Annotated in this window: 108 protein-coding genes and 1 tRNA gene (1 of these 109 running past the window's edge); 75 read left to right on the forward strand and 34 right to left on the reverse strand. The window is 60.3% G+C overall.

Translation table 11 applies throughout. The annotated features are described in order from the left end of the window. Together QMG46_RS07055 and glpK are read left to right on the forward strand one after the other, a co-directional pair. On the forward strand, nucleotides 1–84 hold the 3' end of the coding sequence (locus QMG46_RS07055; protein ID WP_281852833.1) for an MIP/aquaporin family protein. Its footprint begins 747 nt before the window's first position; the window shows 84 of its 831 coding nt (coding positions 748–831); its start codon lies beyond the left edge, outside the window; the stop codon is at nucleotides 82–84. A gap of 8 nt (nucleotides 85–92) precedes the next feature. Further along, nucleotides 93–1,607: a glycerol kinase GlpK gene (gene glpK, locus QMG46_RS07060; RefSeq protein WP_281851780.1), complete on the forward strand. Its 1,515-nt coding sequence runs from the start codon at nucleotides 93–95 to the stop codon at nucleotides 1,605–1,607. A gap of 223 nt (nucleotides 1,608–1,830) precedes the next feature. On the opposite strand, the gene QMG46_RS07065 is transcribed toward glpK, so the two are convergent. Further along, a complete protein-coding gene (locus QMG46_RS07065) occupies nucleotides 1,831–2,766 on the reverse strand; it encodes a carbohydrate kinase family protein (protein WP_281851781.1) in 936 nt (311 codons plus the stop codon). Nucleotides 2,767–3,040: 274 nt separating this feature from the next. On the opposite strand from QMG46_RS07065, the gene QMG46_RS07070 reads away from it, so the two are divergent. The 13 genes from QMG46_RS07070 to QMG46_RS07130 all read left to right on the forward strand — a co-directional run bounded on the left by QMG46_RS07070 (nucleotide 3,041) and on the right by QMG46_RS07130 (nucleotide 17,554). Beyond that, nucleotides 3,041–4,087 (forward strand): rod shape-determining protein, encoded by a 1,047-nt coding sequence (locus QMG46_RS07070; RefSeq protein WP_281851782.1) that lies wholly within the window; start codon nucleotides 3,041–3,043, stop codon nucleotides 4,085–4,087. Between the two features lie 197 nt (nucleotides 4,088–4,284). Further along, nucleotides 4,285–5,265 (forward strand): rod shape-determining protein MreC, encoded by a 981-nt coding sequence (gene mreC / locus QMG46_RS07075; protein ID WP_281851783.1) that lies wholly within the window; start codon nucleotides 4,285–4,287, stop codon nucleotides 5,263–5,265. Continuing rightward, complete coding sequence (gene mreD / locus QMG46_RS07080) at nucleotides 5,262–5,753, forward strand: rod shape-determining protein MreD (RefSeq protein WP_281851784.1); 492 nt, start codon at nucleotides 5,262–5,264, stop codon at nucleotides 5,751–5,753. Before mreC ends, mreD begins: the two co-directional genes overlap by 4 nt. 6 nt (nucleotides 5,754–5,759) lie before the next feature. Then, nucleotides 5,760–7,748, forward strand: coding sequence for a penicillin-binding protein 2 (gene mrdA / locus QMG46_RS07085; RefSeq protein WP_281851785.1), 1,989 nt, complete (start codon nucleotides 5,760–5,762; stop codon nucleotides 7,746–7,748). Beyond that, complete coding sequence (gene rodA / locus QMG46_RS07090) at nucleotides 7,745–8,860, forward strand: rod shape-determining protein RodA (RefSeq protein ID WP_281851786.1); 1,116 nt, start codon at nucleotides 7,745–7,747, stop codon at nucleotides 8,858–8,860. The genes mrdA and rodA overlap by 4 nt, the downstream gene beginning before the upstream one ends. 73 nt (nucleotides 8,861–8,933) lie before the next feature. Then, a complete protein-coding gene (mltB, locus tag QMG46_RS07095; protein ID WP_281851787.1) occupies nucleotides 8,934–9,935 on the forward strand; it encodes a lytic murein transglycosylase B in 1,002 nt (333 codons plus the stop codon). Further along, on the forward strand, nucleotides 9,935–10,864 hold the full coding sequence (locus QMG46_RS07100) for a septal ring lytic transglycosylase RlpA family protein (RefSeq protein ID WP_281851788.1): 930 nt from the start codon (nucleotides 9,935–9,937) through the stop codon (nucleotides 10,862–10,864). Before mltB ends, QMG46_RS07100 begins: the two co-directional genes overlap by 1 nt. Nucleotides 10,865–11,143: 279 nt before the next feature. After that, a complete protein-coding gene (locus QMG46_RS07105; RefSeq protein ID WP_281851789.1) occupies nucleotides 11,144–12,391 on the forward strand; it encodes a D-alanyl-D-alanine carboxypeptidase family protein in 1,248 nt (415 codons plus the stop codon). A gap of 16 nt (nucleotides 12,392–12,407) precedes the next feature. Next, nucleotides 12,408–12,701: a DUF493 family protein gene (locus tag QMG46_RS07110; RefSeq protein WP_281851790.1), complete on the forward strand. Its 294-nt coding sequence runs from the start codon at nucleotides 12,408–12,410 to the stop codon at nucleotides 12,699–12,701. A gap of 147 nt (nucleotides 12,702–12,848) precedes the next feature. Beyond that, nucleotides 12,849–13,517: a lipoyl(octanoyl) transferase LipB gene (lipB, locus tag QMG46_RS07115; RefSeq protein ID WP_281851791.1), complete on the forward strand. Its 669-nt coding sequence runs from the start codon at nucleotides 12,849–12,851 to the stop codon at nucleotides 13,515–13,517. Nucleotides 13,518–13,527: 10 nt separating this feature from the next. Next, nucleotides 13,528–14,529 (forward strand): lipoyl synthase, encoded by a 1,002-nt coding sequence (gene lipA, locus QMG46_RS07120; protein ID WP_281851792.1) that lies wholly within the window; start codon nucleotides 13,528–13,530, stop codon nucleotides 14,527–14,529. Nucleotides 14,530–14,541: 12 nt separating this feature from the next. Next, nucleotides 14,542–16,812 (forward strand): carboxy terminal-processing peptidase, encoded by a 2,271-nt coding sequence (locus QMG46_RS07125; RefSeq protein ID WP_281851793.1) that lies wholly within the window; start codon nucleotides 14,542–14,544, stop codon nucleotides 16,810–16,812. 130 nt (nucleotides 16,813–16,942) lie between these two features. After that, nucleotides 16,943–17,554 (forward strand): DUF4126 domain-containing protein, encoded by a 612-nt coding sequence (locus QMG46_RS07130; protein WP_281851794.1) that lies wholly within the window; start codon nucleotides 16,943–16,945, stop codon nucleotides 17,552–17,554. 162 nt (nucleotides 17,555–17,716) lie between these two features. On the opposite strand, the gene QMG46_RS07135 is transcribed toward QMG46_RS07130, so the two are convergent. From QMG46_RS07135 to QMG46_RS07155, 5 genes are all read right to left on the reverse strand, one after another. Further along, complete coding sequence (locus QMG46_RS07135; RefSeq protein ID WP_281851795.1) at nucleotides 17,717–19,441, reverse strand: M1 family metallopeptidase; 1,725 nt, start codon at nucleotides 19,439–19,441, stop codon at nucleotides 17,717–17,719. Between the two features lie 221 nt (nucleotides 19,442–19,662). Next, a complete protein-coding gene (locus tag QMG46_RS07140; protein ID WP_281851796.1) occupies nucleotides 19,663–21,042 on the reverse strand; it encodes a leucyl aminopeptidase family protein in 1,380 nt (459 codons plus the stop codon). A gap of 52 nt (nucleotides 21,043–21,094) precedes the next feature. Further along, complete coding sequence (locus QMG46_RS07145) at nucleotides 21,095–21,781, reverse strand: HAD family hydrolase (protein WP_281851797.1); 687 nt, start codon at nucleotides 21,779–21,781, stop codon at nucleotides 21,095–21,097. 12 nt (nucleotides 21,782–21,793) lie between these two features. Next, the gene (locus QMG46_RS07150) at nucleotides 21,794–23,206 is read right to left on the reverse strand and encodes a LysM peptidoglycan-binding domain-containing protein (RefSeq protein WP_281851798.1); all 1,413 of its coding nucleotides are present in this window, start codon (nucleotides 23,204–23,206) and stop codon (nucleotides 21,794–21,796) included. A 451-nt stretch (nucleotides 23,207–23,657) separates the two neighbouring features. After that, entirely contained in the window at nucleotides 23,658–25,028 is a 1,371-nt protein-coding gene (locus QMG46_RS07155; protein WP_281851799.1) for a Do family serine endopeptidase, read from the reverse strand. Nucleotides 25,029–25,373: 345 nt separating this feature from the next. Here QMG46_RS07155 and QMG46_RS07160 point away from each other — a divergent pair, with 345 nt between their 5' ends. From QMG46_RS07160 to QMG46_RS07190, 7 genes are all read left to right on the forward strand, one after another. Continuing rightward, complete coding sequence (locus tag QMG46_RS07160; protein WP_281851800.1) at nucleotides 25,374–27,521, forward strand: adenosylcobalamin-dependent ribonucleoside-diphosphate reductase; 2,148 nt, start codon at nucleotides 25,374–25,376, stop codon at nucleotides 27,519–27,521. A gap of 90 nt (nucleotides 27,522–27,611) precedes the next feature. Next, nucleotides 27,612–28,142 carry a histone gene (locus tag QMG46_RS07165; protein WP_281851801.1) on the forward strand — a complete coding sequence of 177 codons (531 nt, stop codon included), beginning with the start codon at nucleotides 27,612–27,614 and terminating at the stop codon, nucleotides 28,140–28,142. 221 nt (nucleotides 28,143–28,363) lie between these two features. After that, nucleotides 28,364–29,107 carry a TSCPD domain-containing protein gene (locus tag QMG46_RS07170; protein WP_281851802.1) on the forward strand — a complete coding sequence of 248 codons (744 nt, stop codon included), beginning with the start codon at nucleotides 28,364–28,366 and terminating at the stop codon, nucleotides 29,105–29,107. Further along, a tRNA-Ser gene (locus QMG46_RS07175) sits at nucleotides 29,059–29,176 on the forward strand. The genes QMG46_RS07170 and QMG46_RS07175 overlap by 49 nt, the downstream gene beginning before the upstream one ends. Before the next feature lie 315 nt (nucleotides 29,177–29,491). Next, nucleotides 29,492–29,842 (forward strand): hypothetical protein, encoded by a 351-nt coding sequence (locus QMG46_RS07180; protein WP_281851803.1) that lies wholly within the window; start codon nucleotides 29,492–29,494, stop codon nucleotides 29,840–29,842. 18 nt (nucleotides 29,843–29,860) lie between these two features. Further along, nucleotides 29,861–30,334: a hypothetical protein gene (locus QMG46_RS07185; protein ID WP_281851804.1), complete on the forward strand. Its 474-nt coding sequence runs from the start codon at nucleotides 29,861–29,863 to the stop codon at nucleotides 30,332–30,334. 20 nt (nucleotides 30,335–30,354) lie between these two features. After that, a complete protein-coding gene (locus QMG46_RS07190) occupies nucleotides 30,355–30,696 on the forward strand; it encodes a hypothetical protein (RefSeq protein WP_281851805.1) in 342 nt (113 codons plus the stop codon). Nucleotides 30,697–30,744: 48 nt separating this feature from the next. On the opposite strand, the gene QMG46_RS07195 is transcribed toward QMG46_RS07190, so the two are convergent. Both QMG46_RS07195 and QMG46_RS07200 read right to left on the reverse strand, forming a co-directional pair. Next, nucleotides 30,745–31,539 (reverse strand): hypothetical protein, encoded by a 795-nt coding sequence (locus QMG46_RS07195; RefSeq protein ID WP_281851806.1) that lies wholly within the window; start codon nucleotides 31,537–31,539, stop codon nucleotides 30,745–30,747. Between the two features lie 357 nt (nucleotides 31,540–31,896). Continuing rightward, a complete protein-coding gene (locus QMG46_RS07200; protein ID WP_281851807.1) occupies nucleotides 31,897–32,088 on the reverse strand; it encodes a YodC family protein in 192 nt (63 codons plus the stop codon). A 362-nt stretch (nucleotides 32,089–32,450) separates the two neighbouring features. Between QMG46_RS07200 and QMG46_RS07205 the strand changes: the two genes are divergently transcribed. From QMG46_RS07205 to QMG46_RS07235, 7 genes are all read left to right on the forward strand, one after another. Next, the gene (locus QMG46_RS07205; protein ID WP_281851808.1) at nucleotides 32,451–33,383 is read left to right on the forward strand and encodes an RHS repeat-associated core domain-containing protein; all 933 of its coding nucleotides are present in this window, start codon (nucleotides 32,451–32,453) and stop codon (nucleotides 33,381–33,383) included. Nucleotides 33,384–33,553: 170 nt separating this feature from the next. Then, entirely contained in the window at nucleotides 33,554–34,054 is a 501-nt protein-coding gene (locus tag QMG46_RS07210; RefSeq protein WP_281851809.1) for a hypothetical protein, read from the forward strand. A 997-nt stretch (nucleotides 34,055–35,051) separates the two neighbouring features. Further along, nucleotides 35,052–36,236, forward strand: a complete 1,185-nt coding sequence (locus QMG46_RS07215; protein ID WP_281851810.1) for a hypothetical protein — start codon at nucleotides 35,052–35,054, stop codon at nucleotides 36,234–36,236. Beyond that, nucleotides 36,227–37,336, forward strand: coding sequence for a hypothetical protein (locus QMG46_RS07220; RefSeq protein WP_281851811.1), 1,110 nt, complete (start codon nucleotides 36,227–36,229; stop codon nucleotides 37,334–37,336). The genes QMG46_RS07215 and QMG46_RS07220 overlap by 10 nt, the downstream gene beginning before the upstream one ends. Nucleotides 37,337–37,373: 37 nt before the next feature. Beyond that, a complete protein-coding gene (locus QMG46_RS07225; RefSeq protein WP_281851812.1) occupies nucleotides 37,374–38,081 on the forward strand; it encodes a hypothetical protein in 708 nt (235 codons plus the stop codon). A gap of 53 nt (nucleotides 38,082–38,134) precedes the next feature. Further along, nucleotides 38,135–39,775 (forward strand): CsgG/HfaB family protein, encoded by a 1,641-nt coding sequence (locus tag QMG46_RS07230; RefSeq protein WP_281851813.1) that lies wholly within the window; start codon nucleotides 38,135–38,137, stop codon nucleotides 39,773–39,775. Nucleotides 39,776–40,080: 305 nt separating this feature from the next. Continuing rightward, the gene (locus QMG46_RS07235; RefSeq protein WP_281851814.1) at nucleotides 40,081–41,775 is read left to right on the forward strand and encodes a serine hydrolase; all 1,695 of its coding nucleotides are present in this window, start codon (nucleotides 40,081–40,083) and stop codon (nucleotides 41,773–41,775) included. 45 nt (nucleotides 41,776–41,820) lie between these two features. Here QMG46_RS07235 and QMG46_RS07240 read toward each other — a convergent pair whose 3' ends face one another. Continuing rightward, nucleotides 41,821–42,402, reverse strand: a complete 582-nt coding sequence (locus tag QMG46_RS07240; RefSeq protein ID WP_281851815.1) for a hypothetical protein — start codon at nucleotides 42,400–42,402, stop codon at nucleotides 41,821–41,823. Between the two features lie 351 nt (nucleotides 42,403–42,753). Between QMG46_RS07240 and QMG46_RS07245 the strand changes: the two genes are divergently transcribed. From QMG46_RS07245 to QMG46_RS07260, 4 genes are all read left to right on the forward strand, one after another. Continuing rightward, nucleotides 42,754–43,107, forward strand: a complete 354-nt coding sequence (locus QMG46_RS07245) for a YciI family protein (protein ID WP_281851816.1) — start codon at nucleotides 42,754–42,756, stop codon at nucleotides 43,105–43,107. Nucleotides 43,108–43,199: 92 nt separating this feature from the next. Beyond that, on the forward strand, nucleotides 43,200–44,357 hold the full coding sequence (locus QMG46_RS07250; protein ID WP_281851817.1) for an RNA polymerase sigma factor: 1,158 nt from the start codon (nucleotides 43,200–43,202) through the stop codon (nucleotides 44,355–44,357). A gap of 220 nt (nucleotides 44,358–44,577) precedes the next feature. Next, a complete protein-coding gene (locus QMG46_RS07255; protein ID WP_281851818.1) occupies nucleotides 44,578–44,976 on the forward strand; it encodes a hypothetical protein in 399 nt (132 codons plus the stop codon). A 244-nt stretch (nucleotides 44,977–45,220) separates the two neighbouring features. After that, nucleotides 45,221–45,970: a DUF4253 domain-containing protein gene (locus tag QMG46_RS07260; RefSeq protein WP_281851819.1), complete on the forward strand. Its 750-nt coding sequence runs from the start codon at nucleotides 45,221–45,223 to the stop codon at nucleotides 45,968–45,970. A 68-nt stretch (nucleotides 45,971–46,038) separates the two neighbouring features. Here the strand turns inward: QMG46_RS07260 and QMG46_RS07265 are convergent, their stop codons facing one another. Then, a complete protein-coding gene (locus tag QMG46_RS07265) occupies nucleotides 46,039–46,626 on the reverse strand; it encodes a TetR/AcrR family transcriptional regulator (protein WP_281851820.1) in 588 nt (195 codons plus the stop codon). Between the two features lie 110 nt (nucleotides 46,627–46,736). Between QMG46_RS07265 and QMG46_RS07270 the strand changes: the two genes are divergently transcribed. The 5 genes from QMG46_RS07270 to QMG46_RS07290 all read left to right on the forward strand — a co-directional run bounded on the left by QMG46_RS07270 (nucleotide 46,737) and on the right by QMG46_RS07290 (nucleotide 50,732). Next, nucleotides 46,737–47,387, forward strand: a complete 651-nt coding sequence (locus QMG46_RS07270; protein WP_281851821.1) for a glutathione S-transferase family protein — start codon at nucleotides 46,737–46,739, stop codon at nucleotides 47,385–47,387. 60 nt (nucleotides 47,388–47,447) lie between these two features. Further along, nucleotides 47,448–47,807, forward strand: coding sequence for a hypothetical protein (locus QMG46_RS07275; protein ID WP_281851822.1), 360 nt, complete (start codon nucleotides 47,448–47,450; stop codon nucleotides 47,805–47,807). 86 nt (nucleotides 47,808–47,893) lie between these two features. Beyond that, nucleotides 47,894–48,724, forward strand: a complete 831-nt coding sequence (locus QMG46_RS07280) for an endonuclease/exonuclease/phosphatase family protein (protein ID WP_281851823.1) — start codon at nucleotides 47,894–47,896, stop codon at nucleotides 48,722–48,724. 426 nt (nucleotides 48,725–49,150) lie between these two features. Further along, nucleotides 49,151–50,164 carry an RHS repeat-associated core domain-containing protein gene (locus QMG46_RS07285; protein WP_281851824.1) on the forward strand — a complete coding sequence of 338 codons (1,014 nt, stop codon included), beginning with the start codon at nucleotides 49,151–49,153 and terminating at the stop codon, nucleotides 50,162–50,164. A 1-nt stretch (nucleotide 50,165) separates the two neighbouring features. Next, on the forward strand, nucleotides 50,166–50,732 hold the full coding sequence (locus QMG46_RS07290) for a hypothetical protein (protein ID WP_281851825.1): 567 nt from the start codon (nucleotides 50,166–50,168) through the stop codon (nucleotides 50,730–50,732). Between the two features lie 90 nt (nucleotides 50,733–50,822). Here the strand turns inward: QMG46_RS07290 and QMG46_RS07295 are convergent, their stop codons facing one another. Continuing rightward, nucleotides 50,823–51,575: a class I SAM-dependent methyltransferase gene (locus tag QMG46_RS07295; protein WP_281851827.1), complete on the reverse strand. Its 753-nt coding sequence runs from the start codon at nucleotides 51,573–51,575 to the stop codon at nucleotides 50,823–50,825. A gap of 243 nt (nucleotides 51,576–51,818) precedes the next feature. Here QMG46_RS07295 and QMG46_RS07300 point away from each other — a divergent pair, with 243 nt between their 5' ends. After that, complete coding sequence (locus tag QMG46_RS07300; RefSeq protein ID WP_281851828.1) at nucleotides 51,819–52,256, forward strand: hypothetical protein; 438 nt, start codon at nucleotides 51,819–51,821, stop codon at nucleotides 52,254–52,256. Between the two features lie 232 nt (nucleotides 52,257–52,488). Then, on the forward strand, nucleotides 52,489–52,968 hold the full coding sequence (locus tag QMG46_RS07305; RefSeq protein ID WP_281851830.1) for a YkgB family protein: 480 nt from the start codon (nucleotides 52,489–52,491) through the stop codon (nucleotides 52,966–52,968). Between the two features lie 74 nt (nucleotides 52,969–53,042). Here QMG46_RS07305 and QMG46_RS07310 read toward each other — a convergent pair whose 3' ends face one another. Continuing rightward, nucleotides 53,043–53,432: a hypothetical protein gene (locus QMG46_RS07310; RefSeq protein WP_281851831.1), complete on the reverse strand. Its 390-nt coding sequence runs from the start codon at nucleotides 53,430–53,432 to the stop codon at nucleotides 53,043–53,045. Between the two features lie 88 nt (nucleotides 53,433–53,520). Between QMG46_RS07310 and QMG46_RS07315 the strand changes: the two genes are divergently transcribed. From QMG46_RS07315 to QMG46_RS07325, 3 genes are all read left to right on the forward strand, one after another. Then, nucleotides 53,521–54,135: a hypothetical protein gene (locus QMG46_RS07315; RefSeq protein ID WP_281851832.1), complete on the forward strand. Its 615-nt coding sequence runs from the start codon at nucleotides 53,521–53,523 to the stop codon at nucleotides 54,133–54,135. A gap of 480 nt (nucleotides 54,136–54,615) precedes the next feature. After that, on the forward strand, nucleotides 54,616–55,125 hold the full coding sequence (locus tag QMG46_RS07320; RefSeq protein WP_281851833.1) for an H-type lectin domain-containing protein: 510 nt from the start codon (nucleotides 54,616–54,618) through the stop codon (nucleotides 55,123–55,125). Between the two features lie 542 nt (nucleotides 55,126–55,667). Continuing rightward, nucleotides 55,668–56,144: a hypothetical protein gene (locus tag QMG46_RS07325; protein ID WP_281851834.1), complete on the forward strand. Its 477-nt coding sequence runs from the start codon at nucleotides 55,668–55,670 to the stop codon at nucleotides 56,142–56,144. A 53-nt stretch (nucleotides 56,145–56,197) separates the two neighbouring features. Here QMG46_RS07325 and QMG46_RS07330 read toward each other — a convergent pair whose 3' ends face one another. Both QMG46_RS07330 and QMG46_RS07335 read right to left on the reverse strand, forming a co-directional pair. Continuing rightward, on the reverse strand, nucleotides 56,198–57,580 hold the full coding sequence (locus QMG46_RS07330) for a tyrosinase family protein (RefSeq protein ID WP_281851835.1): 1,383 nt from the start codon (nucleotides 57,578–57,580) through the stop codon (nucleotides 56,198–56,200). Nucleotides 57,581–58,029: 449 nt separating this feature from the next. Then, a complete protein-coding gene (locus QMG46_RS07335; protein ID WP_281851836.1) occupies nucleotides 58,030–59,163 on the reverse strand; it encodes an FAD-dependent oxidoreductase in 1,134 nt (377 codons plus the stop codon). A gap of 101 nt (nucleotides 59,164–59,264) precedes the next feature. Between QMG46_RS07335 and QMG46_RS07340 the strand changes: the two genes are divergently transcribed. The 3 genes from QMG46_RS07340 (at nucleotide 59,265) to QMG46_RS07350 (ending at nucleotide 61,925) form a co-directional block, all read left to right on the forward strand. Continuing rightward, the gene (locus tag QMG46_RS07340; RefSeq protein WP_281851837.1) at nucleotides 59,265–59,945 is read left to right on the forward strand and encodes a TetR/AcrR family transcriptional regulator; all 681 of its coding nucleotides are present in this window, start codon (nucleotides 59,265–59,267) and stop codon (nucleotides 59,943–59,945) included. Between the two features lie 373 nt (nucleotides 59,946–60,318). Then, nucleotides 60,319–60,672 (forward strand): hypothetical protein, encoded by a 354-nt coding sequence (locus QMG46_RS07345; RefSeq protein WP_281851838.1) that lies wholly within the window; start codon nucleotides 60,319–60,321, stop codon nucleotides 60,670–60,672. An 83-nt stretch (nucleotides 60,673–60,755) separates the two neighbouring features. Then, a complete protein-coding gene (locus QMG46_RS07350) occupies nucleotides 60,756–61,925 on the forward strand; it encodes a Fic family protein (RefSeq protein ID WP_281851839.1) in 1,170 nt (389 codons plus the stop codon). Nucleotides 61,926–61,969: 44 nt separating this feature from the next. Here QMG46_RS07350 and QMG46_RS07355 read toward each other — a convergent pair whose 3' ends face one another. Together QMG46_RS07355 and QMG46_RS07360 are read right to left on the reverse strand one after the other, a co-directional pair. Then, on the reverse strand, nucleotides 61,970–62,815 hold the full coding sequence (locus QMG46_RS07355) for a class I SAM-dependent methyltransferase (RefSeq protein WP_281851840.1): 846 nt from the start codon (nucleotides 62,813–62,815) through the stop codon (nucleotides 61,970–61,972). Nucleotides 62,816–62,961: 146 nt separating this feature from the next. Beyond that, a complete protein-coding gene (locus tag QMG46_RS07360; protein WP_281852834.1) occupies nucleotides 62,962–63,885 on the reverse strand; it encodes an alpha/beta hydrolase in 924 nt (307 codons plus the stop codon). A 235-nt stretch (nucleotides 63,886–64,120) separates the two neighbouring features. On the opposite strand from QMG46_RS07360, the gene QMG46_RS07365 reads away from it, so the two are divergent. Next, the gene (locus QMG46_RS07365; protein WP_281851841.1) at nucleotides 64,121–64,651 is read left to right on the forward strand and encodes a DUF6630 family protein; all 531 of its coding nucleotides are present in this window, start codon (nucleotides 64,121–64,123) and stop codon (nucleotides 64,649–64,651) included. 21 nt (nucleotides 64,652–64,672) lie between these two features. Here QMG46_RS07365 and QMG46_RS07370 read toward each other — a convergent pair whose 3' ends face one another. Both QMG46_RS07370 and QMG46_RS07375 read right to left on the reverse strand, forming a co-directional pair. Continuing rightward, a complete protein-coding gene (locus QMG46_RS07370; RefSeq protein ID WP_281851842.1) occupies nucleotides 64,673–65,548 on the reverse strand; it encodes a VOC family protein in 876 nt (291 codons plus the stop codon). Between the two features lie 98 nt (nucleotides 65,549–65,646). Then, a complete protein-coding gene (locus tag QMG46_RS07375; RefSeq protein ID WP_281851843.1) occupies nucleotides 65,647–66,342 on the reverse strand; it encodes a DUF4386 domain-containing protein in 696 nt (231 codons plus the stop codon). A gap of 165 nt (nucleotides 66,343–66,507) precedes the next feature. Here QMG46_RS07375 and QMG46_RS07380 point away from each other — a divergent pair, with 165 nt between their 5' ends. The 3 genes from QMG46_RS07380 (at nucleotide 66,508) to QMG46_RS07390 (ending at nucleotide 68,639) form a co-directional block, all read left to right on the forward strand. Next, a complete protein-coding gene (locus QMG46_RS07380; RefSeq protein ID WP_281851844.1) occupies nucleotides 66,508–66,957 on the forward strand; it encodes an SMI1/KNR4 family protein in 450 nt (149 codons plus the stop codon). A 143-nt stretch (nucleotides 66,958–67,100) separates the two neighbouring features. Then, a complete protein-coding gene (locus QMG46_RS07385) occupies nucleotides 67,101–67,298 on the forward strand; it encodes a hypothetical protein (RefSeq protein WP_281851845.1) in 198 nt (65 codons plus the stop codon). A gap of 423 nt (nucleotides 67,299–67,721) precedes the next feature. After that, the gene (locus QMG46_RS07390) at nucleotides 67,722–68,639 is read left to right on the forward strand and encodes a M14 family metallopeptidase (RefSeq protein WP_281851846.1); all 918 of its coding nucleotides are present in this window, start codon (nucleotides 67,722–67,724) and stop codon (nucleotides 68,637–68,639) included. A gap of 252 nt (nucleotides 68,640–68,891) precedes the next feature. On the opposite strand, the gene QMG46_RS07395 is transcribed toward QMG46_RS07390, so the two are convergent. Then, nucleotides 68,892–69,650 (reverse strand): SDR family oxidoreductase, encoded by a 759-nt coding sequence (locus QMG46_RS07395; RefSeq protein WP_281851847.1) that lies wholly within the window; start codon nucleotides 69,648–69,650, stop codon nucleotides 68,892–68,894. A 204-nt stretch (nucleotides 69,651–69,854) separates the two neighbouring features. Between QMG46_RS07395 and QMG46_RS07400 the strand changes: the two genes are divergently transcribed. Continuing rightward, nucleotides 69,855–70,457: a TetR/AcrR family transcriptional regulator gene (locus QMG46_RS07400; protein WP_281851848.1), complete on the forward strand. Its 603-nt coding sequence runs from the start codon at nucleotides 69,855–69,857 to the stop codon at nucleotides 70,455–70,457. Between the two features lies 1 nt (nucleotide 70,458). Here the strand turns inward: QMG46_RS07400 and QMG46_RS07405 are convergent, their stop codons facing one another. Further along, nucleotides 70,459–71,175, reverse strand: a complete 717-nt coding sequence (locus QMG46_RS07405) for a hypothetical protein (RefSeq protein ID WP_281851849.1) — start codon at nucleotides 71,173–71,175, stop codon at nucleotides 70,459–70,461. A gap of 155 nt (nucleotides 71,176–71,330) precedes the next feature. Between QMG46_RS07405 and QMG46_RS07410 the strand changes: the two genes are divergently transcribed. Both QMG46_RS07410 and QMG46_RS07415 read left to right on the forward strand, forming a co-directional pair. After that, nucleotides 71,331–71,831, forward strand: a complete 501-nt coding sequence (locus tag QMG46_RS07410) for a hypothetical protein (RefSeq protein ID WP_281851850.1) — start codon at nucleotides 71,331–71,333, stop codon at nucleotides 71,829–71,831. A gap of 22 nt (nucleotides 71,832–71,853) precedes the next feature. Further along, nucleotides 71,854–72,108, forward strand: a complete 255-nt coding sequence (locus tag QMG46_RS07415; RefSeq protein WP_281851851.1) for a DUF2164 domain-containing protein — start codon at nucleotides 71,854–71,856, stop codon at nucleotides 72,106–72,108. A gap of 2 nt (nucleotides 72,109–72,110) precedes the next feature. On the opposite strand, the gene QMG46_RS07420 is transcribed toward QMG46_RS07415, so the two are convergent. Further along, complete coding sequence (locus tag QMG46_RS07420) at nucleotides 72,111–73,169, reverse strand: SDR family oxidoreductase (protein ID WP_281851852.1); 1,059 nt, start codon at nucleotides 73,167–73,169, stop codon at nucleotides 72,111–72,113. An 84-nt stretch (nucleotides 73,170–73,253) separates the two neighbouring features. On the opposite strand from QMG46_RS07420, the gene QMG46_RS07425 reads away from it, so the two are divergent. Then, nucleotides 73,254–73,634, forward strand: a complete 381-nt coding sequence (locus tag QMG46_RS07425; RefSeq protein WP_281851853.1) for a winged helix-turn-helix transcriptional regulator — start codon at nucleotides 73,254–73,256, stop codon at nucleotides 73,632–73,634. 56 nt (nucleotides 73,635–73,690) lie between these two features. Here QMG46_RS07425 and QMG46_RS07430 read toward each other — a convergent pair whose 3' ends face one another. Beyond that, a complete protein-coding gene (locus QMG46_RS07430) occupies nucleotides 73,691–73,954 on the reverse strand; it encodes a hypothetical protein (protein ID WP_281851854.1) in 264 nt (87 codons plus the stop codon). Nucleotides 73,955–74,160: 206 nt separating this feature from the next. Beyond that, the gene (locus QMG46_RS07435; RefSeq protein ID WP_281851855.1) at nucleotides 74,161–74,673 is read right to left on the reverse strand and encodes a lipocalin-like domain-containing protein; all 513 of its coding nucleotides are present in this window, start codon (nucleotides 74,671–74,673) and stop codon (nucleotides 74,161–74,163) included. 110 nt (nucleotides 74,674–74,783) lie between these two features. Here QMG46_RS07435 and QMG46_RS07440 point away from each other — a divergent pair, with 110 nt between their 5' ends. Beyond that, the gene (locus tag QMG46_RS07440; protein ID WP_281851856.1) at nucleotides 74,784–75,659 is read left to right on the forward strand and encodes a LysR substrate-binding domain-containing protein; all 876 of its coding nucleotides are present in this window, start codon (nucleotides 74,784–74,786) and stop codon (nucleotides 75,657–75,659) included. 184 nt (nucleotides 75,660–75,843) lie between these two features. Here QMG46_RS07440 and QMG46_RS07445 read toward each other — a convergent pair whose 3' ends face one another. From QMG46_RS07445 to QMG46_RS07460, 4 genes are all read right to left on the reverse strand, one after another. Beyond that, entirely contained in the window at nucleotides 75,844–77,031 is a 1,188-nt protein-coding gene (locus tag QMG46_RS07445) for a threonine synthase (protein ID WP_281851857.1), read from the reverse strand. Nucleotides 77,032–77,062: 31 nt separating this feature from the next. Continuing rightward, on the reverse strand, nucleotides 77,063–78,313 hold the full coding sequence (locus tag QMG46_RS07450; RefSeq protein ID WP_281851858.1) for a dicarboxylate/amino acid:cation symporter: 1,251 nt from the start codon (nucleotides 78,311–78,313) through the stop codon (nucleotides 77,063–77,065). Nucleotides 78,314–78,364: 51 nt separating this feature from the next. Continuing rightward, the gene (locus tag QMG46_RS07455) at nucleotides 78,365–79,666 is read right to left on the reverse strand and encodes a thioredoxin family protein (RefSeq protein WP_281851859.1); all 1,302 of its coding nucleotides are present in this window, start codon (nucleotides 79,664–79,666) and stop codon (nucleotides 78,365–78,367) included. A gap of 160 nt (nucleotides 79,667–79,826) precedes the next feature. Next, nucleotides 79,827–81,512 (reverse strand): PQQ-dependent sugar dehydrogenase, encoded by a 1,686-nt coding sequence (locus QMG46_RS07460; RefSeq protein WP_281851860.1) that lies wholly within the window; start codon nucleotides 81,510–81,512, stop codon nucleotides 79,827–79,829. Between the two features lie 118 nt (nucleotides 81,513–81,630). Here QMG46_RS07460 and QMG46_RS07465 point away from each other — a divergent pair, with 118 nt between their 5' ends. Continuing rightward, nucleotides 81,631–82,254 (forward strand): DNA-3-methyladenine glycosylase, encoded by a 624-nt coding sequence (locus tag QMG46_RS07465; protein WP_281851861.1) that lies wholly within the window; start codon nucleotides 81,631–81,633, stop codon nucleotides 82,252–82,254. Nucleotides 82,255–82,354: 100 nt separating this feature from the next. Further along, nucleotides 82,355–82,732: a VOC family protein gene (locus QMG46_RS07470; RefSeq protein ID WP_281851862.1), complete on the forward strand. Its 378-nt coding sequence runs from the start codon at nucleotides 82,355–82,357 to the stop codon at nucleotides 82,730–82,732. 198 nt (nucleotides 82,733–82,930) lie between these two features. Here the strand turns inward: QMG46_RS07470 and QMG46_RS07475 are convergent, their stop codons facing one another. Continuing rightward, the gene (locus tag QMG46_RS07475; protein WP_281851863.1) at nucleotides 82,931–83,614 is read right to left on the reverse strand and encodes a Rossmann-fold NAD(P)-binding domain-containing protein; all 684 of its coding nucleotides are present in this window, start codon (nucleotides 83,612–83,614) and stop codon (nucleotides 82,931–82,933) included. Between QMG46_RS07475 and QMG46_RS07480 the strand changes: the two genes are divergently transcribed. Then, entirely contained in the window at nucleotides 83,613–84,218 is a 606-nt protein-coding gene (locus QMG46_RS07480) for a hypothetical protein (RefSeq protein ID WP_281851864.1), read from the forward strand. The two genes, QMG46_RS07475 and QMG46_RS07480, sit on opposite strands and share 2 nt — an antisense overlap. Before the next feature lie 108 nt (nucleotides 84,219–84,326). Then, entirely contained in the window at nucleotides 84,327–84,701 is a 375-nt protein-coding gene (locus QMG46_RS07485; protein ID WP_281851865.1) for a YciI family protein, read from the forward strand. Between the two features lie 21 nt (nucleotides 84,702–84,722). On the opposite strand, the gene QMG46_RS07490 is transcribed toward QMG46_RS07485, so the two are convergent. Beyond that, nucleotides 84,723–85,514, reverse strand: coding sequence for an META and DUF4377 domain-containing protein (locus QMG46_RS07490; protein ID WP_281851866.1), 792 nt, complete (start codon nucleotides 85,512–85,514; stop codon nucleotides 84,723–84,725). Nucleotides 85,515–85,629: 115 nt separating this feature from the next. Beyond that, nucleotides 85,630–87,750: an ATP-binding protein gene (locus QMG46_RS07495; protein ID WP_281851867.1), complete on the reverse strand. Its 2,121-nt coding sequence runs from the start codon at nucleotides 87,748–87,750 to the stop codon at nucleotides 85,630–85,632. A gap of 536 nt (nucleotides 87,751–88,286) precedes the next feature. On the opposite strand from QMG46_RS07495, the gene QMG46_RS07500 reads away from it, so the two are divergent. The 4 genes from QMG46_RS07500 to QMG46_RS07515 all read left to right on the forward strand — a co-directional run bounded on the left by QMG46_RS07500 (nucleotide 88,287) and on the right by QMG46_RS07515 (nucleotide 92,274). After that, nucleotides 88,287–88,964 (forward strand): response regulator, encoded by a 678-nt coding sequence (locus tag QMG46_RS07500; protein ID WP_281851868.1) that lies wholly within the window; start codon nucleotides 88,287–88,289, stop codon nucleotides 88,962–88,964. Then, nucleotides 88,961–90,355, forward strand: coding sequence for a transporter substrate-binding domain-containing protein (locus QMG46_RS07505; protein ID WP_281851869.1), 1,395 nt, complete (start codon nucleotides 88,961–88,963; stop codon nucleotides 90,353–90,355). The genes QMG46_RS07500 and QMG46_RS07505 overlap by 4 nt, the downstream gene beginning before the upstream one ends. After that, nucleotides 90,352–91,365, forward strand: coding sequence for a response regulator (locus QMG46_RS07510; RefSeq protein ID WP_281851870.1), 1,014 nt, complete (start codon nucleotides 90,352–90,354; stop codon nucleotides 91,363–91,365). The genes QMG46_RS07505 and QMG46_RS07510 overlap by 4 nt, the downstream gene beginning before the upstream one ends. A gap of 135 nt (nucleotides 91,366–91,500) precedes the next feature. Next, nucleotides 91,501–92,274, forward strand: a complete 774-nt coding sequence (locus QMG46_RS07515) for a response regulator transcription factor (protein WP_281851871.1) — start codon at nucleotides 91,501–91,503, stop codon at nucleotides 92,272–92,274. A 9-nt stretch (nucleotides 92,275–92,283) separates the two neighbouring features. Here QMG46_RS07515 and QMG46_RS07520 read toward each other — a convergent pair whose 3' ends face one another. Further along, the gene (locus tag QMG46_RS07520; RefSeq protein WP_281851872.1) at nucleotides 92,284–93,630 is read right to left on the reverse strand and encodes a sensor histidine kinase; all 1,347 of its coding nucleotides are present in this window, start codon (nucleotides 93,628–93,630) and stop codon (nucleotides 92,284–92,286) included. A gap of 311 nt (nucleotides 93,631–93,941) precedes the next feature. Between QMG46_RS07520 and QMG46_RS07525 the strand changes: the two genes are divergently transcribed. From QMG46_RS07525 to QMG46_RS07535, 3 genes are all read left to right on the forward strand, one after another. Beyond that, nucleotides 93,942–98,951 carry an ESPR-type extended signal peptide-containing protein gene (locus QMG46_RS07525; protein ID WP_281851873.1) on the forward strand — a complete coding sequence of 1,670 codons (5,010 nt, stop codon included), beginning with the start codon at nucleotides 93,942–93,944 and terminating at the stop codon, nucleotides 98,949–98,951. 152 nt (nucleotides 98,952–99,103) lie between these two features. Then, nucleotides 99,104–101,038, forward strand: a complete 1,935-nt coding sequence (locus QMG46_RS07530; RefSeq protein ID WP_281851875.1) for a S8 family peptidase — start codon at nucleotides 99,104–99,106, stop codon at nucleotides 101,036–101,038. A 500-nt stretch (nucleotides 101,039–101,538) separates the two neighbouring features. After that, nucleotides 101,539–101,817, forward strand: a complete 279-nt coding sequence (locus tag QMG46_RS07535) for a hypothetical protein (protein WP_281851876.1) — start codon at nucleotides 101,539–101,541, stop codon at nucleotides 101,815–101,817. Nucleotides 101,818–102,152: 335 nt separating this feature from the next. On the opposite strand, the gene QMG46_RS07540 is transcribed toward QMG46_RS07535, so the two are convergent. Continuing rightward, nucleotides 102,153–102,290, reverse strand: coding sequence for a hypothetical protein (locus QMG46_RS07540; RefSeq protein ID WP_281851878.1), 138 nt, complete (start codon nucleotides 102,288–102,290; stop codon nucleotides 102,153–102,155). A gap of 15 nt (nucleotides 102,291–102,305) precedes the next feature. Next, nucleotides 102,306–102,428 (reverse strand): hypothetical protein, encoded by a 123-nt coding sequence (locus tag QMG46_RS07545; protein WP_281851879.1) that lies wholly within the window; start codon nucleotides 102,426–102,428, stop codon nucleotides 102,306–102,308. A 181-nt stretch (nucleotides 102,429–102,609) separates the two neighbouring features. On the opposite strand from QMG46_RS07545, the gene pdsR reads away from it, so the two are divergent. From pdsR to QMG46_RS07570, 5 genes are all read left to right on the forward strand, one after another. Next, entirely contained in the window at nucleotides 102,610–103,299 is a 690-nt protein-coding gene (gene pdsR, locus QMG46_RS07550; protein ID WP_281851880.1) for a proteobacterial dedicated sortase system response regulator, read from the forward strand. Beyond that, nucleotides 103,296–103,904: a hypothetical protein gene (locus QMG46_RS07555; RefSeq protein WP_281851881.1), complete on the forward strand. Its 609-nt coding sequence runs from the start codon at nucleotides 103,296–103,298 to the stop codon at nucleotides 103,902–103,904. Before pdsR ends, QMG46_RS07555 begins: the two co-directional genes overlap by 4 nt. 19 nt (nucleotides 103,905–103,923) lie before the next feature. Continuing rightward, nucleotides 103,924–105,942, forward strand: a complete 2,019-nt coding sequence (locus QMG46_RS07560; RefSeq protein WP_281851882.1) for an ATP-binding protein — start codon at nucleotides 103,924–103,926, stop codon at nucleotides 105,940–105,942. 205 nt (nucleotides 105,943–106,147) lie between these two features. Next, nucleotides 106,148–107,623: an anthranilate synthase component I gene (gene trpE / locus QMG46_RS07565; RefSeq protein ID WP_281851883.1), complete on the forward strand. Its 1,476-nt coding sequence runs from the start codon at nucleotides 106,148–106,150 to the stop codon at nucleotides 107,621–107,623. 31 nt (nucleotides 107,624–107,654) lie between these two features. After that, entirely contained in the window at nucleotides 107,655–108,326 is a 672-nt protein-coding gene (locus QMG46_RS07570; protein ID WP_281851884.1) for a hypothetical protein, read from the forward strand. A gap of 193 nt (nucleotides 108,327–108,519) precedes the next feature. On the opposite strand, the gene QMG46_RS07575 is transcribed toward QMG46_RS07570, so the two are convergent. After that, entirely contained in the window at nucleotides 108,520–109,527 is a 1,008-nt protein-coding gene (locus QMG46_RS07575; RefSeq protein WP_281851885.1) for an alpha/beta fold hydrolase, read from the reverse strand. Nucleotides 109,528–109,701: 174 nt separating this feature from the next. On the opposite strand from QMG46_RS07575, the gene QMG46_RS07580 reads away from it, so the two are divergent. Genes QMG46_RS07580 through QMG46_RS07595 form a run of 4 tightly spaced genes read left to right on the forward strand, consistent with a single transcriptional unit; the run spans nucleotide 109,702 to nucleotide 114,111 of the window. Continuing rightward, a complete protein-coding gene (locus tag QMG46_RS07580) occupies nucleotides 109,702–110,853 on the forward strand; it encodes a DUF819 family protein (protein ID WP_281851886.1) in 1,152 nt (383 codons plus the stop codon). Then, nucleotides 110,850–112,256, forward strand: a complete 1,407-nt coding sequence (locus QMG46_RS07585) for a C40 family peptidase (protein ID WP_281851887.1) — start codon at nucleotides 110,850–110,852, stop codon at nucleotides 112,254–112,256. The genes QMG46_RS07580 and QMG46_RS07585 overlap by 4 nt, the downstream gene beginning before the upstream one ends. Continuing rightward, nucleotides 112,253–113,344 carry a dipeptide epimerase gene (locus QMG46_RS07590; RefSeq protein WP_281851888.1) on the forward strand — a complete coding sequence of 364 codons (1,092 nt, stop codon included), beginning with the start codon at nucleotides 112,253–112,255 and terminating at the stop codon, nucleotides 113,342–113,344. The genes QMG46_RS07585 and QMG46_RS07590 overlap by 4 nt, the downstream gene beginning before the upstream one ends. Continuing rightward, nucleotides 113,341–114,111: a L,D-transpeptidase family protein gene (locus QMG46_RS07595; protein WP_281851890.1), complete on the forward strand. Its 771-nt coding sequence runs from the start codon at nucleotides 113,341–113,343 to the stop codon at nucleotides 114,109–114,111. Before QMG46_RS07590 ends, QMG46_RS07595 begins: the two co-directional genes overlap by 4 nt. Nucleotides 114,112–114,122 lie beyond the last annotated feature (11 nt).

Here is a 114,122-nt window from a genome sequence, read left to right on the forward strand (position 1 = left end):
TATCTCGTGCATCCGTTCCTGCCGGCACGTCAGCGCGCGCTCGAACAACAGCGCCAGTCGGCTTCCGTCAATTCGGCTCAGTGAGGCGAGACATGAACAAGCGATACATACTGGCGATCGACCAGGGCACCACCAGCTCGCGCACTATCCTGTTCGACCACGACGGCAATATCGTCGGCACCGCACAGCGCGAATTCCCGCAGATCTTTCCGCAGCCGGGCTGGGTCGAACACAACCCGCGCGAGATCATGACCAGCGTGCTGGTCACGATGACCGAGGTGATCAATCAGACCGGCGTCGATCCGGCCAGCATCAACGGTATCGGCATCACCAATCAGCGCGAAACCGCCGTAGTCTGGGACAAGGCCACCGGCCAGCCGATCTACAACGCCATCGTGTGGCAATCGCGCCAGACCGCGGAAATCTGCGAGCAGATCAAGGCAGATGGTCATGATGGGTTATTCCGCGAAAAGACCGGGCTACTGGTCGACGCTTATTTTTCCGGCACCAAGGTGAAGTGGATACTCGACAAGGTCGAGGGTGCACGCGAGCGTGCGAAGAAAGGCGAGTTGCTGTTCGGCACGATCGACACCTGGCTGATCTGGAATCTCACCGGTGGCAAGGTACACGTCACCGACTACACCAACGCCTCGCGCACCCTGATGTACGACATCTACAAGCGCGACTGGGACGACGAGCTGCTCAAGATCCTCGACGTGCCGCGTGCGATGTTGCCCGAGGTGAAGTCGTCGAGCGAGGTTTACGGCAACGTCCAGGCCAAGCATTTCTTCGGCCATGAAGTGCCTATCGCGGGCATCGCCGGCGATCAGCAGGCGGCGCTGTTCGGGCAGGCGTGTTTCGAGCCGGGCATGGCCAAGAACACCTATGGCACCGGTTGCTTCATGCTCATGAATACGGGCGACAAGGCGGTTCGTTCCAAGAACGGTTTGCTCACGACGATTGCCTGGGGCGTCGATGGCAAGGTCGAGTATGCATTGGAGGGCAGCATCTTCGTCGCCGGCTCGGTGATCCAGTGGTTGCGCGATGGTTTGCGCATGTTGGGCAAGGCGAGCGATTCGCAGGACTACGCCGAACGGGCGCGCGACAACGACGGCGTTTATTTTGTGCCGGCATTTGTTGGCCTGGGTGCGCCGTATTGGCGTAGCGATGTGCGCGGCGCGGTGTTCGGTTTGTCGCGTGGCACGACCAAGGAGCAGTTCATCCGCGCCGCGTTGGAGTCGATGGCGTATCAGACACGCGATGTGCTCGAAGCGATGCAGAGCGACTCGGGCATCCAGCTGAAGGAGTTGCGCGCGGACGGCGGCGCGATCGCCAACGATTTCATGGCGCAGTTCCAGGCGGATATTCTCGATGTAACGCTCTTGCGTCCGAAGGTGCAGGAAACGACGGCGCAGGGCGCTGCGTATCTTGCCGGGCTTGCCGTGGGCTTCTGGGAGAGTCGAGACGATATTTCCAGGCGCTGGGCAGTGGATCGTCAGTTCAAGCCGTCGATGCAGAAGGATCGGCGTGAAGAGCTGTATGCGGGGTGGAAGCAGGCAGTGCAGGCGACGATGGGGTTCAAGCCGGCTAAGGATAAGAGCGATTGAAGAACCTCCTCATACTCGTCATCTCGGCGCAGGCCGGGACCCAGTGGCTTCGGTTTTAGGTTTTCGCGATAGAGCAGAATTTATCGTCTCTCGCGATAACCGATCGCAAAGCCACTGGGTCCCGGCCTGCGCCGGGATGACGATATATGGGGAGTTCTCGCAAGGTTGGAAAAGAAAAGGCCTCCGGAGATCGGAGGCCTCATCAAATCAAGAAAACAAAACTTTAGATCGCGTAACCAAACTGATCCGCAAATTCCTTGGCAAACTCAGCATAAGTAAATCGCTGATTCTGCGTCCCCGGATGCTCCACCTTCAGCGCACCCATCAACGAAGCCATACGGCCCACCGTCGGCCAATCCTTGCCCTTCATGATGCCGAAGATCAGCCCGGCGCGATAAGCATCGCCGCAGCCAGTCGGATCAACCACTTGACGCTCGCGCGCCGGCGGAATTTCATGCGTCGTGCCATCGGCAAGATGAATCAACGACCCACGCGGCCCCTGCGTCACGATGTACGCATCGACGCGCTGCGCAATCTCCGCCGCAGTCCAACCGGTACGTGACTGCAACAGCTGCGACTCGTAATCGTTGACGATCACGTAGGTCGCCTTCTCGATCATCGAACGGAACTCGTCGCCGTTGAACAACGGCATCGCTTGGCCCGGATCGAAAATGAAAGGCACCTTGCGCGACGCGAATTCGTCGACGTGCTGCAGCATCGCTTCACGGCTGTCCGGCGCAACGATCGCGAAGGTCACTTCAGGAATATCGCGCACATGGTTTTCGTGCGCGCTCGACATCGCACCCGGATGGAATGCGGTGATCTGGTTGTTATCCAGGTCGGTCGTGATGAAGCACTGCGGTGTGAACTGCTCGTCGTACACGCGCACGTAGTCCATGCGGATGCCGAACTCCTCCATGTGCTGACGATACGGCGCGAAGTCCTGCCCGACAGCAGCCACCGGCAACGGATCGGCGCCAAGCAGCTTCAGGTTGTACGCGATGTTGCCGGCGCAACCGCCGAACTCGCGACGCATGCGCGGCACCAGGAACGACACATTCAGGATATGCACCTGATCGGGCAGGATGTGATTCTTGAACTGGTCCTGGAACACCATGATGGTGTCATAGGCCAGCGATCCGCAGATAACGGCAGACATGGTGCGTGAAAGCCCCCGAGCTGGTGAAAAGTGAGATGAAAGCGGCCGCGTCGCATCCCGTTACCCCGGGTTCGGCCAAACCCGGGGATAGTACCTTTATCCGTTCGCCAGGGCGAATATCTGTCTTTTTTCTGACCTCGCTCCGAAGGCAGAAAACGCACTTATCACCGCGATCTACAAGGGTTTCTTAACGAGATACTCCTTGCGTGGAGGGGGCGGCGACACTAAACTGGCTCGCTTACTTTTTAGCCAGACCAGGGTGTACGGCGGCCACATGTTCAAGAAGTTTCGCGGGATCTTTTCTAACGATATCTCCATCGACTTGGGCACGGCCAACACGCTCATTTATGTGCGTGGTCAGGGCATTGTGCTGAACGAGCCTTCGGTGGTGGCCATTCGTCAGGACCGTGGTCCGGGCGGTCCGCGCGCTGTCGCAGCCGTCGGTAGCGATGCGAAGAAGATGCTGGGCCGAACCCCGGGCAATATCGCCACCGTCCGCCCGATGAAGGACGGCGTGATCGCCAACTTCTCGATGACCGAGGCGATGCTGCAGCATTTCATCAAGCAGGTGCACCGTTCGCGTCTGCTGCGCCCGAGCCCCCGCGTGCTGGTCTGCGTGCCCTGCGGCTCGACCCAGGTGGAGCGCCGCGCGATCAAGGAATCGGCCGAAGGCGCCGGTGCCCGCGACGTGTTCCTGATCGAGGAACCGATGGCCGCGGCGATCGGCGCCGGTATTCCGGTGCATGAGGCGCGCGGTTCGATGGTGCTCGATATCGGTGGCGGTACCTCCGAGGTGGCAGTCATCTCCTTGAACGGCATCGTTTATTCCCAGTCCGTCCGCGTCGGTGGCGACCGCTTCGACGAAGCGATCATCAACTACGTGCGCCGCAATCACGGCACCCTGATCGGCGAGTCCACCGCCGAGCGGATCAAGATGGAAATCGGCTGCGCGTTCCCGCAGACCGACGTGCGTGAGATCGAAATCTCCGGCCGTAACCTGGCCGAGGGCGTGCCGCGCATGTTCACCATCAACTCCAACGAGGTGCTCGAAGCCCTGCACGAGCCGCTGTCGGGCATCGTGGCGGCGGTGAAGTCGGCACTGGAACAGACCCCGCCGGAACTGTGCTCCGACGTGGCCGAGCGCGGCATCGTGCTTACCGGCGGCGGCGCGCTGCTGCGTGACCTGGATCGCCTGATCTCCGAAGAGACCGGCCTGCACGTGCAGGTGGCCGACGAGCCGCTGACCTGCGTGGCACGTGGCGGCGGCAAGGCGCTGGAGCTGATCGACCAGCACGGTAGCGATTTCTTCGCGCCGGAATAAGCAGCAGGCCCCTCCCTCGAGGGGGTCGTCAACGCCCTCTGCCGGTCAGGTAAGAGGGCCGGGTAAGGAGCGGTACGCTTGATCTTGTCGATCGAAAACTCTTCTTTCGGCGCATCGCGGTCGCTCCGCATCCTTACCGTTCGTGTTTTCCGCCGGATACCGGTGTTCGTCCCACGCAGTACGGGTAGTCCGGTTTCATGGCGCTGACGCGCGAAGACAATTCTCCGCTGTTTGCCGGCACCGTCGCCGGCACGCTGCGTTTGATCTTTTATCTCGCGCTGGCCATGGTGCTGATGGTGCTCGACCATCGCAACGGCTGGATCTGGCGCATCCGTTACTCCATGTCGGTGGTGGTAGAGCCGGTCTATCGGCTTGCCGGCTTGCCGGCCGCGGGCATGCGCACGCTGACCGTGGCCTTTGCCGACCGCAAGCTGTTGACCGAGCAGAACCAGCGTCTGCGCGAAGACCTGTTGCTGGCCAATGCCAAATTGAACCGCATGGCCGCGGTGGCCGAGCAGAACCAGCGTCTCAAGGGTCTGCTCGACACCCAGCACAGCCTTGAGCTCAACGTGCAGCTCGCTCGCGTGATCGGCATGGACCTGGGCACCAACCAGCAGCGACTGGTGGTGAACCTGGGTGCGCGCGACGACATCAAGCAGGGCCAGGTGGTGATCGACGCGCATGGCGTGATCGGCCAGATCGTCGAAGTGCTGCCGACCACCTCGATCGTGATGCTGGTGACCGACCCCAATCACGCCACGCCGGTGATGGTGGAGCGCACCGGCCTGCGCACCGTGGCCTATGGCGTGCGCGAGGGCGACCAGCTCAGCCTGCCCAACGTGCCGATGGCCGCCGATATCCGTGCTGGCGACAAGCTGTTGAGTTCGGGCCTGGGCGGTCGCTTTCCGCCCGGGTTTCCAGTCGGTGAGGTGTTGAGTGTGGGCCAGTCGCAATCGGGCATGTTTCTCGAAGCGCGTGCACGGCCCACCGCCGATATCGACCGCAGCGACGACGTGCTGATCCTGCACGATCAGGCCGAGCCGGTCGGTCCGCCTTCGCCTGCCGCGCCAGTCGGCCCACCAGCCAGCCTGGCGCCGCCGCCGGGCGAAATCGCCGCGCCTGCCAGCGCGCGTACGGCGGCAACGCCAGCTTCGACCACTTCGGCAGTGCAGCCATGAACAAGCAGCGTCTGAGTGCATTGTGGGTCGCCGGTACGTTGGCGTTTGCGTTGCTGTCGATGCTGGTGCCGCTGCCGGGCGTGCTGCAGCCGTTCAAGCCGTACTGGCCCGCGCTGGTGTTGATCTACTGGGCGCTCGAATCCAATGACCGCGTCAGCCTGGGGCTGGCCTTCGTAGTGGGTCTGGCTGCCGATCTGCTCGACGGTCTGCTGTTGGGCGAGCAGGCGCTGCGCCTGTGTGCGATCGTCTTTATCGTGCTGCGCTTCCGCTCGCGCCTGCGCTTCTTCCCGATGTGGCAGCAGACGCTGGCGGTGTTGGCGCTGTTGGTGAACGACCGCATCCTGTTGTTGATCGTGCGCGTGTTTGCCGGCGACGCGTTGCCGCCGCCGAGCTGGTGGATCTCGCCCTTCGTCGGTGCGGCCCTGTGGCCCTTTGTGTTCCTGTTGCTCGATGACCTGCGGATGCGCCTGCGCATCCAGCAGCAATAGGCGCGCATGGCACGGCGTTCGCTCAAGGACACCCGCGGCGAAAGCGCGCTGTTCCGGCGCCGCGCGCTGGCGGGTTTTCTGCTGATCCTGGTCGGCCTGGGCGCGCTGATCGGCCGCTATGTCTATTTGCAGGTCTACCACCACGACGAGTTCGCCTCCCGCTCGGAAAGCAACCGCATCAAGCCGCGTGCGATTCCGCCGGCGCGCGGGCTGATCTACGACCGCAATGGCGTGCTGCTGGCCGACAACGTGCCCGCGTTCCGCCTCGAAGTGATCCCCGAGCAGATCGACGATATGCCGACCCTGCTGGCCGAGCTGGGCAACGTGATTCCGCTCAGTGCCGACGACCTGGACAACTTCAAGAAGCAGCTCAAGCAGAACCGTCGCTTCGACAGTGTGCCGTTGAAGCTGCGCCTGACCGAAGACGAGATCGACCGCTTCGCGGTGAATCGCTGGCGCTTTCCCGGTGTGGATGTCGTGCCCTATCTGACGCGGCGCTATCCGCTGGGGCCGCTGTTTGCCCATGTGGTGGGCTACGTCAGCCGCATCGATGCGGACGATCTCAACCGGCTCGACCCGGAGCGCTACAAGGGCACCAGCCACGTGGGCCGCACCGGGCTGGAGCGTTCGTACGAAGACATGCTGCACGGCACGCCGGGCTACGAGCTAGTCGAGGTGAATGCCGATGGGCGCGTGCAGCAGGTGTTGAAAACCTATCCGCCGATACCGGGCAAGAATCTCTATCTCAGCATCGATGCGCGGGTGCAGAAGGCGACGACCGATGCTTTCGAAGGTCGCCCGGGCGGCGCGGTGGCGATCGATCCGCGCAATGGCCAGGTGCTCTCCATGGTCAGCGTGCCGAGCTACGACCCCAACCTGTTCGTCAACGGCATCAGCCGCGTCGACTACAGCTCGTTGACCAATGCGCCGGACAAGCCGTTGCTCAATCGCGCGCTGGTCAGCGCGTATCCGCCGGGTTCGACGGTCAAGCCGTTCCTCGCGCTGGGCGGTCTCGAATACGGTATCCGCCGGCCGGAAGACACCGTGCTGTCGACCGGTCAGTTCTGCATTCCGGGGCAATCGCGCTGTTACCGCGACGACACGCCCGGTGGCGACGGCACGGTCAACATGGTGCGGGCGATCCAGAAATCGACCAACACGTACTTCTACAAGCTTGCGCTCGACCTCGGCATCGATCGCCTGAGCAGCTGGATGGGCAGCCTGGGCTTCGGTGATCGGACGGGTATCGACCTGGTGGGCGAAGGTCGCGGCATCCTGCCATCGCGCGAGTGGAAGGCATCACGCAGCAAGGCAGGCTGGTTTCCGGGCGAAACCATCATTGCCGGCATCGGGCAGGGTTACTGGAACGTCACCGCGTTGCAGCTGGCGCACGCCACCGCAACGTTCGCCGGACACGGCACGCCGTATGCACCGCGACTGGTCATGTCGACCCAGGATGCCGGTGTGAACGCGCAGCCGCAGCCGTTGGCCAACCCGCCGAGTGGCCCGTCGGTGATCAAGAATCCCGCGCACTGGAATACGGTCAACCAGGGCATGGAAGCGGTGATCACGGGTGGTACCGGTAAGATCGTCTTTACCGGGTTCCCTTATCTGGTGGCCGGCAAGAGCGGCACGGCCGAACGTTTCTCGCGCAAGACCGACGCCTATGACACCAACAAGAATTCGGCGTATCTGGCCAAGCGCCACCGCGCCTGGTTTATCGCCTACATGCCTGCCGATGCACCCAAGATCGCCATGGCGGCGATGGTCGAAGCGGGCGCCTGGGGCGCATCGGATGCCGGTCCCATCGTGCGCAAGACGCTCACGGCGTGGATCGAGACGCAGGGCGGGGCAGTGCCGCCGATGACGCCCGAAACGGCGCCGCAGGTACCTGTCGACAACGATCAACCGGAAGATGCTCCGGTGGCGACACCGGCGGATATGCCGGCTGCACCCAGTAGCACGACTGACGACAACGACGGAGACGCACAATGATCGAAGCGGCTCTGATGCGTTTGCGCTATTTCCTCAAGCGCATCATGACGCGCCCGCGCATCGACCTGCCGCTTGCCGGTGGTCTGCTGCTGCTCGCCTGCGCCGGCCTGGTCACGCTCTACAGCGCGGGCGGCAACAACATGGCGCTAGTGGTCGGGCAGGCCGGCCGCTTCGTCATGGGCGCGGTGCTGATGGTGGTGATTTCGCGCATCCCACCATCCGTGCTGCGTGGCTGGACACCGTGGCTGTATGCCGGCAGTACTGCGCTGCTGCTGGTGGTGGCTGCGCTGGGTGAAGGGCGCGGAGCGTATCGCTGGCTGGATCTTGGCGTGATGCGCTTTCAGCCATCGGAACTGCTCAAGCTCACCATGCCAATGATGGTCGCCTGGTATCTGCATCCACGTCAGCTGCCGCCGAGCTGGAAAGACATCATCGTCGTTGGCATCTTGATCGCCATGCCGGCCGGACTTATTGCCGAGCAGCCGGATCTGGGCACGGCCTTGCTGGTCGCTGGCGCAGGCGCGTTTGCGTTGTTCCTGTCGGGAATGGCCTGGTGGAAGATCGGCAGCCTGCTGGCGGCCGTGGGCGGCATGATCCCGGTGGCCTGGCACTTCCTGCACGAATACCAGCGCAACCGCGTGCGCACCTTGCTCGATCCCGAATCCGATCCGCTCGGCAACGGCTGGCACATCATCCAGTCGCAGATCGCTGTCGGCTCCGGCGGCGTCTTCGGCAAGGGCTGGCAGCACAGTACGCAGTCGCGCCTGGACTTCCTGCCCGAGCACACCACCGACTTCATCTTCGCGGTGTTTTCCGAAGAGTTCGGCCTGGTCGGCGTGATCGCCATCGTGACGCTCTACGCCTTCATCATCGGCCGCTGCCTGTGGATCGCGATGGAAGCGCGCGAAACCTATTCGCGCCTGCTCGCCGGCGCGATCGGCATGAGCTTTTTCGTCTACGTCTTCGTCAATGGCGGCATGGTCGCGGGCATGTTGCCGGTGGTCGGCGTGCCGATGCCATTAGTCAGTTATGGCGGCACATCGGCGGTGTCGTTGTTGACTGGGTTCGGCGTGCTGATGTCGATCCATGCGAACCGAAAGATGCACGTGTGACGCCGCGAGGCCGGCGGCTTTACCGCTCACCTCATGCTAGGCTCCGAGAAAGCCGTACCAAACGAAGTAGCCCATGACAATGACGTCTGTCCCACATCGTGTTTTCCGTCTGGCAGCATTGGCTGCGTTTTTCGTCAGCAGCGTCGTCGCCGCTGAAACGCACCCCGGCCAGGACAAGCTGGTCAAAGAGATAGCGTTGGAGACGGGCAAGGACCCGAAGGCGCTGAACGCATTGCTCGATGGCGCCAAGAAACAGCAGAGCATTCTCGATGCGATCAGCCGCCCGGCCGAAGCCAAGCCGTGGAAGGACTACCGTCCGATCTTCGTCACCGACAAGCGCATCAGCGACGGCATCGCGTTCTACCGCGAGCACCGCGAGCTGATCGAAGGCATCGCGCACAAGTACCATGTCGCACCGGAATACATCGTCGCCATCGTCGGTGTGGAAACCTCCTACGGGCGTATTACGGGCAAGTACAAGGTGCTCGATGCGCTGGTCACGCTGGGGCTGTATTACCCGCCGCGCCAGGCGTTTTTCCGCGATCAGCTCAAGGTGCTGCTGACCTTGCCCGAGAATCATCTCGCCGGCCCGGTCGATACGCTGGTGGGCTCGTATGCCGGTGCGCAGGGCTGGGGACAGTTCATGCCCTCGAGCATCCGCGATTTCGGCGTGGACGAAGACAACGACGGGCATATCGATCTGCATAATTCGCTGCCCGATATCCTGGCCAGTGTCGCTAATTATTTTGCCAAGCACGGCTGGGTCGAAGGTGGCCCGGTCGCCGAGCAGGCACAGCCCGATGCGCACGCCAAGCCGATCACCGTGAAGGATTCCACGCCGCAGTGGCCGCTGGAGCAGTTGGAGGCATGGGGCTACGCGCCGCTCAAGCAGCTCAACCCCGGCCAGATGACCAGTCTGCAGTCGCTCGATGGCGCCAATGGCAAGGAATACTGGTTCACCTTCCAGAATTTCTACGTGATCACACGCTACAACCGCAGTCCGCTCTATGCCTTGTCGGTGCATCAGCTGGCACAGGCCATCGCCGACGGGGTGCATGGGGGAGAAGCTCATTGATGAAGCTGCTGCGCGGACTGGCAGTTCTGGTGGTGCTCGTATTGTTGGTCGGTTGCGGCGGCGGCAAGACCCGCCCAGGCAAAGCGTCTTCGTCGTCGACGACACGCAGCAGTTCAAGTGGGGGCAGCAGTGGCAGCAGCAGTGGCGGCTTCCGTGACGACATCAGCAAGTCGCAAAGCAGCCGCTATCGCGACAGCGACGATAGCGTGCCCTCTGGTCCGCCGCCGGACCTGAGCAAGCTGGTTGAGCCGACGCCGAAAAACGAGCCGCGCTCGCTGTACGGCAACAAGTCGCCGTATTCGGTACTGGGGCGCACCTACAGCGTGCTGCCGAGTGCCAGCGGCTACGTCGAGCGTGGCATCGCATCGTTCTACGGCAACAAGTTCCACGGCTTCAAGACCTCCAATCTGGAGGACTACGACATGTACAAGTTCAGCGCGGCGCACAAGACTCTCCCGATCCCGAGCTATGCGCGCGTGACCAACCTGGAAAACGGCAAGAGCGTGGTGGTGCGCATCAACGATCGCGGTCCGTTCCACGAAAACCGCATCATCGACCTGTCCTATGCGGCGGCGGTAAAGATCGGCGTGTGGCCCAAGGGCACCGGTCTGGTCGAAGTTCGCGCGTTGGTCCCCGGCGAGCCCGACCTGCCGCCACCCCCGCCGGCGCCTTCGGTCGTCGCCGGCACACCCAAACCCGGCATTTTTCTGCAGGTGGGCGCGTTCTCCGACAATGCCAACGCCGAACGTGTCGCGCAGCAGTTGCGCGCGGCCAATCTGGCCCCGGTCCAGGTGATCGACGCCCAGATCGGCGGTCGCGCGGTGCGCCGCGTGCGGCTGGGGCCGATCAGCGACGTGGACTCAGCTGACCAGATCACTACTCAGATTGAAACCATGGGTCTGCCCAGGCCGCAGGTCGCGGTAGACTGATGCAATTGCCGCCTCATAGGGCGGCGGAGTGACGATGGTGCGGTTGCTGGAGCGAAAACCTCTGACAACCGCCTCTACCTCGTCATCCCGGCGCAGGCCGGGATCCAGTGGCTTCGGTTCGTGGTTTTCGCGGTAGAGCAAATCCTTGATGACTCTCGCGACAACCAGCTGCAAAGTCACTGGATCCCGGCCTGCGCCGGGATGACGAGGGTTGTGAGATTTTTCAAAAGTCGCTCCCCCGATATCGCTTCACCTTTTTCAGGATTTCAAGAGATCACGATGAGCCTTCTGCGCCGTACCCTTTCCTCGCTTGCCGTCGCCGCCCTGGTTGTCGGCTCCGCCTTCGCCCAGCAGACGCCGACCCCGACTCCGCAGGTTCCGCACCCCACGCCGGTGCCGCGTCCGGTGGTGCCCGATGCGCCGGTGCCGCCGCCGCCGGATGTGGAAGGCAAGAGCTGGGTGCTGATGGATTACGCCACCGGCCAGGTGCTCGCCTCCAAGGACCCTGACGTACGCGTCGAGCCTGCTTCGATTACCAAGGTCATGACCGATTACGTCGTGTCGGCCGAGGTCGCCAACGGCAAGGTTCACATGGAAGACAAGGTCACCATCAGCGAAAACGCCTGGCGTGGCGGTGGTGCGGGGACCGACGGCTCGACCAGCTTCATGCAGCTCAACAGCCAGGTCACGCTCAAAGACCTGCTCTACGGCATGATCATCCAGTCCGGTAACGACGCCGCCATCGCGCTGGCCGAGCATACGGCCGGCTCCGAGGGCAACTTCGCCAACCTGATGAATGCCTATGCCAAGCAGCTGGGCATGGTCAATTCGAACTTCCAGAATGCGTCGGGCTACCCGATCTCCAACCACTACACCACCGCGCGCGACATCGCGATCCTTTCGCGCGCGCTGATCCACGACTTCCCCGAGGACTACGCCATCTCGGCGATCAAGGACTTCGAGTGGAACGGCATCAAGCAGCACAACCGCAACCTGCTGCTGTGGCGCGACCCGAGCGTGGACGGCATCAAGACAGGCCATACCGCCGCTGCCGGCTTCTGCCTGGCCGCCTCGGCCAAGCAGGGCGACGCACGCATGATCGCCATCGTGATGGGCGCCAGCAGCGAAAAGGCGCGCGCCGATGCCGCCATGGCGCTGCTCAGCTACGGCTTCCGTTTCTACGAAACCCACAAGCTGTACGACAGCAACAAACCGCTGGCGACGCCGAAGCTCTGGAAGGGCACGGAAAACCAGCTACCGATCGGCGTGACCGATAACGTGCTGGTCACCGTCAAGCGCGGCGATTACGACAAGCTCAAGGCCGAGATGGACATCCCGGCCACGCTGATCGCGCCCTTCACCAAGGGCCAGCAGATCGGCACCCTGCGCGTCACGCTCGACGGCCAGCCGGTGCAGAACGTGCCGCTGGTCGCGCTGAACGACGCGCCGCAAGGCGGTTTCTTCGCGCGCCTGTGGGACAGCATCATGCTGTGGTTCCATAGCGACAAGAAACCCGAAACAAAGTAAAGCGGAGGGCGGCACCATGCGCGATATCAGCATCGACGACCTGAAGGCCGAAGGCGGCAAGGGCTTCGAATTTCCCGGCGAACACGACATCACCGCCATCGGCAACGCCAGCGCGGAGCTGACGGTGAAGGTGCCGGAAATCCTGCTCCGGGTCGGCGTGCGCGTCGACCACGAAACCGTGCGCTACCGCGCCACCGACAAGGGCAACTACGCCTCGGTCACCGTCAGTGCCTTTTACGAGACGCGCGAACAGTACGACGAGGCGCGCAAGGCGCTGCATGACGATCCGGATATTCGGACGACGCTCTAAAGCAGTTGAGAGTGGAGAGGAGTGAGGAGAGAGAGTGGGCTTGGCGCCTTTACTCGCCTCTCACTTCTCTTCACTGCGCCCTTCGCTGCCCTTGCAACCCCCTGGCTCCGTCCTCAAATCAAGCCAATCCCCGGTTCAGGCCACCCCATGTCCTTGCCCCTAAAAATTCGCCGCCTCGGCCGCCAGCCTTACGAGGCGACCTGGAACGCGATGAAAGCGTTTACGGACCAGCGCGATAGCGACACGATCGACGAACTTTGGCTGCTCGAGCACGATCCGGTGTTCACCCTGGGCCAGGCCGGCAAGATGGAGCACGTGCTGATGCCGGGGGATATCCCGGTGGTCCCGGTGGATCGGGGCGGGCAGGTGACGTATCACGGGCCGGGCCAGATCGTGGGGTATCCGCTGATCGACCTGCGCCGGGCCGGCGTGGGCGTGCGTGAGATGGTCTGCAAGATCGAGCAGGCCCTGATCGACACCATGGAGCACTGGAACATCGTCGCCGAGCGCGTCGAAGGCGCTCCGGGCGTCTATGTCGGCGGGGCCAAGGTCGGCGCGCTGGGCCTGCGCGTGCGGCGCGGCTGCAGCTTCCACGGGCTGGCCTTCAACGTCAACATGGACCTGGAACCGTTTCACCGCATCAATCCTTGTGGCTACAAGGGTTTGGCGGTCACTCAGGTGCTAGACTTGGGCGGTCCGTCGCAGCTGGCGGATGTCGAAGACGTGCTGATCGGCGAGTTCTGCCGGCAGTTCGGTTTCGATGCCGAGCCGGCCGCCCCCGTTCTCCCCGAACTCCCCGCTCGCGTAGCGGTCTGAGCCTGTCTACATGAGCGAAATGACCCCTTCCAAGGCTATCCCGATCAGCGTCGTCTCCGGTACACCGGTCGACAAGCAATTGGGCAACGACAAGATCGCGCTCAATCGCGCCGGTTTTGATACCGCCGTGCCCGTGCTGCGTAAACCGAGCTGGATCCGCGTGCGCCTGCCGCAAGGCAATGCCGTGCAGCAGCTCAAAGCCCGTCTGCGTGAAAACTCGCTGGTGACGGTGTGCGAAGAAGCCTCCTGCCCGAACATCCACGAATGTTTCAGCAAGGGCACCGCCACCTTCATGATTCTCGGCGAAGTCTGCACGCGCCGCTGCTCGTTCTGCGACGTGGCACACGGCCGTCCGGCCGCGCCCGATCCGCTGGAGCCGGCACGCTTGGCCGAGACCATCCGCGACATGCGCCTGCGCTACGTGGTGATCACCTCGGTCGATCGCGACGACCTGCGTGACGGCGGTGCCGAGCATTTCGCCGCGTGCATCCGCGCCACGCGCCATGCCGCGCCGAACATCAAGATCGAGATCCTCACGCCCGATTTCCGCGGCAAGGGTCGCATGGAGCGTGCGCTGGAAGTCCTCAAGGACTATCCGCCGGACGTGTTCAACCACAACCTGGAAACCGTGCCGCATCTGTATCGCGAAGTGCGCCCGGGTGCCGATTACCAGTGGTCGCTGGATCTGCTCAAGCGCTTCAAGGCGCAGCATCCGGACGTCCCGACCAAGTCCGGCATCATGCTGGGTCTGGGCGAAACGATGGAGCAGGTGCTCGAGACCATGCATGATTTACGCGCGCATGACGTCGACATGATCACCATTGGCCAATACCTGCAGCCGACGCCGCATCATCACCCGGTGGTGCGTTATTGGACGCCGGAAGAGTTCGAAGCGCTGCGTGAAGCGGGCGAAGCGATGGGCTTTGGCCACGTCGCTTCCGGTCCGCTGGTACGTTCGTCCTATCACGCCGACCTGCAGGCCCATGCAGCCGGTGTCACCGAGCACGCCTAAATAAGAGGCCTCATGAAATTTCGCCGCACTTCGCTTGCTCTCCTGCTCGCCCTCACCCTGACGGGCGGCCTCGGTCTCCACGCGCAATCGGCCGCTGATCTCAGCGATAGCGCCCAGCCGCGTAAAGCCTCGTCGTTGCCGCTGAAGCCCACGTTGACCGAAGCGCAGGCCGCGCAGCTGTCGGCACGCTTCCTGACGCGCTTCCATTACGACGCCCAGCCGCTCGACGACGCGATGTCGGCCAAGATCTACAAGGCCTACTTCGACGGTCTCGACGGCGAGAAGGTGTTCTTCACCCAGGAAGACATGGCGAAGTTCGCACCGCTGAAGACGCAGTTCGACGACGCGATCTGGAACAAGGATCTGTCCGGTCCTTTCTCGGTGTTCAATCTCTATGTGCAGCGCGCGGTCGATCGCATGACCTACGCGCGCGGCCTGCTCAAGCAGGGCTTCGACCTGACCAAGGACGAGAGCTACGCCTATGACCGCAAGAAGGCCGATTGGCCCAAGGACAAGGCCGAGCTCGACGACCTGTGGCGCAAGCGTACCAAGAACGACTGGCTGCGCCTGAAGCTTGCCGGCAAGAGCGACGACGATATCCGCAAGACGCTGGACAAGCGCTACGCCGGCTACATCGACCGTGTGCGCCAGCTTGACGGCGAAGACGCGTTCCAGACCTTCATGAACGCCTACGCCGAATCCACCGACCCGCACACCGATTACCTCGGCCCGCGCGCGGCGGAAAACTTCGACATCGCCATGAAGCTCTCGCTCGAAGGCATCGGTGCGGTGCTGCAGACGCGCGACGAATACACTGCGATTCGCGAGATCGTGCCGGCCGGCCCTGCGGCCAAGTCCGGCAAGGTGCACGTGGGCGACCGCATCGTCGCGATCGGCCAGGGCACCGAAGGTCCGATGACCGACGTGATCGGCTGGCGCGTCGACGACGTGGTCAAGCAGATTCGCGGCAAGAAAGACACCACGGTGCGCCTGGAAATCCTGCCTGCCGATGCGGGTGTGGACGGCAAGCACGAGATGATCAGCCTGGTGCGCCAGAAGGTCAGCATCGAGGAACAGGCCGCCAAGAGCCGCGTCATCGACATCAAGGACGGCGACGTCTCGCGCAAGATCGGCGTGATCGAGCTGCCGACCTTCTATTCCGACTTCGGTGCGCGCCGCGAAGGCGACAAGAACTTCAAGAGCGCCACCCGCGACGTCGCCAAGCTGCTTGGCGAGCTCAAGGCGCAGGGTGTCGAAGGCGTGGTAATGGACCTGCGCAACAACGGCGGTGGTTCGCTGATCGAAGCGAACGAGCTGACTGGCCTGTTTATCGACAAGGGTCCGGTGGTGCAGGTGCGCGATGCGCGCGGCCAGATCGACGTGCAGGGCGATGACACGCCCGGCATGTCCTGGAGCGGCCCGCTGGCGGTGCTGACCAACCGCGGTTCGGCATCGGCGTCGGAGATTTTCGCGGCGGCGATCCAGGATTGGGGCCGTGGCCTGATCATCGGCGAACCGACCTTCGGCAAGGGCACGGTGCAGAACCTGGTCGATCTCGACCGCTTCGCCACCAGCCCGAGCGAGAAGCCGCAGTTCGGCGAACTGAAGATGACCATCGCCGAGTTCTTCCGCATCAATGGCGGCTCGACCCAGTTGAAGGGCGTGACGCCGGACATCCTGTTCCCGAAGAACGGCGACGAGAAGGACTTCGGCGAATCGACCTACGACAACGCGCTGCAGTGGACGCAGATCGCGCCGGCCGACTACAAGCCGGTGGCCGACCTCAAGGCGTACCTGACCCAGCTCCAGGCCAAGCATGACGCACGCGCGCTCAAGTCGCCGGGTTGGAAGCTGATGCTCGACGAGCTGGCGCAGTACAAGGCCATGCGCGACAAGACCACCATCTCGCTCAATCTTGCCCAGCGCGAAGCCGAGCGTAAGCAGCTCGACGCCATGCAGGCCGACTTCCGCGCCCGTCACAAGGCGATCGACGGCGGCACCGGTGTTCCCGGTGACGATGCCCAGGATGCGCTGGACGACGGTCTGAACCCGAACGAGCGCAGCCTGAAGTCCGAGCTGCAGGCCGAGAAGGATGCCAAGAAGGCGAAGGATCCGCAGTTGCAGGAAACCGCGCACATCCTGTTCGACGCGGTGGGCATGATCAAGGCCGATCCGAAGATCGCCGCGGCTGTACTGCCTTATGGCGGCAAGGACCACGACTGGGAGACGACCGCTGCCGTGAATACGGAAAAGCCGGCCGCCAGCCCCGCTGCTGCGCACTGAGTACCGTTTCAGATGCATAAAAAAGGCAGCGCTTCGGCGCTGCTTTTTTTTGCTCGTAGGGTGGGCCACTTGACGCCACCGCGTCGCTGCGCAAGCGTAGGCCCCATGCGTCGGCTCGGGAGCCCAAGCCATGGATACCTTGCAGAGCTTGGCGTTGGCAGGTGGCCTGTCCCTGGGGAGCGGGATACGCCTTTATGCCACCGTGTTTATCGCCGGCCTGCTTGGCCGGCTGGGCTGGGTGCCGCTGCCGGAAGGCCTGCAGGTACTGACCAGCTACTGGGTGCTGGGGATTTCCGGCGTGTTGATGCTCGGCGAATTTCTCGCCGACAAGATCCCCGCGTTCGACAGCGTCTGGGATGCCGTGAACACCTTTATCCGCATCCCGGCCGGCACCTTGCTGGCCTGGGGCGTGTTCAAGAATGCACCGGGTGGCGAACAGGTCGCGGCGGCCTTGATCGGTGGCGCCATCGTATCGGGCACGCACCTGGCGAAGGCTGGCGGGCGCGCCTTGATCAATACCTCGCCCGAGCCGGTGAGCAACTGGACGGCGAGCTTCGGCGAAGACATCTCGCTGATCGGCGTGCTGTATCTGATGTGGGCACACCCGGCGGCGATGCTGGTGGTGCTGGCGCTGTTTCTGCTTCTGTTGGTTTGGCTGTTGCCGAAGATCGTGCGTGGCTTGCGCGCGCTGTGGCGTCTGCTGAGTGGTGCGCGCAAGGCGGTTTCAGCAAACCTTGAATAACCTCAGTTTTCCTATCGTCATCCCGGCGCAGGCCGGGACCCAGTGGCTTCGGTTGTCGGTTTTCGGGAGCATATCCAGGCGATGTCGCGACAATTCAGCGATAACGCCACTGGGTTCCGGCCTGCGCCGGAATGACGAGTAGGGCGTTGTTCGATATTTCCCTTACTTCTTCTTCTGACTCTGCTGCCACTGCTGATACTCAGCCACATGCGGCAACTCACGCAGCAACTTCGAACGCGGATCGACAATCACCAACGTTCCGGCCGGCACCTGCGCCGATGCGTTCCCATCGCTCATCGGGAAGGTCTGCACCTTGTCGCCGATCTGCACCTCCACCGGCATCGGGAACGGCTTGTTGTCCGTCAGCTGCCAGTGCAGCTTCAAGGTATCGCCATCGCGCTGCACGTCGAGGTTCGGCAGCTTGGCCTGATACAGGTAGGCATCGAAGAACCACGACATATCGCGACCGGTTACCTGGTTGACGATCTTGATGTAGTCGCCGGTGCTGGCGTAGTGCGGTGCGAAATTGCCGGGCTTCGGATCCGGGCGGCCATACACCAGCCGGCGGATACTTTCGAAGAATGCCTGGTCGCCGATCAGTCCACGCAACGTGTGCAGCATCAGCGAGCCTTTGTAATAGATGTCGTTCGCCGGCCCCTTGTCGGCGTCGTACACCTCATGCTCGAACTGGCTACGGCCGGCAACAACCGGGAACGCGTTTTTCAACTTGACGCGCTCGTCCTGAAGCATCGCGAAATACGGCATGTCGCCATAGAGGTATTGGCCGTACAGCGGCTGCATGTACGTGCCGAAGCCTTCGTGCAGCCACATATCGTCCCAGTCGGCATTGGTGACCTGGTTGCCGAACCACTCATGCGAAAACTCATGCTGCAACAGCCAGTCGAAACCGTACGGCCCCTTGGCGTAGCCGTTGCCGTACGCGTTGATGGTCTGGTGCTCCATGCCTAGATGCGGCGTTTCCACCACGCCCATCTTTTCGTCACCGAACGGGTAGGGTCCGATTTCCTGCTCGAAGAAATCGAGCATGCGTGGGAATTCGGCGAACAGCTGTTTGGCCTTGTCCTCGTTGCCGTGCAGATACCAGAACTGCATCGGAATCGTGTTGCCGTAGTGGCTCTTGTAGTCACCCTTCAGCAGCTCGAACGGCCCGACATTGATCGAGATGGCATAGGTGGTCGGATGCTTGGCGCGCCAGTGATACGTGCGCTTGTTGCCTTCGTCCTTCACCTCGATCAGCTTGCCGTTACCCGGAGCTACCAGTGGCTTGGGCACGGTGACATAGAGATCGACCAGATCGGGTTTGCCTTGCGGATGGTCGATGCACGGCCAGAACAGATCGCAACCTTCGCCCTCCACCGCACTGGCTACCCACGGCTGACCATCGGGCGTGTGACTCCAGACGAAGCCGCCGTCCCAGGGGGCACGCTTGGCAACGTGCGGCTTGCCGCCGTAGCGCACATCCACTGTCACCTTGTGGCCCTGTGCCAGGGGCTTGGGTAGATGGATGCTCAGGCGGCCATCGGGATTGCTCCAGGCCGTGGCGTCGAGCTTTTTGCCGTCGAGCGTGATCGCGCTGATCGGCAGGTTGTGATCGAGGTCGAGCAGCAAGGTGTCGGTGCTGCTCTTTGCCGTGAAGGTCAGGCGCGCATCGGCGTCGATGGTTTGTTGCGCCGGATCGACGCCGATATGCAGCTCGGCATGATCGAAGTTCACCCGCTGCTGTTCGGCCGGCATGACGCCGCCGGAGCGGATGGTCTGCTCGCTCAACGGCGGCTGATCGACCGTCGGTGTGTCGGCGGCATAGGCGCTGCCGGCGCACAGGATGGCGAGAGCGAGTAGGGACAGCGTCGGGCGCGTGTTCGTCATGGGGGCCACCGTGGTTAAAGACACAGGATGGCAGTGTGAGGGCGGCGGAGGTATCGCCGAAAGTCATGGTTGTGGGGTAAGAGCCCCCCTCACCCCAGCCCTCTCCCCCGGCGAAGCCAGGGGAGAGGGGGCACACTGAGGCAAGCTTTCAACGTTGCGCGCTTTTGCTCCCTCTCCCCTGGCTCTGCCGGGGGAGAGGGTTGGGGTGAGGGGGAAGCTCTTTAGCTCTTGAACCGCGCCTGCAAATACCCAAACAAAGCCCGCAACCCCATCGCCTCACCCCCACGCGGACGCCCCGGCCGATCGGCATCGTTCCACGCGTAAGTATCCAGATGCACCCAGGGCAAACCCTCCGGCACAAACCGCTCCAGATAAAGCGCCGCCGTAATCGCCCCCGCATGACGCGAAGCACCGGCATTGGCAAAGTCGGCGATATACGAATCGAGCATCTTCCGATACGGCCGCCACAACGGCAGACGCCACAGCGGATCGTCCACCGCGCGCCCAGCGGCAAGCACGTCATCGGCCAGCGCATCGCCATTGGCAAACAGCGCCGGCAGGTCGGGACCCAGCGCCACGCGCGCCGCACCGGTCAGGGTCGCAAAGTCGACGATCAGCTCCGGCTTCTGCTCGACACCGTAGGCAATCGCATCGCACAGCACCAGTCGCCCTTCGGCATCGGTGTTGTCGATCTCGACCGTCAGGCCCGCACGCGTGGTGATCACTTCACCCGGACGCATCGCATTACCGGCCACGGCGTTCTCTACCGCTGGCACCAGCAAGATCAGCTGCACTGGCAACTTGGCCTGCATGATCAAGCCGGCCAGCGCGATCGCGTGCGCCGCGCCGCCCATGTCCTTCTTCATCCAGCGCATGCCGTCAGAAGGCTTCAGGTCGAGGCCGCCGGTATCGAAGCACACGCCCTTGCCGACCACGACGAGCTTGGGATGCGATGCCTTGCCCCAGGTCAGTTCGATCAGGCGTGGTGCGCGATGGCTGGCGCGGCCGACGGCGTGGATGGTGGGAAAGTTCGCCTTGAGCAGTTCGTCGCCGACCCACTCGCGCACCTTGCCCTTGTACGTCTTGCCCAACTGCTTGATTGCATCGGCCAGCTGCTTCGGGCCCATGTCTTCGGTCGGTGTGTTGACCAGGTCGCGCACCTGCGCGGTGGCCACGATCAGCGGCGCCAGCGCGCGCAGATCATCGCCCGGAATCGCCAACTGTGCCGGGCCGCGCTTGGCCTTGCGATAGCGCGTGAACTCGTACGCACCGAACGCCCAGCCCAGTGCGGCCTGCCGGCGATCGGCGAGCACGCCTTCGTCGGCCAGGTGATAGACCGCTTCGGGCAATTGCTTGGGCAGTGCGGCCAGCGCACCGAGCGCATCGTTCGCATCCACACCGACCAGCACGCGCACCAGCTTGCCGTTGGCATCGCTGAGCAGGCCGACGCTACCCGGCTTGGCTTCGAACGCGTTGTCGGCCAGCCAGCGGCGTTGTGCGGCGGTCAGGCGGCGGCGTGCGGTGTTGTAGTGCGCGGCATCGGTGGTTTCGATGGCGACGCTGTGGCGGTCGCCGGACTTGGCTTCGATAAGTGCGGACATGGTCTTCCTAAAACGCTTGAGTTTTCAGGTGTGCATGATGCGCGCTCGGACGCTACGCATCCAGCCATTGGGCAAGCGCCGCGAGGTCAGGCAGGTCGAGATCGGGCTTGGTGCCGAGCAAACCAGGCCATGGATGCTGGCGGCGATTGATCCAGGCCGTACGCAGGCCGGCATCGCGTGCGCCGACGACATCCAGCTCCGGATCGTCGCCGACATGCAGGATGTTTTCCGGCGCCACGCCGAGCAGATCGGCGGCGGCATGAAAAATGCGCTTGTCCGGCTTGGGTATGCCGGTATCGCGTGCGCAGATATGGAACGCGAAATGCGCGCGGATGCCGACCAGCTCCAGATCGGCATTGCCGTTGGTCAGGCTGGCGACCGGATAGTGTTTGGCGATGCGTTCCAGCGCGGGCAGGGCATCCGGATAAAGCTCGACGCGGTTGCGCGCGGAGAAGTAGACATCCCACAAGGCCTGTAGCGGCGCATCGTCGATACCGCAGGCCGCAAAGGCGCGCTGCATGGTGATATGACGCTGTGTGGTGAAGTCGTGGGCCAGGTCGGTGCGCTCGGCGGCGACCTCGGCACGCAGCGCGCGCATGGCCGGGATGGGCCATGCGCGGGCAACGTCAGGATGGTGTTGACGCAGATACGCGTCGAGATCGCGGTCGGCCTGTTCCAGTGCCGGCATCACTGGCCACAGGGTGTCGTCCAGGTCGACCGTCAGTGCGAGAATTTTCACCAGTCGTCGCGCTTAGCGCGCGCCGACCTTCAACACCTGGCCTTGGCGCACGGTGTTGTCCTTCAGGCCGTTCCAGGCGCGCAGCTGGTCAACGTCGACCGAGTGCTTCTTGGCGATCGAGTACAGCGTTTCGCCGGCATTGACCTTGTAGGTCTTGGCGACAACGACCGGCTTGGCGGCCTTCGCAGGCTTGGCTTCGGCGACCTTGTGCGTGTCGGCCTTGGCAGCTTTCGCCGGCGCGACCTTTTCCATCGCTACCTTGGCCGGCTTGCCGCGCGTGAAGTACACCTCGCTGGTGACCTTGGCGAAGTCCGCGCCGCGCGCAGCCTTGTCGCTGACGGTGATCGCATCGCCATGGATGCCCTTCAGGCTCGGCGGTGCGGTAGAGACGGAGGTGCCGGTGACGGCAGCGAACTCGCTCTTGGGTGCTTCGGTCTTCGTCTTCGCTTGTGCGATTGCAGCGGCCGGCGCGGCCGCCTTGGCCGAGGCAACGGCCGTGCCCGAGGTGACCAGCGGCTGTTCGCTGCCGGCGCTGGCGCGTGCGCCGACTTCGGCAAGAATCTTGGCGCGGCGCGAGCTGTCCATCGAGGCCAGTGCGGCGCCATCGTTATACGGCACCAAGCCATGCGCACGCAGCAGCGCGCTGCCCTTGTCGCTCTGCACGAAGTCGAGGAACTCCTTGACGTCGGCGGCCTTCGGGTTGGTGTTGTTGGTGACCAGGTAGAGCGGCGTAAACAGCGGATAGCTGCCGCTGGAGATCGTCGACTGGTTCGGGGCGATGCCGCCGATGCTCAGCACCTTGATCTTCGGGTTGCCGCGCACGTTCGCCAGCGTGGTGGCGCCGAACGATTTCGGATCGAGCGTGACGCCCTCTTCGAGCTTGGCCGTATTCACATACAGACGCGGCGCGGCCACCGGCTGATTGCCGCGGCCGAACATCAGGCGACGCAGGCTGTATTCCACGCCGTCGCCGGGGCTGGCCACCGCATAGGCATTGATCGGCTCGTCGCGACCACCGAGGTCTTTCCAGTTGGTGATCTTGCCGTAGTACACGTCATGCAGCTGCTGCAGCGTGATCGAGCTGACCGGATTGGACGGCGAGGTGATGATCACCAGCGCATCCCAGGCCACCGGCGTAAAGGCGAGCTCGGATTCGGAGCCACCCGCGCTGCCACGTGCGGCACCGGCCAGATCGGCCGTGCCCTTGGCGACGGCGTCCAGGCCCGAGGCGGTGTTGAACGGCTGCAATTCGATCTTGCCCTTGCCGCTCTTTTCCCAGGCCTTGGCGACATCGGTCACCACGCCTCGTGCAGTGGTGATATCGCCGCGCCACACCAGGGTGGGGCCTGCGGCGGCGAACGCCACGGTGGCGACGCTGGTGCCGATCAAGGCAAGAGAGAGCAAACGGGCAAGACGAAATGACATGTGCTGCGTAACCCCAGGGTTATGAGTGTGGTCGCCGCGTTGCCTTCCAGGGCTGCAGGCTGGTGAAGAATCGCGGTATTTCAGCCGGCTGTGGGGAAAACATCAAGCGGAAGTTGTGCTTACGTTTAGTTTGGTGAAGCCCCTGGCAGTTCCGCGAGAACCCGGCTCACCTTGTAGGAGCGACTTCAGGGTGCCTCGAATAACCTCAGTTTTCATTACCGTCATCCCGGCGCAGGCCGGGACCCAGTGACTTTGTGATCGGTTGTCGCGAGAGCGCGCAAAAGTCAGCTCTATCGCGAAAACTGAAAACCGATGCCACTGGGTTACTCGCTTCGCTCGCCCCTTCGGGGCCGCCCTCTGGGCGTTCTACGCGCAAGCGCTTGTCCGGCCTGCGCCGGGATGACGACTAGAAAGGTCTCCCCCTGAAGCCGTTCCTATAAGCAAACCCCACTCAAAGCACCTGCACGTACCGCGTCCCCTCATCCCCCGACACCACCAGCAACAACTGCCGCGGATTCACCCCGGCGAGCCGCTGCATCGTGTTCAGACTGGTCACGCGGAGATTGCCGATACCCAGCAAAATGTCCCCCTGCTTCAGTCCGCTCTGCTCGGCGCGACTGCCCTTGGCGACGCTCGCGATCTGCACACCGGCCACGCCCTGGCTACGCAGGTTCTGCGGCAGCTCGCTGAAGGTGACGCCCACCAGTCGTGCATCGAGCTTGCCGCCGTCGAGCGTGGCGAGTTTCTCGGGTGTCAGTTTCAGAGTGATGTCGCGCGGCGTGCCGCCGCGCGTGACGGTGAGCTTGACCGAGCTGCCGACCGGTAGCAGACCCTCGGAGTTGCGCAGGTCCTGCGGATTGCGCAGCGGTTTGCCGTCCACCGCAGTGATCACATCACCGGTCTGCACATCGGCCTGGTCGGCGACCGAGCCGTTGCTCACCCGCGTCACCACCACGCCCTCGCTGCTCTTCAGCCCCAGTACCTGCGCGATGCGTGGGGTGATCTCCTGCGTGTCGATGCCCAGCGTGCCGCGGCTGACCTTGCCGTGCGCGATCAGCTGCTGCATCACCTCGCTGCTCAGATTGGTGGGGATGGCAAAGCCGATGCCGACATTGCCGCCCGAGGGCGAGAAGATCATCGTGTTGATGCCGACCAGCTCGCCGCGCAGGTTCACCAGCGCGCCGCCGGAGTTGCCCGGGTTGATCGAGGCATCGGTCTGGATAAAGTTCTGATAGCCCGAATTGCCGAGCCCCGAGCGACGCAGCGCCGAGACGATGCCCGAGGTCGCCGTCTGCCCCAGCCCGAACGGGTCGCCCACCGCAACCACGAAATCGCCCACGCGCAGTTGATCGGAGTTGGCCAGCGGCAGCGCCTTCAGATCCGTGCCCTGAATCTGCACCACCGCCACATCGGTTTCCGGGTCGGTGCCGATCAGCTTGCCTTTGAAGTTGCGCCCGTCCTGCAGGGTGACCGAGATATCGTCCGCGCCGCCGACCACATGGTTATTGGTCAGCACATAGCCCTTGGCCGCATCGACGATGACGCCCGAACCCAGGCTCTGCTCCACGCGTTCGCGCGCGCCGCCGTTGAGGCCGAACATCTGACGAAACACCGGGTCGTCGAAGAACGGATCGCGCACCTTTACGCGGGTCTTGGTCGAGATGTTTACCACCGCCGGCGTAACTTTCTCCAGCATGGGCGCCAGTGACGGTAAAGGTTGCCCGTCAACACTCGGTGGCAGTGCAGCACGGCCGATCAGCGGCAGCACCGATGCCAGCACGGCACTAAATATGACAGCGAGGCGGCGATGACGCGGATACATCGAAGACTCCTTAAAAACATGGGTGGCGAAGCATAAGTGCAGGTTCGACTTTGCCTGTCGCGTTCGGTTCCCGCACCTGGCGATAACGTGACGGTGTTCAAAACACTTTACTTCGCATCGGACCAGGGGTAACTTGCACTTCCGTCCGCAAGCACAACATATTGTGTGTTGATGTCAGTTCACTACCCAGTGCTGGTGTCGACCAACAAACCCCTCAGGGGAGGGGTTTTCGTACGGAAGGGAAGACAGGCGGGTAATCGCTGCCGGGCCGGGAGGCCACCGGCGATGCCTCAGCTGATGTGAAGAAACCAACGGTACGGGTCATACCGGGAGGTCAGGAAGCCGATGAGCACCGTGCGTGCACCAGCCATGGTTCGTGATGCCGCAGCGATTCCGCTGCAGCCCGCGTCGCAGGACATCTGGGATAAAAAATACCGCCTGAAAGCGAAGTCGGGCGCACCGGTCGACGGCAGCGTCGACGAAACCTATCAGCGCGTGGCGCGCGCGCTTTCCGATGTGGAAGCGACGCCGGAGCTGCGCGAACACTGGAACGAGCGTTTTCTGTGGGCACTGCGCCGCGGGGCGATCCCGGCTGGCCGCATCACCTCCAACGCCGGCGCGCTCGCGCACAAGCCCGCGACCTCGACCATCAATTGCACGGTGTCCGGCACCATCCGCGATTCGATGGACGACATCCTCGAGAAGGTCCACGAAGCCGGCCTGACACTCAAGGCGGGTTGCGGCATCGGTTACGAGTTCTCCACGCTGCGTCCGCGCGGCGCGTACGTGTCGGGTGCGGGCGCCTATACCAGCGGCCCGCTGTCCTTCATGGATATCTACGACAAGATGTGTTTCACCGTCTCCTCCGCCGGCGGTCGCCGCGGTGCGCAGATGGGCACCTTCGACGTCAGCCATCCGGACGTGAAGGAATTCATCCGCTCCAAGCGCGAAGACGGTCGCCTGCGCCAGTTCAACCTGTCGCTGCTGGTCACCGACGGCTTCATGCAGGCGGTGGAGCACGACCAGGACTGGCCGCTGGTCTTCCCAGTGCACGTCAAGGAGAAGGACGAAGTCGTTCTCGACGACGCCAGCCAGGTGGTATGGCGCGAATGGCCCACCCACGAAAACTACGTGGAGCGCGAAGACGGCCTGGTCGCCTGCAAGATCTACGGCCACATCCGCGCGCGGCACCTGTGGGACATGATCATGGTGTCCACCTATGACTATGCCGAGCCGGGTTTCATCCTGATCGACAAGGTCAACGAGATGAACAACAACTGGTGGTGCGAGCACATCCGCGCCACCAACCCCTGCGGTGAGCAACCGCTGCCGCCGTACGGCTCGTGCCTGCTCGGCTCGATCAACCTCACCACCTTCGTGCGCGACCCGTTCGGCCCGAAGGCGCGCTTCGACTGGGACGAGTACCGCGACGTGGTCCGCGTCTTCACCCGCATGCTCGACAACGTGGTGGAGATCAACGGCCTGCCGCTGGAGCAGCAGCGCAACGAGATCCTCTCCAAGCGCCGTCACGGCATGGGGTTCCTGGGTCTGGGTTCGACCCTGACCATGCTCAAGATGCGCTACGGCGCCGCCGACGCTGTCGCCTTCACCGAAGAGGTGTCGCGCGAGATGGCCGTGGCCGGTTGGGAAGTGGCGCTGGAGCTGGCCAAGGAAAAAGGCCCGGCACCGATCCTGCTGCGCGAGTTCACCGTCACCGGCGACATGCTGCGCAAGCGTCCGGAGATGGTCACCGACGGCTACAAGGTCGGCGACACCATCACCGGCCGCGTACTGCACGCCAAGTACAGCCGCTACATGCAGCGCGTGGCCTCGGTCGCCCCGAACCTGGTCAAGGAGCTCGCCGAAACCGGCGCACGCTTCACCCACCACAGCTCGATCGCGCCCACCGGCACCATTTCGTTGTCGCTGGCCAACAACGCCAGTAACGGCATCGAGCCCAGTTTTGCCCATCACTACTCGCGCAACGTGATCCGTGAGGGCCGCAAGACCAAGGAAAAAGTCGAGGTCTACAGCTACGAGCTGCTCGCCTACCGCGCATTGATCAATGCCGACGCGATGCCGTTCACCGACGATGCCCAGGCCAAGCTGCCAGAGTACTTCGTTGCCGCTGACGATATCTCGCCGAAGGAGCATGTCGACATCCAGGCCGCCGCGCAGTTGTGGGTCGATTCGTCGATCTCCAAGACCGCGAACGTGCCGACCGACTACCCCTACGAAGACTTCAAGGACATCTACTTCTACGCCTATAAGCAGGGTCTCAAGGGCTGCACGACCTTCCGTTTCAACCCCGCTGCGTTCCAGGGCGTGTTGGTGAAAGAGTCAGATCTTGAGAGCACCCTCTACCGCTTCGAATTGGAGGACGGTAGTGTTGTGGAACTGAAAGGCAACGAAGAGGTGGAGTACGACGGCGAAATGCACACCGCCGCCAATCTGTTCGATGCCTTGAAGGAAGGCTATTACGGCAAATTCTGATAGCGGGGAGCATGACCGCTATCATTACCGCGTAACGGCTTTGCGTAGAGTTACGGTTTAGCACTAAAAAAACCCGTCGGAGGGGAACACATGTCAATTGATCTGGATTTCGAAATGAACGATACAACGGCAACAACGGAAGCACCGGCAGTCGATTCGACCCCGGCGCCGAAGAAGGCCCGCGCCAAGCGTAAACCGGCTGCCAAGAAGGCAGCACCGGCCAAGAAGGCGGCTAAGAAAGCCACCAAGAAGGCCGGCGCCAAGAAGGCAACCAAGAAGGTCGCGAAGAAGGCGACCAAGAAGGTAGCCAAGAAAGCCACCAAGAAAGTCGCAGCCAAGAAAGCGGTGAAGAAGGCAGTCAAGAAGGCTGCCAAGAAAGCCGTGAAGAAGGTGCGGGCAGCCAAGAAGGCAGTCAAGAAGACTGCTCGCAAGGTTGCCAAGAAGGGCACGGCCCGCAAGGCCGCAAAGAAGGTCAGCAGCAAAAAGACGGCCCGTAAAGCCGCCCCGAAGAAAGCGGCAAAGTCCGCTAGCAAGAAAACCGCCCGCAAAGCGGTAAAGAGGTCCACTGCCAGCAAGAAGACGGCGCGTAAGGCCACCAAAAAGGCCGCCCGTCGCAAGTAAGCCGTAACCAGTCGGGTCCGGCCTGGTGCCGGACCCGATTGTCTTCGACGACAGGGTGACGAAGACCTCCCCTATCCGTCATCCCCGCGAAGGCGGGGACCCAGTGAAATACGTAGTGCGAAGCACGCCTCTTAAAAAAGGCGCAGCAGCGCCACCCGCACCACCCAAAAGAACACCAAAGCCTCGCGGCACCGCCAAGCACTCAAAAAGAAGACACCACCATGGCGATCAAGATCGAAAAGAAGATCAAGGGCTACAACGTCGTAAAGCCCGAAGACAAAGCCGCGCAAGCCACCACCCCCGCCCAGCCCAAGAAAGACGAGGCACCCAAGGCGGAAGTGATCCAGATGCACGAGAGCGTAGAGCGCCCCGAGACGCTCATCGGCTCCACCTACAAGATCAAGTCGCCGCTGTTCGAGCACGCGTTGTACGTCACCGTCAACGACATCGTCCTCAACGCCGGCACCTCGCACGAACAACGCCGTCCCTTCGAGATTTTCATCAACTCGAAGAACATGGACCACTTCCAGTGGATCGTGGCGCTAACCCGCATCATCTCCGCCGTCTTCCGCAAGGGCGGCGACATCACCTTCCTGGCTGAGGAGATGAAAGCGGTGTTTGACCCGCGCGGCGGCTACTTCAAGGCCGGCGGAGTCTACATGCCCAGCATCGTGGCCGAGATCGGCGCGGTGATCGAGCAGCATATGAAGATGATCGGCCTGATCCACGACCCAGAGATGGATGAATCGACCCGGCGACTGATTGCCGAGAAGCGGGCGGCCTATGAGGCTGCCGCCAACCCCACGCCCAAGCAGGGCAGTGCCGAGGCCGCCAAGCCGGCCGCCGAGTCATCCACGGGCTTTCCGCCTGGGGCGACTATGTGCGTTAAGTGCAATACGCAGGCGCTGGTGCTGATGGATGGGTGTCAGACTTGTTTGAATTGTGGGTATTCGAAGTGTGGGTGATATGCATCTGACTCGAAATCAGGTGTACGTGTAAGCGTACCGTGGGTTCGAATCCCATCCTCTCCGCCAGAAAATTAAATAAGCTCCTGAATTAAGGGGCTTTTTTATTGCCTGTTGGTTGGCTTCCCTACTTTAGTCCCTACGGCGCGATCCGATTGCGCGCGGACGGCTACGGACAAGGATGGTAGCGATATACGCAACGATTTCGCTGTGAGCGGACTACGGGTCAGTGGGTAGGTACTGGTCGCAGCGCGCGACACGCTCCTGCACATGCCTGCATGGTCGTAGACGTATGCGTCCTAATGGACGCCGGGGCAGCGCTGGAGTCCACTTCTCGATAGCGAGATACTGGGCCGTCTCCCGAAGACAGGGACAGGGGCCAATATGAAAGTTCTCTTGAGCATCGCGCTCGCGTGCGCGCTCGCCGGGTGCAGCACGTACCAAGCGCACAGCAATCTAGCGACACCCTACGCGCCAACCGATCCGAGTCGGGTGCAAATCCTCTACTCGCCGCCGCAGCGCGCGTACACCTCCATCGGCATCGTCTCCGCCAACCACTACAAGCCCGGCTGGACTGATCCAAGCGTCAGCGACGCAATCCCCCAGCTACAAGCTGCCGGTGCGCAGATTGGTGCGGATGCGGTGATCGTGCGCGCTGATCGCAGCAACAATGACCGGCATGTCGTCGTTGAAGGCGAGGCGATCAAGTTCGCCAGCGACTCGAATCAGCGCTAGCCAAAGGAGCGAGCCTCTGTGGAACTCCTATTCCATGTCCTGACAACGATTCTCATTGCTGTCGTTAGCGCGACCTTCAGTGCGTGGATCACTGTTCGTCTATCACGGGAAAAATTTCGCTCGGAGCACTGGTGGGAAAAGAAGTTTGAGGCCTACGAGCGTGTGATTGACGCATTCCATTCGTCCAAGAAGTTCTACTCAGAGCACTTGAGAGCAAGCTATCTTGATTTTGACTTGGATGACGGGCGAGTCGAGGAGCTAAAGAATCAATCACTGAAAGCGCGTGACGAGATACTTAGGACATCGGACATTGGTGGGTTCATTCTATCTGCCTCTGCGCTCAGCATCCTCGCAAAATATGAGGCCGAGTCAGAGAACATGCCACGCCAAGACTCTTGGCAAGAGCACCTAGATCTCTCTTGGTCCATTGCTAATCGGTACATGAAAGAATTCATTGCCGAGGCACATTCGGACCTTAAGAAAAACAAGTAAATGACCACAAGGAGATAGTAATGAGTACTGTGCCGCTTTTTTCAGCCGAAATTGAACTCAAAGAAGATGGGGTAATCGGAAAAAGTATCGAGTGCTCTGAAAAGCACGCGCCGTTTATCATTGCTCAGCTCAGTGCCGCGGGCTTTCAGTGTTGTGCGCCGAAAGTTGTAATACCCGGCACGCAAAGAATAAGCAACTGGGTGCAGGTTCTCGTGTCTCATCACGATTTCGATGAAATGCATTCAGCAATTGCAAATGGCCTCAGTAATTCCAACATCGCAACTCTTGAAGAGGATTACTCAGGCAACGGCGAGCGGCTCGTTCGAATCAATCTGTCCAATATCAGCGTTTTCAACAAATAACCTTGCTTACAACGGCGGCGTAATTCGACAGCGCCGCTTTTTTTCTGCCTAGAAAAGTCCATGAATCTTCGCGATCCAGCCGGCCACTGTGATAATTAATCCAATCAAGGATATTGCCCAGTGCTGCTTAATGTAGGTGACTACAGATTCAAAACTGAGGCCATATATGTCCTTCCACTTGGCATCAGTCTTCAAACTTCCGTCAGAGATGCGCTCAAAAATATTGGCCATGATGTCCGCCTTTCTGAGCGTTGACTGATGCAGCTTAACGAACTCCTTGTTTTCGAACGCTTCCGCTTCATCCTTGCCGGCAAGGAAGTCACGCGCAGTCATCCTGTTTATCTTTATCAGATTTTCTAGCCTGGGATGACTTGCATAGCGAACACCGAATACATCAATAAGCGCCCGCGCAAGATCGAATTTCCTTTCTTCGGGAAGCTCGATTGGCCTCCCATGAAGTACCTTATACCGGTGTTCGATTGCAGGAAAGCCGTAATTTATGTCGCGCATGTTCCAGTGGATCCATGTGCAATGCTTGGTCTTATCAAGGTACGTATAAAATTCATCGAGCATCTCTTTTTCAAGAGCATCATAATTTGCCTCAATATTCGCAAAGTCGACGCCCTTTTGCTCGGCAACCTTATGAATGGAAAAAGACTCAGTTTGTCCTGACGACAAATTCCGGACTGCAATAGAGGTTACGCGAGGCGTCCGACCATCCTGCTTGTCGTAAAAGGACTCACAGGAATAGTGAATTACAACGCACGTCTCGCCCTTTTGATCTAATTCCGCCAGCCTTTTAAGGGCGGCATTTCTTTTTTTAATTCTCCTCAGCGGAGTCATCCCCATCCCCTTGCAACCCGTCGAACATCGGGAAGCGACAGCGATTACACGAAGTAATCGCTTTGCTCCTACTTGGAGCAGGTTAAGGGTTTGGAGCGAACGTTGCCACTACGCAATAGCAGCCGACCTCCGCAATTTCACCTACTTCCACCGCGTAACCGCCTCAATGCGCAGCGGATACCGAACTGGCTCCGGAACCCGCTGGAGCAGATCTGGGACACCCACCAATTAGTCCTCCACGGGCAGGCCGGTGCGCCGGTGACTGATATGACCGAGCTAAGGCGGAGCTAAGGGGACGGGGTGGACCACTTTTGAGTCCGCTCCCCTCGCCCCCTTTTGCGTCTGAGGCGACTGCCGCTAGAAGCCCAATGCACCTGCGCCAGGATCGTATTTATCCAAAGTGCTTGCAACAAAGGACCTCTCTTGATGGTTTTCCTTATTATCAAACCATTCGCAAAAGACCCTACCACCTTCCTGCAATTCAGACACAGTCATTGCCGGGCCGCCGCTTTTAAGCTGCACTGTGTCACCAATCTTGAACTCACTCATACCCTGCTCCTTGTTCGCCGACAATCGGTTTGACAACTATAAGCTAAGCGATACGATTTCCTGCCAACATTTGGAGCTAAGGCGTGTTAAGGGGGGCGGGTTAAGGAGTTAAGGGGACGGGATAGTTAAGCGACTCGGGCGCTCTCGAAGCGCTCACTCGCTTCGGCGGTGCGGGTCGGGGGAATTGGACTCCAAATCGTCGGGCTACTCAAAACTGGGAGGACGCCGCACCTGCCCAATAGCATAGGGACAATCTGAGTGTGATGCTGGCCCGCAGAAGCTTGACGCCTCCCCTCATTATTGTTCTCATCGCGATGACATGCCCGCTATCTCAGAGCAAGTAACGGACGGGGGAACAATGGATGGTTATTAGTCGAGCAGTCGTTGTCGCCGGTTGCATGCTAGCGCTTTGGGTTAGTGGGTTCGCTCATGCCCAGCAAAACGGCACCGTCACCTACGTCTATACCGATCCCCAAGGAACTTCCTTGGCGGAAGCAGATGCCCAAGGCAATATCACCGCTACGTTCGACTATGCACCCTATGGAACGATCGCGTTAGGTGCGCCACCCAATGGGCCTGGATACACGGGGCATGTGGATGACCCTGAGACCAATCTCATCTACATGCAGCACAGATACTACGACGCTGCGATAGGGCGCTTCGTAAGCGTGGACCCCGTTTCGCCGAAAGCGGCGAATGTCTTTGCCTTCAATCGGTATGACTATGCCAATGACAATCCTGCTCGATATATCGATCCTGACGGCCGTACCTGTACGGAAACTAATAAGACGTACACCTGTCAGATCGACAAAGTAGTCACGCAGGTGAATGGAAAGACCGTAACCAGGAATGCAACCGCAGAAGACCATAAAACGTATGCGGGATTAGAAAAGGCTCTGACAACCGCGGTCAATGCGGTAGCCAGTTCCGGAAAGACCGCGGATATCTCATTTAAGAGCGGCGGCAAGACCTACTCATTTTCTATTGCGGGGACTTCGGTTGCCCAAAATTTAGGGGGGCGCATAGTAAGCGTCGATCCCTCTGAATCTGGAGCTATGTATACAGAGGGCAATAAGACTCATGTTGAACAGGCTGGCTTACAGCCGGGTCGCACGATCTTTGGAGATGCGGAGAGGACGCAAGAGGTTGAATTGTTACATGAGGGAATCCATCGAAGTCCCGAAGAAAGGAAAGCTCTTGGATGGCGCGGGCTTTCGCAGATGGACAAAGATCAAGACTCTCATCAGGCCCCTTATAACGCTGCGGCAAATTCCTTTTTGGAACCTAACCAATGAATGCCGTGACGATAACCCTGGCTGTGCCAGTAATTCTCTGAATTAAATATTTGGTAGCGGTAGACATCAGATGAACATTGGAGATCTGACGCATATTTGGGTCGTTGTCCATCCGAAACAGGCCCTGTCGATCAGCGGGAGCCTGTTCGCCTGGCGGAAGGAAGGCAGACATGGCGTCGCTGTCTGAAATGGTTCATTTAGGTGCCCGGCTCGAAGACAGGAGACAACCAATGCGCTCAATACTTTCCAACATGCTGCTTGCTCTGGCCCTGGCTGGCTGGGTGCAGTCCGCCGCTTGTAGCGAGTCGTACTGCGCAACGGGTCAGGTAAGCCCAATCAAGTTGCGGGTGACGATTCAGCCTGGGAGACGTGAGGACTTCATCAAGTTCTTGCAATCTGACAAGGATCCTATTGCCCTCGGTGCTAGCTACGTTGGTAGGGCAGAGACGTCAGATTCTCTGAGCATAGACTTTTTGGAAGTATTTGATGCGAAAAGGGCATCAAAAATCTCTATTCAAGCAGACAATAAAAAGCCATCGGCTGTATTTGATTTTTCGTTCTGGAGCTGCAATACGACTCGTAGCCTGGAGCCGTACCGGGATGCCGTTCGCAACAGGGTTACTCAGTTTGGTGTGGGTGCGGTATCCGTAGTAGATGTACCTTCAAAGTGAGCCTGCGAAGGGGCTCTTATTTTTACTGCGAAGAAGGCCGAGGAGTGCTCACGAAAAGTGAACTGGGATACCCACTAATGGATCCTCGAACAAAGGGCAGGTTCCTTTTTAGTCAGGACTAGATGTTCCGGTCGAGGTTAAGGACGGGGTCGAATCTTGCCAGATTCGAGAAAAGTCTACCCAAAGGAAATCTCGGTGCGAAGGTCGATGCTTTGGGTGATGGTGTGGTCTTTTCGGCTACTTTTCCCCGGCAGGTGCCAGGATCATCGGTATCCTTGCCGCCATCGCATCGTGCGTGCAAATGCTCAGCAGTGGCTTGAAGCAGCCGGGCGTGTCGCCGTTTGAGGGGCAACAACTCATCGGGTGTTTTTAACCACATGCGGCAGTGGCAGTAAATGCAGCGGCCTTGCTGATTGTGGAATGCGTTATCGCGCAGCGAACGTAGCTTTGCCATGAAGTTGCCCAGTAGTTAGTCATAGGTTCCCGCGCTCCTTACGAGGAGCAAGTCGGGTACCTGACGCCTACAGGCTGACAGGCAAAACAGTGAAGGAGTAAATACCCACCACTACCGGGAAATGCAGTATCCGGATGCGGTATTTATAACGGACAAGCTTGTCTTTGACAAATGTGCTCATAGGGGAGTGTATACACGGTTTATTGAGGCTCACTCCCTTTGATAGTCCCCTTTTTGACGCGGACATTTTGTAGAACCCTCGTCCTGCATCGGCCTCCCCGCCTATTGCATTACCTGACTAGACATACGATATTTCACATATCCAGACAGGGGGCTGCCATGGATACCGGCGTGCAACGGCTTTCGTTGCGGCAAAGGAGTGCCTTTGCACTTCTTGCAATGAAGCATCTACACACCTGGTCAAACTACCTATTTTGAGCTGTGGCTTTGCGTGTCGTTACACGTGAAGTGATTTTCTACGTCGAACGAAATGAGGCTCCGAGCTCTTTGGGAGCCATGGACGAGTTCAGGGAGTGTGGAAACATGATGCAGTTTTTACGGCGTCGACATGCAGCCGCCGTCTTGGGAATGTTTGCGGCCTTTATTTGCCTTTCGCCGGCGCGAGCCGCTGCTCCCGACGTCGTCTACTTCGCGGGTATTGCGTTTACTGGCGACGCAGCCGCATCGGAAAAGGCCTTTCCGCATCTGTCGCGCGTGCTGGACACTAATGGTAGTTCGCAGGTCAATGCGAGCATCCGCGATCAACTGAAAACCCATCCGGCGGCATTTTCTGTCAGTTTTGATCAGCTTGGTTCGATCAAGGACGCCAGCCATTCCGTTGCGCTTGCCTTGGCGGTGGATCGCGAGACTACGTCCGTGGAACACATTGGCGACACTTACAAGGTGCGCCTTGAGATTGCCGCGCAGCTGCTCTTCTTCGATTTCAAGGAAAAGCAGGTCCTTGGTGGCTTTCCCCTGATCCTGGACTATGTGGATGTGCGCGGCGCGCCGCCGTCGGAAGACGATGTTCTCGCCGGCTTTCGCGGTATGGCGCTCGGCACCTCCGCACATGCGCTGCCGACTGAATTCGTAGCTATGCTGGCCAAGGCATCGGTGCCATCGGCGGCAACGCGCCATCTGCGTGTGGCATCGGTCACTCTGGCCGACAAGACGCGCCAGTATCTATCCACCACGGCACCCACCATTGATGCCGATGTGTTGCGTACTCAGATTGCTCAAGAGTTCGGTAAGTACCTGGCCGCCAATCAGAAGCTGGCCATCCTTCCCTACAGTTCGAACAAGGCCATCGGCGGCAGCATGGCGGCGCGTTTCGTCGAGGGCGAGGCGTACCAGCTGAAGATTCCCGAAGCCGACTACGAGATCTCACTCGATGTTGCCGGCTTCAAGAAGGTCGACCAAGGTCACAACAACGTCAACTCGATCTTTATCTACGGATCGTTCGTTGACGCGACTATCCGGGAGCCGCTTTCCAACCACGTCTACTTTCAACAGCGTATTCGCCAGGGCGCCACCAAGGAGGTTCCGGTAACTCAGACCTCCGTGGATGACTGGGCCGCCTCATACGAATCGCTGCTCTTGCTATTCAACAACTTCACACAGGCCGCCACCAATCCGGCGAGTCCCTGGGTGAAGTCCGCCTTGCCGGACTCGCCGGATGCCAAGGCGCAACTTTCCTCCCTTGCCGAGCTGATCAAATCATGTCGCTGAGCATTCGTGCACTCATTCTTTCTTCTGCATTGGCGCTATCGGCCATGGCGCCCGCCTACGCGCAGTCCGTGGCCGAGAAGGGCACGGCGTCAGTGACTTATACCGGGCGCCTCTCCCCAGAGGAGCGTCAGGGCGCCATTCGCAAAGCCAAAGTTAACGCCATCGAGCGTTACATCGCCGATACCAACGCTGCACGTTCGAGAGTGTTCGATCAGCAGCGTGATCGCATCGAGGCGCGCATCGACGACTATGTCCTCGGATCGACGATTATTTCCGACGAGGAAGATAAATCGACCAAGACATACAACGTTGTTGTGCGTGCCGATATCAACGGAACGCGGCTGATGAACGATCTGGGCAATGGCTCGGCTTCGGCGGCGGCCGTTAATTCGGCGGCGCATCAGACACTGACATTTCTGTTTCTATCACGTAGTCAGGCCAGCGTGCAGTCGTTCGACGCCAAGGTCTACAAGCGCGAAGATATCGATGCGTCCGCCTCGCGCAAGACGAAAGAGGGCGAGACGGTCCGTGCGCATAGCGTGGAGACTTCAGACAATATCGATGAGCATGCCAGCGTGGCCACCACCGCCGGCGGCAGCACTACGCGCAAAGCCGACAAGATCGACTGGTCGGTGGCTCAGTCCAGCGAGATCAATACCGCGATGACAGGTATTTTTGCCGATGCCGGCTATGACGTGGTCGAAGCCGACCAGGTCGAAGGCGCAAGCAACGGCCTGCTGAACATCGAGAAGATTCGTGGCGCCTATAGCCACGGCGACGACCTGCCATCGCAGATGACGCGCGATGCGACACAGGGCGTGCAGCAGGCGGGTATCGGCCTGCTGGCGCTGGGGACCCTGGACGTTGGCATGCAGGATGTCGATCCCGTCAGCGGCAATACCCGGGTCACCGTGACCGTGACGGGCAAGGTCTACAACGTGTCCGGTCGTTTTGCGCGGACGCTTACTTCCGTAGGTCCGGTGCAGTTTGCCGGCCTGGGTTCGGATGCCTCCGTGGCCCGGACAAACGCACTAAAGCTGGCGTCGCAGAAGGCCGCGCAGCAGATGGTCGATGAGCTCAATAACAAGGGCATCCATTAAAGCTTCGCGTTCTAATTCAACTTAAGGGGAAAACATCATGAATTTGTCCAAGCGCACTACGATGGCCGCAGCCGTGGCTTTGATCTTTGCCGCTTCCGCAGCGCAGGCATTGCCTATCAAGTTGCCCGCTGCCCTTGGTGGCAAGAGCAGCTCCCAGACTTCGGCTGCTACCAATGATCAAGCTGGCGATCCGGCCACCGCGCAGGATTCCCTTGTGCGAACCTTTGTGGCGTCGCAGCTCGAAGTGCTCGCTGCGCAGTCGGAGCTTGCCAAGGCCTACGATCTGAACGATCAGGCCGCGATTCTCGATTCGGAGCAGAAAGCACTCAGTGGTGGCGGCACGCTCGACGCTGCCGCGCTGCAGACCAGCATGGATCGCTCGCAGGCAGCCAGCGAGGCTATTTCGGCCAAGCAGGCAGCTTCCACTCAGCTGACTGCCGAAGGCAAGCAGCATTACACCGCCAGCCTGCCGCATTTCGCCAAGGGCGTGGTCGGCACGCGCGAGCTCGTCGTACAGGCTACGCATTTCACTAGCGCCATGAAGGGCTCGATGACCGGCGGCGGCCTGGCGGGCCTTGCAGGCGGTGCAGGCAAGCTCAAGGCAGGCGTGGTGGTGGCCAAGGGGACGCCGGCTTACTCCAAGAGCGTGTTCGATGTGTTCCGCAAGACCATGTCCATTGGTCAGAGCAATGGCGTCAAGGCACCGGCCGATGCCACCTCCGCTCTCGGCAGCATGGCGCCGTGATGCGTCGGGCAAGCTATTTGACGCCGATGCGTTATCGCGTCGGCGGGCTCGTCATGGCTGCGGCCATGGCGAGCGCTTGCCACCATGATGAAGCGGCAACTAACGCTTCGTCGTCCCCTACGCCTGCCGTGACAACCGCGGCAGCTGCGACGGTACCGGCCACGCAGGCACCAGCCCCAATACGTACCAATCCCGACTTTGGCGGTGTGACCAGTGAGACGGTCGAAGCCACAGGTGTCGCGCCTACGCTGGAAGGGGCGATAGACAATGCGATCCTCCAGGCCGTGGAGCAGGTCAATGGCAAGACGGTGGCCGCTGGCAGTTTGAACCTTGGCGTGGACGGCAGCCTGGCGGCTGGCGGCCAGTCGGTGGATTTCTCAAGTGCCCAATATGCGCAGTGGCTGGCCAGCAGGACATCGGGCGCGGTGACGCATTTCCGGATCATCTCGCAGCAACAGAAGAACTTGCCGCTGAGCACGGACGAGCAACATCTGGCAGCCAGTCAGGGCGAGAGCTGGAACAAGGGCAAGTTCGATGGCTCGGCCAGCGAACAGTCGGAGGCACATGCCCTGGCCAGTGATGGCAGCCGCGAAGCCAAGGCTGATGCCAGCCAGCAGGCAAGCGTGAGCGCATCTGGCGAGTACGATCAGCACCAAGGTGCAAGCAATGTTGATTACACCCAGAAACATACCCAGTTCGCCAACCAGTGGGAGGTGAAGATCGCGGTATCTGTAGCCAAATACCGTGAAGCACCAGGTGCCAAGCTGACCCGTGTGGTTATCGCCATGCCACGCGTCAAGCAACAGAGCTACAGAGTTGGCGACAGCAGTATCGGCTCGCAGGAGGTCGCTTCGCAAATTCGCTCGGCGCTCGGTGACGCCATGGTGCAGACGCATCGATTCACGGTCCTAGATCGCGATGCAACCGAAGAAATGGGGCAAGAGATAGAACTCATTCAATCGGGTAACGCCAAGCGCGAGGACACTGCGCGCCTGGGCCAGCAACTGGCAGCCGACCTGATTGTTATCCCCACGATCGATCGCTTCGAGTATCTGCGCCACGAGCGTGCACTTCGCCTTAGCGACCGAGCTCTGGTTTCCTATTCCGGTGGTGGCACACTGTCGTTCCGGGTCGTCAACGCGGTAACTGGACAAATTGTCTTGTCGCGTAGCTTTGATTACTCCCTGCCCGATACGGCGCCAACGACACTTGGTGCTGGGGCAGATGGTCCGCGTCTCGCTGGAGAAATGATGCAGGCACTCGATGGAGCGATCATCGGGTCGATTATGCGAAGCACGTTTCCATTGTCAGTGCTCCAACGCAACGGTCACAACGTCGTGATCAACCAAGGCGGCGATTTGGTGAAAGAGGGGACTGTCTACCAAGCGGTGACCATGGGCAAGGAGGTGATCGACCCGCAATCGGGTCAGTCACTCGGGCCCACGGAAACGCCTTGCTGTACGGTAGCGATAGACCGAGTGACGCCAAACCTCTCCTATGGTCACATTGTGGAAAGCGACGTGGACACGAGTGGGTCATTTACACCGGGAAGCATCGAGTTACGGGACTTTGCCAAACCAGACATGACGAGATCACCTGATGGTGCGGTGGTTGTGCGTGGTGCGAAGAAAAGGGTAGCCGAGGCAAAGGCTAGCGCCGCTGCCGATGCCGGCGGAGCGGACAAGAACTGGTAGGTTCATAGGCGCCAGTTGTTCAACTGGCGCCTATCGGGAGTCCCCAAAACAAAGGGTGATCCAGAGGCATAATGTGCACTGCGGTCGAAGTGTATGAGCAGTTTGTTTTGTGTCTGACCCTTTGACTGTGCATTCTCATAGGCAATGACATCGGACCCGCAACCATTCTCCCGACCGCCTCAGCTAGCAGCATCGCCATCGCACCGCAATGGGCAAGAGCACACTGGTAACGGTAAGGCTCCGACGGGCAATTTGGACGCATAGGCCGCAGTCCCGATATGCACCCACAAAGGAGCAGGCGTCCCATGAAGCTACCTCAACTTGCGCTACTTTCAGCGCTGCTGTTGGCAGCCAGTTCGCAGGGGCATGCAGCGGCCTCGGCCGCAAGCAAGCAACAACAGGTCGACGCCCTGTTCGCAAAGTGGGACAACCCCGACACGCCGGGTGCGGCAGTGGAGGTGGTCAAGGACGGTAAGGTTGTCTACCGGCATGCCTTTGGCATGGCCGACATTGAACAAGGTCGCGCGATCACGCCGTCGACGATTTTCCATGTCGCATCGGTATCGAAACAGTTCACCGCGCTTTCCGTGCTGCTGCTCGCGCAGGACGGCAAGCTGTCACTGGACGATGACGTGCGTCGCTACCTACCTGAGCTGCCCGACTTCGGCCAGGTCATCCGGATTCGTCATCTGCTCAATCACACCAGCGGACTGCGCGACCAGTTGAATTTGTTATCGATGGCCGGGTGGCGCATGGACGACGTGATCACCGGCGATGACGCGATGCGCTTTGTTCGTCGCCAGCACGCCCTGAATTTCGCGCCTGGTAGCGAATTTGAGTACTGCAATACCGGCTACACGCTGCTCGGCATGATTGTCGAGCGGGTATCGGGAAAATCGCTGGCGGCGTTTTCGAAGGAACGCATTTTCGACCCGCTGGGTATGAAGCACACTTTCTTCCATGAGCAATACAGCACGTTGGTCCCAGGCCGCGCGCAGTCCTATCAGCCCTCGCCAGGCACCGGCTACGAAGGCATCGCCCTGTCATTTTCCGTGGTGGGTCCCACCAACCTGTTTACGACGGCGGATGACCTCGTTCTGTGGCAGAGGAATTTTGATGATGCTCGCGTCGGCGGCAAGCCGTTGCTGGCTCAGATGCAGACGCCGGCCAAGCTCAATGACGGCACGGCCACTGACTATGGCGACGGCGTTTTTGCCGGGAGCTATCGCGGGCTCAGGACCATCGGCCACGACGGCGCGGATGCGGGTTTCAGAAGCAACCTGCTGCGTTTTCCCGATCAGCACCTGTCGGTGGTCATCGTCGCCAACGGCGCGGACCTTCATGTAACCCAGCTAGGCGAACGCATCGCCGACATTTACCTCGATGGCAAGCTCGACGCGCAACCGACGCCCATTCCCGACTACAGCAGCCGCACCGAAGTACCGATCGACCCGGCACGGCTGGATGCCCTGGTAGGCACCTATGCATTGGAGAACGGCTCGGCCATCACGTTCGCCAAGGAACACGGCCGCCTGGTGGGCTGGACCGCAGGCGATGACACGATGCCGTTCTACGCTGCGGGCGAGCGCGAGTTCTTTGCCAAACTGGTCAACGCCCAATTCACCTTCGACCCGCCCGGCGCGGACGGCGTGATCCAAGGCGGTACTTGGCGCCGCAATGCGCGTGTAAAGCATGCCAAGCGCATCGCGCCCATGAAACTGCCTGATCCAAAGGCGCTGGAAGGCGAGTACTACAGCGACGAGCTGCACGTGCTCTACACCGTCACCGAGAATGACGGCAACGTCGTGCTCAGCTATTCACGCGGCGACATTGTGCTTGCCCCATTCGACAAGGACAGCTTTGTTGGTCCCTGGCCGTTCGGTCTCGTCCATTTTCAGTGCGCACCGGCGAGCGGCTGCGCCGGGTTCACCGCGACCGAGGATCGTGCGCGCGACGTGCAGTTCAATAAGGTAACCATCGTCGACGCAGGCAAGCGATAACGCGATATCCGCCTCGGGTTAGAGGCGTATCCTCCGTGCGCCGCCCTATTGGCTGACGATGCTTACGTGTACTGATTCACCGCCCCTTAAACGCCGTCGCAAATAGTCCGTCCCCGACTTTTGTTCAGCAATGTTTTGAATGGTGGTGCTAGAAACGCTCAATTTTACCGAGTCGATCGATTTCCAATCCCACATGATCGAGACGAAGAACGAGTGGTCTGGATCCTTCACGCTGAATATCTGCGGGTCCGCATCAGATACCCGCACATGGAGATCAAAACCATTTCTCAGGCGCGGCTGCTCTCGTAGAAGGTCTGCGAGTTCCGCTATGTCTAGCGGGTTATCATCTACCGAAGCGTCTTCTTCGGGGTAGATTTCTTTGATGGTCTTCCCGGCATGCGAGCTTGTGGGAATGTCCTGGAATTGAATCTCTACTTCGTCCAATTCCGATAGCTCGTGATCATTCACCCAGATTAAGTGCTTAGTTTCTTCGGGGTCGCCGTAATAGCCACCAGTCACATCAAGGACGGCGATCTCCGGTGAAAGCACGTCACCATGAATGCGTACCGACAGAATGTTGAAGTTCTCAGAAGACAAGGCGGCGACGACTTCGTTATTGACGCGCACGACTAAGCCTGGGTGAAGTCTCATTTGGCCCTACTATTCCGTTAGGAGCTTGAACGACGCTAGCTTGCGACTAAGACGGCGTCCGCCTTGGTTGAAAGCGGGCCTTTCCAGAATCATAGCGCCAAGCGCCCTGTAGCACTCATGGTCCGCCCCAGCGGGGTACCAAGCGCTTACCGGAATCAATGTTCGACCCAGCCGGGCTCCGCACTGACCCTATCGAAGAGAGGACCTAGCAGTGAGGCTAGTGTTAGCACCTCGGTCTCCGGGTTTAAGATGAATTGTCCAAGCCGAGCCCCTTCGCACGTCATAGAGGTGGCGGCGCATGGTGCCCGCCTCCAACGGAGAATCCCAATGCAGTATCTATTGATGCTTTACGCGGACGAGAGTGGCTGGGGCAAGATGTCGAGGGCCGAGCAGGAGCAGGGCGTTGCCGCCTATGGCGCTTATACGCAGGCGCTGAAGGCGGCGGGCGTGTGGGTGGGCTCCAACCGGTTGAAGGACACCGATACGGCTACCACGGTGCGCCTGGTCAATGGCAAATCGCAGGTGCTCGACGGCCCCTACGTGGACAGCAAGGAGCAACTGGGCGGCTACTACCTTATCGAAGCGCCGACCCTGGATGAGGCCCTGGCCTGGGCCGCACGTTGCCCCGGCGCAGGCCACGGCACGATCGAGGTGCGCCCGGTCTGGGGCATGGAGGGGTGAATAGCGGGGCACACGCGCGCGACGTAGCCGATGCCGTCGCGCGTCGTAGCTACGGCAAGCTCGTCGCCTTCCTGGCCGCCGACACGCGTGATGTGGCGGCGGCTGAGGATGCGTTGTCTGAAGCCTTCGCCATTGCCCTGGCGGATTGGCCAGTCAACGGATGCCCGGCCAATCCGGAAGCATGGCTGATGACCGTTGCACGGCGAAAGGGCATAGACGGAATGCGGCGTCGCCACACGGGTGACGCTGCAACCGCGCAACTGCTCATGGCTGCGGAGGATCAATCGTCAGCATCTGCGGACGCCGGCACCGACGTAGAGATTCCCGACAAACGACTGGCCTTGTTGTTCGCCTGCGCACATCCGGCCATCGATTCCGATATCCGTGCGCCCTTGATGTTGCAGGCGGTGTTGGGGCTGGATGGAAAGACGATTGCTTCGGCGTTTCTCACCTCGCCGGATGCGATGAGCAAGCGACTGGTTCGTGCGAAACAAAAAATTCGTGCAGCGGGCATCCCGTTTGCCATTCCAGCGCGCGATGAATTGGCGGGGCGGCTGGATGGTGTGCTGGATGCTATCTATGCTGCCTTTGCAGAAGGATGGAGCGATCCCGGCGGCACCGACGTGGCGCGGCGCGATCTCACCTCTGAAGCGCTGTTTCTTGCCCGATTGGTCGTTGCGATGCTGCCGCAGGAGCCAGAAGCGCTGGGTATGTTGGCGTTGATGCTGCATGCGGACGCACGACGTAGTGCCCGGCGGAATGCAGATGGCAGCTACGTGCCTCTGGCCGATCAGGATGTCTCGCTGTGGAATGCGGCCATGATCGACGAAGCTGAAGCATTGCTTCGACACGCAAGCTCCCTCGGTCGCATAGGCCGCTACCAGCTCGAAGCTGCGCTGCAGTCGGCACATGTCGAGCGCCGCCGTACCGGCCGCATCGACTGGACGGCGGAGGTGGAACTCTACGATGCATTGCTCGCGCTTTCCGGCTCGCCGGTCGTGGCGCTCAATCGCGCGCTGGCCATTGCGGAATGGAAGGGGCCTGTTGCAGCTTTGAAGATTGTGGATGCGCTTGCCGTCGATGGACGGCTTGCCCAGTATCAGCCTTATTGGGCCGCTCGGGCCGCATTGCTAGCCAGAACCTGTGCTTACAGCGAAGCCCATGACGCTTACGGCATTGCGATTGGCCTTGAGCGTGACCCCGAAGTTCGCCGCTTTTTGCAGGGGCAGCAGGCCAATTTGCCTCACTGAGCGCCGTATGTGTCTCGCAGGATGACATGCCGCCAGATGAGAGGACGTGCATGATCGCGATGCACTACATCGATGTGCATTGCGGTCCTAATCCGTGAGACGGTCGTCTGTGAGACTGTGCCAGTCATAAGGGAGCCCAACTTTTGATCGCCTCACGCCGTAAGCGACGCCGGTAGGGGCGGCTGTTCCTGTCGCATCAAAAATCATGGAGAGAAGTGCAATGGGAAAGATACATTTCTTTAAATCTTTGGTTGTCTCATTCGCCTTTGGTTGCGCGGTGCTGATGAGTGCGGGAGTGTCGGCGGCAAATGTTGTGACCGCCACCCAGACTATGGCTATTCCCTATGGAGCGTCGGTCTCCGGTGGTACACCGCCAACAACGGTTACGGTGACCTGTCCGCCTGGCTACGTTGTCGTAGGTGGTGGACTTACGGGAGACTTCGGCTCGCAATACATGCCGGTCGTTTCGGTGAACAATGCGCTTGGTTTTATCGCCAACCCGTACTTCACGATCATTAGCAGCGCGCCTACGGCCAACGGAAACGGCTGGATGGTTACTGGCTTGGCTCCCTATTATGCGAATGGACAAGTCACGGTCTATGCTCGCTGCATTATGTAATCCACCAGGTCTGTTGCCTGCTTGGCTTCCGGAGTGGATGGCGAAGCTGAGCGCGTGATTGCAAGAAAGCAAGGGCGGCTGAGTGGCCCTTGCTTTTTTGCAAGTGCATTCAGGGGCATCCAAGAAATGGCCTCTACACTAACTTTCCGCGCGTTACGTGACATGGCTTCGCGCGTCCAACGCCAAGTTGCCATTGCCTTGGCCGATAGTGCAAATTGTGCGCAAAGAAACAGGGGGATGGGATATGCGTGACTGGCTAAAGTTTTTCGGCTTCAGAAAGCCGAGCCTGTCTGTGAGTGCGGCATCGCCAAACGGTGCCTCCGACATGGAGGGCGCTTCGTTCGACGTTCGCATCGTCAGCGGTGCCAAGGCATGGACCACGCTGCAGGAGTTGCGTAAACAGCCGGGCGTGGTGCCAGTAGTCTTTGGTGACCGTAATGACTATGACAACATTACAACTGTGATGGGCATGGGGAATGCATCGTTCGACGACTACGTGCGCTCTGGTGCAGCGTTAGATATAGATCAGTGGGTAGCGAGCCGGGTCGAAGAAGAGCCGGAATACTACAGCACGGATGGTCCCGAATTAGCGGCGGGAAATGCTCAGCAGCCAGGATTATTGACTGTCGTTTACGATGTTCTGTCGGGTCAGCCAAAGGCCGAAGTCTTTATCGGTCTGGTGCCTGTACAGGAGCCCTGGCAGGTTCCTGCTTACCCGAAGATCGGTGGCTGGAATGAGTGCCCGGGAGCTGAGGTACATGTCGCATTTTTCAAGCGCTGGTACGAGCAGTTCGGAGCCGTGGTGACCAGCATTTCCTCCGATGTCATCGAATTCACTGTAGAGCGCCCTCCGCAAACGATGGAGGAAGCCCGCCGGCTCGCGCACGAGCAGTTCATTTACTGCGCCGACATCGTCCATCAAGGCGTACAGACTGAAGGCAACTTGGCACAGGCGTTGTTAGGTAGCGGGAACTGGTTTTTCTGGTGGGATTAATAGGCGAGGGCATCCGGAAGCCGTAAGGGTCAGATATCTGGTGGCCGGGGCGCTTTTTGTACGTGGCATCAATCCGCGTCCAGCAACGTGAGCGCCTGATGTCTGGCCGAAGCCCGCAACGACTTCCGCAGCCCCGCATCATTCGTTGTCCGCGCCAAAACCATCCCGCCCACGCACAACGCCACCATCGTCTCCGCTCGCCGCTCCGCATCACTAATGCCTTCAAGCGCCGCCCGATAGATATAGCTCATGCCACGAATCAGATCGGTATAGGCCTGTTGCGGTTCCAATCCCGCGCGAGCGACATCGGAAGGTAAGGCGTACAGCGGGCAGTGCATGTCGATGTTTTCCAGCACTTCGTCACTCAGGTAGAGCTCGATCAGCATCCTGGCCAGTTTTTGCGGATCATCTAGGTCTTGCGCAGCATCGGCGGTTTGCACGGCGAAGGGATTGCAGGTGACGAAGCTGGCGACAGCGGATGCGTAAAGGTCGTCCTTGCTGCGGAAATGGTGATAGAAGGCGCCACGGGTCAGGCTGGCGGAGGCCATGATCTGGTCGATGGTGACCTGTTCGAAGCCATGGCGGTTGAACAGACGACGGGCGGACTCGACGATGCGGGCGCGTGTCTGGACGGCATGTTCGGGGCTATAGGGCATGGTGGGGTACCTCCTGGCGCCTATATAGCAAGCTTGCAGAATATGTTCTTTAACATATTTTGCCGCTGCGTAAGCTCGGCCACCGGTAACAGACGACCGGAGGCAACAGCATGAAGATCTACTGGTTCAAAGCGCAGGCGCCACGCCGCGTGCTGGCCTTGGCCAAGCACCTTGGCGTCAATGCTGAATTTATCGAGCTGGACCTGATGGCAGGAGCTCTAAAGGCGCCGTCCTATCTGGCATTCAATCCCAACGGCAAGGCGCCCACCCTGGTGGACGGTGATTTTGTGCTGTGGGAATCGTCAGCAATCATGACCTATCTGTGCATAAAGACCGGTTCGGACATGTGGCCGGCCAATCGACCCGACGAGCAGGTACAGATAATTCGCTGGCTGTCATGGAACGACTGCCACTGGTCGCGTGCCGTTGGCACGTTCTACTTCGAGAACCTGGTCAAGGTAGTGTTCCATATCGGCGAGCCCGACCCTGCGGAACTGGAAGCGATCGTCCCCGAGTTTCATCATCTCGCGACGATTCTAGACAAGCGCCTGGAGGGGCGCGACTTTGTCGCTTGCGGCCGGCTCACCATCGCGGACTTTCAGCTGGCATCGATGGCCTGCGATTGGCGCGAGGCGAAGATGCCGATGAGCAAATATACAAATATTGTGCGCTGGCTCGATGGCCTGATGACTATGCCGGGTTGGGCTAATCCATGGCCCGCCACGGAGACGCAGCCTAGACCCGCCATGGCGCATGCTTGAAGAGCAAAGCCGAGCCTGATCGTGGCATCAGGTTCGGCACCACCATGGGGAGAGTGGATCGTGAAGAATTACCTCGTTGTCTACATAGGCTCGGAAGCGTCATTCAAGGCATCCGGTTGGAGCGACTTGAGCGAAGCTGAGCGGCAAGAGCGGGAAAGGCAGGGCATGGCAGCCTGGGAGGCCTGGACGCAGGCCCATAAGGCTGCGATCGTCGATATGGGCGCGCCGCTGAGCCGAACCGTGCGCGTGTCCCCGCGAGGCACGGAAAACATCAAGAATGCCTTGGCGGCCTATACCGTGGTACGCGCCGAATCCTATGAGGCAGCGGCAAAGATGTTCGAGGGACATCCGCACTTCACGATCTTTCCCGGGGAGTCCGTGGAGATCATGGAGTGCTTGCCGGTGCCAGTAAAGGCGTGACGATTCGCGGGTAATGAGGGCTCGGACGGTACCGTTTTTCTTTAGTGCCGCTATAGTCGGCAAGTCATTCAGAAGAAGCCGAACCTATGCCTCGTCTCTCTCGAATTGCCCTCGCTATCGTTATGGCCGTTATCGCGCTGCCCACGCTCGCGGCGGAACTCAAGGTGATGACGTTCAACGTTCGAACGTCGGCCGCCCAGGATGGGCCCAACGCGTGGGAAAAACGGCGCGATCTGTTTGCTGACACCATTCGGCAGCTGCATCCCGATGTGGTCGGCACGCAGGAATTGAACAAGCGGCAGGGCGACGACACGGTGGAGCGTCTCCCCGAATACACGTGGTTTGGCCGCGATCGCTTCGGTGGACATGCCGACGAACACATGGGCATCTTCTATCGCAAGGACCAGCTGAAAGTTATCGAGTCCGGCGATTTCTGGCTGTCCGATACGCCAAACAAGGTAGCCAGCATCACCTGGGGCAATATCTTTCCGCGCATGGTCAACTGGGCGCTGTTCGAGCGCCTGTCGGACCACAAGCGCTTCTACCTGCTGGATACGCATTTCCCGTATCGCGACCAGGACGAGGACGCCCGCTCGCGCGGTGCAAAGGAAATTGCCGCATGGATTGCCAAGCTACCGGCGGGTACGCCGGTGATCATTACCGGCGACTTCAATACGGGCCCGGAGAGCCAGGCGCATAGCACGCTCACGGCGAGCCTGAAGGATGCGTGGGACAGCGCGCCGAAGCGCGATGGCCCCGCCAAGACATTTCACGATTTCACCGGTACGCCGACTGAGCGCATCGATTGGATTCTCTATCGTGGTGTACAGCCCATTGATATCCGTACTGTGACGACCTCGAAGGATGGGCGATACCCATCGGATCACTTTCCGGTATTCGCTGATTTGGTGCTTTGAGGCCAATTGTTGGACGTAAGCCCGACACCGGTTTGGTTCCTGAGCCTATCCGTGCTGACCGATGTGGGCGCGCTATGCATCCTTGGTGCCGCATTGCTGAGAAATGGCGCGCCTGAATGTCGCGACATCTAGGTTCTTCACCTGATAACAGCTCCGCTTAGACGTTTGAGAAAATCCTCGCGCTCCTGCATGGCTGCGGCCTCAGTTCCAGGGTGTTTCCTTTGCGTAGATGTTCAACCTGGCGATCATTGGCTGCTTGGGAAAGCGGTGTGATTCACTTAGTTTCCATTGTGCGGATCCAGAGGAATCTCAGCTAACTTCTTGGGTTCCGTCGCACGTTAAAATAATGCAGGTAAGGAGCGTCAGCTAGATTGACCGGATGCAGAAAAGAGGCGCATTATCGGTGTCCTTGCGTAGGGGGGGCTTATGAAGAAGTGCGTAATATATCTATTATCCTTTTTGTTTGTCTTGCAGTGTCATATTTGCCATGCCCAGCAAGCAGTCGTCACCTACGTATATTCGGATTCCCAGAATACCCCCCTCGCTGAAGCGGATGCTAACGGGAACATCGTCACCACATATGACTATTTGCCTTATGGGGTATCCGCACCAAACATGGGTGAGGCTCCAAACGGTCCAGGTTATACCGGGCATGTGAATGATCCGGATAGCGGTCTAGCTTATATGCAAGCTAGATATTATGATCCTGCAAGTGGTCGCTTCTTTTCCGTTGATCCGGCCGGGGTGGAGTCGGGGAACAGCACTACTTTTAATAGATATAGTTACGCAAATAATAACCCTATTGTTTATACGGATCCGGATGGTCGCCAGAGCACTATGGATGCTGGTGTGTGGGCGACCGAGGCTGTTATGGCTCAGCAGAGTCCTCAGCAAGTTCAGCGGCTCAATGAACAGAATGTCGGGCAGCTGAAAATTGTCGCTGCCTCGTTGGCGACAATGGCGGCTTCGCCTGCTGCTGGCTTTGTAGCTCGGACAGCTGCGGCTGTAGTCACGGACTCGCTAGCTGCGGGGAGCGTTACGACGGGTCTAATGGCGAATGGCTCATCGGTGGTGGCGAGTGGCGCTATCGTGGCTGAGGCGGTTGCGGCTGTTAACGGAATGCCAGGACCAAGCGAGCCCGCTTTTACTGGAATTTCGCTTGAAGCGAAAGCAACTACATTCAGTGCCAACCAAATCAAGGCAGATATGACATCAGGGCAGGCTATCGAAAATTTGGCTGCAAATGGATATGCCAAGGCGGTATCCCAGAGCGGCACCGTTACTGTCATGAGCAAAGGAGAAAGTGTTTATACATTCTATCCAGGATCTACCGGAGGCGGGGTGGCGGGCGCGCCGACTGGCATTCCTTCAGCATCGCTTACCGTTGGTGGCGCGAAAAAGCCCATTACCAAGATACGGTTCAACGAGGAGGGGAAGTAGCATGCAAGACGAAAACGTCAATCATGCGTCCTCACTGCTGAGTAGCATGCTGCTAACTGATAGGCGTCTTCCTGATTACTTGTTCAAGAAAAAATTTGATCAGTATCTTTTTTTTGATGTGGACATAACTTCTGTAGATGAATTGATTAAAGCTATAAAGGACGTTGTAATTAACCGAATTACATCTATGCCTGATATGGCTGTTTTTTCCTTCACGGAAAAGGCGTTCGTCACTTGGATGGGGAGGGATGAAGACTGGGTATTAAAAATAAATGAAGTTTATAAATTATTGCGTGATAAAAAGGATTACAATGGGCTCGTGCTGGCTGATGCTTCGATGAAATGCATTGTTCATCAACCTGATCCAGTAAGCATGGGTGTCTTTGCTTTTTCTCGAGAAAATGGAAGGGATGAAAGCTGGAGAAATATATCGGATAACGTGAATGGCTGCTTTTTCGACCTGACGGATGTAAGAGGCTGGTTGGCTGGTGGCTCTGAACGTGACTCATCCTTGATCGAAAGCATGGGGCGTGAGTATCTTGAAGCCTTGATCGAGAACTACGATTGATTGGCTTGTCGCGATAAGAGGTGGCAAGAGGGCATGATTTTTAAATGGGACGATCGCTCAATTAACTACCTCCGCCCATATCATTGGAGCCTACGAGTGTTGCCCAATGTAGAGCACACTCTGCTCCGTAATGCCGCATTGCCGAAAAATCTCGCGCCCGAATGTCGCGACATTGAGGCTCTTCACCTGGAAACCGCCCGCGCGTAGCCGCTTGAGAAAATCTTCGCGCTCGTACATTCGAATGTGATCGTCCTGACCAAAGCGCCGCCAGCGCTCATTGACGTCCGTCACGCTCGGGTCTTCATCGGTTTGCTGCAGGCCGAGCAAGATAGGCACCATCAAAATGGCGACCCCGTTGGGCGCCAGAATACGATTTAGCTCGCGGATGGCCTTGGCATCGTCAGGCACATGCTCCAGGACGTGAGAGCACACGATGAGATCGAAGCTGCCATCGGCATAGCAATCCATCTGGGTGATGTCGACCTTGTCGTCCGCCAGCGGCGACATCAAGTCGGCGGAGCGGTATTGCACGCCGGGCAAGCTCTTCAGGAATTGAGAGAGCCTGGGTGCTGGCGCGATATCCAGCACACGCAGCGCCTGCCCGGAGCGTTGCTGCACATAGGCCTTCAGAAACAGGGCATACAGGCGATCCCGATCGGATGCCTGGCAGACGGGGCACGAATACTGCCCGACGTTGAGCGTCTCGAACTGATCCAGCGAGTAGGACACGTTCAGTCGGTGGAACGTGTCGAAGTAACTGTTCGGAAGTGGGAGGAAATTGGGAAAGCTATGCGTACAAATGGGGCAGGACTTCATACATGGACCTTTGATTGCGCCTTCCATCACTGAATCGACCGGCAATCGGAAAACTTGATCTGATGGGCGCGGAGCGCGGCGCGTATAGGCCGGAGATCAGGGTGATTAGACCTGACCCATTCGAGCCACTTGCCACGTAGATCGCGTATCTGGTTGCCTGCCAATAGCGGATCCTCTCGTCCACCATCTACGATAAGAATGAGGGAGTGGCTTACTGACGCTGCCCGGACAGTTCTGATCGAAATTACACGAAGCCAAGGATTCTGGAAAATGGGCGACGTCTGGATGCTGCTGCTTCTCGGTCTGCTTGCCTTGATCAGTCCGATCATCGCTATCAAGCGGCCATCGCCGAGAGCGAAAGCTCAGCTGGACAAGTCTTTCAAGACACAAGCCATCGATGTCGATGGCACGCGCTATACCGCATCGGACTTTGAGGTTCTCTATCGAAAGGAAGCCTACTTTCGTAGCCAAGGTTATGGCCCGAAGTCCTATCAGTTGGATGCGGAGTGGATTCTTCGAGCTCCTAACGGTGGCTATGTGTTCGGTATTGCGCAAAGTGATCCTGAAGAAAGCGAGTTTGGCATTCGCTGGACCTGGCGGCGGCTAACTGAAGAGCGTGCGCGGCATGCGCTGCTTCACGATGCCAAGGCCTACCGATCGGCATTCGGCGAGTCGCCCTCGGACAAGGAGCGCGGTGGTGCTCCTTAGTCCTAAGGGAGGTCATGCAGGACCTATTCGACTGACGGTTCGAAAGACTGATGAGAAGACGTCGGCGCCGAGGTGCCTGGGGCGGGATCGCGTGGCAGCAGTCAGCGATAAGCGTTAGAGCGCGTCGCCTATAGATGGGTCAATTAAGCATATTTGTGCTATTTTTTAGCATTAATGATATCAATGCGCGTCCGTAAAGTAGCTCCATCGTCAACCAACGAAGGAGTTACCAATGAACTCACTTATCAACGCTCTATCGAAATCCGCCCTGTTACGTAAGGATTTTGACTATCACCTGGTACGCGCATCCATGGTGATCATGTTCTTTTTCTTCGGCTACCAGAAATGGTTCGAGTACGAGGCGCAGACGCTGATTCCCTTCATCAGCAACGGACCGCTTATTTCGTGGATGTACCCGGTCTTCGGCGTGCGTGGCGCGAGCTGGTTCCTCGGCGTTTCCGAATGGACGTTCGGGTCGCTGATCTTGCTTGGCTATTGGAGCAAGCGGCTAGGCATCCTCGGTGCAGCCGGTTCAGTGGTCACGTTCGTCATGACGGTCACCATCATCCCCTTCATGCCCAACGGCTGGGCCGAGTCCGCCGGTGGCTTTCCGGCCATGGTCGGCAACGTTCCCTTCCTCATGAAGGACATCGTATTGCTTGCGGCATCGGTCTACCTGCTGAAGCAGGACGTTGCCAGAGCGGCTCAGTAATGGATTCCGAAACAGAGCGCGCTGCAGGCGCACTCTGTTCGCCCGGTCAGTGACAAATCAATGCGATTTGGGTTTTATCTTGCCTGCGCTTGTCCCAGGCAAGTGGGCGATTTACTGGGATAGTTTCGTACACACCATTGCTGCCACAAGGCTGTGTTTGATTGGCGATCCGCCAGACTGGCGCCGTTGTAGACAACAACGAAGTTCTGTCCTGTGAGCTGGTTGAGAATGGCGGCCAAAGCGTCGTGGACTACAGATGGTGAGTAGTGACGGATGCCTTCGAACGCACCGTCGGCATTGTTGTTCAGCTCGATCTCCGATTTAGGAAGCTGGCGCATGTCACTCAAATGGCCGACGAGATAAGGCACGGCGTCAGTGCCTAATGCTTCAAGCTCCGCGAAAGCCTTGGCCTCCGTCCCTGATTGGGTTGCTTGACCCAATAGAGTGTCGACTTTGCTGGCCAAGGGATCGGTATTGTGTGTGGGAGCAATACAGCCACCCAAGGTGGCCATCCATAACGACAGGCAAACAAGTCGGCAACGAAATGGTGGCATGTCTACGGCCTCGGATCCCCTGGAGATTCCACCAGGGTGGATGCTCGATTCCGCAGATGCAAGCCACCAGAATGGCCTGGGCAGGGAAGAAGTTACGTTTATCCTCAAGGTACTTTACGAGCGCTGCTGCCAAAGCATACTGTGGGCTCATATGAAGACGTCAGCGATGGATAGCGCCGCCAAATGGCTTCAATGGTCAGCCCCCGACGCAGCTTATCTATCGGGGAAAAGTGTCTTTGAATTTCTTCAGCCATTGCTGACGATCGCTGCTCCCGAATTTGTGATAGTGGATATCCCGGCCGGTGCGGTATTTGGCTTGAGGGCAGTCGATAGACTGGGGCTGGTTACGAACGATTTCATGTCAAAAGTCTCCGATGCCGATCAATATGACTGGGCATTCTTTTATTTTTTCAAGGAGAGACTTGAAGAAGATTGCCAGGATGAGTCGGACCGTTGCCTGATAGGCAAGTCGGATTTCACGGTAAGGCTTGCCGACTCAAGTTACTTTTATGTCTACAGTGCAAATAAGGCGTTGAACGAGCATCTGTCTTTCAGCTTGGTCTATGGAGAGAAAAAAATAGTCAGATTAAGTGACCTGGATATAATGTACTGAGTGAAAAGCTCAGGCGCGCCGCCTGAATCGATGCAATCGATGAGGTGGATATCTGCTCAAAGAAGATCGTCGCTGATGGCGACGCTGCGGCCACTGAGGCTGCGGAACGTGGGCCGGAATGGGTGGCGCCACCCGGTCTCTCATTATTTGGTTCTTAATAACTTCTTATCGCCGTGTATTTATTTATAAAAGCCTTAATTGGAATCATTCAGTTTGTGGATACTGCATCACGGATTTAATATGTTTCAGTGGCGTATGAACAATTATAGGAATTGGACTCTGTTATTTTTGGCGGTGGGGATGCCAAATCCAAGGACTCGTTCCTGAAAAAGGCGGGGTCTTTTTGTGACCTAGAGCTTTTCATGAAGACCCGGTTTTATTTCAACGGCGCCATTCTCGATGGCGAGCCATTGCCTTGCTGCCTCCCCGGTCGCCAGTGTCCTGCTGGCCTTTCTCGGTTACTTTTCATGGAGTCAGCATATGAAACATCTATGCGTGCAATTCATGTTAGCCGCAAGCTTGTTCGTCGGTGCTCTGATGCCTCATGCCGTTCATGCACAAACGAGCGAGGGGCCATCCAGTACGCCGGTCTACGCCTGCGTTGATAATGTGGCAGGCATTCAATCGGTAAGGTGGGTGACTTCGTTGCCCTGTATTCCTCCATTGTTAGGGACTACGAAGGTCGGGCAGCCCAGCCAGACCGTGTTCACTGCTTTATACAACGAAGAAGGGTCGCTGGTTGGCAACTCGTCTTTAAGCGGCGATGCAATCATCGATCCGGTGGATGATGTCTACACCATTACATTCAGCTCGGCTTTCGCATCAACGCCGGTTTGCGTGGCTGCTGTGGTCGGCGCAAGTTCCACAGACTTTCAAATTGAAGTGTCCAACATCTCGACCACAGGCGTTACGGTAGCCACACAATCGACGGCGCCTCCCTTCGGTGCGGCTCCCGCCCCCTTTGTGCTTAGTTGCACGCTTCCTCGTTGATCGTTGGAAGCGCATATGAATCAAGCGTAGGCGGGCTCGCGGCGGAGATGGCCGCGAGCCTGTAGAGCTTTAAGGCAAGATGCACTATCTGCGAGGCGATAAACTTGGTTCGGTAGCGTGGTCGATCCCGACTTCGTTCCGATCGGCACCCAGCGTCCCATCGAAATATTGTCTGTCTATGTGCAGACCCGGTGACCCGGGCGCAAGACAGGCTGGGTGGCTGGTCAACTACAACGACAGCGGCAGGCAGCAATAATCGTTCAATGGAAGATACCGGCAGCGACAACTTCGTAAGAATGGTTGCCTACATATACGTAGATCCTCAGGGGGTAGTTCCGGCGGAAGCTCATGAGCAAGGAGCGATGGTAGCGATCCATGACCACACCCCATATAGGAAGATAGCTACCGGAATCTCGCCCAACGGAACTGGGAATTCCAGCAGCCAGTTGACCCCGAGACCAAGCGCAATTTGGAAAACATTCCAAAGATTGAACAGAGGCAGGCCCCGCACATTCCCCTGGATTCAGAGCCTGAGAAATGACATGAAACTGAATGAAAGCCACGCCTCATCGTTAGCAGGCGATTTAACGAGAGGCGCGATCCTGGATGAAATTCGTATCTTGAGCCTGCAAGTCACATTGCGGTTTTTGATGCAGAAAGACGAGTCGCTTTCGTATATTGATGTTGTGTTCGCGTGCGGTGCTCATATCAACAAGAAGGTCAATGGCGCCGTTTATGCGGATTTTCTTGATGAGCGCTCGGCTTTTCTGTCCGATGTCTACAGATGCATGGGTTCCGAAGTGACTGATGTGACCATGACCGACAGCGGCGTACTCGCCATCGATCTCGGTTCTTGGGGTGTCATATCGATTGAGCCTGCTCTGGATGAAGAGCGTGCGGATGGCTGGTCATGGCGTTTCCAGTTCGATAAAAATTTCGATATAGCTACTCTCTCGTGTGTACAAGAGGGTGGCCGTTTTATGTATTTCGCAGATAAGCACGCCTTGGGTCAGGCCTGACATTGCAGGCCTGACCTATGGAATCATTTCGCAGTTCCTCGACGTTCGTCGCTCTATTGCGCCGGCGCGTCACCCGCCTCCACGCGGAACGCCTTGATATTGATCACCGCGCCCTTGACCGGCGTGTCGCCATCTACACGGATGAAGGATACGGTGAGCTTGTCGAGCTTGTCCGGTCCGATTTCTTGCAGGGCTTCAGTGGCCGGAAATGACAGCTGCACGCTGCCGCCGTCGTGCTCGGCATGATGCTGCATGCCAGAGATTTCGAACGGGCCTAGGGTGCCGAGCAGGTAGTCGCTGTCCTCGTGTTTGCTGTTGGCGCGCTCAGGCAGATCGATGTAGACCTTGTAGTAATAGCCGCCGCTCTGACCAAGTTCGGTGAGCGATACGCCGTCAAGCACTACGCGTATGCTGGTCGTAGCGCTGAGGTCTGCGGTCTGGGGAGCTGCCTTTAGCAGATTGCGCAGTCGCGGTTGCTGCTGGACGGATACCGGTACCTCTACGCTGACTGATTTCTGGTCCAGCGAAAGCTGCTCGCCACCGCCCAGAGTCTGTGTGCTGAGCAGCTGGGGCGACAGCGCCTTGAGCTTGATCAGCGGCGGTCGGTTCGGTGCTCTCACCGGTGGGATTCTGTTGGGCATGTTCTCGTTCTCGTACGTGTAGCCGAGGCCAACGGTCGAGATGGTCACCTTGCGCGGCAAGCTTACGCCCGGCGCGTAGTTGAAGATATCCGACCAGTACGACGAGGAAGGCGGCGGCATGGTGCGGCCGTTACCGGCCTTGACCCAGGCGGCCCACAGGCGGTCGATATTGGCATGATGTACCCAGAAGATCGGATCCTGGGGCGACTGAAGATTCGCCATCACGCCGCCGATGATATTGTGCACGGCGTTATGCGGGCGGCTCTCCACCGAAGGCTCGAATGCATTCGGTGCGCCCTGCGGAAAATTGATGATCTGATTGGCGAACGGGTCGAGGCTGAGCGACGCGTGCACATTGGTGTTGCGCCGATTGGCGATATAAAGCGGCGATGTGGGATCGAGGAACTCCACCGGCATATTGGGATTGGTGTAGTAGTCCCAGTACGGTACGACCAGCGCGTTGTTGCGCGAGATCTCGCGCAGCTTCTGCTCGAACAGATGCAGATAGCCGCGATGCCAGGCCAGGAAGTAGGCGATGCCATGCGGACAGAAGTTCTGATGCACGTTGGCCCAGTAAAACCAGCTATTGGGATCGCTGGTATTGGTGTTCGCGCGCATCTTGCGAATGGTCTCGACATACACCGAATAAAGCGGCCCGCGACGAAATACTTCCCAGCTCGGACGTGTCACTGTTGCCGCGGCGGATAGCGGTTCGTCGGCAAAGCCGATACGAGGTAGAAGCGGGACAAGTGCAACGGCCAGCGATGATTTCAGAAAACGCCTTCTGGAATTCATGGAGACTCCCCTTATGAATCAAACAGGAGCGGTCACGCATACTGGCGGGGCCGCCGGTCGTGTTTCGGTAGCCGCCGCGATAACGGACATTCTCGGCGGGCATGCTTATCCCGTGCTTCTCCTGGCCGGCATAGCCGACCGACGCATGTCCCCTCGGCATGCGGTGAGCAACACGACTGCTTACCCGGCGTTGAAATTAATAAAGGTCGAGAGATCTGATAAGAGCCAGACTACGAACCAAGTGCGCCTTTATGAGATGCATCGCCACAAAGCTCGGCGTGCATTTTATTTCCCCTAACTGAAACCATTATGCAGGCGATTATCATCGGAAGGCAAATGGCTCATTGCCGCCCGGAAATCGGCTTTGTTTAGTAAGCAACGGTTTTCGCTATTCATTGAATCAATTAGGGATCATGCTTTTCTTCGGCATGGCTCCGCTGGCTTATCAACTATTCAATGGATGGGTTCGGAGCGAACATATCGACCAGGCTCTGGGGCGCGCCGGGACCGAGGCATATATTGAGGATCTTTTCCGACTCCGCAGCTTCAAAGGCGCTGCGAGGAAAGAGGTCCTTCTCATACGCTATCAGCGCGGCTTCAATGTCACCGGGGTTGGCTGCGATGGCCCTTCCGAGTTCGGCACCATCGAACATGGCGAGATTCGCCCCTTCGCCGGACGGCGCCATCAGGTGTGCCGCATCACCGAGCAGTGTTACCCCGGGGACGCGGTTCCACCGGTGCTCGACCGGGAGCGCATGAATCGGTCGAGGCACGGGATCGGTCTCGCCATCGGTGATGAGTGCGGTCAGTGCCGGCGCCCAGTCGTCGAACTCTTTGGCGACGCAGGCGCGGGCAGTCACTGGATCAGAGAAATCGATGCTGTCGATCCAGTCCTTGGGTTTGTTCAACTCGACATAGGTGTGCAACACGCCGTTGGGTTCGCGGTGCGCTGCGATCCCTTTTCCCGGTGCCAGTGCAAACAACGAGCCGCCGGCGACCGCTTCGGCGCTTGCCTTGTGGCGGGTGTCGCTATCAAACAGGCAGGTTTCGATGAATGTGATGCCGACATATACAGGCTTCGCCTCGGAAAGGAGTGGCCTGACTTTCGACCACGCGCCATCGGCACCCACGAGAAGGCTGGCCGTCACGGTTGAGCCATCGGTAAAGGTCACCGCGTGCCGGCCATCGCCAAGCGGAGACACGGCGGTGACTTTATGTCCCCAACGAACGGTGTCGGCAGGAAGCGATTCGAGCAGGATTCGGCGGAGCTCTCCGCGGGGTACTTCAGGTCGACCGCCTGTACCGTCATCGGGATCTTCAAACAGGACATGGCCATCCTTGTCGAGCACCCGTGTTGCCTGGCCACCGGGGTAGATGATTTCAAGGAATTGATCGAACAGCCCTGTCGCCTTGAGCGCTAGCTGCCCGTTGTTTTCATGGATATCGAGCATGCCGCCCTGCGCTCGCGCATTGGCCGAGGCGTCCGCTTCGTAGACCGTGGCTGCGATGCCGTGAACGTGGAGGACGCGTGCAAGCGTCAGGCCGCCGAGTCCGGCGCCAATGATTGCGATGGGGGTATTCATGGTGATTGTCTTCGGGTTGGGGCTGCTGCAGGGAATCAGGCGGGCTATGGAATGTCGTTCCATTATATTGGAACGATGTTCCATTTATGTCAAGATAGGCCATGGCCAAAAAAGCACGCAGCAGCAAACGTCGTGAAGAATCGCTCTCGCGGGAGCGCATCATCGAAGCGTCGATCGAGATTCTGGACAGCAGCGGAGAGGGCGGTTTGACGTTCCGCGCTCTGTCCGAGCGGCTTGCCACCGGTCCGGGTGCGATTTATTGGCATATCGCCAACAAGGGCGATCTACTGACTGCCGCGAGCGCTCACGTCGTCGCCAGCACGATGGAAGCGTGTGTGACCGGGGCGACGCCTGAGGCCACCATTCGTGCCCTTGCCCTGGGCATGTTCGATGCCATCGACGCGCATCCGTGGGTGGGCTCGGCGCTCACCGCCGCCCCAGGCCAGTTGCCCACCGTGCGCATTCTCGAGCGCATCGGGCAACAGGTTCAGGCGCTTGGCGTGCCGGAACAGGCGCAGTGGGCAACGGTATCTGCGTTGCTGAGCTACATCCTTGGCGTCGGCGGGCAGAACGCGGCCAATGCGCAGTTCGCTCAGACGCACGGCCTCGATCGATCCCGCTTTCTGGATGAGGTGGCAACTGCCTGGTCGCAACTCGATCCGCAGGAATACCCGTTCGCACGCAGCGTCGCCGGGCAGTTGGGCGGCCATGACGATCGCATGGATTTCCTGGCCGGGGTCGATCTCATCCTTAAAGGTATTGGCGCATCGCGGCGCCGTTGACGTCCTTGCTTGGTTAGCTAGAAGGCCATTCCAACGCGCGTGACCGTTTATAGTCTTGGCAACGAGCGACACCCAGGATGTGGGCCAAATGGGTATGACACAGAGATTCGTCGATACCGGTAAGTATCTCAGCGCCTTTGCGGACGAAGTTCTTGTTCGTTGCATTCAATGCGAGGCGGCGGGAACAGTTACCGCTCAATGGGGCCCCCGTGGATGGAGTGCCCTATTTCGATGCGCAAGCTGTTCGCTTGAACTAAAGCCTGGTGAATGGGTTGGTCCCGTCGAGCTGGAGGGGCGGCAGCCGTGTGGTTACTGCGGGTACAAATGGCTTGCCTTATCTGTCGAACTTCCCGAACCGCCAAAGAACTCCCCGGTGACGCTTCAGAAGCAGTGTCCGGAATGCGGCCACGAAACCGCGATCACCGTTTCCGTCGCCATCGCCCGTCCCAGCGCCCCATGCATCGACCCGCATTTCGGCCTGCCATTGCGCCTGAGCAAAGAAACGCGGTTCGGCACGGTATGGGCGTACAACCAAAGGCACGTCGAGGAACTCTTGGGCTACGTATCGGCAAAGCTCAGGGTCAGGCAGAACGCCAGCAATGGAGCCATGTTTTCGCGCCTTCCTAAGTGGATGAAAAGTGCCAGGCACCGTGATGAGGTTGCCAGGGCCTTATCCAAACTCGGCGCCGAGGCATGCGCGCCTGGCGTCAGCTCCGGCATGCCTTAATAAGAACCTCCTTATTAAGGGTTAGCATGCTAACCTTTAATAAGGATGGTCGTTATTAAGGCTTTGAGCCTTGGGAGAGACCCGTGCGCAAGGCGGATGTGAGTCAAGATCGGCAGCGTTACCTGGTCAAGTGCGGTAAGCCGTACGACCACTGCTATGCCTTGATTCCGCCGGCGACGCCCCGGGTGTTGCCGCAAAGCGCCGCCATGCATACGCAGTTGCAGAAAGCGCACGAGGCGCTTGGCAATCTGCGGTCGCGGGCCGCCATTCTTCCCAATGCCGATCTGATTACCCGTACATTGGCGCGGCGTGAGGCAGTCCAGAGTTCTCAGATCGAGGGGACCAAGACCAATCTGCCCGAGCTTCTGGAGTACGAGGCCACCTTGGGACAAGACGGCGCGCCACCCGATGTCACGGAGGTGGAGCGTTATGTCCATGCCTTGGCCATGGGTCAAAAGGTTTTGGATGGAGAGCAAGGGCGCCGTGCTATCAATATCGACCTGATCAAGGGTATGCATCGCGCGCTATTGGAAAAGGCGCCTGCACGCTTGAGGCCTGGCGACTACCGCGATTCGCAGGTCTGGATTGGTGGTGGCCGCATTGAAGACGCCACGTTCGTTCCACCCCCGCCCGAGGCCATCCCGGGATGCATGGAAGAGCTCGAAACCTCCATGCTCCAGTACGAGCCTCGAGAGGATGAATTCGGGACCATGTCGATCGTGGCGCAATTGGCGGTAGCGCACGCACAGTTCGAAACGATCCATCCGTTCTTTGATGGCAATGGTCGAATCGGCCGCTTGATCATGCCTTTGATGCTGGCGGCGGAGGGATACCCGCCACTGTACCTTTCCGGCTACCTGCTCCGGTATCGCCGTGCCTACTACGATGTATTGGCAAACGTGCAACTGCAGGGTCGCTGGGATGCATGGGTAACATTTCTTTGTGAGGCGGTTGTCCGCTCCGTCGAGACATCTATGGGGATAGCCAAAGACCTCAACGGCATCCACGATGAGTGGGTCAAGGCGCTGTCCGACGTAAAAGCGAATTCGGCAGTGCATCAGTTTCCTCGCCTGCTACTGGGTCGCCCAGTCATCTCGGTGACTCACGCAGCGGAGGTGTTGGGTATCTCCTTCGTCACTGCAAATAATGCTGTGAAGATCATGGTCGAGCGAGGCATCTTGTCTGAGCCGAAGGCCAGGCGAAATCGTGTTTTCCACGCGACGCGAATTCTGGAGCGCCTTGAGCGAGAATGACGTTAATCCAGCAAAAAAAAGTGATTCAGGACGAGTTGGATGGATCAGCTCTCCCCGACCACCAAAGTGAAACTCTGCAAGAAATGAAAATCCGTACGACGCAGCGCAAAGTCCGGATGATGTGGGTCGCATAAGCGCATCAATTCCTCGTAATCGCCGCCAGACAGATAGGGCTGTAACCGGGAGCCCCAGGTGTCGCGAAAAATCGCCTCCACGAGATAGTTCTCGTCTTCGGGGCGCACGGGTGCCAGTCGTTCGATCATGAAGGTGCGCGCACGCACATCTCTTAGCCCAGCTTTGCGTAGCAGGCCGACAATAGCGCGTACGGCGGTCAGATCGCGTTCGTCGAGTTGGTACCGGTCGCGGTAGTACTGGCGCACCGCTTCATTGACCAGACGCTCCAGTCTGGAATCCCACGCAAAGTACATGTCCGGCAATAGCGAGCTTTGGCCGAGTGCGATACGGCCACCCGGGCGAAGCAGGGCGGTCAGGGCATGGATGCCGGCCAACGGCGAGCGGAGATGGTTGATGACGTTGACCGACCAGATCAGATCGAAGCTTGCAGGGGCCAGGGGTGCATCCATGAGGTTTGCCTGGAGCACCAGGGCGCTATCTACCGGCGCAACAGCGCGGGCCGCTTTGACATGCTGTACGGCCAGATCGATGCCGACAACTGTGCCTTCGGGAGCTACCTCCGCGGCCAACCACCCCAGCGCCTCACCTGTGCCGCAGCCAGCGTCCAGAACGCGCATTCCCGGCTTCAGCGCAAGGCTTGCGATCGCCTCGCGAAGTTCCGGCGCGGCGAAGGCGTTGAAGCGACGGAGTTTCCCGGAGTAGTCGCGCGCGGCGGTGTCGCCAAGTAATCCGGAAGCGGTAGTCGAGCTATTCATGGGTCAGGCGACTGGACAGGAGTGCCGGCGAGATTAGCGCTTACGGCAGCGGAATGATTGGATCGGCGATAGGAAAGGCAGCGCCCGTTACAAAAAAAACGGCCGCTCAATAGCGGCCGCTCGTAGGAAACGCAAAGGCCAAGCGCTCAATCCTTGACGATACCGATCGTCCGCAGCCATGCATCGACCAGCGTAGGCCAGTGGGTAATCGGAAGCTCCGTCGGCCGCAACCCGAATGCATGCCCGCCGCGCGCGTACAGATGCATCTCCGTGGGCACATCGGCTTTCTTGAGCGCGGCAAAGTAAGCCAGCGATTGGTTGACGCCATCCACGTAGTCGTCTTCAGCCTGCAACAGGAACGTGGGCGGGGTTTCACGGGAGACCGTGATATTCGGATTGAACTTCCCCTCGTCAGTTACCAGATGCCCGGGATAAATGGCGACGGCAAAGTCCGGGCGGCTACTTTCCTTGTCGACCGCATCTATCGGTGCATAGGTGTGGCGTTTGAAGTTGGTACTTGTTTCTGCCACCAGATACCCGCCCGCCGAGAACCCGAGCACGCCGATCTTGTGTGGATCGATATGCCACTCCGCGGCGCGCGAACGGACCAGTCGCAATGCCCTCTGGGCGTCCTGCAGTGAGGGCATGGACAGGCCGAAATTGTGCGGGCGGCAATCGCATTTCCATTCATACGGTGTGCTTGGAACGCGATATTTCAGCAGCACGCATGTGATGCCTCTGGGTGCAAGCCAGTCGCAGACCTCCGTGCCCTCAAGATCCATGGCCAACCCCGCAAATCCACCGCCCGGGAACACGACGACCGCAGCGCCTGTATTCGTCCCGGTGGGGGCGTAGACCGTCATCGTGGGCTGGGACACGTTGGTGACTCCCGAGATCGTCTTGCCACCGATGAGTTTGTCGCCGGTATCGGTGTGCTCCGGGCCCGGCATGGGCTTGGGATCGGGTGGCACGCCGGGCCATAGCGGTATTTGCGTATGCCCTGGAGCGGGTTGCCAAACCGTTGTTTGCGCATATGCGCTCCCGCAGAGGGTCAGCAGGCACAGGGCTATGGTCCAAAGCTTCATGGCGCTTCTCCGTTCTGGCGCTCGGCCAAGATGGCATGATCAAGGAGGGAAGTCAGGTAGAACCCCTTTTCCATCCTGCAGGCCATCTCGGGCGACTGGCGGCCACTGCCATGGATTTTTTCGGGCAAACACCCAGGCGCCGGGACAAACGAAGCACACGCCTGTTTTCGAGCGTACTTCCGAATGAGATGATGCCGCCCTGACATTGGGTGGCGCAGCCATGAATAGCTCCGACGACGACTTCGATACCGACCATCCCTTCGACGAAGATGATACGTCGCTGGATGCCCAGGTCTGGCAGCTCCTGCTGTTGATCAACCCGGGCGACGACGACGCGGCGCTGCAGCAGTTCGCGGCCTACCGCGATGCGGTGGGCGATACGCATGAGGATGAGATCGACGTGGCGCAGGTCGTGGGGCAGGTGGCCGACTGGCGTGCGACCTTTCATGTGGATGCCGAAGACACGCATGCGCTGGTGCAGGCGATCGATGAACTGGGCGCGCGCTGGAATCTGGCGATCGACTGGAACGGCGATCCGGACGACGACGATTTCCATGCCCATGTCGATGCGGAGGAACTGCTCGCCGTCGCCTATGACAATCTTGCTCCACATGGCTACACCTTGTGGCTGCGAGATACCGATGATGAAAGCTTCGCCGGCTGGATGACGCTCAGTCGCGATGTCGAGCCGATGCGCGAGCTGGCCCGGGAGCTTGGTGTCCATCTACGCCTGGGTAGCGAGGCGGGTTGAATTAAACGAGCGACGGATCGCCTAGGGCTTCGTCTCCCGAAACTCAATCCACATGCCGCGTGCAAGCGTTGGCGGAACGAACAGACTCTTCCCGTCACTGGAAGTTATCTCAGGCGGGATGCCGAGACCGGCTGCGCGAAGCGAGCGCCTCACCTTGCCCAGATCGGATGTTTGGACCGTAACGCCAACGATGCGATGGCCGGGCACTACCTGATAGCTCATTGGTAGCAGACGTATCTCGCCTTGTTTGAAGCGCATGGTTTCAACGGACGTCTTCTTCGGCATGCGGGTCACGCTAGTTGCCGATGTCGCGCCGAGGCCACGAAAAAGACTGCGCTCCGCCACGAAATCCTTACCAACCATCCAGACAGCGAGCAGCCGTGTCGCGCCGTTGGGATGCTGAAAGTACCGGGGGAGATCGGTGGGCGAGTGGTTCAAGCCAGCAAAGAAGATATCTGGATGAGGCCCGTTCTCGGCTAGGGAGATCAACCCATCCTCCCGCGTGTATTGCAGTTGTGCTTTATCCAGCCATGCGGCAACGCGCTGAAGATCCGGAGCATAGAGCGCGAGGAAGGCAGGCCCGTCTCCTCGCGCCAGAAACGTGACATAGGAGGCAGTGATCGAGTCGACCGTGCGGGATGCGCTGATCAATTCGATTTCCGTTCCGTCCGGAAATTTCACGTGGTTGTTTTGAATGCCATCGTCGTGCAGGTGCCCGGGTTTGAGGACAAAGCCCAGACGGGCAAAGTCGGCCGAGGCCTCGCTCAGGTTCTTGACGGCAACCGGCACATGACTCAGGCCAGCGGCGGGCGGCGTTTCATTCGGCTCGGCACCTGTGTTCTGCGTACCGAATAGATAGCTCACAGCGAAGACAGAGCAAAGCAGAAGTCTGCGCATGAATGTTCCCCGAGAACCTGTCGATATGCCGATAGTGCTTTTGATGGATGGCTAAACGCGGGCGTGGATCTGTCAGTTTTGTGCTTGATCCCCGGTATTCAGAGCTTTGCCCCGGCGCGGCGGCGCGCACCAAACAAAAGGAGCCAGAAGCAGGTGCCGATCTCGCCTACAGCAGCGGGCATTCGTATGTAGTGTGCAATGGCGGTACTCGAATACTGAGCAAACAGGATGCTGCCAAACACCTCTACGACATAGCTGAAGCAGCCGAGCATCAGGAAGATTCCGAGGATTCTGGGTAGCAACCCGGACTTGAAGACCAGGTAGCCAAAAGGCAATAGCCATAGTCCCCAGAACAACTCCGTGATCCGTAGCTGGTTGTCATAGGCGTCGAAGGATTGCTTGACCAGCAACTCCAGCTGTCCCGGCGCAAAAGGCTGTTTGCGGACATCGCTTAACAGGTCCAACACGTCCAGCTGATGGCCCAGGCCAGCCAGCGCGATTGGGACACTGACAGCGACAAAGGCCGTCATGAGAACCGCAATCGGCTTGCTGACGGATTGCAAAAGGTAGAAGAGAGCCAGAGGCAGGAGCAGAAACGCCACCTGTTCGACCAGGGCGCTGGCAATACCCGCTCGAAACAGGAGCTCGGACGCAGCAATGCGATTGATTGTTGCGTGCATATCATCGGAGACGAGGATATGCGAGGGGACGTAGACCAGCCTGAATACCCCTGCGATGACGACGATGAGATACAAGAGGCCCGCCAATCGAGCGAGCTTGCTTTCGTGGCTCATCTGTTTTCCCCTTTTTTAGCTCACATCTGAATCTACCTGGAAACCATGCTTCACAATGGACATTATCCAGGCCGCTGGGCTTTAGCGTGTGCCATAAGACATCGGCCGGTATGATCCAGGGCGGCAAGGGGGAGCAATTTGTTGAGGGAATAAGGGGTTCGATAGATGGCCGAGTTAGTCGATCAGGAACAACCCATAGTCGATGCGGAATTTCGCCAGTTCGAGACGCTCTTTTGCCGCTCGCTGCCGGACTCATTCCGATTGCATTATTTGCGCGACAACGGCGGCTCCCCTTTGGAGGACGATGTCGAGGCGGGGCGTTGGGGACTGCCCGTTCATGGCTTCAACCCGATCAAGTACGGGACGCTGACCATCGAAACACTAGTCGAAGACTATGGCGATATCACGCCGAGCGATCACGATGTCGGCACGTGGGCCAGGTCGACGTTTGTTCCCTTCGCCTATGACGCCGGTGGCCACGCCATCTTTATGTCGTTGCGCGATTCGGACTATGGCTACATTTATCTTTATGATCCGGACAATGGTGCCATCTTTCTGATCGAGCGGTCCTTTGAGATGTTTCGAGCGCAGCTCTATGAGGCTACGACGGAGTAGATCCAAGCAGTAGGTGTTGCTCTTCGGTGGAGGAATCTGGCTGCTTTGTACGCGCCTCTAGTGTTTCCTTGCCGCATGGACAGTGATCGGCATGAAAGAAGAAGCGCCAAGGATATACGTCACCCATTCGAGCGGGGGTGCCTATGCCGCTCAGTGAACGCCTGCTCAATTGCCCGATGTACACAGATGATGATCATGAAGTTTTCTGCGCCAGTGATTGGTTGAAGATGCTCGATTTATCAATGGATGACATATTCTGTTTGGTGCTCCAGGCCATGAAAAGAGAGTTGGGTAGTGATGCCTTCGAAATCCCCTCGCTGAATGAAGGTTCGAGCCAGTGAATGTTTCAGCTGAGCCGCAACGAAGCACGCGTGGTTGGAGAACAGTGGGATGCATGATCGTCGGCTTGTTTGCTTCAGTGTTCCTGACCGTACTCGCCATGCTGCCCGGCTTACCTTTCTCGGATGCAGCTAGAACCATAGCTCCCGTATTCACAACGGCGCTGGCTACCTTTGGGGTTGTTCTGGTTACTATTCGCGACGCTGGCGGTTGGAAACGGGTCGGTAAACTTCGAGTAGCACTCGTTGGATTGCTTAGTGCGTTGATTATCGGAGTTGGATCCCATCTGTCTGCGCTACTAGGCGTCGTCCTTTTCTACTACCTGCCATAACTGTTGCGCAGGGGTGCATGCCCCCACAGATGGGGCTGGTCACCGGTGCTAAAGTTCACCACCTAACTTTAAGCACTGCGGAGCGGATCAAAGCATGAACACTCAAGCCACTTATCCGATTGGCAACCCCGGTACGCGATGGGGGCCAGCCGAGGTGTCCGAATGGTTGTCACGGCAAAAACGCCAGCGGAGCTACGAGGCGGACGTCTTGAGCAAGATTGAGGCACTGCGATCGCGCTTTGACGTTGTGCAGTACGGCAGCCTGAATTACCACCCCGACAGTTATCCGCTGATGGCGATCAAGAGCCGCCAATGGAACGACGAGTTACCCATCGTGCTGGTAACGGGTGGCGTGCACGGTTACGAAACCAGCGGCGTGCACGGGGCCTTGCAGTTTGTCGATCAACACGCCGCGGCTTATGAAGGGCGGGTCAATCTGATCGTTGCGCCTTGCGTCAGCCCGTGGGCTTACGAACGGATTCATCGCTGGAACGCACAGGCGCTGGATCCGAACCGCTCGTTCCGCGATAGCAGTCCTGCGCAGGAATCGGCAGCGCTGATGGGGTTGGTCGCACCTTTCCGTGATCGTGTGCTGGTGCATATCGATTTACACGAAACCACCGACACCGACGAATCCGAGTTTCGTCCGGCCTTGGCCGCGCGCGATGGATTGAGCTACGAGCCGGGCGAGATCCCTGATGGGTTCTACCTGGTGGGCGATACCGAGAACCCGCAACCGGCATTCCAGAGCGCCGTGATCGAGGCGGTGGCCAAGGTCACCCATATTGCTCCGGCTGATGCCAAGGGCGAAATCATTGGTTCGCCGGTCGTGGGGCCAGGCATCATCAACTACGCGCTAAGAAAGCTCGGCCTTTGTGCCGGTATGACCCATGCTCGCTACACCACTACTACCGAGGTTTATCCCGATAGCCCGCGTGCTACGCCGGAGCAATGCAATGCGGCGCAGGTGGCGGCGGTTTGTGCGGCTATCGATTTTGCTTTGGGTGCGTGAGGGGCAACGTTTGTACATGAATCTTGAGGCGCTTTGATCGAGCGATATCGGAATTTCTCGAAAAGCTAACCTACTCGTCATCCCGGCGCAGGCCGGGATCCAGCGACTTTGCAATCGGTTGTCGCGAAAGCCATCGAGCGTTTGCTCTAGTGCGAAAACCGGAAACCGAAGCCACTGGATCCCGGCCTGCGCCGGGATGACGATGGGTGTGAGGATTTCTAGCTGACGTGATCGTTGCCGCCAACTGTCAGCTTAGCCACCACCAAACAACGCAAGCGCCTGCTCGTTGAAGCCATTGACGAAGTCATGCTCGCCCGGCCCCACGTTGGCACGGAACGGCTTGGCCGCTTCAACCACATTCTCGTCCGCGTCCGTGCCAAGAATTGCCATCGTTTCGGCGATGAACTCATCCAACGGCATGGCCAGTTCGGCTTCCTCGCTGTTCATGAGTTCGGTGCGTACCCAAGGTGGCGCGATCTCGATGACGCGAACACCGGTATGGCGGAGCATGAAGCGTTGCGACAGGGCGTAGGAGTGAAGTGCTGCCTTGGTCGATGAATAAACGCCGGTAACGGCCAGCGGCACAAACGCAACTACCGAACTCGTGTACGCCACAATCCCGTTGTGCTTGGTCTTCAGGTGTTCGATCAACGCCGATGTCATGCGGATCGGCCCGAGCAGGTTTGTGCTGATGGTCGAGGTCAGCAGTGCCTCGTCGATCTTTCCGGCGACGGTGTCGGGCTCCATGATGCCGGCGTTGTTGATGAGGACGTTAAGTTCGGGGTGATCGGCAATCAACGTCGCCGCTGCGCGCTCGATGCTAGCCGGGTCGGTGATGTCGAGCTCGATCGCTTCCATGCCTGGGTTGGCTGCGATCGCTTCATCGAGACGGTGACGCCGCCGGCCAGCGATGATGACCTTGTTGCCGAGCCTATGCAGCGCTTCGGCGAGTGCGCGGCCGATACCGGAGCCGCCGCCGGTAATAAAGACAGTGTTGCCAGTGAGCTTCATGGGAGTTCTCTTTGGGATTGGTTCGGGCTTCCCGCTTTCAGTGCGGATGACACGATGTGTCCGGCCGCAATAGGCGCTAGGAAATCACAATGGTGATCACAATTGAGTTTTGGCAGTGTGATATCGTCCATGCCGCAAGTCAATGGTGATTACCATTGTGAGTTGAAGTAAAAAGCGAACAGGGCGTTGCTCAGGAGTCGGAATATGGGCGTTTCAAAGCAGCAAGCTATTGAAAATAAACAAGCTATCGTCGCTGCTGCGGCAAAGCTATTCCGCGATCGGGGGGTGGCCGCTGTGGGGCTGGCCGAACTGACCAAGGCTGCGGGTTTCACTCAGGGGGGCTTCTACAACCACTTCAAATCGAAAGATGCCCTGGTCGCCACCGTCATGGGCGACGCTATGGATGGCGCTGCAGCCCAATTCGTCGCCAGCGTCGAAGCAGCCCATGCGGAGGCGGCCGATCCGCTTCGGCGGCGAATCGAGTGGTATCTCTCTTCCGAGCACCGCGCTGATATCGAGGAAGGCTGCCCGATCAGCGGGTTTGCCGGTGATATCCGGCGATTAAGCACCCAGGCGCAGCAATCTTATGCGCAAGGTCTGGCGCGAAATTTCGAACAGCTGGCGAGCGTGATCGACGGCGAAAATTCACATGAAAAGCGAAAAGCCGCTATCGCGCTTTTCAGTCAGATGGTGGGGGCGCTGCTGCTTTCGCGCGCCGTCGTCGAGGCAGATCCCGCTCTCGCTGATGAAATACTGGAGGATGGACGGCAGGCAGTTGGCGCCGGTTTTGTATCCTCGGTCGCATAAATCACGACGACATCTGTTGTGCCTGGATTCGCTGCGCCATCTTTCTGGTGTCGATGGTCGACGGCTTGTTGGCAAAGCCCTTCACGGTGATTGATTCGACGGTAGGTGCGACCTCGACTGGCTCATCGAAATAAAGCCATACCTGCTCGAGTCCTTCGTCTTTCGTGTATATCTCCACGCCCGGGTACAGTCTGATCGTGCCGGACTGTTTGAAACCCATGTCGGCCAGGTCGGTCTCGGCTTTCTTTAAGGTGAGTGGACCGACATAGCTTCGTGTAGCGACTTTGAAGATGGAGCGCGCTATCTGTCTATTGGAGTTCAAGTACTGATAGGTTTCCCAATTGAGGTGTCGGCCATCGTCATGCTCGATCTCCAGTCTGACCGACAACCCATCCTTTGCGCCTTCGTAGGCATAAAGATCGGTCTTGCCCAAGGTGGTTTTGTCCGCGAATGTAAATGCCAGCGACCGTTCAAGGACGCTGCTTTCGAGGTAACCGGAGTTTGATGCAAGGCAAGGTTTGAGTGCCTCCCACACCTGCGAAAGACCGGTTCCCGCGTTCTCGCAAACGTCGCCTCGACAGGTCGGATTTTCGGGGCTGCCTGATTCATCCATGCAGGCCCGTCGGACCCATGGATTGGCTGTAGAAGCAGCGCACCAAAAAAGCAGCATGCAGATGCCAGCGGCTCGAGCGGTCAAAACCATCGATCGTTTCGTCATGAGTCTGCTTCCATGGGGGCGGCTTGCCATTTCATATGTTGACCGAAATATTGCCATGAGTCGGCGGTACTTGGCCCGCCATCCGGGCAGTTGACTACCGCGCTGGAGCTGCGCACCATGCGTCGTCGGACAGTGACGTCCACAAGGGGAAACATATGCGGATATATATACTCGGCGCCGTACTGATCGTGCTGGCGGGGTGGAGCTATATGCATGCGCGGCAATTGAGCGACAGCGCCATTGCCGACTTCTACGTTATGGACAGCAAGACGACCGCCGAACTCGACGTGAAGGCATCATGCGCGCTCGTAGCCGATGACTTTCATGGAACCTCTGTCTCGCAAGTGCGCGGCGAGTCGGTACGCCAGGAGCTGGACAAGGCCAAGTATTGCGATGACATGCAAAGGTCCATCGCGCGGCTGCGCGAGGCGGCCGAAGCTGCGCATGTGCCGTTGAATGTGAGCTACAACAACCAGCAAAACAACGTGGCGTTTGCCCCGGATCATCGCAGCGCAACGGTCGATGTGACCTACCAGTTCGATATCGGTCGCCTGCATATCAGCGGCAAGCGCACGGATCAGCTGGTCAAGCGCGATGGCAAGGTGCTGCTGGTGCAACAGGACGACCACAGTGAAGTGTCTTTGGTGATGCGCTGATCCCGCGACCCGGTTGAGATCGATGGAAAGCATTCAATTCAGCAGCGAAGAAAAGGCCCTGATTGTCAGGAAAATTCAGCTGTATTTCTCTGAAGAACTTCAGCAGAAAATCGGCGGCTTCGATGCGGAGTTTCTGCTGGATTTCTTCGGCAAGGAGATCGGCGTCTATTTCTACAATCGCGGCCTTTACGACGCACAAGCGGCGCTGGCCGCGAAGCTGGATGACATCCACGATGCCATCCATCAGTTGGAAAAGCCGACGGACTTCAGCAGATAGCGTCAGGGAATCAAACGTTCCTGACGCAGCCGATCGAACACATCGAAGAACGCCTGGTCGCTGGGCTGGTAATCGAGAAAGCCCAGGCGTCGGCTCTTGGACATATCGGTCACCACTTCGATCGGGCGGCCCAGGTCGGCATCGGTATGCCAGGGCGAAACGAGACGATGGATATCCGGTTCGGCGAGCTGCTTTTGACCGGCCATATCGCGCCAGATCGTTGCATCGTTTGCCATCTGCTGTTCCAGCGGACGAACGACACCATCGAATGGCGCCGGTTCGATATCGAACCATTCGGCGATGCGGCTCCACATCCAACTCCAGCGGAAGACATCGCCATTGACGATATTGAATGCTTCGTTAGCCGCGGCCGGCGTCGTGGAGGCCCATAGCAGGTGCCGGGCAAGCAGGCGTGCGTCGGTCATATCGGTGAGACTGTTCCATTGCACGGCCGAACCGGGGAATTGAAACGGGCGCCCGGTAGCTCGGCAGATGGATGCATAAACCGCCAGTGTCGTCGCCATGTTCATGGCATTGCCGACGGCGACGCCGGTGATGGTGTGCGGCCGGTGTACGCTCCAGTGATAACCATCGCGTGCCGCAGCCGCAAATACCTCGTCTTCCTGGGCGTAATAGAAATTGTCGATATTCAGTCGACCTTGTTCTTCGCGAAACGGCGTTTGCGGCAACGTGCCTTTGCCGTAGGCTTCGAACGGTCCCAGATAGTGTTTAAGCCCCGTGACCAGCGCGACATGTTTGACGCTGCCGGCGTCGCCAACGGCATCCAGGACATGACGCACCATCGCTGCGTTGACCCGGATGTTTTCTGCTTCCGATGCCTGACGCGACCATGTCGTGATGTAGACATGCGACGGCGCGACGCCCGCTAGCGCGCGCCGGGTCGAATTGTCGTCGAGCAGATCGGCCGATATCGGTGTAACACCGGCGCGCGCCGTGGGACGGCGCGCGAGGCCAGCAACCTGCCAGCCCTTGTCGACCAGCAGTTGCGCCATGGCGCTGCCGACGATGCCGGTCGATCCAACAATCAGTGCCTTGTTCATGGATGTCTCTGGAAAAAGCCAATGGGCAGCACCATAGATGCAGTTCATGGCCAATCCAAGTCGGCACAAAATGGTAACCACCCTATGAAGCCCGGTACGCCGGACGACCAGTGGCGCGAGGATTGCGCGCCGCGGCGCGTCCTGGAAATCTTCGCCACCAAGTGGACCAGCATGATCCTGCACGCGCTGTATGCGCAGCACGCAGGAAGTGCCAGGACAGGTGTGCTCCATCGGAGCTTGCCGGGTATATCCCAGAAAATGCTGACGCAGACGCTACGAGAGCTTGAGGAAAGTGGCCTGGTGAGCCGGCATGTGCACGACACGGTCCCGCCGGGTGTCGATTACACGCTTACCGAACTGGGTCAGCTGATGATTCAGCCGATCGAATGGCTTTACGACTGGGCGCGAGCGAATGAGTCGGCTCTGGACGCCTTGAAGCCAAGGAGCACGTCGCGGCGACGCTGATCGTGCGACAGGAAGGCGATCGTTCGCCTTCCCGCCTCAGGGGAATAACGCCCGCCTTACTCGGCGTCTTCTTCCTCTTCGTCTTCGTCGAAGGTTTCCAGCTCTTCTACGCGCACGAAGTTCTCCGCTTCGTCGGCAAAGTCGATCAGCTTGCCGTCCGCGCACATGGGACGAACATCACGGCGCTTGACGCCGTCCTCGATCGATTCGACGAGCGCAAAGCAGACGATCGGCTCGGCACTTTCCTCGCCGTCCATTTCATAGACGGCAACCCAGCCGTCGGCGGGCATGATCTGGATGATGGTTTCTTGGTCGGACATGGCTTTTCCCGGTTGGACTAAACGGTCTAGCTTGACCGGGGCCTTGGACGACTGCAAGCGCGATTCACATCAACTGAATCCATTCAGCGCTGTTGAGTCAGGACTTCTCGCGCTCCGAAATAAATCCAGCTGCCTGCTACGAACGTCCTTCGTCGCTGACCTCGACGACTTCGCTATTGTCGAGATAGGACTTGATGGTGGCTTCATCAGTCGATGCGCTTCCAGACCGATATCGGTATGTCGCCGTTCGGTCGCGGTGTCACGCGGTAACTCAGGACATTGTCCTTGAATTCGTAGTGCCGGCTCTGCTGTTGGCCTTCCCAATTGGGGAATGACGCGCCCTGGATGTGAAAGACCAGCGTGCCGCTGGTCGAGTCCACGCTGATTGTGCCGAAGTGCGTGCTCGAACCCATGACGACGGCCTTGTATTCGCCATCGGTTCCTTTCGCTTTGTCACCCTCGGCGAACTGCGGGCGCTCGGCTTTGAAGATCTGCAAGGAATAGCGGCCCTTGCTGTCGATCAGCAGCAAGCCGCTTGGCTTGGCACCGAAGTCGCGTGCGACGGAGCCGTCCGGGTGCTGCACGTCGGCGGCAACCAGGGTCCAGGTTCCGGCCAGTGACAGCGGGGGTGCTGCCTGATCGGCAAGCGCCGATGACGTCCACAGTGAGCAGGCCGATACCAGCAGGGCGAGGACGTTACGTGCCGTGCGAGCTTTCATGGCGTGTTTTCCTTTGATGAGTGGGCCGGTCAGGGATTTCGATGGTAGGCTCTGCCTATAGATAAGAAAATCCGATAATTTAAAACTAATCGATTAGAAAATCTAAAGCGATGAGCCTGCCCAATCTCGATATGGATGCCCTGCGGACCCTGGTCGCGATCCTGCAACTGGGCAGCCTGCATCGCGCCGCGGAGCGTGTGGGTCGTTCGCAGTCCGCGGTGAGCCAGCAGATGAGGAAGCTGGAAAACCAGTTGGGTGAGCCGTTGTTTCGCAAGCGTGGGCGGCATGTGGTGCTCACGGAAACCGGTGAGCTGGTGCATTCCTATGCACGCCGCATGCTCGATCTCAATGATGAAGCGGTCCGCGCCGTTCGAGGCGCGTCGGTGGAAGGCGTGGTGCGTTTCGGCCTGCCTGGCGATTTCGCCGAGAGTTGGTTGCCGGCGACGCTGGGGCAGTTCAAGAAGGCGCATCCTGCCGTTCGGGTGGATGTCTCGGTGGAGCGCAATGGCCTGCTGCTCGAGCGTCTGGACAAGGGCGAGCTCGACCTTGTCTTGGTCATGGGTTATGCGAGCCGATCCGATGCCGAACCTATGGCGACCTTGCCGATGGCATGGATCGGGCCCGTCGAATCGGAGCTGGTCTTGCGGCCGAATGTTCCCATCGATCTGGCGCTGTACGAATCGCCGTGTTTCTTTCGTCGTGCGGGCACGGAGGCGCTGGACAAGGCGTCCATTTCCTGGCGACTGGCGTACACCACGTCGAGTCTGCAGAGCCTTTGGGCAGGCGTGGCGGCGGGTCTCGGGATTACCTTGCGGACGACGGCCGGCTTACCGCCGTCACTGATGCGCCTGGATGAAAAGCATGGCTTGCCGCCATTGCCCAGTGTCGAGCTTTGTCTGCATACGGGGCAGGGTGAAATGACGCCGGCGCTTGCGCAACTCAAGCGGATGGTGATCGATCATGCGAGCGAGCATTTGGGCGTGTAGAAAAAAGTCATCCTGAGTTTTCTAAAACTCCTTTCCTAATCTGTCATCCCGGCGCAGGCCGGGACCCAGTGACGTTGTGATCGGTTGTCGCGAGGGCCTGCAAAAGTGGGCTCTATCGCGAAAACTGAAAACCAATGTCACTGGGTCCCGGCCTGCGCCGGGATGACGGGTAGGAAGGTTTTTCCTAGACTCGAAGCCCCAACGCCGCCGCCGTCACATCCACATATTTCAACCCGGCGCCCGTATTGAACAGCACCACCCGATCCGACGCCTTGAGCACGCCGGTATTCAACAACTGTGTATACGCGGCGGTGGCCGCGGCCCCTTCGGGCGATAGAAAGATCCCTTCATGGGCGGCCCAGTCGCGCAAGGACGCAAAGATGTCCTCGTCCGACACCGCAACGGCCATACCGCCGGATGCCTTGAGGATGTCCAGGATGATGTAGTCGCCATACGCCTTGGGCACGCGCAGGCCGGACGCGGCGGTCTCGGGGTTTTGCCACATCTGGCTGGCAGCGGCGCCCTGGTCGAATGCCTGCACCACCGGTGCGCATCCACTGGACTGAATAGCGAACATGCGCGGTCGCTTGCCCGGTTTGACCCAACCCAGTTGCTCCAGTTCGTCGAACGCCTTCCACATGCCGATAAGACCCACGCCGCCACCGGTGGGATAGAACACGGCATCGGGGTACTCCCAACCCAACTGCTCGACCAGTTCGTAACCCATGGTCTTCTTGCCTTCCACGCGGAAGGGTTCTTTCAAGGTGGAAATATCGAACCAGCCTTCGCTTTGTTTGCGTTCGCCTACGATGCGCGCGCAATCGGAGATGACTCCATCGACCAGGGTGACGTGCGCACCATAGGCCGTGGCTTCGACGTAGTTCGCAAGCGGCACGTCCTGCGGCATGAAAATGTGCGCTTCGATATCCGCGGCGGCCGCGTAAGCGGCGAGTGCACCCGCAGCGTTGCCTGCGGATGGCACGGCCAGTTTGCGCAGCCCATAGTGACGCGCCATGGTCACCGCCAGGGAAAGACCACGTGCCTTGAACGAACCGGTGGGGTTGGCGCCTTCTTCCTTGAGCCACAGCCCGGTATGGCGCTTGCTGCGCAACATCGGTGTCCAGCCTTCGCCCAGGCTGATCGGTGCCGCGTCGGGTAGCACAGCGCGATAGCGCCACATGCCGCTCCATGGCGTGCCGGCCTGTTCGCCGACGACATCCTGGGGCGAGCTGCCGTGCAAATGCGATAGGTCGTAGCGCACGTACAGCGCACCAGCAGGTGCGTCGGGACACTGTGTGCACAGCGTTTGCGGCGTATCGGCCGAAAGCCGTGCATGACAACGGGAGCATTCGAGATAGGCGATGGCAGGCATGGGAACTCGTCAGTGCGAAGGTGTGGGGACATCAGGACGCGATATCGATATCGGGTAAGGCTTGAATCTGCTTTTCCCAGCGCGCGACCACGGCGGCGGTCACCGCGTTGCCAAGGATGTTGGTCGCCGAGCGTCCCATATCGAGCACATGATCGACCGCCAACACCAGCGCCACGCCGCTATCCGGAAGTTTGAAGTAGTGCAGGGTGATGGCGATCACCGCGATGGCGGCACGTGGCACGCCCGCGACGCCTTTGGTGGTCACGATAAGCAGGCCAAACAAGGTGAGCTGTTGCCCCAACGACAAGTCGATACCGTACGCCTGCGCGATAAACAGGATCGCGAAGCTGCAATACATCATCGCCCCGTCCAGGTTGAACGAGTAGCCCAGCGGCAACACGAAACTGGCGATACGCTGAGGGATGCCGAAAGCGACCAGCTTTTCCAGCAAACGTGGATAAGCCGCTTCCGACGACGAGGTTGCGAACGCAAGCAGTACAGGTTGGCGAACGCTGCCAAGCAAGCGCAGGCTGCGCGGCCCGACGATCAAAACCAGGGCGGCGATCAATAGCGCCCACAGTATGGCCAGCGACACATAAAACCCGCCGACAAAGCGTGCATACGTTCCTACCATGCCAATGCCATGAACGCAGACGGCGGCTGCCAGTGCGGCGAAGATGGCGAGGGGTGCGGCTTTCATCACGTAGTCGGTAACCTTGAACATGATGGCGGCCAGTTGTTCGACAGCCTCCACGAACGGCAGCACCTTGTCTTTGAGTGCGGCGGCAGCACTGCCGACAAAGATCGAGAACACCACGATCTGCAGAATCTCGTTGCCGGCCATCGCCTCGACAATGGAGCGCGGGATCAGATGTGTCATGAAATCCGCAAACGTAAAGCCGGCCTGGTCAGCCAGCGAGCCTGGCGATGCAAGAGGCAGATGCAGCGACGCGCCCGGCTGCAGCCAGTGGCCCATCAATAGCCCGATGGTCAGCGACAGGCAGGACGCACCGAGAAACCACGCGAGCGCCTTGATGCCGATGCGGCCGATCTCGCCGACGCCGCCCATGCGTGCAATGGCCGGTACCAGCGATGCGAACACCAGTGGCGCGATGATCATCTTGATCAGGCGCAGGAACGCATCGGTAACGATGGAAAGGTCGGCGGCGACGTCGATATTCTGTTGCGGCGTCAGCGCGTGGTTGCACAGCCAGCCCAGCGCAATGCCAAGCACCGTGGCTGCGATAAGCAGGGCTGTGAACCAACGCTGTTTGGCCGGCATCGGCTATATGTACCAGTTCGATCGCTCGGCCGCGTGAAGCGCCCCCGCACTTCAGGACTTCAGTTCGGCCTTGAGTTCGGCGACCTGCTCGGGGAACCAGGGACCGTTTTCCTTCAGCACCGCCGTGACCAATTGTTCCGCGTCGTTCTGGCGGTGCAGGGTCTTCAGCGCTTGCACCTGGTAGCCGGTAACCGTGAGGCGGTTTACGCCATAGGCCTTGTCCGCCGCCTGGGCCAGCCAGGGCAGGGCGGCTTCGGGCCGGTTCGATTCCAGCAGGCTGCGGCCATAGCGGTAGGCGTAGACATAGTCGTCGGGGTAGGCGGCGATCAGCTTGCGCTGATAGGCATCCAGTTCGTCGGAGCGCTTGGCGCGAAGCAGGTAGACGCGCAGGTTGTCGGCGAGATTGCGATCGCTGGTGAGATTGTCGCCCAAGGCATGGCGGGTCGTGTCGATGGCGCGATCGAGCAGGGCGTTCTCGGCGTTGGCATCACCGGTGGCGGCATCCAGATCGGCGCTGGCGATCACGGCGCTGCGCTGGTCGGCGCAGTTGGGGGTTGCCGTAAAGATCTGCGTATCGAGATAAGCATCCGTGGCTTTGCGCTGTGTGGCGAGCACGCTACGGCGCTGCGCGTCGGGCAGTTTTTCGCTTGCGTGTAGCAGATCGAGCAACACGTAAGGGCGGCTGCAACCCGGGTCACCGGCCAGTACCTTCTGCGCACTGGCCAGGATCGCGGCGTTGTCTTTCCCGGCCTTGGCCTGAGCGAGGTGCAGCTGCTCCAGCGACGTAACGGCACGAGCGTTCCCGCTGGCGGCCGTGCGCACATTCGCTGGCAGCTGGGCATACCAGGTAAGCCCGGTGGCGCTGTCGTTGCGCGCCTTAAACACGTCGAGCGCCGCAATGAGAGCGTCGGTCGAGCCGTGTGCGGCCTTGTCCTTGAGCGGCTCCAAGGCATCGCTGCCGGACAGGATGGCGTTGACCCGGGGATAGAACTTCTGCCGCGGTTGCTCGGCCAGGATGCGGCCCTGCTCGTTGCCGTGCTCGTCCAGCACGACATAGCTCGGCAGCGCGGTGATCTTGAGCTTGTCCATCCATTGGCGGCCATCGGGCGAATCGGCATCGGCCTCGATCACGATGGCCTTGCGCTCCACTGCCTGCCAGTCGGACCCGTTCAGGACGTGGCTGGCCATGTAGTAGCAGGAGTAGCACCACACCGCATGGAAATCGACCAGCACCGGGCGATGCTGTTGCGCGGCCTGTTTCAGTGCATCGGCGATGGTGGCCGGTGCGGCGGTATCGGCGGCGTAGGCCGGAGTCAGCAAGAGGAACAGGGCGCTGGCGAGAAGCTTCTTCATGGAGGATCCGGGGGCAATCTGTCGACGTGGCCTGGCGATCGTGACGTCGTCGTCGATCGCCCGGCGGTATCGAATAAACCTAGCACGCAGGTTTAGCCGTCCAGATGTCCATCGCCATGACATATCGCCATGTCGATACAACCAATGGTTCTGAGGGCTCCTACTCTTTCACGTGGCTCACGCGCCAGATCACGTTGCCGCCGTCGTCGCTGACCAGCAGCGCACCATCCGTCGCCACCGTGACACCGACGGGCCGGCCCCATGCCTGGCCGTTGGGCAGTACGAAACCGGTAAGGAAGTCCTGATATTCGCCGCTGGCGCGCGTGCCGCCATGGCGTGGCACACGGATCACTTCGTAACCCACGCGGGCCGAACGGTTCCATGAACCGTGTTCGGCCGCAAAGATGTCGCCGCGATATTCGGCAGGAAATTGCGAGCCGTCGTAGAACGTCAGTTCGAGGGATGCGTTATGCGGATTGAGCAATACGTCGGGGATGATGGCCTTGCTGCCCAGTTCGGGATGCTTGCCGGCATGCCGTGGATCCTGATGTGCGCCCATGTACCACCACGGCCAGCCGTAGAAGCCGCCTTCCTGGACATGCGTGATGTAATCGGGAACCAGATTGTCGCCCAGGCCATCGCGCTCGTTGGTCGAGCACCATAGCTCGCCGTTCTTCGGATCGACGGCAAGCCCTACCGCGTTGCGAATGCCCGAAGCGAAAACGTGCATGTCCGATCCGTCGGGTTTGAAGACCAGGATATCGGCGCGATTTTTCTCGCCCGGCGTGGTGTCCGGGTCGTCGACATTCGACGCCGAGCCGACCGAGACGTACATGCGGCTACCGTCCGGCGAGAAACGCACATCGCGGGTGGAGTGGCCGCGGTCGCTATGCGGCAGGTCGGCAATATGCTCGGGTTTGCCGCGTGCCTGCAGATCGCCATTGCGGTAAGGGATGCGGATCACTTCGTCGGTGTCGCCAATGTAGATCCATTGCGGATTCGGGCCGGTGGGATAGAACGCAATGCCGAACGGCGCGTTCAGTCCCTTCACGAAAACCTGGGTTTCCTTGGGATGCCCATCCGGAGTTGTGCCGCGAAAGACGGACAACTGACCGGCATGCGTTTCGGCAACGAAGACGTCGCCATTGGGCGCGGTGCGCAGCAGGCGCGGGTTATGCAAGCCAGTGACGAACAGTTCGACCTTGAAGCCTGCCGGTGCCTTGGGCCATGCATCGGCAGGGCGCGCGACGACTTGCGGTGCATTGCCGGCCGATGGCGTAGCGAACGGGGTCGGCAGATCGGCGACGGTAATCTTGCGCGTGGTGCCGGGGGATTCGTAGCGAAAATCGGTGAACGGTGCCTTGGGTGCGGGCCAGTTTCCGGCCACCATCGCATCGCTGGCGGCAGCCTTGGTCGATGCTTGCGCGGTTCCTGTATCGAGCGACTGCAGGTAGCTCACCAATTGCCAGCGCTGCGCTTCGGGCAAGCCGCCCCAGGCGGGCATGCCGTTGTTCACGCTGCCATGGGTGATGAACCAGAACAGCGCTCCTGCACTGGCTCGTTTCACGCTTGCAGTGGCCAGCGCCGGTACGTTGCCATTGCCTTGCGCCGCTGCGCCATGGCAGCTGGCGCAATCGGTCGCATAGAGCGTTTTGCCTGTCGCGATGGCCTCCGATTGCCCGGCATAGGGGTTTTTGGCAGCGGCTGCCGCAGGCGGAGCGTTTTGGAAGGTTGCTGCGCTCTCCTGCGCCAGTGTGCAGGCTGGAACCATCGAGCCAATGGCGAGCGCGGCAGCCAACGTCAGGTGCGAAGACCATGACCGGATCGGGTACAACGTCGCTTTCATGGCAGTCGGTTCCATGGGGAGGTCGTAACAGGCGAAAGTAGCCCGTGACAGGGCGGGGTTCAAATGAATATTTTGATACGATCGGGCGTCAACGGCTGCAGTGAGATAGCTGTTCAAGATGAAGAACCGTGCGCTGTCGCCCTTCGGTACCGTATTGCCGCGGTCTTTTTTCTCGGCGGATGCGTCCATCGTTGCGCCGCTGCTGCTCAACAAGATCGTCGCAACAGCCGATGGTCGGGCCGGACGGATCGTCGAGGTCGAAGCCTATGAAGGCGCGCGTGACGAGGCGGCGCATACGTTTCGCGGCAAGACAGCACGCAATGCGGTGATGTTCGGCGAGCCCGGCCATCTGTACGTCTACTTTTCCTACGGCGTGCATTGGTGCGGCAACGTCGTTTGTGCGCCCGAAGGAGTGGGGTCGGCAGTACTGCTGCGTGCGCTGGAACCTATCGCCGGACTGGAAGCCATGCGCACGGCACGCGGTTCGCGGATTGTCGATCGTGATCTGTGTCGCGGTCCGGGGCGCCTGGCGCAGGCGCTGGGTATGACCGGCGTCGACACGGGCATGGACGTTGTCGCAGCGAATTCGCGAATACAGTTTCTCGACGACGGTACGCCACCGCCCAAGGCATTGCGCGGGTTGCCGCGCGTCGGCATCAGTCGCTCCGTGGCTTTGCCCTGGCGCTGGATCGTGCCGGACAACCGGTTTGTGTCTCGTGGCCCCGTGAAGTCGGCGGAATAACTCGTCTGACGTAGCGGCGTACTCATTCCTTCACATTCGCACAGCCTGCCATGCGCTACACGACGTTCCTGATCGTTGAGCGCTTTAACGGAGGTGCGACATGTTGGGCGACAGAAATGCCTATGCCATCGTGGCCGTGCGAGACATCGAGCGGGCGCGGAGTTTCTATGCGGACGTGCTTGGACTCGAGCTTTTGAAAAGCTCCGAGGCGGTACTCAATTTCAAGACCGGCGACACCCGATTGACCGTCTACCGTTCGCAGGAAGCCGGCAGCAATCGTGCCAACGCGGTGGTGTGGGGATGCGGTGAGGATATCGAGCGTATCGTGGCCGATCTCGAGGCCAAGGGCGTGGTGTTCGAGCATTATCCGGGCATTGGCGACTCCCGGATGCAGGGCAATATCCATGTCGCTGGCGATGCAAGATTGGTCTGGTTCAAGGACCCGGATGGGAACATTCTGCATTTGAATAATTTCTAGCAGGCTCGCTTCGCGTCGCTTCTTGCGCCCCCTCACCCCAACCCTCTCCCCCGGCAGAGCCAGGGGAGAGGGGGCGCACTGAGGCGAGCTTGAATCTTGCGCGCTTTTAGCTCCCTCTCCCCTGGCTCTCCCGGGGGAGAGGGTTGGGGTGAGGGGGCGGGTGCTCGCGGAAACGACAAGAAGCGCGTCACTCGACACTCACTTCCCGTTACCTGCTCCCGACTCCGCCAACAAGTAGATATCGTTCGCTTCCAATACCGCTTGCGGCGCACCACCTCGCGCCGCGGCAAGCATCGCCCGCCCGACCCGCTCGGTCGTGAGCATGCGCGGAGCAATCGCGCGCATCAGTGGAAAGAACGGGCGCATGACGGTATAGAACGCCTGATACATGCCAGTCTTCGAACGCGCGCCATGCATCGGCTGGATGATCCCCGGACGGAACAGATAAACCGCTTTGAAGGGCAGGCGTTGCAGTGCATTCTCGGTTCGCCCTTTCACCCGCGCCCACATGCTGCGGCCTCGTTCGGTGCTGTCTGTGCCGGCGCCTGAGACATAGATAAAGGTCATGCCGGGATTGCGCGCGGCCAGGGTCTGGGCCGCGGCTAGAGTCAGGTCGTAGGTGAGGTGGGTATACGCCATCTCGTCCAGGCCCGCGGCCGAAACGCCCAGACAGAAAAAGCAGGCGTCGTAACCGGTGAGATGGGCCTGGATATCACGGTAATCGAACAGGTCGGGAAGAACGATGTTGCGCAGTTTGCGATGGCTGGTATCCAGCGGCGTGCGCCCAATGGTGAGGATTTCGTCTACGTCGGAGGCCTGTAGACATTCGCGCAATACGCCCTGGCCGACCATACCGGTGGCGCCGAACAAGATGACTTTCATGGCAAGAGTAACCGGGAGCGGGCGGATGACAGGGGGCGACGAACCCCTCTCGCGATCGGTTCGCGATAACGAAGATAACGGCCATCCCTTGGCTCTTCAGGTGGACATGGATGCCGCCGGCTTACCGGACGGCATCCATGCACCTTGCTCCATCGTCTCGCTGTGCGCTCAGGATCAGCGCCGACGAGCTGTCTTGCGGGTTGCCTTTTTCACGGCGCGCTTGGCGGTCCGCTTTTTGGCAGTGGTCTTCTTGGCAGTGGACCGTTTGGTTGCTTTCTTTGTCGCTTTCTTGGTGGCCCGTTTCGTGGCCTTTTTGGCAGCTTTTTTAGCCGCCGGACGCTTTGCTGCGGTCTTGCGCGTCGCTTTACGTGCAGTCTTTCTTACGGTTTTTTTAGCCGCTTTACGTGCAGTTTTACGCACGGTTTTCTTTGCGGCTGCCTTTCTCACGGTTTTCCTGACTGCCTTCTTCGCGGCTTTTTTTGCCGTGGATTTACGCGTCGCCTTTTTGGCGGCTCTCTTTGCAGTAGCTTTCTTTGCCGTGGCCATGGTTAACCCCATGTCGATGAGCCTTCGCTGCACCGCGCAGCGGTTGGCGTCCGGATAATGCCATTCGTTTACTTGACAAGCTAGTGTTAGCGTTTACAAGTTAACCTCCATTAATCGATCCAACATCGCCGACGGCGACGCCAAAGCGATTATCAGAGGGTGCGAAATGAAGTTTCTGATGATGATTTACAGCGACGACAATCTGCTCGATGCCCTGCCCGAGGGGGAGTTCGACAGCATGATGCGCGGTTGCCTGCAGCATGCCGACGAGCTGCGTGCGGACGGTTATCTGCTCGATTCGCAGCAGTTGGAAGCACCGGTGCAGTCCAAATCCCTGCGCATCCGTGGCGACAAGGTCGCCGTGCTGGATGGTCCGTTTGCCGAGACCAAGGAATACCTGGCCGGGTTCAATCTGATCGAGGCGGGCAGTCTCGATGAGGCTGTGAAGATCGCGTCGGAGTTTCCCTGGATACGTACCGGCTGCATCGAGATCCGGCCGGTGCGCGACATGGGCAAGGTTCGGGATCGTGTCGGCGCCTGAGGCGCCGACGGTCGATGCCGCTCAGTGGCCGGTCTTTGCTCCGACCGCCTCTGATTCGACCACCATATCGAGTACATAGGCCGTCGATGGCGCATCGGCCGGCACATCGTGCAGCGGGTAGCGCTTGACCCGCAGCACGTTGCGAATGCCGGCTTCGTGCGTGTAGCCCTCGATGTTCTGATACAGCGGCTGCCATGCGCCGGGTTGGCCATCGGACACGCCGTTAGCGTTGTAGTGCCGCTCGCGAACCTGCAAGCACTGCATGTTCGGGATTAATGGGTGAGAGCAGGGCCGGGTGTCTGCCGCGACCTCCAGAAACACCGTCTCGCCTTCGCTGCCGTAGCGTGTCTGCGCCGTGGGTTGACCCTGAAAAACCAGGGTATCGCCCAATGCGGTGACCAATTGAAGGCGGGGCGAGGCGTCCGCGTCGGCGATCGAAAAGCGCAGCGGATCGTGCAGGCGGGCGCCGATGGCGGCGTCCTGCGCGGCAAGCCTGGAATCCGGGCAGGCCATCATGGTCTGCATCAACGGACCGACCGATAGTCGATCTTCTTTGATGCTGTACGAACCGCCGAGGCGGTTGCAGCCGTTCGCTACGCTGAGGCGGCCGGCGGAAAAGTCGAGTTGCAGCGGTGCATCGGCGCGCGCGAACAAGCTGTCGATGTGCGTACCGCTTTTATCCTGAGCCTGTTGCAGGGCCCAATGATAACGAGGCAGTTGCGAGCCATCCGGTGTCATGGCGCCACGGTCATGCGCCGGTGTTGCCGCGCAGGCGGCCAAGGCCAGTGGCAGGAAAAGGAGTGGGTATTTCACGGCGGGCTCCGATGGAAGGACGCAAATCGATGCACGTGAAGCCCTTGCGATCCTTCGTTGACAGGGCACGCCGAGCGTAATCACCGTGTCTGCCATCGTCAACGGTCAAAGGCGGCTACACGATACCTTCACGCTCGCCGGCCGATGGCGGGTCGAACCCACACCACAACGCAATCTCGGCTTTCAGTACGGCCAACTGCAAGGGTTTGGTCAGCACGCCATCCATGCCGCATTCGATACAGGCCATCTTGTGCACCGCATTGCTGCTGGCGGACATGGCGACAATCGGTGTATGGCGGTGCAGCTTGGCTTCGCGTGCGCGAACCTGCCGCGTGACTTCATAGCCTTCCATGTCCGGGAGACCGCAATCGAGCATGACCAGGTCGAACGAGTGCTGCTGGAGCATCTCCAGTGCGGCACGGCCGGTTTCGGCGGTGAAGACACGGCATTGCAAGCTGCGCAGTTGTTGCTCGATCACAAACCGATTGGCGGGATGATCCTCCACCAGAAGAATCGACGGGCGGTTCGCTCTTTCGATCGGCTGCACCGTCAGTTTGGCCTGGGGATACGCGGGTGCCGCCTCGGCATGCATCTCGTCGGCGTCGGCAATGACGACCGGGATCGTGAAGCTCACGGTCGTGCCTTCGCCCAGCTCGCTCTTGATCGCTATGGTGCCGCCCATCAGTTCGATCAGTTGGTGACAGATATTGAGGCCGAGGCCGGTGCCGCCGTAGCGACGCTGAATCGAGCTATCAGCCTGTACATAGGCCTGGAAGAGTTGATTGCGACGGCTGGCAGCAATACCGATGCCCGTGTCCTTGACGGACACCGTCAATTGGGCCGGTAGCTCCGTACCTTCACTCGGTTGCAGCCGCATCTGCAGTGTGACGCTGCCTTGAGTAGTGAACTTGATCGCATTGGAGAGCAGGTTGATCAGTACCTGTTGCAGGCGCGTCGGGTCGGTCACGACCGTATGGCCGGCCTGCAGGTTCATGTCGACATGTACGGGAACCCCTTTCTCGTTGGCCTTGTGCAGCACCACATTGACGACGTCATCGGCGATCTTCTTCAGGTTGACCGGTAGCCGCTCCAGCTTCAGGCCGTTGACTTCGAGTTTCGAGATATCCAGCACATTGTCGATCAGGCGCAACAGCGCATCGGCCGAGGTCGTGGCGGCGTCGACGATTTTCGACTGCTGGGCATCCAGGCGGGTAGAGCGCAGCAGTTCCACGGCCGACAGCAGGGCGCTCGTGGGCAGGCGGATCTCGTGGCTCATCGTGGCAAGGAACATGGCTTTCTCGCGCTCGCTGCGTATCGCGCGGCGGTGGTCGCGCCGGGCAAAGATATACAGCACGACAAGGAGGGCGAGCGCAGCGCTGATGCCGATAAAGGCGGTCGAGTGGAAACGCAGCAGTACCGTCCACGAGGGGGCGCCGTAGTCGGAGTCGATCATCCAGCGCTCCATCATGTCGTCGGTCTGTTTGGCGGTCAGTGTCGCCAATGACTTGTCGATAATGGAGCGCAGCTCGGGCTCGTCGTCGCGCACCCGCATGCGTACGTTGAGCAGCGCATCGTTGACAGTCCCGGACACATGCAGGTTGCTGTCGTAGCCGCGCCGCCATAGCGGCATCAGCAAGGCGTCGACGTCGATCGCCGCGTCCGCTATACCCGTTGAGACAGCTTGCAGCTCCTGCTCCGGCGAGGACATCGGAAGCAACACGATGCCGGGGTAACGCTCCTTCAGCAGGCGATGCATGATGCCATGCTCGCGTACCGCGACGCGGTGTCCCTTCAGACGCTCCAGGTCATAGATATTGGGCATCGAATCGCGCGTGATAATGACCGCGGTACCGACAAAATACGGTGAGCTGAGCTGGCCCCTGCTGTCGCCGGCGTCGAGGCCGTCATTTTGCGCGGTGACCACCGGAAGCAGGTCGAGCGTGCCTTTGGCGAGCGCGGTGCGCGCCTGCTTGATATCCGATTCGAGCACGGGTCGAAATGTCAGGCCGCTGATCTTGGAAATGGCGCCGAGGTATTCCAGGGACAGTCCGGAAACCTTGCCGCGATGAACGCTTTCGAAAGGTTGCCAATCGGGATAGCCGGCGAACTCGACCACCGGATGGTCGCTTATCCACTGGAGTTCGCGCTCGGTAAACAAGGACGGCTCGGCGGCCACGGCTCGCGACGACACGAGCAGGCCGATAACAACGAGCAGGTTGGCGAGGAGGCGGATCATGGCAAATTCCGGCGTTTGAGGCAGGCGCAATGCGCGACGAGATCTGTCGACGGGCGACCTCATGCGACGCAGGCTTGCGTGAGCAGCTTTCCTTGCAGGATCTAGTAATGCATTGGCCCCAGGCCGCGGCCGTACGTCCGTAGGCACGCGCGCTGCCGCGACATGGCCTGAGGGCCATCTGGCGGAGTCGGCCGTTGTCGATGCGTGGGGCTTGTATCTGGGCCTAGTATCGAGACGTTCTGCTCAGAAGTATTTAGAAGGTGTACGAAAATTATGTCGGCGGAGCATCAAGCCGTTAGGATGGACGTTGCAAAGAGGCTGGCGGCACAAAGACGGTGTATCGCCTGTTAATGCGGCAAGAGGTAAGCTTCCCGGCCATCGATGGAGCGCACCTGTCGACCGAGGGGATGGCCGGCGGATGGCCTGCCCAGGACGAGAGGGGACTGGCGCAGGAGTCGGCTGAGGGTATGTGGTTAGAGGCTCGGTACGCGAGGTACGTGCGTAACCCATTGCGCAGGTCATAGAGGGAAGGTTCCATGTCCAGTTCGCTCATTGCGCCCCTACGGTTGATGTTGCTGGATGACCACGAAGTCGTCCGCAGAGGGCTGGAGCTTCTGCTTTCGCAGGAAACGTATTTCGAAGTCGCCGGGAGCTTTACGACCAGCCACGATCTGTTTGCAGCACTGCAAAAAGAGCGTGCCGATGTCTTGGTCGTCGACTATTCGCTCGGCCCGGCGGAGGTCGACGGCCTGAATCTCATTCGTGCGCTCAGGGTTCGCTTTCCCAACGAAAAGATCCTGGTGGTTTCGGCGCACTACAATGCCGCGACGGTAGCGCTGGCCATGAAGGCCGGCGCAAAAGGCTTTGTCGGCAAGGCGCAGGGGCATAAGGAGCTGGTGTCGGCCATTCGTGCCGTAGCGCTGGGAAAAACTTATCTCAGTCCGGAAATGGCGCTCGAAATCGCGGGCGGCAAAGATGAGAGCCCCTCGGTTTTGACCGACGAGCGGGCGTTGACCCAGGACGTCAAGCTATCGCCGCGTGAGCGCGAGGTGTTGCGCTGCTATCTCGATGGCATGTCAGTGAGTCAGATCGCTGCAAAGTTCTCACGCAGCATCACCACGATCAGTGCACAAAAGAGCGCGGCCTTTCGCAAGCTAGGCATTCGCACCGATAGCGAGCTTTTCAAAATCCAGCATCTGTTGGAAGGAAAATGAGCCCGCGGCGCATCGCGGCGCTGTTCTGGTTGGCGAGTGCGGCGCTGTTTCCCATGTGCCTGTATGCCAAGCCGGCATTCACGGCCGAGGAGCAGCAATGGATCAAGGATCATCCGGTGGTTCGCATCGCCACCGATAACCGGCTGGCCCCGCTCGAATACATCGAAAACGGAAAATACAAAGGCCTGGTCGCCGACTACCTGGCGGCCGTGGCGCGTCAGTCCGGGCTGCGCTTCGAACTCGTGCCGACCGATAACTGGAGCCAGGCGCAGCAGGCCTTCCTGGCCGGCAAGGTCGATCTGTTCCCCAACGCCATCCCCTTGCGCGTGGATGCGCAGGTGCGCGACCAGCTGCTTTTCACCCAGCCGTATTTTTCGTCGCCGATGATTATCGTCACGCGCTCGAATCAGCCGGTGATACTCAACCCCGATGAGCTTGACGGCAAAGTCGTTGCCATCCGTGGCGGTGGTTCCAGCGAGCGGGAGTTCGCATCCCGGTTTCCTGGTTTCCGGCCGGTATACACCTCGCAGGCTGGCGACGGGCTGGAAATGGTCCTGAGCGGCGACGCCTATGCGTCGGTCGGCAGCGAAGCGGTTTATCTGCCCCTGCTGCGTCGGCGCTATGTCGGCCGTCTGGGTGTATCGGGCGTGCTGAACGACATGCCGTTGATCACCGCGATGGGCGTGCGCAAGGACGAGCCGCTGCTGTTTTCGATCGTATCCAAATCGTTGGGAGCCCTTTCCGCGAACGATACCGATCTCATCTATCAGCGCTGGGCCGAGGCGGCAGATTACGGCGCGCCGAGCCTGGGTTCGCTGATCAGCTATCGCAAGACGGAATTGACCCTGTTGGCGATCGGTATCGTGCTGTTGGCCTGGTTTGCCTGGCGAGCCCATGTGGCACGACGACAGGCGCAGGCCAGCGAGCTGGCCAAGTCGCGCTTCCTGGCCGTCATGAGCCATGAAATCCGCACGCCGATGAATGCGATTCTGGCGTCGATCGAGATGCTGCAGAATTCGTTGCGCGACGAGCACGACCGCAAACTCGCTCATACCGCCTCCACGGCCGCCGAGTCGCTGCTCGACCTGCTCGACGATGTGCTCGACCTGTCCAAGCTCGACGCTCATCGCCTCAAGCTGGAGCTGTTGCCTACCGACATCGGCCAGCTGGTTCACAAGGCCGTGGACGTCGCGCAGATCAAGGCGAACGATAAATCGTTGCCGATTCGCGTGACGATCGATCATCCCGAAGCCGGCTATGTGATGGTCGATCCCACCCGGGTGCGCCAAGTGCTGATGAATCTGCTCAGCAATGCCGTGAAATTCACTCATCACGGCAGCATCGATGTCGTCTTCGGATCGACCGCGGCCAACCGGGGCGAGGTGTCTTGAGCGGGCGTGTCACCGATACGGGCATCGGTATCGCACCGGCGCAGCAAAAGGGCCTGTTCGACGCCTATTCGCAGGCCGATACCACGACGACACGCAAATATGGCGGCACCGGCCTTGGGTTGACCATCTGCCGCGAGCTGGTGGAGCTGATGGGCGGCTCGATGGCGCTGCAGAGCGAAGAAGGCGTAGGGACGAGCGTGAGTTTCACCCTGCCGGTGAGCCTGGTCGCTCGTCCAGCCGGGCCCGAGCATCCTCAAGACGCTGCCGACGTTTCGCATGAGTTTTCCGTGGGCGAGGGCGTCGTTCTGGTGGTTGAAGACCATCCGCAGAATCGCTTCATTCTCGCCGAACAGATGCGTAGCCTGGGAATCCGGGCCGAACTGGTCGCCGATGGGCGTGCGGCTCTGGTTGCGATCGAGAATCCGTCCATCGAGCTGGTGCTGATGGATTGCCACATGCCGGAGATGGACGGTTATGAAGCAACCCGACGGATTCGCCAGCGCGAAGCGCAACTGGGCTTGCCTCGTGTGCCGGTGATCGCCGTGTCGGCGGCGACAGATTCGGGCCACCTGGAAAAATGCATGGCCAGCGGTATGGACGGCGTTCTGAAAAAACCGCTTCGTCTGGACGAACTGCGCAGCATGCTGAGGCTGTGGCTGGCCAGCGCACCGACCGCTTCCGGCGGGGCGTCACAGGTGGTTGCGGGCTCGGCGGTGGCCGATTCGCTGCAGCAGGTCGACCTGCATGCGCTCTACCGTCAATCGATCGAAGAAGACGAGGCGGCGCTCGATTCGGCGTTCGCCGAGGGTGATCGCGAGCACGTCGTGCATTTCGCACACCGGCTCAAAGGGGCGGCCTTGATGGTCGATGCCAAGGCGATGGCCGGCTACGCCGAGTCCGTCGAAATGATCGCCCGATCCGCCGCACCCTTGAGCGAAGCGGCGGTCGCACTGACGTCGCTGCAGGAAGAGGTATCACGCTGGTTGGCGGCCGGCGATGTATCTGTCTGATTAATCAGGCCTGCAGAAAAAATTTCTTGTCCTGCTTCATGGTTTTGCGATTCATTCGTGAAAGCTTGCGAATCAGGCCGGCTGCCTTGCTATATTCAGGGAGTCGGCCGTTGCAGGCCGCTGTGGTGAAGAAGCATGAGTTATCAGGGACAGTCGAGCGCGTTGCCTTCCCAGGCTTTGCGCGTCATCGTGCTCGAAGACGATCCGCTGCTGCGCGAGCGGATCTTGCTGCCGGGTCTGGCAGATCATGGCTTTCGGGTTACCGGTAGCGCCACGGCCACCGAGCTCTACCGCAACATGCTGGCGCAGCGTTTTGATATCGCGGTGCTCGACATAGGCGTGCCCGACGAGGACGGTCTGACGGTGGCGCGCCATCTGCGGAGTATGTCCAACATTGGCATCGTCATGCTGAGTGCGAGCCAGGCACGTGCCGATCGCATCCAGGCGATGACCGATGGCGCCGATATGTTTCTGTCCAAGCCAATCGACATGGAAGTGCTGGCTGCCAGCCTGCACAGCCTGGTGCGCCGCATGCAGAGCGCCGCCACATGGCAAGGCGCGCCGAAGTCACCTGAGCGTGTCCCGGTACCATCACGCGGGTGGCATCTGGAAACCGATGGCTGGTGTCTGCTTTCGCCGCGCGGTGCGGTGATTGCGCTGTCCGTACCCGAGCGCTGCATCATGCAGCAGCTGATTGCCAGGCAGGGCACGCCCGTTTCGCGCAGCGCACTGATCGCCGCGCTGTCGCAAGACGTCTACGAGTTCGACCCGCATCGACTGGAGATGCTGGTTTACCGCCTGCGCCGCAAGGCCGGCGAACAGTCGGGCGAAACGTTGCCATTGCTTACTGCGCGAGGTTCGGGCTACGTGTTTGCCAAGGGTGCATTGGACGTCGAACTGGCGTCCTGACTGTGTGGCTTATCCAACCAACGGCAAACGGAGCACGAAGGTAGTGCCCTGTCCGGGCGTGCTATTGGCTTCGATCTCTCCATTGGCCTCCTCGACCAGATCGCGCACCACGCTCAGTCCGAGGCCAGTGCCTTCGCCGGGCGCCTTGGTGGTGTAGAAGGGTTCGAATATGCGCGCGCGCACGTCTTCGTCCATGCCGCCGCCGTTGTCGATCAGCTGGATCACCGCGAAACGCTCGTTGGCATCGCTATCCATCGTGATCGTGAACACGCCACCATCGCGCATGGCGTCGCGCGCATTGGCGGCGATATTGAGCACCATCAGCTCGAACTGGCCACGGTCCATACGCACGCGGAGCACACGTGCGGCCGCGTCCTCGATGCGCAGGCGAACGCTGTGCCCGAATAGCTGGCGTAGCATCGGGCTGAGCTCGTGCAAGGTCAGCGCGGCGTCGAAGGTTTCCGGCGTGGGAACGTCGTTGCGGCTGAAGGAAAGCAGCTTGCGGCTGATGGCTGATGCGCGTCGAGCCGCCAACTCAACCCCTTCCAGTGCATCCAGGAGGGCCGGCGCTCCCGTATCTGCAAGGCGTTCGCGGCGGGTGGAAAAGCCGAGAATCACGCCGATAATGTTTTGGAAATCGTGGGCTACGCCGCTGGCGACACGTCCGACTGCTTCCATTTTTTGCGCGTGCAGCAGCTTCGCCTGAGTGCGCTCGCGTTCGGCCATCTCCCTTTGCAGTTGCTGGCCGCGGGCGTTGGACTCTTGCAGGCTTTCGCGCAATGCACTGACACAGCGATCGATCACCACGGTGATCACCAGATAGGTCAGCACGATCGAAGGCCCATTCCCGAAGGCACCGAGCGCCGGTTTGCCCATCGTTGCCAAGTGGATGGCATCGACCGTCATGCCGACCGCGAAGATCGCCAGCTGGGTGGCGAAAATCGCCCATAGCGTGCGACGTCCCATGATCAGGCCACCGATGATCAGGCTGAGCACGACGTTGCTCTGGTCGTACATCAGCATGGCAAAACCGATCACCGTCGCGGTCATGGCGGCTGTCAGCAGAAGCGCAGCAAGCAGCAAACGAATGGCCAGGCCAAAGCGCCCCCGTCGGATCAGCCAGACACCGCCCAGTGCGACGGCCGACGTGGCCATATCCGCAGCGAACAGCGCATCTCTGCCTTGCCAATGGCTGATGCGTACTACCAGCAGGTGATAAGCCCAATTCAACGGCAAAAGAATGCCGATGAACAACAGCAGCAGTTGCATCACAGGCGCGTTTCGCCGATCCAGTGGGTCGGCGATCGGAGCGCCGTCGAGCCAACGATAAATGGACGTCCCAAGGCGACGTATCACGATCTGTTCCAGGTAGGGCACACAACAAAAGTATTTGTCTCACCCCTCTGCAACGAGAGCAAGCGTTGGCTTGCGTGAGATTCGGTGAGCTTGCGTGAGATTGGCGGCTTTTCGTTGGAAAGCGTGCGTGACTGCCTCACGCCATTCATGCAATTTCGCCGGACCGAAAGGTCCCGCAAGGGGCCGCACGGTTCACGCATTCGACGTCGGGGGGCGGCAATGAGTGACGGAGATACGCCGCAAACGGGGCATGGCCTGCCGCACGGCGTACTCGATCTATCCGTCAAGCTCTTTATGGGGAGTTACCCACAGTGAACAAGATTTATAGCAAGGTTTGGAACAGGTCTCTGGGGACGTTGGTCGTCGCGTCGGAGTTCGCACGCGCCAGCGGAAAGGGAGGTTCGTCGCGCCGGATGCGTGCAGCGGTGGGTGCGATCGCGTTGTCGGCGGCTATCGCTGCCAGCGGTGCGCAGGCGACTACGGCGGATGCAACCAAGGAGAAAAAATCCACTGAGGCTTCGTTGCAGGGCGTGCCGGATGATAACGGCAGCTACGCCGATGGTGGCGCCACCGTGGCCGCACGCAGCGCGACCGCCATCGGCAATGGCGCACAGGCGATTGCCGATGGCAGCAGCGCGTTCGGTGCCAATGCGCGTGCAACCAAGGTCAGCGCGTCTGCCTTTGGCAACAACGCCAATGCAGCGCAGACCAATGCGACGGCCCTGGGTGCCAATGCGCAGGCGTTGCAGGCGACGGCGACGGCAGCGGGTTCCAACTCGCAGGCGCGTGCCAATGCGGCAACAGCGCTCGGTTACGACGCGCGGGTCAACGACAATGCCGCCAATGGCACGGCCATCGGTTCGCGCAGTCAGGTACAGGCGCAAAATGCGGTGGCGCTGGGGGCCGGTTCGATCGCCGATCGTGCCAATTCGGTATCGGTCGGTAATGCCAACAGCGCGCGCCAGATCACGAACGTCGCGGCCGGCACGCAGGCCAACGACGCCGTAAACAAGGCACAGCTCGACGCGGTGGCGACGGATGTTTCCGATGCCAAGCACTATTTCAAGGCCGATGGCGCTGGCGACGGTAGCGATGACGCGGTTATCGATGGCAATGGCGCTATCGCGATAGGCAGCAGCGCTCAGGCTGTCAACAACGCTGCCGTGGCCGTGGGTGCGCAGAGCATCGCCGCGGGTATCGGCGCGGCTGCTTTCGGTCAGGGCGCTGTCGCGTTCGGTGATTCTTCGGTGGCGCTCGGCCAGGGCTCGGAGAGCCTTGGTTTCGGCAACACGGCAGTCGGCGCACATGCTTCGGCAGATGCCGACCAGGCGGCGACCGCCATCGGCGCGCTGAGCCAGGCATCGGGTACCGGCTCGACCGCGATTGGTGGCGGCACGATCGCGCTGGGCAATGGCAGTTTCGTCGGCGGCTTCGGTGCCGGCACCAACGGCGAGGCGAGCGTGGCGCTTGGCGCAAACTCGCTGGCCGTCAACGGCGACTTCGGCGTGGCACTGGGCGGTTATGCGACGTCGGTCGGCACCGGTGCGGTAGGTGTAGGCTCAAACAGCTTCGCCAACGGGCAGCACAGTGTTGCTGTCGGCTACAACGCCGCCGCCGAAGGCGACGGAAGCGTGGCGATCGGTGGTAGCCAGTGGACCGACACGAACGGCGATGGCATGCCTGGCGTCGGCGAAGCGACGTTTGCCCAGGGCACCAACGCCTTGGCCGTCGGAAACCTCGCCGGCGCAAGCGGTGCCGGTGCCATGGCTATCGGCGCCGGTGCGACGGCACTTGCCGCTGACGCGACATCGCTGGGTCGTGGATCGCTGGCCAATGGCGAGGGCAGTACGGCAGGTGGTGCGCTCAGTACGGCCGACGGTGCGCAGGCTTCCGCCTATGGCCATCAAAGCGCCGCTCTGGGCGATTATGCGACCGCCATCGGCGGCGGTAGTGCGGCGTTGGCACAGGGCGCCAGCGCGCTGGGCAATGGTGCGGTTGCGCTTGGCCAGTTCAGCGCCGCAGCCGGCTACGGTAGTACAGCCAGCGGCAACAACAGCGTTGCCTATGGTGTCGGTACGCAAAGTGCCGGCGATTCCAGTGTCGCCATCGGTGACTCGGCGCAGACGGTGAGCGGGCCATCCATCGCTATCGGCTCACACGCGTACTCAGGCGGCACCAATGTCGCCATCGGCGTCAATGCATCGAGCGAGGGTTTCATGGCGGTGGCCCTCGGCAACGGTGCCGTGACCACCGGCACGATGAATACGACGGTGGGTGCGCTTTCCAGGGCTACCGGTTTGTATAACGCCGCTTTCGGGGTCTTCAGTATTGCCGATGGTTACGCCGCCACCGCGCTGGGCTATGCCGCTCGCGCGGAAGGCAACAGCGTCACTGCGGTCGGTACGGGTGCCAATGTCAACGGCGTGTTCAGCACGGCCGTAGGCGTCAATGCTTCGTCCGTCGGCACCTATGCCACCGCCACGGGTTACAACACGGCGGCTGGCGAATCGGGCAGTGCGTTTGGCGCGGAAAGCTGGGCCCAGGGCAAGCAGAGCACCGCGCTGGGTTTCAACGCCTGGGGCGTGAGCGACAACGCCACCGCCGTCGGCGCCAATGCCTGGGCGCAGGGCGATAACAGCGTCGCGCTGGGCCAGGGCTCGCTGGCCGATCGCCCCAATTCGGTGTCGGTGGGTGCGGCACACGATTGGCAGGGTCTGGATGGCACGGTGTTCAAGGCCATCGATCGTCAGATCACCAATGTAGCCGCAGGGACCATGGGCACCGACGCGGTCAACCTCGATCAGCTCAACGCGGCCACGGGAAGCTTGAACCGCTATTTCAAGGCCGATGGTCTCAATGACGGCACGGATGATGCGCGGATCGAGGGCGAGGGCGCCGTCGCATCGGGCCAGAGGAGCACTGCCACGAATTTCCTGGCGAGTGCCTACGGAAGCGATGCGCAGGCAACTGGCCAATACGCTACGGCGATCGGTACCCAGACCCAGGCGTTAGGTGACGTATCGACTGCCATCGGCGCGCAGAGCTATGCCGTCAATCGAGGCGCGCTGGCGGTTGGTGGCTATGCAGGCGCGACGGGTGAATTGTCGACGGCCATTGGCGCCATGGCGCGCGCTTACGGTGATGGCTCGATTGCACTGGGAAGTTTCCTCAAGTGCCCCGATGGCGAAATATGCGCTTACGACGATGGCGCCCAGGCTTATGGACGCAACTCGATCGCGCTCGGTACGGTCGCCCTGACCGATGCCGACGACGGTATTGCCGTCGGCACCTACGCTTATGCGGGCGGCAAGGGCAGCGTGGCGCTTGGTGCGCAATCGGGGGCTTATGGAAACAACGCGGTAGCGCTGGGCGCATTCTCGATCGCCGACCGCGACAACACGGTTTCGGTAGGCAGCGCCGGCGCGGAACGCCAGATCACCAACGTCGCCGCCGGCACGCAGGACACCGACGCGGTGAACGTGGCGCAGCTCAAGGATGCCACCGGCAGCGCGAGCCATTACTTCAAGGCCAATGGCAATCCGGATGGAAGCGACGACGCACTCGCCGATGGCCAGTACGCCACGGCGGCTGGTTCAGGCAGCTATGCGGCCGGCGCGGGCTCGTCCGCGTTTGGCAGCGGAGCGGTAGCGCTGGGTGAGCAAAGCACGTCGCTAGGTTACGGCAGCGTGGCCATGGGCGACGGCAGTGTGGCGGTGGGTGCCAATGCGCAGAGCAGTGCCAGCAACGCGACCAGCGTAGGCAGCTACGCCTCGGCCGGTGGGGCATCCAGCGTGGCCTTGGGCAACAGTGCGAATGCGAGCGGGATATCCGCTCTGGCGTTCGGAAACAACGCAGTTGCCAGTGGTTATCAGGGTGTGGCGATCGGCGATGGAAGTTCCGCGACCGGTACGCTGTCCCTCGCTGTTGGCGTCACGGCCAAGGCATCGGGCGTCGGCGCATCGGCGTTCGGCTATCTTGCCCAGGCGACCCAGGGCAATAGCACAGCATCCGGTATGTGGTCGGCCGCGAACGGTGAATTCAGCAGTGCCTTCGGTGCAAGCAGCTGGGCCGCGACGGCCAATACCACATCGATCGGCTACAACAGTTGGGCGCTGAGTGGCTTCTCCACGGCTTTGGGTGCCCAGGCCAAGGCGCTCGATTACTACTCGACCGCCGTGGGCGGCTATTCCATGGCGCACGCGGACAATAGTGTGGCCCTGGGCTATGGCTCGTTCACCGATCGCGAAAACAGCGTATCGGTGGGTGCCGCCAAGGATTGGACTGCACTGAATGGCACGCCGTTGAAAGCCATCAACCGGCAGATCATCAATGTGGCCGCGGGTACGGAAGATACCGATGCCGTCAACGTTGGACAGTTGAATGATGCGATCAGCGGTGTCGGTGCGGACATGGCCAATGTCGCCAAGTACGACGATGCCAGTCACGGCAAGCTGACGTTCGATGCTGCCAATGGCACGACGCTGAGCAACGTCGCGGCAGGTGCGATCAGGACGGGCAGCATGGACGCCGTCAATGGCGGCCAGCTGTACGACGTGGGCGATCAGGTGGCGCAGATGTTGGGCGGTGGTGCGGCGATGACGGCATCAGGGCTGATGGGGCCGATGTACAACATCCAGGGTTCCACGTATTACAGCGTCGGCGATGCCTTCAGTGCGGTCGATGGAAAGTTGGGTGAGCTCGATCATCGCGTGGGTGCGCTGGAGGGTGGCACTGTCAACGACAGCGCGCAGTCGCGTCCCGCCCGGACCGAAGCGATAGCGGCGGCTGCACCGGTCCAGGTGCCGACGCCGGAAGCGGCACCCGCCGCGTCGTCAGGTGCCGCCGCGGCGAGCCCGGCAGTAGTCAGCAATGTCGCTGCCGGTGTTGCCAACACGGATGCGGCGAACGTCGGTCAGGTGCAGGAGGCTCTGGTGACCGCCAAGAACTACACCGATGCCACGGCATCGCAGACGCTGGACCAGGCCAAGTCGTATACGGATCAAAAAACCGCGGGCCTGGTGTCGAGCGGCGATTTCGATGCTTTCAAGTCCGACGTCAATACGCGTTTCAACGGCTTGGACACGCGCCTGAATCGCGTCGGTGCGATGGGTTCGGCGCTCGCCGGCATGGCCGGTGCCATTGCTGCGGCTCCAGGCAACGACAACCGTGTCAGCGCGGCCGTAGGCGGCTACCGCGGTCAAGGGGCGTTGGCGGTGGGTTATGCCCGTCGCATTCCGGGCAATGGCGCGGTGTTGGTGGGTGGAACCGTCTCGGGGGGCGGCGAATCCAGCGGCACGGTCGGCGTCAGCTTCGGCTGGTAAGGCGAAGGCGCGGCTACCTCGCGCCTGTCGACTGGCTTTACATGGCTGCGTCCGGTGTACGGACGCGGCCCTTGAGCCGGGTCGAACGCATCGCCCGGCTACTCATGGGCTCATCGGCCCGTTCATCGATTACCTCTTTTGGGGAGCACAGAATGAAGTCGTTTCACTCCATCCGTTTTAGCGTTCTGGCCGCGTCGCTGGCTTTGGCCATTCCCTCTATTCAGGCTGCTGATGCGCCGCAGATTGCCGTAGCAAAGATGACGGCGATTGCCTCGCAGTCAACGCTGAACTACAACCGTTTCATCGTCACGTATCGCGATGGCACACGTGAGCGCAGCAACTCGGGTGCTGCCTTGCAGAACGTCAATGCTGCTGTGGGTCGCGCCGGTCTTGACCGGGCCACGCGCAGTGCAAGCGGCCAGGCGCTGGCGTCATTGACGCTGTCGCATCAGCGCAAGCTGGCCACCGGTTCCGAACTGGTGCGTTCGTCGCGCAAGCTCAGCGCGAGCGAGGCCAATACCTTGATGCAACAGATTGCCGCCGATCCGGCGGTTGCCCACGTCGAGCCGGATGTGATGATGCATGCCGTGCGCGATATCGCCGCGCCGGCCGCACTCGCATCGAAGGCCGCTGTGACGCCACAGACATTCACGCCTAACGATCCGCTCTACGCGCAGTACCAATGGCATTTCAGCAATGCGACCGGTGGCGCCAACATCAATAACGCCTGGGATCTGGCCGATGGCAACGGCGTGACCGTTGCGGTCCTCGATACCGGCATCACGCAGCATCCGGACATCGACTTGTCCCTCGCCGATGCTGGTTACGATTTCATCAGCGATGCCTTCGTTTCCGGACGTGACACCGACGATCGCGTGGCCGGTGGTTGGGATCTGGGTGACTGGACGACCGGAGACGCCTACGCGGAATGCCGCAATGTCGGCGATCCCGGTGACGACAGCTCCTGGCACGGCACGCACGTGTCGGGCACGGTAGCCGAACTGACCGATAACGGTGTCGGTATGGCCGGTGTCGCACACCATGCCAGGGTGTTGCCGGTGCGTGTGCTTGGTCATTGCGGCGGCTATACCTCCGATATCGCCGATGCGATCGTGTGGGCCTCGGGCGGTCATGTCGATGGCGTGCCGGATAACCAGAACCCGGCACAAGTCATCAATATGAGCCTGGGCGGCGGCGGGTCGTGCACTGCCAGCAGCGTCACCGGGCAGGCGATTGCTGGTGCGATCAGCCGGGGTACGACCGTGGTGGTCGCCGCCGGTAACAGCAACGCAGACGTATCGCAGTTTTCGCCGGCAAGTTGCCCGGGCGTCATTGCGGTGGCATCCAACGGCATTACCGGCAAGCGCGCGTACTACTCGAACTACGGATCGGGCGTAACGATTTCCGCGCCCGGCGGCGGTGTCTATCCGAATGACGGCAGCAGCGGCACACCGACCAATGATGGTTTCGTATGGTCGGCGATCAATGCCGGTACGACGACACCGGGCAATGCAACTTATGGCGGTATGGCCGGTACCTCGCAGGCTACGCCGCATGTTGCAGGCACGGTGGCCCTGATCCTCAGCGCGACCAGGGAAGCCGGGCTGGCCACGCCATCGCCCGATACGATCAGGAGCTTGTTGACCACCACCGCGCGCCCCTTCCCGGCGGCGCCTGACCAGCCGGTGGGCGCGGGTATCGTCAACGCGTATGCCGCCGTCAACAGTGCGTTGGGCAACGACAACGGTGGCGGTGACGAACCGGTGATTGCGTTGACGCGCGGCAGCGTGTTGGGCAGCCAGACCGGTGGCACCGGTGCAAGCTTGCTGTACTCCATCGACGTGCCGGCCGGCGCACGCAGCCTCAATATCCGCAGCTTCGGCGGTACCGGCGATGCGACGCTGTACGTGAAGGCGGGCGCGGCGCCCGGCAGGCTTGGCGAAGGCGCCGACTTCACGTCGGACAAGCCGGGTAACAGCGAGGCGGTGGTGGTGAGCAATCCGCAGGCAACGACGTACTACGTCCGTGTTCTGGCCAAGAATGCGTTCAGCAATGTATCGGTGATGGCTACCTATACGGCGCCCTGATCGCGCATCGAAAAGTGTGACGAAAGAATCCCGGCGCGGCCGGGATTCTTTTTTTGGGCAATCAGAAGTTCCGTCACGCTTGCCGTTGTCGCGGCAAATGCAATCGTTGTAGGAGCGACTTCAGTCGCGACCCACGGTTACGTCACGGCCTGTCGCGACTGAAGGGAGCCTCGAATAACCTCAGTCTTCCCATCGTCATTCCGGCGCAGGCCGGAACCCAGTGACATCGGTTTTCAGTTTTCGCGATAGAGCCGACTTTTGCAGACTCTCGCGATAATCGATCGCAAAGCCACTGGGTTCCGGCCTGCGCCGGAATGACGAGTAGGAGGGGTTATTCGAGGCTCCCTGAAGTCGCTCCTGCAAAATCAGGCTATTCCTCGATAACGCGAGGCCTTTCCGCGGCAAACGTTCTAGAGCGCATGGCTAGCTGTATCACACACGTTACAGGCGTAGCGTTCGCCTGCTATCTGCGCATGGTGCGCGGAATGGAGGTGTACGACATGGCTACGCAACGAAAAGCAGCGCTGACCCTGGAAGGGATGATCGAGAAATACGGCATCATTGCACTGGCTGCATTGCACAACCCACAGATATGGGAAGTGGTTGGTGGCGGTATCGGCGGCGGTATCCGCAATGGCATGAGCGCTGCAGCGAAAAAGCAGCTGCAAAGCGATCTCAATGCGGTCTATGGCGCGCTATTGCAGAACGCCAAGGCCGGCGATGCGATTTCCGGCGCGATTGCCGCACAGGTGGCGGTAGGCAAAGCCGCGCTGCACTGAAAGTAGCGGCCTCGACCGCACATAAAAATCCCGACGCCGGGGAAGGCGTCGGGAAAAGCGTCGTCATTGATGACGCATTGAGGAGACCATGAAGAAGGTCCGGTATGACGCTGCGTTGTGCGCGCGACTGGCGCTTGGAGCCTGAACCAGCCGCTGCAGCTTTCCACGGCACGCACGGTGCAGCGTCATTCCGCAAGCTTGGACACGGTCTTTGCGCCGAGGTTCCCCGCCTTCTTGCGATCGCAAAAAAAAGCCCCGCATGGCGGGGCTGGAACTCAAGCGGGGGCTGAGGAAAGTCGAACGGGTCGAGGGATTGCGGGGGTTATAACGGCTATTTAACGATTGAGCAGGGGCTGCCAATCCGGGTCGGGCTCTTCGCCTCCGGCTAGCGCACATCCTGGTGCGCCAGCCGCCTGGGCTTCCACGGTCATCCCTGGCACCGTCCCTGGCAAGAAGTGAAATTCATGGGGCATGACGTTCTCCTTATGTCAGTGCAGGGCCAGCACCAGCAGGCCGAACAGCAAGGCGCCAGTGGCCAGTGCGATGCGCAACGGTTCGAAGCTGTGCAATTCGGCGTTGGGATCGACTGGGACGATGTCGGGCTTGCTCATGGGAGAGTTGTCGTTGGGGGCTTGCTGCCTATGAAAGCGCCCGGCGCGGCGGATGAAAGGACGCAAGTCGGGCGTTCGAGCGACAGCATCTGACAAAACGCTGACAGGGTTTTCCTACAACTTGCGTAAGAGGCCGTGCCATAGCACCCTGGCGCCCGTCATCCAGAGGAAACGCCGCCACATGGGCCGCAGCATTGCCATCGTCGAAGACGAACCCCTGATCCGCGCCAACTACGTCGAGGCATTGCATCGCTTCGGCTACGACACGCGTGGTTACGGTTCGCGCCAGGAGGCTTCGACCGCCTTCGCCATGCGCCTGCCCGAGCTGGTGATCATTGATATCGGCCTGGGCGACGAGCCCGAGGGCGGTTTCGATCTTTGCCGCGAGCTGCGCGCCAAGTCGGCCACCTTGCCGATCATCTTTCTGACCGCACGCGATTCCGATTTCGACGTGATCTCCGGCCTGCGCCTGGGCGCGGACGACTACCTGAGCAAAGACACCAGCCTGCACCAGCTGGCCGCGCGCATTGCGGCGTTGTTCCGTCGCATCGAGTCGTTGAAGGCGCCAGCCTCCAGCGAGACGGTGATCGAGCACGGTCCGCTCAAGCTCGAATCCGAGCGCATGCGCATCACCTGGGGCGATGTCGAGATCCCGCTTACGGTGACCGAATTCTGGATGGTGCACACGCTGGTGCGCTTCCCCGGCCACGTGAAAAATCGCGACCAGCTCATGCGCGAAGCCGAGCTGGTGGTCGACGACGCCACCATCACCTCGCACATCAAGCGCATCCGCAAGAAATTCAATGCGATCGCGCCGGAGTTCGATGCGATCGAAACCGTGCACGGCGTGGGCTACCGGTGGCGGCCATGAGGCCAAGGCTGTTTCTGGCCGGCCTGCTGTGGATCTTGGTGGCATCGCAAGCGCTGGCCGACGGTGTCATCGCTTATGGCAAAGCCGGCGGCAAGACACCGGGCTGGGCGATTTCCACCAGCGTGCCGAAGGAGTGGACCACCGACTGTTGCCAGTACGCGCGCGCCATCGGCGTGAACCTGGTGATCTATCGCGGCGAGTGGACCGGCGAGCCAGACCAGGTGATCGTGCTCAATGTCTGGCCGCGCAAACTGCCGACGTTGGAAGCCGAATGGCAGGATGACCGCAAGCACTACCTGCAGCGCGATCCGGCCGGCACGTTCCAGCCGTTTGCGGTGCAGACGAGCAAGCCGATGACCTGCAACGGCAGTCTTTATCAGGGCAGCGACCACGTCGACGACGTGGTGGTGTTCTGCGATCCGGGTGAATCGACCGGCATTCGCCTGAGCTGGTCGATGACACTCGCAGCCAACACGGCGAACCGTCAGCAGGCGATCGATCTGTTTCGCCAGGTGGTCGCGCAGAGCAGCTATATGGTCTACGAAGACAAGCATTCGGCGCCTGCCGAGGGCTCATCGAAGGGAAAGCCCAAGGGAAAGTCTTGAGTCAGCGTAGCCTTAGCGCATGAGCCTGCGTCGCAAACTTTTATTGGTTGCGCTGTGCACACTGGCCTTGCCAGTGGCCGGCTGGCTGTATGTGCGGCAGATGGAAGAACTGCTGCGCAGCGGGCAGGCGCAGGCCTTGACCGCGTCGGCCGGCGCGGTCGCGCGCAGCGTGGTGCTCGGCGGTGAGTTGCCGACCACCGGGCAGAAGGTCTGGTATGTGCAGAACGCGCCGACGCCGATCACCGTCGACGGTTACGGCGACGATTGGGCGCCGATGACGCCGTGGAGCCAGCCGCTCGGTTCGCGTGCCAAGCTGTTACTGGCCGAGGACGATCGCTGGCTGTATTTCTACCTGGATGTGCGCAGTACCCGCCGAACGCGCGCCGATAGCGGCGACGCCAATGCTCTGGCCGCCGACCATGTGGTGCTGACCCTGGGCAACGACGGCAAACAGCGCCGCTATCTCATTGCCAGCGCGGCGCCCGGTCCCGTGACTGCGTTGCCGCTGGATCCGTCAGTGGACGGCCTGCCCGATCAGCTCACCGTGCAATGGCAGGAGGACGGCAGCGGTTATCGCGTCGAAGCGCGCATCCCGCGTCCTTTACAGCAGCTCGGCCTGGGCGTGTTCGATGCTGCCGCTGGCGATACACAGCCGCTCGCCGTTGAGGAACGCCCGCTGCTCAGCTACTCGCGCCAGCTTTCCGATGAACTCGTGCAATTGGTACCGAGTGGCGTACGCGCGCGCGTGCTGGCGCCGCAAGGCTGGCTGCTGGCCCAGGGCGGGCATCTTTCCAGCGCGGCACTGGCGCGCGAGCAGCCCGGCTGGTTCGCGTCGCTGATTTATCGTTCGCTGCTGGCCAACCGTCTCGATGATGCCGCGCTGTGGTCCGAAGATGCGCCACGTCTTGAGCTGGCCGAAGTGCAGGAGGCCGCCCATGGATCGCCTGCCAGCGTCTGGCGCCAGGGCGAAGCGCGCGGCAGTGTGGTGCTGGCCGCCGCGGTGCCGATTCAGCGCAACGGCAAGGTCGATGGCGTGTTGCTGCTCGAACAGTCCAGCCGTGCCGTCCCTTTGCTCGCCAACCGCGCGCTGTTCGGTTTGCTGTTGACCAGTTTCGGCGTTCTGCTGGTAGCCGGCGGCATCCTGCTCGCATTCGCTACACGGCTGAGTCTGCGCCTGGGCCGGCTGCGCGATGCCGCCGAACGCGCGCAATTGAACGATGGACGTCTGGAAGGTCGCTTCCCGATGACCGATGCGGAAGATGAAATCGGCGATCTGGCGCGCAGCTTTGAAAATCTGCTGGAGGTCGTCGGCGGCTATACCGACTATCTGCGCACCTTGGCGTCCAAGCTGTCGCACGAGCTCAACACGCCCCTGGCGATCGTCAAATCCTCGCTCGACAACCTCGAGCACGCCTTGCAGGAGCGCCATGCAATGCCGGTCGAGGCACAGCCGTATATGGCGCGGGCACGTGACGGCGTCGCGCGGCTGGGCGCGCTGGTGCGCGCCATGAGCGAAGCCAGCCGGATGGAGCGTTCCATCGCCGCGGCTGAGCCCGAGGATGTCGACCTGGTCGAAGTGGTGCGGGGTTGCGCCGATGCTTATCGGCCGCTGGTGGGCGCGCGCAGCCTGCGCTGCGAGGTGCCCGAGACGCCGTTACATTTGCACTGCGCGCCGGAACTGATCGCGCAGGCGTTGGACAAATTGCTGGACAACGCCCTGTCGTTCACGCCCGAGGACGGCTGGCTGGCGCTCAGCCTGCGCCCATGGAGCGACGGCGGTGCGGATGGCGCGGAGATCGAACTGGCCAACCAGGGCCCGCCGCTGCCCGCGTCGATGCAGGGCCGCCTGTTCGATTCGCTGGTCAGCCTGCGCGACAAAGCCACCCCGGGCGATGCGCCGCATCTGGGGCTCGGGCTGTATGTGGTGCGCCTGGTGGCCGAGCGACACGGTGGCAATGCCGAGGCGCGCAACCTGGATGATGGGAGCGGCGTGACTTTCACACTGCGTCTGCATGGCATGCCGCGCGCGAGACTTTAAGTTCAAGAGCCACCCCCTCACCCCCCGCATAGCCAGGGGAGAGGGGGCGCACTGAGGCAAGCCTTCGATACTACGCGCTTTTGCTCCCTCTCCCCCGGCTATGCCGGGGGAGAGGGTTGGGGTGAGGGGGGCTCTTGGCCACACAAGCTCGCCAACCCCTACAATGGCCGTTTTCACCGTTCTGGCCATTCGAGATTCTCCCCACGTGATTTCCCGAGACGAATTCGACGCGCTGGTGGCGCAGGGGCATACCCGCATTCCGCTGGTGCGCGAGGTTTTCTCCGACCTCGATACCCCGCTGTCGGTGTACATGAAGCTGGCCGATGGCCCGTATACCTTCCTGTTCGAATCGGTCGAGGGCGGCGCCACGTGGGGACGCTATTCGATGATCGGTTTGCCGGCGCGTCGGGTATATCGCCTGCGCGGGCATGAGCTGGAAGTGGAAGACGCCGGCGAGATCGTCGAGCGCCGGCACCTTGAAGACCCGCTCGCCGAAATCGAAAAACTGCGCCTGCAGTTCGACGTGCCGCGCTTACCACAGTTGCCGGTATTCAGCGGCGGCTTGGTCGGCTACTTCGGTTTCGAGACGATCGGCTATATCGAGCCGCGCCTGGCGCAATGGGATCGACCCGACGAGCTGGGCACGCCCGATGTGCTGCTGATGCTGGCCGAAGAAGTGGCGGTGTTCGACAACCTCAAGGGTCGCCTCTACCTGATCGTGCATGCCGATCCGACCCAGCCGCAGGCCTACGCACAAGCGCAGCGCCGACTCGATGCGCTGGTTTACCGCCTGCGCCAGGGTGGCTCGGCCTATCCGCAGCAGACCCAGTCGGTGGCACTGGACGAAAGCGATTTCAAATCCTCGTTCACGCGCGACGAATTCGAAGCCGTGGTCGAGCGTGCCAAGGAATACATCCGCGCGGGCGAAGTGTTCCAGGTGGTGCCTTCGCAGCGTCTGAGCGTCGGTTTCAATGCACGCCCGGTGGATGTCTATCGTGCGTTGCGCGCGATGAACCCGTCGCCTTACATGTATTTCGTCGATCTGGGCGATACACAGATCGTCGGCTCCTCGCCCGAGATTCTGGCGCGTCTGAAGGAAGGCAAGGTGGTGGTTCGACCGATCGCCGGCACGCGCAAGCGCGGCGCGACCGAGGCCGAAGACAAGGCACTGGAAGCGGATCTGCTGGCCGATCCGAAAGAGCGCGCCGAACACGTCATGCTGATCGACCTGGGCCGCAACGATGTGGGTCGCATCAGCGAGACCGGCACGGTGGAAGTAACCGAGTCGTTCGTGATCGAACGTTATTCGCACGTCATGCATATCGTTTCCGAAGTGCAGGGCACGTTCCGTCAGGACATGAGCTATATGGACGTGCTCAAGGCGACATTCCCCGCCGGTACCGTGAGCGGCGCGCCGAAGATTCGTGCATTGGAAATCATCCAGGAACTCGAGCCCTACAAGCGCAATATCTACGCCGGCGCGATCGGTTGGATCGGCTGGTGGGGCGATGCCGACACGGCAATTGCCATTCGTACTGCGGTTATCCAGGATGGCCGCCTGCATGTGCAGGCGGGTGCCGGCATCGTCTACGACTCCGATCCGGCGGCAGAATGGGAAGAAACCATGAACAAGGGACGCGCGCTGTTCCGCGCCGTGGCACAAGCGGCCAAGGGCCTATGAGTGCCGTCCTGATCATCGCCGAGGAGTCTTCGTGCGCATTTCTCGTTTTGTTTTCGTTCCGCTGATGTTGCTCTCCATCGTTGCCAGTGCGCGTGAGCCGGCCGGTCCGGTATGGCGCGATACCGCACTCGAACGCACCCAGGTACTGGCGTTGCTGCAGACCTTGAACGCGAATCTGCTCAGCCAGTCGAGCGCCACGCAAACCTTGCAGCAATGGTGCGATGCGCATCACCTGGCGCAGGAAGCGAAGATCGTCGCGCATCGCGTGACGGGTGAGGACAAGCCCTTGTCCACCGACGACCGCACCTTGCTGGGCATCGGCCCGGACGAGGAGGTGCGTTATCGGCATGTACGGCTGGCGTGCGGCGACTGGGTATTGTCCGACGCGGACAACTGGTACGTGCCGTCACGGCTGACGCCTGAAATGAACTATCAGCTTGATCATTCGGACGTACCGTTCGGCACGGTGGTCAAGCCATTGGGTTTCCGTCGCCAGACGTTGTCCGCTGGGTTGTTGTGGTCGCCGTTGCCGAAGGGATGGGAAACGGATGCCAAGGTGCCGCCGCCGAGCGGCAAGCCAATGGCGGTTGCTCCTTACGTGCTGCAGCATCGCGCTGTGTTGTTTCGGCAGGACCAGCAGCCATTCAGTCTGGTTGTTGAGACCTATACGGCTGATGTGTTGGCGTTTGGTCCGCGGAAGTAGCTGCCGAAGGCCAAAAGCCCCCTCACCCCGGCCCTCTCCCCCGGCGAAGCCAGGGGAGAGGGAGCTAAAAGCGCGCAAAGTTCAAACTTGCCTCAGTGTGCCCCCTCTCCCCTGGCTTCGCCGGGGGAGAGGGCTGGGGTGAGGGGGCGCAAGAGGCGATGCGAAGCGAGCCTGCAGCTCTAAGCGGGCATCATCAACGCCCCAACGCATCATCCAACGCCGGATAAAACCGCTCCGGCGCCTCAAGCATCGGCGCGTGCCCCAGACCATCCAGCGGGATCAGCCGCGCACCAGGAATCGCCCTGGCCGCCTCCTTACCTAGCGCAACGTAGTCGCCAAGCTTCGCCGCAACAGCGGGCGGCGCGATGTCCCGGCCAATAGCCGTGCGATCGGCCTGACCGATGATCAGCACCGTAGCCACGTTGATGTTCGGCAACTCGTGCACCACCGGCTGGGTATAGATCATGTCGTAGGTCAGCGCACCGGCCCAGGCAGCAGTATCGCGGCCATCGCCTTCGTACATGCCGGCCTGCAACAACACCCAGCGGTCGTACTGCGGCTTCCAGTGATTGTCGTAGTAACTCTTCAGCTGATACGCCTTGATCGTCGCGTAGCTGGTTTTCAGCTCGTTCTTGTACCAGTCGTCGACGCTGCGCCACGGCACGCCCTTGGCCTTCCAGTCTTCCAGGCCGATCGGGTCGACCAGCACCAGCTTTTGCACCGCATCGGGAAACATCAGCGCGTAGCGCGTGCCGACCATGCCGCCCATCGAGTGCGCAACGACGATGCTCTTGTCGATACCCAGGCTTTGCAACAGTCCATGCGTATTGGCGGCGAGCTGATGAAAGCTGTACTGGTAGTCGCGTGGTTTGGACGATTTGCAGAAGCCGATCTGGTCCGGAACGATCACCCGATAGCCCTGGTCGCGCAGCCGTTCGGCGGTCGCCGTCCAGTAGGGTGCGCAGAAATTCTTGCCGTGCAGGAGCACGATCGCCTGGCCGTTCGACTTGGCCGGTTGCAGGTCCATATAGGCCATCTGCAAATCGTGACCCTGGCTGTGCACATCGAACCAATGCACGGGGTAGGGATAGTCGTAGTGCTCCAGGCGAGCGCCCAGCGGCGCGACCTTGGGCGTGTCGTCTGCATGGACGGTGGCGGCTGCCATAGCGAGCACAAGCCCGGCGACGAGGAGGCGAAGCATGGGCATTCCTGGCGAAAAGCTGAAGAAGGCCAGTATAGCCAGCCGGCACGCGCCGGATTTTGCATGCCGTACCTATCAGTCTTGCTTACATCGCTTGCCCCGGAGCAGGTCTACGGTGTGATCCGCGGACGATTTGCGCTTCAATAGCCCGAAGCTGCAAGGCGAGAGGTGTTCGTGATTCAGACCGTTTGGCCTTACCTGGCCCTGATGTTGCTGGCCGCCGGCTTGTTTCCTGCGCTGGAGCGGCGTTACAACTGGCGACTGTTCCAGGTGTTTCCGCCGATCGTACTGACCTATCTGGGCGTGACGGCGCTCGCGGTGGTCGGGCTTTGGCAGGTCAACGACGCCATTCGTGCGGCGCAGGCGACCATCGTCGCGCAACTGGTTCCCGCGCTGCTGTTCCTGTTGATGATCAACTGCGATCTGCGCGCCATTCTTGCGCTGGGACCGCGCGTACTTGCGGTGTTCACCTGCACCGCGATCAGTCTGTTTGCGGCATTCGTGCTGGTTTTTCTCGCTTTCAGGCACTGGCTGCCGGGTAGCGCGTGGCAGCCGTTGGCGGCGCTTTCCGGAAGCTGGATGGGCGGCACCGCGAACATGATCGCGGTGAAGCAGGCCATCGGCATGCCCGATTCGCAGCTCACGTTCTCATTGCTCACCGATGCCTTGTGCTACTCGATGTGGGTGGCCGTGTTGTTCGGCGTGGCACGCTTCGCACCGGCTTTCAATCGTTGGACGCGCGCACGTTCCAGCGCGGAGATGGTGGTGGCGCCGACGCGCACGCACGGCCCGGCCACGCCCGATGGCGTCTTGCTGTGGCTCGGCCTGGCGCTGGCCGTGGCAGCGGGCTCGGCGTGGCTCGGTGAGCGGCTTCCTGCGTCGGGCATGGTGTCGGCCTCGACCTGGACGATCCTGCTGGCGACAGCCGCGGGGTTGGTGGCCGGCATGACGCCGCTGGTGCGCTTTCCCGGTGCCAATGTGATTTCCAGCGCCATGCTGATCAGCGTTGTTGCCGTGCTTGCTTCGCAAAGCAACTTCAGCGGTATCGGCGATGCGCCGATCTATCTGATCTGCGGTATCTGCATCATTGCGGTGCATGCCGTGCTGCTTGCGTTGTTTGCACGCCTGTTTCATTTCGATCTCTATCTATGCGGCATTTCCTCGCTGGCGCACATCGGTGGTGTTGCCGCCACGCCGGTCCTGGCAGCATCGTACGCGCGCAGTCTGGTGCCGGTGGGTGTATTGCTGGCCTTGCTCGGCTATATCCTGGGTACCGGTTTTGGTTTATTAGTGGCGCAGGTGCTGAGCGCGCTGGCAAACGGATGAATATCTTCAAGCATACGTATGGAATGCTGCTGGCCTCACTGCTGGCTGTGATCCCTTGCTTTGCCCAGGCGCTGGACGCGCCGACGTCGCCAGTGGCCATTATGGCCGCTCATCCCGAGCGACTGTCACCAGAGTTCTGGGTACGCCGCGCAAGTCACGCCGATCGCCTGATGATGAGCGACGAGGCGCGTCGTGCACAGAACGCGCGTCTGCTCCGCTCCGATCCAAGCATGCACGACTTGGCCACATTCCCGGCCACGCTGACCGGCGCGCAGATCAGGGCGTGGATCGGGCAACGTTCGATAGTGCCAAGCGGCGTGTTGTACGACGAGCATGGCCAGTCCATCCCGGAAAATCAACGTAACAGTTGGGTGGACAGTCTCGCGCTGGATCGCATTCCTGACGAGCAAGCCGCGCGATATGGCCTGGTGGTCCAGCGTGCACCGCTGCGCACGTTTCCGACGGACACGCGAGTCTTCAATCGGCTGGGCGATACGGATATCGATCGCTTCCAGGAGACGGCTGAGTTTCCCGGAACACCAGTAGTGATTGCGCACGCCAGCGGCGATGGCCAATGGCTGTTCGTAATCAGCCCGCGTTATGCGGCCTGGGTACGTGAGCGCTACGTTGCCGAAGGAACCAGGAGTGTGGTGCTCGGATATGCTGCCGCATCGCCGGCACGCGTGATGACCGGGGCGACAGTGCGAACCGTGTACACACCCGAGCAGCCGGCGTTATCGCAACTGGAGCTCGACATGGGCTCACGTTTTCCACTCAGTCAGCGTGCGGTTTCGGACGAACCCGTCAACGGTCAGCACGCCTACACCAGCCATGTGTTGCAGATGCCGTTTCGCGATCGCGATGGTCAACTTACCCTGGCCGATGCACTGCTGCCACGCAGCGCCGATAGTGCGTCGGACTATCTGCCGATGACACCGGCTAACCTGATTCGCCAAAGCTTCAAGTTTCTCGGTGAACGTTACGGCTGGGGTCATGACTACGATGGCCGCGACTGCAGCGGTTTCACCTCGGAGGTCTATCGCAGTCTCGGTGTCGAGCTGCCGCGCAATACCGGCGATCAGGCGCACAGCCCGGCGCTGAACGGGCGGGCCTTCTCGGTGGCAGACACGCATGAGGCGCGAATGCGCGCGGTGATGTCGCTGCAGATCGGGGACCTGATCTATATCCCTGGGCATGTGATGATGGTGATCGGCCGTATCGACGGCCAGCCCTATGTCATTCACGACACGGCAGGCGTCAGCTACCGCGATGCCGATGGGCAGGTGAAACGCATCAAGCTCAACGAGGTTTCCGTCACGCCCTTTTTGCCCCTGCTATCGGACGACGGTACGCCGTATGTCGACCGCATCACCGATATCGTAAGCATGCATCGCGCGCCATGAAGGTCGTAGAGATAAAACTGGCGATGTTGCGGCTGCCGCTGCGTACCCCATTCAAGACCGCCCTGCGCACCGTCGAGCAACTGGAAGATATCGTCGTGCAGGTGCGTACCGATACCGGCCACGTCGGCTATGGCGAGGCACCGCCTACTGCAGCCATAACGGGTGAGACGCATGCCTCCTTGAAAGAGGCCATTGGCCACTACATCGCCCCGCGCTTGCTCGGCCACGAGATCGAAGACATCGATGGCCTGTCGCAAGCCGTGCAAGGCGCCATCGCCAAGAACACCAGTGCGAAGGCCGCCGTCGACATGGCCTTGTACGACCTGTATGCGCAGCTTCACGGTGTGCCGCTTTATCACCTGCTCGGTGGCAACGAGACGCCTTTGATCAGCGATATCACCATCAGTGTTGGCGACATCGACACGATGGTTGCCGATTCGATCCAGGCCATCGCACGCGGCTTCATGGCATTGAAGATCAAGCTCGGCAAGCATGCCGACACGGATATCGAGCGCGTGCTCGCCATCCATGCCGCCGTTGGCGATCGCGCATCGCTGCGCCTGGATGCCAACCAGGGCTGGACCGCGCAGCAGACGGTGCACATGCTGGAGACGCTCGAGCGTGCGGGGGTGCTGCCCGAGCTGATCGAGCAGCCGGTTCCGGCACATGACATCGATGGGCTTCGTTACATTGTCGAGCGAGTCGAGACACCGGTCATGGCGGACGAAAGCGCCTTCGGGCCCGAAGAAGTGCGGTCACTGCTGACCCAGCGCGCCGCCGATATTATCAACATCAAGCTGATGAAAGCCGGCGGCATCGCACGCGCCTTGCGTATGGCCGATATCGCCGCAGAGTTTGGTGTGCCGTGCATGATGGGCTGCATGCTGGAAAGCGGTATCAGTGTCACTGCGGCGGCCCATGTCGCCGCGGCGCGACCGGACACCATCACGCTGATCGATCTGGATGGGCCCGCGCTATGCGCGGTGAATCCGCTGGATGGCGGCGTGGGATTCGACGGTGCCCACATCGACTTGCCGCATACGCCGGGGCTGGGCATTCGCGCAGTCCGCCATCTGGAGTGGCTATGAATCGCAAAACTATCCAGCGGCTGGCTTGTTTCTTCTTCGTCGCTTTGATCGGCGTCTTCAGCGGTTGCACGCAGAATCTCAAACCGGCGCAGACATGGGCGTCCTCCAGCCAGATGGTGCTGGTCGTCGTGCCCGACTGGAATAGCGATCACGGCAGCCTGCAGACCTATACGCGCAAGGACGGCGTGTGGCAGGCAGCATCGGAGCCGCAGGCCGCCGTCGTTGGCCGTGCCGGCAGTGCCTGGGGGCAGGGGATCAATCCCGTGCCGCACGACGGCCCGATCAAGCGCGAAGGCGACGGCCGCGCGGCAGCGGGCGTTTTTCGTATCGGCGATGCCTTTGGCTACGCTGACCACGCGGTCACCGCGCTCGACTATCGCGCCATGCACGTCGACGACTATTGCATCGACGTGCCGAGTTCACCGCTCTACAACCAGATCGTCGACACCCGCAACGCCGACCCAAGCATCGTCGCCGGCTCTACCGAACCGATGCGCCGCGACCTGCACGCCGATGGCGACCAGCGCTATCGCCTGGGCTTCATCATCCAGCACAACGCCGCAGACACTCCCGGCGCGGGGAGCTGCATCTTCGCCCACATATGGAAATCCCCCGACACCCCCACCGCGGGTTGCACCGCGATGGATGGTGCGGTGATGGAGCGCCTTCTGGCATGGCTGGACCCGAAACAACAGCCCATTTTTGTGCTGCTGCCGCAGACGCAGTACAGGAATCTGCAAAAGGGTTGGGACCTGCCCGCACGGTAAAATTTTCATTT

Origin of the sequence: Dyella sp. GSA-30, assembly GCF_027924605.1 — a bacterium.
In the GTDB taxonomy this organism is placed as follows: domain Bacteria; phylum Pseudomonadota; class Gammaproteobacteria; order Xanthomonadales; family Rhodanobacteraceae; genus GSA-30.

Coding starts and splice junctions, on each gene's coding strand:
- glpK (WP_281851780.1), top strand. CDS start 93: ATGAACAAGCGATACATACTGGCGATCGACCAGGGCACCACCAGCTCG.
- QMG46_RS07065 (WP_281851781.1), bottom strand. CDS start 2,766: ATGTCTGCCGTTATCTGCGGATCGCTGGCCTATGACACCATCATGGTG.
- QMG46_RS07070 (WP_281851782.1), top strand. CDS start 3,041: ATGTTCAAGAAGTTTCGCGGGATCTTTTCTAACGATATCTCCATCGAC.
- mreC (WP_281851783.1), top strand. CDS start 4,285: ATGGCGCTGACGCGCGAAGACAATTCTCCGCTGTTTGCCGGCACCGTC.
- mreD (WP_281851784.1), top strand. CDS start 5,262: ATGAACAAGCAGCGTCTGAGTGCATTGTGGGTCGCCGGTACGTTGGCG.
- mrdA (WP_281851785.1), top strand. CDS start 5,760: ATGGCACGGCGTTCGCTCAAGGACACCCGCGGCGAAAGCGCGCTGTTC.
- rodA (WP_281851786.1), top strand. CDS start 7,745: ATGATCGAAGCGGCTCTGATGCGTTTGCGCTATTTCCTCAAGCGCATC.
- mltB (WP_281851787.1), top strand. CDS start 8,934: ATGACAATGACGTCTGTCCCACATCGTGTTTTCCGTCTGGCAGCATTG.
- QMG46_RS07100 (WP_281851788.1), top strand. CDS start 9,935: ATGAAGCTGCTGCGCGGACTGGCAGTTCTGGTGGTGCTCGTATTGTTG.
- QMG46_RS07105 (WP_281851789.1), top strand. CDS start 11,144: ATGAGCCTTCTGCGCCGTACCCTTTCCTCGCTTGCCGTCGCCGCCCTG.
- QMG46_RS07110 (WP_281851790.1), top strand. CDS start 12,408: ATGCGCGATATCAGCATCGACGACCTGAAGGCCGAAGGCGGCAAGGGC.
- lipB (WP_281851791.1), top strand. CDS start 12,849: ATGTCCTTGCCCCTAAAAATTCGCCGCCTCGGCCGCCAGCCTTACGAG.
- lipA (WP_281851792.1), top strand. CDS start 13,528: ATGAGCGAAATGACCCCTTCCAAGGCTATCCCGATCAGCGTCGTCTCC.
- QMG46_RS07125 (WP_281851793.1), top strand. CDS start 14,542: ATGAAATTTCGCCGCACTTCGCTTGCTCTCCTGCTCGCCCTCACCCTG.
- QMG46_RS07130 (WP_281851794.1), top strand. CDS start 16,943: ATGGATACCTTGCAGAGCTTGGCGTTGGCAGGTGGCCTGTCCCTGGGG.
- QMG46_RS07135 (WP_281851795.1), bottom strand. CDS start 19,441: ATGACGAACACGCGCCCGACGCTGTCCCTACTCGCTCTCGCCATCCTG.
- QMG46_RS07140 (WP_281851796.1), bottom strand. CDS start 21,042: ATGTCCGCACTTATCGAAGCCAAGTCCGGCGACCGCCACAGCGTCGCC.
- QMG46_RS07150 (WP_281851798.1), bottom strand. CDS start 23,206: ATGTCATTTCGTCTTGCCCGTTTGCTCTCTCTTGCCTTGATCGGCACC.
- QMG46_RS07155 (WP_281851799.1), bottom strand. CDS start 25,028: ATGTATCCGCGTCATCGCCGCCTCGCTGTCATATTTAGTGCCGTGCTG.
- QMG46_RS07160 (WP_281851800.1), top strand. CDS start 25,374: ATGAGCACCGTGCGTGCACCAGCCATGGTTCGTGATGCCGCAGCGATT.
- QMG46_RS07165 (WP_281851801.1), top strand. CDS start 27,612: ATGTCAATTGATCTGGATTTCGAAATGAACGATACAACGGCAACAACG.
- QMG46_RS07170 (WP_281851802.1), top strand. CDS start 28,364: ATGGCGATCAAGATCGAAAAGAAGATCAAGGGCTACAACGTCGTAAAG.
- QMG46_RS07180 (WP_281851803.1), top strand. CDS start 29,492: ATGAAAGTTCTCTTGAGCATCGCGCTCGCGTGCGCGCTCGCCGGGTGC.
- QMG46_RS07190 (WP_281851805.1), top strand. CDS start 30,355: ATGAGTACTGTGCCGCTTTTTTCAGCCGAAATTGAACTCAAAGAAGAT.
- QMG46_RS07195 (WP_281851806.1), bottom strand. CDS start 31,539: ATGACTCCGCTGAGGAGAATTAAAAAAAGAAATGCCGCCCTTAAAAGG.
- QMG46_RS07200 (WP_281851807.1), bottom strand. CDS start 32,088: ATGAGTGAGTTCAAGATTGGTGACACAGTGCAGCTTAAAAGCGGCGGC.
- QMG46_RS07205 (WP_281851808.1), top strand. CDS start 32,451: ATGGTTATTAGTCGAGCAGTCGTTGTCGCCGGTTGCATGCTAGCGCTT.
- QMG46_RS07210 (WP_281851809.1), top strand. CDS start 33,554: ATGGCGTCGCTGTCTGAAATGGTTCATTTAGGTGCCCGGCTCGAAGAC.
- QMG46_RS07215 (WP_281851810.1), top strand. CDS start 35,052: ATGATGCAGTTTTTACGGCGTCGACATGCAGCCGCCGTCTTGGGAATG.
- QMG46_RS07220 (WP_281851811.1), top strand. CDS start 36,227: ATGTCGCTGAGCATTCGTGCACTCATTCTTTCTTCTGCATTGGCGCTA.
- QMG46_RS07225 (WP_281851812.1), top strand. CDS start 37,374: ATGAATTTGTCCAAGCGCACTACGATGGCCGCAGCCGTGGCTTTGATC.
- QMG46_RS07230 (WP_281851813.1), top strand. CDS start 38,135: ATGGCTGCGGCCATGGCGAGCGCTTGCCACCATGATGAAGCGGCAACT.
- QMG46_RS07235 (WP_281851814.1), top strand. CDS start 40,081: ATGAAGCTACCTCAACTTGCGCTACTTTCAGCGCTGCTGTTGGCAGCC.
- QMG46_RS07245 (WP_281851816.1), top strand. CDS start 42,754: ATGCAGTATCTATTGATGCTTTACGCGGACGAGAGTGGCTGGGGCAAG.
- QMG46_RS07255 (WP_281851818.1), top strand. CDS start 44,578: ATGGGAAAGATACATTTCTTTAAATCTTTGGTTGTCTCATTCGCCTTT.
- QMG46_RS07260 (WP_281851819.1), top strand. CDS start 45,221: ATGCGTGACTGGCTAAAGTTTTTCGGCTTCAGAAAGCCGAGCCTGTCT.
- QMG46_RS07265 (WP_281851820.1), bottom strand. CDS start 46,626: ATGCCCTATAGCCCCGAACATGCCGTCCAGACACGCGCCCGCATCGTC.
- QMG46_RS07270 (WP_281851821.1), top strand. CDS start 46,737: ATGAAGATCTACTGGTTCAAAGCGCAGGCGCCACGCCGCGTGCTGGCC.
- QMG46_RS07280 (WP_281851823.1), top strand. CDS start 47,894: ATGCCTCGTCTCTCTCGAATTGCCCTCGCTATCGTTATGGCCGTTATC.
- QMG46_RS07285 (WP_281851824.1), top strand. CDS start 49,151: ATGAAGAAGTGCGTAATATATCTATTATCCTTTTTGTTTGTCTTGCAG.
- QMG46_RS07290 (WP_281851825.1), top strand. CDS start 50,166: ATGCAAGACGAAAACGTCAATCATGCGTCCTCACTGCTGAGTAGCATG.
- QMG46_RS07295 (WP_281851827.1), bottom strand. CDS start 51,575: ATGGAAGGCGCAATCAAAGGTCCATGTATGAAGTCCTGCCCCATTTGT.
- QMG46_RS07300 (WP_281851828.1), top strand. CDS start 51,819: ATGGGCGACGTCTGGATGCTGCTGCTTCTCGGTCTGCTTGCCTTGATC.
- QMG46_RS07305 (WP_281851830.1), top strand. CDS start 52,489: ATGAACTCACTTATCAACGCTCTATCGAAATCCGCCCTGTTACGTAAG.
- QMG46_RS07315 (WP_281851832.1), top strand. CDS start 53,521: ATGTCTACGGCCTCGGATCCCCTGGAGATTCCACCAGGGTGGATGCTC.
- QMG46_RS07320 (WP_281851833.1), top strand. CDS start 54,616: ATGAAACATCTATGCGTGCAATTCATGTTAGCCGCAAGCTTGTTCGTC.
- QMG46_RS07325 (WP_281851834.1), top strand. CDS start 55,668: ATGAAACTGAATGAAAGCCACGCCTCATCGTTAGCAGGCGATTTAACG.
- QMG46_RS07330 (WP_281851835.1), bottom strand. CDS start 57,580: ATGAATTCCAGAAGGCGTTTTCTGAAATCATCGCTGGCCGTTGCACTT.
- QMG46_RS07335 (WP_281851836.1), bottom strand. CDS start 59,163: ATGAATACCCCCATCGCAATCATTGGCGCCGGACTCGGCGGCCTGACG.
- QMG46_RS07340 (WP_281851837.1), top strand. CDS start 59,265: ATGGCCAAAAAAGCACGCAGCAGCAAACGTCGTGAAGAATCGCTCTCG.
- QMG46_RS07355 (WP_281851840.1), bottom strand. CDS start 62,815: ATGAATAGCTCGACTACCGCTTCCGGATTACTTGGCGACACCGCCGCG.
- QMG46_RS07365 (WP_281851841.1), top strand. CDS start 64,121: ATGAATAGCTCCGACGACGACTTCGATACCGACCATCCCTTCGACGAA.
- QMG46_RS07370 (WP_281851842.1), bottom strand. CDS start 65,548: ATGCGCAGACTTCTGCTTTGCTCTGTCTTCGCTGTGAGCTATCTATTC.
- QMG46_RS07375 (WP_281851843.1), bottom strand. CDS start 66,342: ATGAGCCACGAAAGCAAGCTCGCTCGATTGGCGGGCCTCTTGTATCTC.
- QMG46_RS07380 (WP_281851844.1), top strand. CDS start 66,508: ATGGCCGAGTTAGTCGATCAGGAACAACCCATAGTCGATGCGGAATTT.
- QMG46_RS07385 (WP_281851845.1), top strand. CDS start 67,101: ATGCCGCTCAGTGAACGCCTGCTCAATTGCCCGATGTACACAGATGAT.
- QMG46_RS07390 (WP_281851846.1), top strand. CDS start 67,722: ATGAACACTCAAGCCACTTATCCGATTGGCAACCCCGGTACGCGATGG.
- QMG46_RS07395 (WP_281851847.1), bottom strand. CDS start 69,650: ATGAAGCTCACTGGCAACACTGTCTTTATTACCGGCGGCGGCTCCGGT.
- QMG46_RS07400 (WP_281851848.1), top strand. CDS start 69,855: ATGGGCGTTTCAAAGCAGCAAGCTATTGAAAATAAACAAGCTATCGTC.
- QMG46_RS07405 (WP_281851849.1), bottom strand. CDS start 71,175: ATGACGAAACGATCGATGGTTTTGACCGCTCGAGCCGCTGGCATCTGC.
- QMG46_RS07410 (WP_281851850.1), top strand. CDS start 71,331: ATGCGGATATATATACTCGGCGCCGTACTGATCGTGCTGGCGGGGTGG.
- QMG46_RS07415 (WP_281851851.1), top strand. CDS start 71,854: ATGGAAAGCATTCAATTCAGCAGCGAAGAAAAGGCCCTGATTGTCAGG.
- QMG46_RS07420 (WP_281851852.1), bottom strand. CDS start 73,169: ATGAACAAGGCACTGATTGTTGGATCGACCGGCATCGTCGGCAGCGCC.
- QMG46_RS07425 (WP_281851853.1), top strand. CDS start 73,254: ATGAAGCCCGGTACGCCGGACGACCAGTGGCGCGAGGATTGCGCGCCG.
- QMG46_RS07430 (WP_281851854.1), bottom strand. CDS start 73,954: ATGTCCGACCAAGAAACCATCATCCAGATCATGCCCGCCGACGGCTGG.
- QMG46_RS07435 (WP_281851855.1), bottom strand. CDS start 74,673: ATGAAAGCTCGCACGGCACGTAACGTCCTCGCCCTGCTGGTATCGGCC.
- QMG46_RS07440 (WP_281851856.1), top strand. CDS start 74,784: ATGAGCCTGCCCAATCTCGATATGGATGCCCTGCGGACCCTGGTCGCG.
- QMG46_RS07445 (WP_281851857.1), bottom strand. CDS start 77,031: ATGCCTGCCATCGCCTATCTCGAATGCTCCCGTTGTCATGCACGGCTT.
- QMG46_RS07450 (WP_281851858.1), bottom strand. CDS start 78,313: ATGCCGGCCAAACAGCGTTGGTTCACAGCCCTGCTTATCGCAGCCACG.
- QMG46_RS07455 (WP_281851859.1), bottom strand. CDS start 79,666: ATGAAGAAGCTTCTCGCCAGCGCCCTGTTCCTCTTGCTGACTCCGGCC.
- QMG46_RS07460 (WP_281851860.1), bottom strand. CDS start 81,512: ATGAAAGCGACGTTGTACCCGATCCGGTCATGGTCTTCGCACCTGACG.
- QMG46_RS07465 (WP_281851861.1), top strand. CDS start 81,631: ATGAAGAACCGTGCGCTGTCGCCCTTCGGTACCGTATTGCCGCGGTCT.
- QMG46_RS07470 (WP_281851862.1), top strand. CDS start 82,355: ATGTTGGGCGACAGAAATGCCTATGCCATCGTGGCCGTGCGAGACATC.
- QMG46_RS07480 (WP_281851864.1), top strand. CDS start 83,613: ATGGCAAGAGTAACCGGGAGCGGGCGGATGACAGGGGGCGACGAACCC.
- QMG46_RS07475 (WP_281851863.1), bottom strand. CDS start 83,614: ATGAAAGTCATCTTGTTCGGCGCCACCGGTATGGTCGGCCAGGGCGTA.
- QMG46_RS07485 (WP_281851865.1), top strand. CDS start 84,327: ATGAAGTTTCTGATGATGATTTACAGCGACGACAATCTGCTCGATGCC.
- QMG46_RS07495 (WP_281851867.1), bottom strand. CDS start 87,750: ATGATCCGCCTCCTCGCCAACCTGCTCGTTGTTATCGGCCTGCTCGTG.
- QMG46_RS07500 (WP_281851868.1), top strand. CDS start 88,287: ATGTCCAGTTCGCTCATTGCGCCCCTACGGTTGATGTTGCTGGATGAC.
- QMG46_RS07505 (WP_281851869.1), top strand. CDS start 88,961: ATGAGCCCGCGGCGCATCGCGGCGCTGTTCTGGTTGGCGAGTGCGGCG.
- QMG46_RS07515 (WP_281851871.1), top strand. CDS start 91,501: ATGAGTTATCAGGGACAGTCGAGCGCGTTGCCTTCCCAGGCTTTGCGC.
- QMG46_RS07530 (WP_281851875.1), top strand. CDS start 99,104: ATGAAGTCGTTTCACTCCATCCGTTTTAGCGTTCTGGCCGCGTCGCTG.
- QMG46_RS07535 (WP_281851876.1), top strand. CDS start 101,539: ATGGCTACGCAACGAAAAGCAGCGCTGACCCTGGAAGGGATGATCGAG.
- QMG46_RS07540 (WP_281851878.1), bottom strand. CDS start 102,290: ATGCCCCATGAATTTCACTTCTTGCCAGGGACGGTGCCAGGGATGACC.
- QMG46_RS07545 (WP_281851879.1), bottom strand. CDS start 102,428: ATGAGCAAGCCCGACATCGTCCCAGTCGATCCCAACGCCGAATTGCAC.
- pdsR (WP_281851880.1), top strand. CDS start 102,610: ATGGGCCGCAGCATTGCCATCGTCGAAGACGAACCCCTGATCCGCGCC.
- QMG46_RS07555 (WP_281851881.1), top strand. CDS start 103,296: ATGAGGCCAAGGCTGTTTCTGGCCGGCCTGCTGTGGATCTTGGTGGCA.
- QMG46_RS07560 (WP_281851882.1), top strand. CDS start 103,924: ATGAGCCTGCGTCGCAAACTTTTATTGGTTGCGCTGTGCACACTGGCC.
- QMG46_RS07575 (WP_281851885.1), bottom strand. CDS start 109,527: ATGCTTCGCCTCCTCGTCGCCGGGCTTGTGCTCGCTATGGCAGCCGCC.
- QMG46_RS07585 (WP_281851887.1), top strand. CDS start 110,850: ATGAATATCTTCAAGCATACGTATGGAATGCTGCTGGCCTCACTGCTG.
- QMG46_RS07590 (WP_281851888.1), top strand. CDS start 112,253: ATGAAGGTCGTAGAGATAAAACTGGCGATGTTGCGGCTGCCGCTGCGT.
- QMG46_RS07595 (WP_281851890.1), top strand. CDS start 113,341: ATGAATCGCAAAACTATCCAGCGGCTGGCTTGTTTCTTCTTCGTCGCT.